This is a genomic window from Amycolatopsis sp. NPDC004169 (assembly GCF_040610315.1).
GTDB lineage: Bacteria > Actinomycetota > Actinomycetes > Mycobacteriales > Pseudonocardiaceae > Amycolatopsis.
The window spans coordinates 1-110,450 of record NZ_JBEXMD010000022.1 but is presented as its reverse complement, the minus strand read 5'-3'; the positions used below and the strand labels follow the sequence as shown (position 1 = coordinate 110,450).

Genomic DNA, 110,450 nt, shown 5'->3' with positions numbered 1-110,450 from the left:
CTGGACCACACGGGCACGCGGGTGCTGCTCACGCTGCACCCGCGGGTCGGCCGCTGGCTGCAGCTCGGCGGGCACTGCGAGCCGTCGGACGCGTCACTGGCCGGCGCGGCGCTGCGGGAGGCCACCGAGGAGTCCGGGATGGCCGGGCTGCGTCTTTCGCCGGAGCCGGTGCACCTGGACGTCCACCCGATCACGTGCTCGCTCGGCGTGCCCACCCGCCACTTCGACGTCCGGTTCGCGGTGCACGCGCCCCCGGGTGCGTCGCCGGTGCGCAGCGACGAGTCCGACGACCTGCGGTGGTGGCCCGTGGACGCGCTGCCGGAGGGGTCGGAGGATCTCGCCGATCTGGTGAAAGCCGCCGTTCCTGTCGGTGCCGGGCGATAACCTGGTCCGCGGACAGGGAGGGACCACATGGCTACACAGTTCCCGGAGCGGGTGCACTACCACTCCGGCGGCGGCGGTGACACCGGCGTGTTCGGGTACGTCGTGCTCGGGCTCATCGTGCTGGGGATCATCGTGTTCGTCATCGCGGTGATCGTGCGGGTGTCGAAGATGCGCCGTGAGGAGGCGATGAAGCGGAACTTCCCGAACGCGGGTTTCCCGCCGCAGCAGGGGTTCGCGCCGCCGCCGTCTCCGGGGTTCCCGGCTTCGCAGGGCTTTGCTCAGCCGGGGTTCGCGCCGCCGGGGTACCCGCCGCCGTCGCAGGGATTCCCGCAGCAGCAGCCGGGGTACCCGCCGTCGCCGCAGCAGTACGCGCCGCAGGGGCCGTCGTTCCCGCAGCAACAGCAGCAGCTGCCGGGGCCGGGAGCGGGTCCGCAGAGCTGGTGATCATCCCCTTCGAGAGCGGTTCGCCGGTCCCGCCGTTCGAGCAGGTCCGGTCGGGGCTGGCGACCCGGATCAACGACCGCAGCCTGGCGGTGGGCACGAAGCTCCCCACGGTCCGGCAGCTGGCGGCCGACCTCGGCATCGCGCCGAACACGGTGGCCAGGGCGTACCGGGAGCTGGAGGAGGCGGGCCTGATCGAAACCCGAGGCCGCGCGGGCAGCTTCGTGGCGGCGGCGGGCGACCAGACCCGCCGCCGAGCCCAGCAGGCGGCGGCGGAGTACGCGAAGACGACCCGTAAGCTCGGCCTGGCCGACGCCGAGGCACTGTCGATCGTCCGCGCGGCACTCGACGAGGGGAACGGCTGATGCTGAGCGTCCTGACGCTGCTGATCCTGCTGGTGGTGATCGCCGGCATCGTCGGGGTGGTGCTGCTGGTGGTGAACGGGAACAAGCCGAAGCAGCCGCCTTATCCGCCGCAGTACCCGGGGTACCAGCAGCCGGGTTACCCGCCGCAGCAAGGGTTTCCGGGGCAGCAGGGCTTTCCGGGGCAGCAGCCGCCGGGGTATCCGCCGCAGCAGGGATTCGCGGGGCCGCAGCAGGGTTTCGGCGGGCCGCAGGACGGATTCGGCGGGCCGCAGGGCTACCCCGGGCAGCAGCCGCCCGGATTCCCGGGGCAGCAGCCGCCGTACCCGCCGCCGGGTGGTTATCCGCAGCAGTAAGCCCCGAAGGGGCCGACGCGCTTTCACCCACCGGTGCGCGTCGCCTCACATCGCGCGGTAGTCCCGCAACTCGATCCGCGGCCCGAACCTCGGCCGCGTGAACCCAGCCGCCTCCAGATACCTGACCGCCCGCTGCCTCTGCGGTGCGTACGGGGCCAGCACCTCCGCCATCCCCGCGTCGTCGAGCTTCGTGCCCAGCACCGCGTTCCCCACCATCGACGGGATGTTGTAGTCGCCGAAGCTCACCGCGTCCGGGTCGCCCCACGCGCGCTGGGCGATCTCCGCCGCCGTCCACACGCCGATGCCCGGGACCTGGCGCAGCCAGTGCCGTCCCTCGAGCCCGCCCAGCTCCACCGCGCGCTCCAGGTGCGGGGCGATCCGGGCCGCGTTCACCAGCGCCGTCCGCCGCTTGATGTCCACGCCCGCGCGGTGCCAGTGCCAGTCCGGCAGCGCCAGCACCTGCGCCGGGGCCGGCGGCAGCCGGAGCCGCTCCGGGGCCGGGCCCGGTGGGCGCGTGCCGAACCGGCGGCACAGCTCGGCCCACGAGCGGATCGCCTCCTTGCCCGTCACCTTCTGCTCCAGCACCGCCAGCACCAGCCAGTCCCACACCACCCCGGTCGCCCCCAGGCGCAGGCCCGGGTTCGCCCGGCGGGCGCGCGCGACGACGTCGTGGTGCGCGACGAAGCCCGAATCGTCGTCGTTCGCCCCCAGCAGCGCCGGTACCCCGCCCAGCAGGCGGTCCTTCGCCGGGCCCCAGGCCGCGGCCTCGATCCGGCCGTCGGACAGGCGGCGCAGCGCGAGCGTGCCCGGCCCGTCCGGCGTGTTCGACGCCAGCCAGGTGATGCCGCGCTCGTCGGTGAGGATGTTGAGCGACCCGCGGCCGCGCTTCAGCGGACCCAGGACCCGGCCCAGGTCGACTTCGAACGCGGGACGCCAGAACATCGGCTTACGCGTCGCTCGAGAACCGGACGGACCCGTCGGGCAGGACGACGTCCGGCCAGACGCGGGCGCCGTCGAGCAGCTCGCAGCCGGCCCCGACCGACACGCCGTCGCCCAGCACCACGCCGCGCAGCACCGCGCCGGCGCCGACGCGGGCGCCGTGGCCGAGCACGGAACGCTCGACGATCGCGCCTTCGGACACCGCCGCGCCGTCGAACAGCACCGAGCCGTCGACCTTCGCGCCCGAGCCGACCACGGCCGCGACGCCGATCGTCGAACCGCCGCTGAGCTGGGCGTCCTCGGCCACCGACGCGCCGTCGAGCACCAGGAAGTCACCGGGACGGCCGGGCAGCGCCGACGTCGGCGCCAGGCCGCGCACGAGGTCGGCCGAGCCGCGGACGAACGCCTCCGGCGTGCCGACGTCCAGCCAGTACGAGCTGTCGACGAAGCCCTGGATGTGCGCGCCCTGCTCCAGCAGCTGCGGGAACGTCTCGCGCTCCACCGAGACCCGGCGCCCGGTCGGGATGGCCTCGATCACCGGGCGGCGGAAGACGTAGCAGCCGGCGTTGATCTGGTCGGTCGGCGGGTTCGGCGTCTTCTCGAGGAACGCCTGGACCCGCCCGGTCTCGTCGGTCGGCACCGAGCCGAACCGGCTCGGGTCCGGCACGCGCTGCAGGTGCAGCGTGACGTCGGCCGCGGACTCGTGGTGAACCCGCAGCTGCTCGCCGAGGTCCGAGCCGGAGATGATGTCGCCGTTGAAGACGATCACGTGCTCGGCGCGCAGCTTGTCGTAGACGTTCCGGATCGCGCCCGCGGTGTCGAGCGGGTCCTCCTCGACGACGTACTCCAGGTCCAGGCCGATGGCCTTGCCGTCGCCGAAGTACTCCTCGAACACCTCCGCCCGGTAGCTCGTCCCCAGCACGACGTGCCGGATGCCGGCCTCGCGGATGCGGGAGAACAGGTGGCTCAGGTACGGCGTCCCGGCTGTCGGGAGCATCGGCTTCGGCGCCGACAGCGTCAACGGACGGAGGCGGGTGCCCTTGCCCCCGACCAGCACGACGGCGTCGACAGCGTCGCTTCGGACCTCGGACGTCACGGAAATCTCCTCTTGTATCACGCACCGCTGAGCGACAAGCCGCGGGAAACCCTGACGGAGCTCGCCCCGAGGGCCTACCCTAGACAGGAAACAGGCGGGCCTTTCCCCAGAGGGCCCCGGGTCAGTCGGGAGGCCGAGGGGATGGACCCCCGCGATCGGGCGGACGCCCTGCTCGCACGAGCCCAGGCGCGCGGTGTGTTCGTCGTGACACCCGACCGCGCGACGTCACCGATGGACTCGGCGAACACCCAGCAGATCCCGCGCGCGCAGATCGACGGTCTCGATCGCAGCCGCGACCCCGACACGACAACGCAGCTGCCGGCGTCGCTGATCGAGGAGAACGACCACCCGCTGGCCGGCTCGGCCCCGACGCGCCGGATGGAGGTCCAGGGCGGCCGCCGCCAGCAGCAGACCACCCCGCTGAACACGCCTTCGCCGACGACGCCGCTGCCGAAGCCCGCTCCGCTGTCCCGCCGGCCCCAGGCCGAGCAGATCACGAGCCCGCTGAAGGAGCCCGAGCCGGAGGACACCGGCCTGGTGCCGACGGTGACTCAGAACATCGGCAAGTCCGACCTTTCGCGCCGGCTCGACGGGATCTAGCGGGTCTCCAGCTTCAGCCGCAGGGCGAGGCCGAGCTTCACGGCGGCCAGCACCGGCTTCCAGACGAGCCCCGGGTGCCGGTCGGCGAGGTACCGGTAGGCGCTGGCGTGGTGGGCGGCGAGCATCTTCTTCGACGCCTGCGACGTCGAGTGCCCGCCTTCGTGGGTGACCCGCGAGGACGGCGCGTAGACGTTCAGCCAGCCGGCCTTGGCGAGCCGGTCGCCGAGGTCGACGTCCTCGAAGTACATGAAGTAGCGCGTGTCGAAGCCGCCGACGGAGTCGAACGCCTCCCGCCGGAACAGCTGGCACGAACCGGACAGCCAGCCCGAGACGCGCTCGGCCGGGGTGCCGGTCTCCTGCCGGTACTGCCTGGTCCAGGGGTTGCCGGGCCAGACCTTCGCGAAGAGGGCGTGCCCGATCCCGCGCCCGAAGGACGGCAGCAGCCGCGCGGAGGGGTAGACGGTGCCGTCGAGATCGTGGATGAGCGGCCCGAAGGCGCCTCCCCGCGGCCACCGCCCGGCGACCTCGAGCAGCGCGTCGAGCGACCCGGGCTCCCATTCGAGGTCCGGGTTGACGACGACGACCCACCCGTAGGAGTCATCGAGCTCGGCGACCCCCCGGTTGGCGGCGGTCCCGTAACCGACGTTCTCACCGATGGTGAGCAGCTGCACGTTCTTCCGCCGCGAGGTGACCTGCTCGAGAGCGCCTTCGACGGACGCGTTGTCCGCGACGACCACCCTGACCTCGCGCTCGGTGGCCTTCTCGAGGGTGTCGAGGAACCGCTCGATGGTGTCCTCGGAGAAGTAGGTCACGGTCACGACGCCGACACCGTCGCCATAGCGGGATTGCTCAGTCACCCGGCCATTGTCCACGCGTCACCGAGGGTGAATCGGGTGCCCCGGCCCAGCAGCACGATGCAAGAAATCCGGCGGCGACGGAACCGCCGACACGCGTGATCAGGAAGCCGACACACCGCGTGCTATCACGTAAAGTACCGGCCCGATCGCCGAGTGTGCGAGTGTTCGCGCGATGATGGCGCGATGACGGTGCACGCCTTCGTCGACGAGTCGGCCCGCGGCGGCAGCTACCTGCTGTGCGCCACGATCGTGGAGCCCGCCCACCTGACCACCACACGGCGCGCGTTGTCATCACTCCTGCTTCGAGGAGCCCGCGAGCTGCACTTCAAGAAGGAAAAAGAACCGCGCCGGAGGATGCTCATCGACCGGATGGCCGGAATGCCGGTAACCGCGCGGCTTTATCGTTCGACGTGCGCACCCAAGACAGAAGAGACCGCCCGCCAGCGTTGTCTCACGCTCCTGGCGGAGCAGCTTCTCGGGCTTCAGGCTCACCGGCTGGTCCTCGACTCACGCGATCACCGCGACGGGCACGATCGCCAGACACTGCAACGAGCGCTGGGCTTTCGGCCGTCGAAAACCGAACTCACCTACGAGCACGTCGACTCGACGGCCGAGCCCCTGCTCTGGATCTCGGACGCGGTGGCGTGGTGTTTCGGTGCAGGTGGCGACTGGCGACGGCGGGCAAGCCCGGTGATCGCGGAGCGCTTCGAGGCGGGATGACAGCGAAAAGCCCGCGAGACGACCGTCCGGACGCGTCACGGGCTTTCATACTCGGCCCCACCGGGGCCTCGCACGGCCAGTTTACCATCGCCGACCACGACCCGATCAAGTCAGCGGGTGCGGAGGTGGCGGGACCACGCCTTGGCGTACGCCTCCCGGTGCCGCTCCGCGGTCGTAGCCCACGAGAACTCCTTCGCGCGCTGCTGCGCCGCCGTGGCCAGCTCTGCCCGCCGACCAGGGTCCGCCAGCAGCTCACCCAAAGCCGCCGCGACGTCTCCCGCGCCCACTCCGCAGTACGCCACCGCGTCGCCGCCCACCTCCGGCAGTGACAGCCGGCGCGTGGTCAGCACGCACGCCCCGCAGGCCATCGCCTCCAGGACCGGCAGCCCGAACCCCTCCCCCAGCGACGGGTACGCCACCAGCTCGGCCCCGCCGAGGAACCCCGCCAGCGTCCCGAACGGCAGGTACCCTGCCCGGATCACGCGCAGCCGGTGCGGAACGGCGTCCAGCGCCCGCTCCACCTGCGTGTCCCACCCCGGCTGGCCGGCCAGCACCAACGCCGGCGCGTCCGGGCGGCCGGCGACCGCCCGCGCGAACCCGCGGATCAACGCCGGCACGTTCTTGCGCGGCTCCAGCGCCCCCAGGAACGCCACGTACGGCGTCCGGCCGAGGCCGATCGCGGCCCGCGCCGCCGCCATCTCGGCCGGGGACGGCGGGTGGAAGCGCTCGCTGTCGACGCCGTGGTGGATCACTTCCAGCGAAGCGTGCCGGACCGGGCCGACGCGGGCCAGCTCCGACGCCGTCGCCGCCGAGGGGACCACGCACAGCGTCGCGCGCCGCAACGCCGTTGCCGTCCACGCGCGGAAGAAGCGGGCCTTCACCGACGAGTGCAGCACGGCGTCGGTGAAGAACGTCGCGTCGTGCAGCGTCACCACCGAGGCCGCCGAGGTCGCCAGCGGCATCGTGTAGTGCGGTGAATGGACGACGTCCGCGCCGAGGCGGCGGGTCAGCCGGGGCAGCGTCGCCTGTTCCCAGGTCAGCCGGGCCGTTCGGGTAGTCGTCGCCGGTGACGCGGGCACCACCCGGGAACGCGGGGCCAGGCGATCGTAAAGCTGCAGGTCACGGGGCTGGCAGACAACGGTGATCCGGGCCCCGTCCGTGTCGAGGGCGGCGACGAGCGAATCGACGTACCGGCCGACGCCGCCGCGGTCCGCGGGAACCGCGGTCGCATCGATCAGGACCCGGGGGTCATCGCTCACCCCAGCAGAGTACGGCGGCACCCCAGGCCGTTGGTGAGGAACTGGCAAACCGGGCTGGTCGATGAACCTTGTTCTGCCGTCGGCCGGCGCAAGAGTCACTTCAGGTGGCTGGGCTGCGGGTCCGTAGCGCCGGCCTGACCAGAACAAGGTTCAGTCGTGCGCCCGCCGGTGGATAGCCCACACGGCCTCCGCCGCCCGGCGCCACGTGAAGGTCCGCGCCCGCTCGCGCCCCGCCCGGGTCAGCTCCGCCGCCTTGGCCGGCGAGCCGAGCACCTCCCGCAGCGCCGCCGCCAGCGCCGCCGCGTCCCCGCGGGGCACCACGAGCCCGGCTCCGCCCGCCACTTCCTCCAGCGCCGGGACGTCGGTGTGCACCACCGGGACCCCCGCCGCCATCGCCTCCAGCAGGCCCAGCCCGAACCCCTCGGCCAGGCTCGGCACGGCCAGCACGCTCGCGTGCCGCAGCGCGGTCGCCAGCTCGGCGTCCGACACCTTCCCGAGCACCCGCAGCCGCTCCACCGGCAGGCCGCGCTCGGCCGCCAGCGCGACCGGGTCGACGCCGCCCCAGCCCGGCTGGCCGGCCAGCACGAGCATCACCCCGTCCAGCGCCGCGACCGCGTCGATCAGCACGTCGATGCCCTTGCGCGGCTCGATCGTGCCGACCGCCAGCACGTACTGCGCCGGCAGCTCCAGGTCCGCGTCGCCGGTGGGCACCCGCACGCCGTGCGGCACCACGCGCACCGGGACGTCGACGTCGATGAGCACCGCGAGCTCGTCGGCGACCGCCCGCGTCGGCACGACCAGGCCGGACGCCCGCCGCGCGGCCCGCGCGATCATCGACCGGTGCCAGCTGACCCCGCGCGCGGTGAGCGTCTCCGGGTGGGTCCACGGCACGGTGTCGTGCACGGTCACGCTCAGCGTCTTCCCGGCCGGGGCGCGCGGCGGCGCGAACGGCGTCGGCGCGTGCACCGCGTCTCCGCCCGGCCACCAGCGCAGGCCCAGCTGCCACGCGGCGACCAGGGCCCGCGGCGGGATCCGCAGCACCCGCGGCCCGTCGACGCCGTCCAGCCGTGCCGCGTCCACGTCGGCGTGCCGCGCGACCACGCTGGACACCGTCCAGCCCGGCGGCGCGGTCTTCGCGAGCGCGGGGAGCAGCTCGGCCGTGTAGCGCCCGGTGCCACCGGGCACGGGCGCGAGGAGCTGCTCGGCGAGCACGACCAGTTCGGGCACGCGGCTATTGTGCGGGACGTGACCGCGAATCCCGCCACCACGGTGGTAGTCGTGACCTGGCGGGGTGCCGGGCAGATCACGGCCTGCCTCGACGCGCTCGCCGCGCAGACGCGTCCACATCGGACGCTCGTGGTCGACAACGCCTCCGACGACGGCACCGCCGCCCTGCTCGCGGCCCACCCGTCGCGCCCGGAGGTGCTCCGCCTCCCGCGCAACGCCGGCTACGCGGGCGCCCTCGCCGTCGCCGCCGGGCAGCTCCGGACGCCGTTCATGGCGTGGCTGAACGACGACGCCGAACCCGCGCCGGACTGGCTCGCGACGCTCGAAGACACCCTGGAGGAGGCCCCGCTGGCCGCCGCGGCGACGTCCCGGCTCGTGCGCCCCGACGGCACCACGCAGTCCGCCGGCGTCCGGCTGACCGCGGACGGCCACGGCGCCGACGTCGCCGAGCCCACCGGCGAGGTGTTCGGCTTCTGCGGCGGCGCGGCCCTGCTCCGCACCGACGCCCTGCGCGAGGTCGACGGCGTCCCGGCCGGATTCTTCTGTTATTACGAGGACACCGACACGGCGTGGCGGCTGCGGCTGGCCGGGTGGGACGTCGTCGCAGCGCCGGAGGCCCGCGTCCGGCACGCCCACGGCGTCAGCAGCGAGCTGGGCTCGCCGGAGTTCCACCGCTGGAACGAGCGCAACCGGCTGCTCATGCTGCTGCGCTGCGCGCCGGGCGGCGTCGCGGTGAACCAGCTGGTCCGCTTCGCCGTGTTGACAGCGGTGCTGCCGCTGCGGCCGGGGCGCCCGGCGGCGGCGAACTTCCGGTTCGGCCTGCGCTGCCGGGTGCTGGCCGAGGTCGCCTTGCGGTTACCTGCGACGTTGCGGGCACGCCGCAAGATCACCCGCCACGCGCCGCTCGGCCGAGGCGCGGTCTGGGAGGCATGGGCGGGCCTTTAAGCTTGCTGGCAATCCGACGACAGGAGCTGGCTTTGGCGCAGGGGGATCCGCAACCGCTCGTCTCGGTGATCGTGGTCAACTACCACGGCGCCGACGACACGATCACCTGCCTGCGCGCGCTCGCCGAGCACGACTACCCCGAGCTCGAGCTGATCTGCGTCGACAACTCCGCCGGCAACGGAGCCGAAGCCGCGCGCATCCGCGAGGCCGTCCCGCAGGCCCAGGTCGTCGAAGCCGGCCGCAACACCGGGTTCGCGGGCGGCTGCAACCTCGGCGCGAAGCACGCGAAGGGCACCGTCCTCGCCTTCCTCAACAACGACGCCCGCCCGGCGCCCGGCTGGGTCTCCGCCGCCGTCGCCGAGCTGCGGGCCCAGCCCGGCGTCGCCGCCGTGGCCAGCAAGGTCCTCGACTGGAACGGCACCGGCACCGACTTCGTCGACGGCGGCCTCACCTGGTTCGGCATGGGCTACAAGCGCCACGCCGGCGCGCCGCTGGCCGACGTCCCGGCGGCCGAGCACGAGGTCGCCAAGGACGTCCTGTTCGGCACCGGCTCGGCCCTGTTCGTCCGGGCGGGCGTGTTCGCCGAGCTCGGCGGCTTCGACGAGCGGTTCTTCATGTTCTACGAGGACGTCGACCTCGGCTGGCGGCTCAACCTGCGCGGCTGGCGCGTCCGGTACGTCCCGGAGTCGCGGGCGTTCCACCGCCACCACGCCACGATGGCGTCGGTCGACGCACCCGAGACCGGCCGCGAGACGTTCCTCCTGGAGCGCAACGCCCTGGCCTCGCTCTACAAGAACCTCTCCGACGAGACGCTGGCCCGCGCGCTGCCGGCCGCGCTCGCACTGGCCGTGCGCCGGGCCACCGCCCGCGGCGAGCTGGACGCCACCCAGCTCGACCTCGAACGCGGTGTCGGCCCGGTCGAATCCGGCGACGTCGCCGTCCCCCGCACCACGCTCGCCGGGCTGCTGGCCATCGACCAGTTCGTCGAACAGCTGCCGTCGCTGGCCGAGTCCCGCGCGGTCGAGCAGGCCGCCCGCGTCCGCACCGACGCCGACCTGCTTCCCCTGCTGCGCAAGGCCTTGGAGCCCGCCTACCCGCTGCCGCGGTACCTGGCCGCGCACGACATCCTCGTCGAGGCGTTCGGCATCGAGAAGGCGTTCGGGCAGCGCCGGAAGATCCTGGTGATCACCGGCGACGCGCTCACCGAGCGGATGGCGGGCCCGGCGATCCGCGCCTGGAACATCGCGCTCGCGCTCGCCGCCGAACACGACGTCCACCTCATCACCACCAACCCGCTCGCCACGCCGCCGCCCGCGCCGTTCCGGGTCAGCGCGGGCAAGCACCGCGAGCTGGACGGGCCGATCGCCTGGGCCGACGTCGTCGTCCTGCAGGGGCACGTGCTGGAGCTGGCGCCCTCGCTGAAGAAGCAGCACAGCGGCAAGATCGTCGTCGCCGACCTGTACGACCCGATGCACCTGGAGCTGCTGGAGCAGGGCAAGGGCGTCCCCGACGACCGGCGCGCGGCCGACCTCGCCGGCGTCACCCGGGTCCTCGACGCCCAGCTCGAGCGCGGCGACTTCTTCCTCTGCGCGTCCGAGCGGCAGCGGCACTTCTGGCTCGGCCACCTCGCCGCGCTGGGCCGGCTTTCGCCGCGCCTCTACGACGCCGACCCGACGACGCAGTCGCTGCTCGCGGTCGTCCCGTTCGGCCTGCCGCCGGAAGCGCCGGTGCGCACCGGGCCGGGGCTGCGCTCGTCGCTGGGCATCGGCGGCACCGACCACGTCGTGCTGTGGGCGGGCGGGGTGTACAGCTGGTTCGACCCGCTGACGCTGGTCCGCGCGATCGAGAAGCTGCGCCGCCGCCGCAGCGACGTCCGGTTGGTGTTCCTCGGCATGAAGCACCCGAACCCCGAGGTCGCCGAGATGGACATCGGCACCCGGACGATCCGGCTGGCGGATTCGCTGGGGCTGACCGGCAAGCACGTCTACTTCAACGAGCAGTGGGTGCCCTACCAAGAGCGGCAGAACTGGCTGCTCGACGCGAACTGCGGCGTCACCACGCACTACGAGCACGTCGAGACGACGTTCGCGTTCCGCACCCGCGTCCTCGACTACCTGTGGGCCGGCCTGCCGATCGTCACCACCGACGGCGACAGTTTCGCCGACCTGGTCCGGGCGGAGCGGCTGGGTGTCGTCGTCCCGGCCGAGGACGACGCCGCGCTGGCGGACGCGCTGGAAAAGGCGTTGTACGACGAGGAGTTCGCCGCGGGCTGCGTCGAGCGGCTCGCGGTCGTGGCACAGCGGTTCGCGTGGCCCGAGGCGCTGAAGCCGCTGGTGGAGTTCTGCCGCGACCCGCGCCCGGCGGCCGACCGGCTGCCCGGGTCCGCGGACCTGGTGACGACGCCGCCGGTGCGCGGCCGGGCCATGCTGCGGCGGGACCTGGACCTGATCCGCGAATACCTCGACGCCGGCGGGCCCGCGGAGCTGGCCCGCCGCGTGGGTGGCCGTGCGGTGAAGGTCGCGAAGCAACGGCTCCGCCGTGGCTAGGTCACTGAGCGTCCTCCTCGACGGAACCCCGCTGCTCGGCGCCCGCACCGGGATCGGCCGGTACACGGCCGCGCTGAGCGAAGAACTGGTGTCGATCCCGGAGGTCGACACGCGCGCGGTGGCGTTCACCCTGCGCGGCTGGCGGCGGCTGCGGCACGTGCTCCCGTACGGCGCGCGTGCCCGCGGGATGCCGGTGGCGGCGCGGCTGCTGCGGATGGCGTGGCTGCGCTCGGACTTCCCGCCGGTGGAGCTGTTCGCCGGCCCGACCGACGTGGTGCACGGGACGAACTTCGTGCTGCCGGGCCGGTTGCGCGCGGCGGGCGTGGTGACGATCCACGACCTGGCCTTTTTGGACAATCCCGCGGAGCTCGCCCCGAGCGACCGCGAGCTCCCGGCCCTGGTGCGCCGCGGCGCCCGCCGCGCGAACGTGATCTGCACCCCGACGGCGGCGGTGGCGGACGCGGTGGCGGAGCGCCTCGACGTCTCCCGCGAGAAGATCGTGGTGACCCCGCTGGGCGTGAACCCGGCCTGGTTCACCGCGCGCCCCCCGGACGACGAGCGCCGGGCCCGGCTCGGCCTGCCGGCGAAGTACCTGCTGTTCGCGGGCGCGGCGGGCCCGCGCAAGGGCCTGGACTGGCTGACCCGCGCCCACGAGGCGGCGCCGGACCTGCCCGACCTGGTGTTCGCCGGCCCGGGACCGTTCCCCCGCGGCCCCCGCCGGTTCCAGACCGGCTATCTGTCCGATGTGGACCTGCGCACGGTGGTGGCTGGCGCCTCGGCCCTGGTGCTCCCCTCGCGCGACGAGGGCTTCGGGCTGCCGGTGCTGGAGGCGATGGCCTCGGACGTCCCGGTGGTCTGCACGGACATCCCGGCCCTGCGCGAGGTGGCGGGCGAGTGCGCGAGCCTGGTCCCGTACGGCGACGTGGACGGCTTGGCGGAAGCGTTGCGAACGGCGGTGACGGACCCGCACGCGGTGGCCACCTCGGCATCGAGACGAGCCCACGCGGCGAATTTCACGTGGCGCACGTGCGCGGAGCTGACGGTGGGCGCGTACCGGCTGGCCTCAGGGCGCCACTGACCCTTTGTAAGCGGCGAGGACGTCGTCGAGCGGGCCACTGCGGCGGATGCGGCCCTCGTCCATCCACAGGGCGTCGGTGCAGAGTTCGCCGAGCAGTTCGTCGGAGTGCGAGGCGAAGACGAGGATCCCGGACCGCTCGGCGAGGGCGACCAGCCGGGCACGGGCCTTGGCGAGGAAGGCCGCGTCGATGGCGCCGAGGCCTTCGTCGAGGATGAGGATTTCGGGGTCGATCGTGGTGACGACGCCGAGCGCGAGCCGCACGCGCATGCCCGCCGAGTAGGTGCGCAGCGGCAGGTGGAGGTAGTCGCCGAGTTCGGTGAACTCGGCGATGTCGTCGACGCGCTTTTCCATCTGCGCGCGGTTCATGCCGAGGAACAGGCCGCGGATCAGGATGTTCTCGCGGCCGGACACCTCGGGGTCCAGCCCGACGCCGAGGTCGAACACCGGCGCGATCCGGCCGACGACCCGGGTGCGGCCCCGCGTCGGCTCGTAGATGCCGGAGAGCAGCCGGAGCAGGGTGGACTTGCCGGCCCCGTTGTGGCCGACCAGCCCGACGCGGTCGCCTTCGGCCAGCGACAAAGTGATGTCCTGCAGGGCTTCGATGATCGGCGTCTTGGCTTGCGTGCCGATCTTCCCGCCGACCTTGCCGAGCACGCGCTTCTTCAGCGACCGGGTTTTGGCGTCGAAGATCGGGAAGTCGACGTAGGCGTTCTCCACCTCGATGCGCACCATGCTGCCACCCCTCCGCAGCTCGAATGTGAATGCAAGTTATCATTCGCATCTGGGCCGAGACCGGTGGGAGGGATCCGTGCAGGAGGGCTTTCGTCCGCCGCAGCAGGCGCGCAGCCGCGCGTCACTGGAGAAGGTGCTGGCCGCGGCCGAGTACGTGCTCGCCCACCGCGGCCACGAGGAGTTCACGATCGGCGCGGTCGCCGAGCGGGCCGGACTGTCGGTGGGCGCGATCTACCGCCGCTTCGCCGGCAAGGACCAGCTCCTGTTCGCGGTGAAGCACCAGTTGCTCGACCGCCTGGAGACGAACGTCGGCACGGCACTGCGCGGCTCGGGGCCCGGGTTGCGCGAGGTCGTCGGTGCATTCACCCGGGCACTGGCGGACACCTTCGCCACCCACGACCGGATCTTCTCCGAGCTGCTCGACGGCCAGCGCGCGGACGGTCGCGAACGCGGCCTGCAGGCCTTGGCCGCCATCCAGCAGGCGTTCGTCGAAGCCGCGGGAGACAGCCCGGCCGTCCGGACCGCCGCGAGGACCGTCATCGGCGCTTGCGTGCACCGCGCCGCCACGGGCCGCTATTGGCCCGACGGACTGGACTGGACCACGTGGGCGGCCGAGACGACCGAGATGACGCTCGCCTACTTGGCCGTCGCGAAATAGGCGTCCAGCGCGTCTTCCCACGACCGCATCGGGGTCAGCCCGGCTTCCCGCCACGCGGCCGGGGACAGCACCGAGTACGCCGGACGCGCCGCCGGGCGGGGGTACTCCGCCGTCGTGCACGGCTTCACCCGCGCCGGGTCCGCGCCCAGGTGCCGGAACACCGCGCGCGCGAAGCCGCACCAGCTCACCTCGCCCGCGTTCGTGCAGTGCAGGATCCGCTGCGACGGCCCCTCACCCGCAGCCGCCCGCGAAGCCAGCTCCAGCAACCCCGCCGCCAGGTCGGCCGTCCACGTGGGACCGCCCACCTGATCGTCCACAACGGACAGCTCGGGCCGGGAGGGCTCCAACGCGGCCATGGTCTTCACGAAGTTCGACCCGGACCGCCCGTAGAGCCACCCGGTCCGCACCACCCACGAAGCCGCCCCGGACCCGAGCACCGCGTCCTCGCCCGCCGCCTTCGTGCGGCCGTACGCCGAGCGCGGTCCCAGTGCGTCCGAAGGCTCGTACGGCTGCGAAGCATCGCCAGGGAACACGTAGTCCGTCGACACGTGGATCAGCGGCACCCGCCGGGACGCGCACGCCGCCGCCAGCACCCGGGGTCCGTCCGCGTTGACCGCGAACGCGCGCTCCTCGTCGGTCTCCGCCTTGTCGACCGCCGTGTACGCCGCCGCGTTGACGACCACCGGCAGCGAGCCCGCTTCCCTGGCGCGCTCGGCCAGGCCGCCGACCGCGGCCAGCACCTGGCCCGTCACCGTCACGTCCAGTTCGGCGGAACCCGGCGCCACGACGTCCACCGAAGGGGACGCCAGCGCGGCGAGATCCCGGCCGAGCTGTCCGGAACCACCCGGCACGAGCACCGTCAGCCGCACACGAACTCCTACTTCTTCAGCGCGGCCCGGCCGGAGAGGGGCTCCCACCACGCACGATTGTCCCGGTACCAGGCCACTGTCTCGGCCAGGCCGTCCTCGAACGAGACGCGCGGAGCGTACCCCAGCTCCTTCCCGATCTTCGTGATGTCCACCGAATACCGGCGGTCGTGGCCCTTGCGGTCCTCGACCGGTTCGACGCTGTCCCAGTCCGCGCCGACCGCCTCGAGCAGCTTTTCCGTCAGCTCCCGGTTCGTCAGCTCGGTGCCGCCGCCGATGTTGTAGATCTCGCCGGGCCGCCCCGCCTCGGCGACCAGCTGGATGCCGTGGCAGTGGTCGTCCACGTGCAGCCAGTCGCGGACGTTGAGCCCGTCGCCGTAGAGCGGCACCTTGCGCCCGTCGAGCAGGCTGGTGACGAACAGCGGGATGACCTTCTCCGGGAACTGGTACGGACCGTAGTTGTTGGAACACCGGGTGATGCACACCGGCAGCCCGTGGGTGCGGAAGAAGGAGCGCGCCACCAGATCGGAAGACGCCTTCGACGCCGAGTACGGCGAGTTCGGCTCCAGCAGGTGGTCTTCGGTCCACGAACCGTGCTCGATCGAGCCGTACACCTCGTCGGTGGACACGTGGACGAACTTGCCGACGCCGGCTTCCAGTGCCGCCTGCAGCAGGTTCTGCGTGCCGAGCACGTTCGTCAGCACGAAGTCGGCGGCGCCGAGGATCGAACGGTCCACATGCGACTCGGCGGCGAAGTGCACGACGAGGTCAACGCCGGTCATCACGTCGACGACCAGTGCCGTGTCGCAGATGTCGCCGCGGACGAACCGCAGCCGCGGGTCGGCGGCGACCGGGGCGAGGTTGGCCTCGTTGCCCGCGTAGGTGAGCTTGTCCAGCACGACCACCTCGGCGTCGCGCAGCGCCGGGTAGGCGCCGGTCAGCACCTGCCGGACGTAGTGCGACCCGATGAAGCCGGCACCACCGGTGACCAGGACCCGCATCTTCCCGCCTTTCCTCACGCCCCCGGGCGGGGCATTCCGCCCCCAGCCTACGGAGGCCCCACAACACCCTCAGTAGAGTCTGCGCCGGAGGCACACTGGTGCCATGGGGGAAGCACGGGGTCACAGGGGAGGAAGCGCGTGACCGAACAGGCTGCGCCGACCATCCCGGCGCGCCGGCCACAACCGGCCGCGGTGTTCGCCCGCCGCGGCGGCAAGGTCGTCGTGTCGTTGCTGTCCGTGGCGATCCTGGCCCTGACCTGGTACGGCTGGCAGTACATCGGCGACCCGAACACCGGCCTGACGACCACGAACGTCTTCGCCGACACCGAAGCGCACGCGAAGCCGCTCGACGGCGCGATCGACATCCTCCTGGTCGGCCAGGACAGCCGCACGGACGCGCAGGGCAACCCGCTGCCCCGCGAGGTGCTCGACATGCTGCACGCCGGCGTCTCCGACGGCGAACTGAACACCGACACGATGATCCTCGTGCACATCCCCCAGAACGGGAAGCAGGCGATCGCGATCTCGTTCCCCCGCGACTCGTGGGTGGAACTGACCGGTGGCTTCGGCAAGCACAAGCTCAACAGCGCGTTCGTCTACGCGTACACGGACACTTACCGCGCGTTGCAGCGCAAGGGCGTGACCGACCTCAAGCAGGCCGACCAGGAAGCGAAGGTCGCCGGGCGCAAGAACCTCATCGCCACCGTCGAGAAGTTCATCGGCAAGCCGGGCATGATCGACCGCTACGCCGAGGTCAACCTGGCCAGCTTCTACGAGATCACCAAGTCGATCGGGGGCGTCGAGGTCTGCCTCAAGGGTCCGGTCAAGGAGACGAAGTCCGGCGTCGACCTGCCGGGCGGGCGCCAGACGATCGAAGGCGTGCAAGCGCTTGCGTTCGTCCGCCAGCGCTACGGCCTGCCGAACTACGACCTCGACCGGATCGCGCGGCAGCAGGCGTTCCTGTCCGGGCTGGCCCGCAAGGTGATCTCGTCCGACGTGCTGACCAGCCCGGTGAAGATCGCCGACCTGGTGTCAGCGGTGAAGAAGTCCGTCGTGGTGTCGCAGGGCTGGGACCTCACCGAGTTCGCCGAGCAGATGCGCGGCCTGACCGGCGGCAACATCGAGTTCCACACCATCCCCACGCTGGGCAACGCGACCATCGGCGGCGCCGACGTGCTGCGCGTCGACCCGGCCCAGGTGGCGGCCGAGGTGGCGCGGCTGACGGCGGACGGCGACACCCCGGCGGGGCCGTCGTCGACGCCGGCGCAGCTGCCCGGCGCCCAGGCCGTCACGGTCGAGCTGTTCGACGGCTCGGGTTCGCCGGGGCTGGCCGGCCAGACGCACGCCATGCTGCAGGGCAAGGGCTTCACGCTCGCCGCCGACCAGAAGCTGAGCACCCGCGCCGCGACGGTCGTCCGGTACAACCCGGCCGACGAGACCGCGCTGGCCCTGGTCAAGCAGGCGCTGGGCACCAGCGTCCAGGCCGAGCCGGACCGGGACGTCACGGCCGGGCACGTGCGCGTGCTGCTGGGCAAGGACCTCCGGAACTCGGCCGCCGGCCCGGGTGGCGCACCGACGTCGACCGCCGCCAAGCCGCCGGCCACCGCGTCGGCACCCGCCACCCCCGCCGCGCCGACGATCACGGCGGGCGACGTCCCCTGCGTCAACTAGACTGCGTACGCAGGGTGTTCGGGGGAGGAAAACCAGGGTGGCAGAGGACCAGGAAAAACCAGCGGTGGACACCGAGCCGGTCACGCAGAGCGACGACTGGAAGCCGTCGCCGTTTCCGCGGCAGGCGCCCGCGCCGTCGCGGGTGCGCCGCGTGGGCCGGGTGACGCGCCGGGTGGCGGTCGGCCTGGTTTCGCTGCTCGCGCTCGGCGCCAGCGGCTACGTCTACGTCACCAAGGACCAGCTGCAGAGCACGGTCCCGACCACCGACGCGCTGACCCCGCGGGCCGGCGAGCCCGCGCCACCGCCCGCCGACGACGGCGCGGAGGACATCCTGCTCGTCGGCAGCGACGCCCGCACCGACGCCCAGGGCAACGCGCTGCCGCCGCGGGTGCTGCGGCAGCTGCGCACCGAAGCCAACGACGGCGCGGTGAACACCGACACGATCATCGTGCTGCGGGTGCCGAAGAACGGCGGCAAGCCCTCGGCGGTCTCGATCCCGCGCGACACCTGGACGGCCGTTCCCGGTCGCGGCGATGCCAAGATCAACTCGGCGTACGGCGTGGCGAAGGCGCGCGCCGCGCAGGCGTTGCGGGGGCAGGGCGAGCGCGACCAGGCGAAGGTCGAGCGCGACTCCGACACCGAAGGCCGCCGCGTGCTGGTGCAGGCGGTGCAGGACCTGACGCAGGTGCGGATCGACCACTACGCCGAGATCAACCTGCTCGGTTTCTACCTGCTGACCGAGGCGCTCGGCGGCGTCAAGGTCTGCCTGAACCACGCGACCGAGGACAAGGATTCCGGCGCGAACTTCCGCCGCGGCGAGCAGACGGTCTCCGGCGGCGAAGCGCTGTCCTTCGTCCGCCAGCGCAAGAACCTGCCGCGCGGCGACCTGGACCGGATCGTGCGGCAGCAGGCGTTCCTGTCTTCGGCACTGCACCAGCTGCTGTCGGCGGGCACGCTGACCAGCCCGGGCACGCTGAACGACCTGATGGACGCGGTGCACCGGTCGCTGACCCTGGACCCGGGCCTCGACCTGCTGCAGTTCGCGCAGCAGGCGAAGGGGATCGCGTCGGGCGACCTGACGTTCGCGACGATCCCGGTGATCACGGCGAACGGCCGCAGCCCGGACGGTCAGAGCATCGTGCAGATCGACCCGAAGGCGATCCGCGAGTTCGTGGCGGGCCTGGCCGGCCGCCCGGCCCCGGCGGCGGCCCCGCAGGCGTCGGGTGGCGGCTCGGGCAGCGGCGCCGCCCCCGCCGCGGCGCCGCTGCTCCGAGACTCCCCCGGAGTGCCCTGCGTCAACTGAAGTCGGCGCGGTGCTCCTCCGCCCACTGCCGGAACGTCCGCGGCGCGTTCCCGGTCACCTCGCGGACCACGTCCGTCACCGGCGACGGCTCCTGCACCGTCCGCGCCCAGGCCCCGAGGACCGACTCCGGCACGCCCGACGGCCAGCCGAGCGCCAGCATCCGCTCGACCGCCTGCTCCTTCGTCAGCTCTTCGACCCGCAACGGCCGGCCGAGGACGTCCGCGAGCACCTCGGCCTGCTCGCGGAACGAAATCGGCTCCGGGCCGGTCAGCGCCAGCGACTCCCCGTCGTGTGAGCCGTCGATCAGGATCCGGGCCGCGACGTCGGCGATGTCCCGCTCGTGGATCGCCCCGATCCACGAGTCCGGGTACGCCGTGCGGACGACCCCCTCGGCGACGTCGGCCCGCCAGCCCAGGGTGTTCGTCGCGAAGGCGCCCGGGTTCAACGCGGTCGAAGCGAACGACCCCGCGGCCAACGCGTCCTCCACCGCCCGGTGCAGGAGCGCGATCCGGCTGTGCGCGGCATCCGGTTCGAGCGTCGCGGCCGACGACAGCAGCACGACGTGCCGCACGCCGGCCGCTTCGGCCGCCTTCACGAACGCTCCGATGCCCTGCGGCCGGGTGTAGAGGAAGGCCGCGGAGACGCCGTCGAGCGCGGGCTCCAGCGTCGAGGCGTCCTCCAGGTCCGCGCTCACCTTCGCGACGCCGTCCGGGACGTCGAGCTTCGCGGCGTCACGGCTCGACGCGCGGACGTCCTGACCGGCCGCGACGAGCGAGCCGACCACCGCCCGCCCGACGTGGCCGGTGGCTCCGGTGACGAGAACGGTCATGAAATCCCCCAGCTGTCGGGATAGGTTTGCTTTCAAAGCAAACGTACTGACGGCGGCGATGCGGTGTCAACCGGCGCGGCGCGCGGTCCGCGCTTTAGCCTTGTCCCCATGAGCCTGACCGACGAGCTGCTGCGCCCGCTGCCGGCCGCCCAACCGTTGATCACCCACTACGACGACCAGCTGGGCAGCCGCGTCGAGCTGTCCGTCGCGACCACCGCGAACTGGGCGGCGAAGACGGCCAACTGGCTGACCGAGGAGTTCGACGTCGAGCCGGGCGACGCCGTGGCCGTGCAGCTCCCGGCGCACTGGCAGACCGCGGGCGTGCTGCTCGGGGCGTGGTGGTGCGGGGCGCGCGTGGTGACCGAGGGCGCGGGCGCGCGGGTGGCGTTCGTCGGGCCGGACGACCCGGAGCCGACCGGCGCGGCGGCCACCGCCGTCGTCACGCTCGACCCGATGGGCCGCGGCCTCGCCGAGCCGCCGGGCGGCGGTGCGTTCGACTACCTGAGCGAGGCGCGGCTGGCGGGCGACCAGTACCGCCCGCTCTTCCCGATCCCCGGCGGCACGGCCGCGCTCTTCGACTCCACTGTGGACGAGGTGCTGGCCGAAGCGCGGGCCCGCGCGGCGAAACTCGGCCTCACCGCGGACGACCGCGTGCTGTCCACCCGGGACTGGACCGGCCCGGACGGCATCCTCGACGGCTTCCTGGTCCCCCTGGTGGCGGGCGCCCACCTGGTCCACGTGAGCAACGCGGACCCGGGCAAGCTCGCCGCCCGCCGCGAAGCGGAACGCACCACCACCGACCTCCCGGAGTGAACGGTGAAGGCCACCTCGGGCGAGGTGGCCTTCACGCAGAACCGCCGGTCAGGCGGTCTGCAGCTCGCCGACGTCGGCGTCGCGGCGGGCGCGCTTGCGACCCCACAGCAGGTGGTCCAGCGAGAGCCGGCCGCCGTTGAAGCCGAGGGCGAGCCCGGCGAGCGCGAGCACCAGGACCAGCTCGTAGCCGCCCTGGCCGGTCAGGCCGTTGTCGATGTGCACCGAGAGCAGCGCACCGACCGAGATGACGACGTAGCCGATGCCGACGAGCGGCAGCAGGAAGCCGACGATGAAGGCGACCGAGCCGAGGATCTCGACGGTCATCGCGAAGACCGCGGCGGCCGTGGGCAGCGGGATGCCCGACATCTCGAAGAACTTCGCCGTGCCGGCGATGCCGTTGTCCCACTTCTGAAGCCCGTGCGCGAGGAAGACGACCGCGACGCCGATCCTCCCCAGCAACAGGGCCACGTCCTTGAATCGTCCGAACATCCGGTTTCAGCTCCCCGAGTAGGTGAAAGTTCAACTGACCCGACCCAAAGTAGGGCACCGGGCACCCACGCCGAAGCTCCGGACGGTGATCGACAGGAAACCGACAGGCACCGTTCAGCGCTTGTGCGCCCGGGCCGCGCCGAAGCAGTACACGCCGAACGCGGCGAGGCCGAGCGCGACCACGATCAGCAGCACGGTGCCGAAGGGCTGGGCCGAAAGCGTCTTCAGGGCGGCGTCCAGGCCGCCGGCCTTGTTCGGGTCGGCCGTGAACCCGGCGATGGCCAGCAGGATCGCGACGATGGCGAGGACGACGCCCTTGGCGAGGTAGCCCGTGGTGCCGATCCAGCCGATCCAGCGCTTGGTCCTGCCCGGCAGCTCGGTCGTGTTGAGGTCCTCGAGGAACTTCTTCTTCACGCCCTTCACCCCCGCGGCGATGGCGACGCCGAGCACGCAGGCGGCGGCTATTACGACCAGCGCCGGCCCGGCGGGCAGCTGGAGCAGCTTGGCGGTGAACTCCTGCTGCTTCTCGTTGCCGGACCCGCCGCCCCCGCTGCCGGTGGCGATGCGGATGGCGGTGATGCCGAGCAGGATCACCACGACCCCGCGCGCGGCCGCGCCGATCCGCTTGCGCGTCCGCTTGCCGCCGCTGACCCACTCGTACCCGGTGGCGGCCATCAGGAACTGCCAGAGCCCGAACAGGATCAGGCCGACCGCGACGACCCAGAGCAGGACCTGGCCGAACGCCGTGGAGCCGATCTGCTGCAGTGCCCCCTTCTGGTCGGCCTGCTCGCTGTCGCCGAAGGCGACCTGCAGCGCGAGGTAGGCGATGACCAGGTGCACGACGCCGTAGCACGCCATGCCGGCGCGGCCGAGCACTTGCGCGGTGTTGCTCTTCTCGCCTCTTTCGGCGGTGGCCTCTGTCCGGTTCATGCCTGCTGTAGTACCCACGCCCGACCCCGATCCACTGGGCCAAGCGGCCTAATCACTTGCTGTGCCTGCGACGATCGGACGGTGAGCGCGCCACTGACCGGCTACTGGTCGGACCAGGAGGTGTACCCGGGCTCCCCCGAGTACACCGAGCTGGGCTTCCGCGCCGACGGCTCGGGCTGGCTGTACTGGGCGAGCTGGAGCAAGGAGTTCGTCGTCCGCCGCTTCACCTGGCAGGTCCCGGCGCCCGGCCTCCTGACCGCCCGGCTGCACCTGACCCTCGGCGGCCAGTGGTCGGTGGCCGAGGGGGACGTCACGCACCGGGTCGAGGACCGGGAGGAGGCCGACGACGTGGTCGAGCTCGGCTGGGCGATCGGCCCGGACGCGGAGCTGACCCTGGACCGCCCGCTGGACGAGGTCTTCGGCGGCACGAGGTTCCGCCCGGTGGCGGACGGCGGCACCGATCCGACGCTCGGCTAGGCGGGGCGGCGGCGCACCTCGTCGAGGCCGGCCCAGCCGCCGTTGACGGCCAGCAGGGTCAGCACCTGCTCCGCCTGCTCGGCGAACCGGGTGAGGTCCTCGTGCAGCAGGGCCGCGCGCTCGCCGTCGAGCTGGTCGAAGTCGTCGAACCAGAGCGAGATGGCCGAGCCCGCCGTGACGGCGAGGCCCTGCGTCAAGCTGAGGAACCCGGGCGACGGCGTCTCGGCGGCCGCGCGGTAGGCGGTCTCGATGTCGTCGCACGCGGCGAGCAGGTCACGCAGCTGGCGGACGGCGCCGGCCGGGGTCCCGTCCCAGGCGGCGGTCGGCCAGGCGCGATCGGACAGCTCGAGCCACAGCCGCCAGCCGGCGACCAGCTCGGCTTCGTCGTGGGGCGTCCAAGACGCCGGAACCGGCCAGTACATGAGTTCGAGAGTGACACCGCCGGAGCGCAAATCCGCCCCGGCGGTGGGTTATGTCTCATGTGGCGAAACTCAGGAGATGACGGGCGGCACAAAAACACAGGGCGGCGTCTTGGCGTGCGCGGGATCGAGCGCGTTGAGCACCAGCCCCTGCGCGACGGGGTCGTAGGTGATCCCGAGGTGATCGGTGAAGTCGAGCCCGCAGACGTCTTGGAGCAGGACGTTCTTCACGTTGGGCGCGGGAGCGAGGAAGGCGCTGCGGTACGGCGTCACGACGTCGTCGTAGCGGGTCTGGATGACGGTGTACTGGATGCCGGGCACGGTTTCCCCGCCGGCGTTGAGATCGGTGAGGAAGTCCGAGCCCACCGCCTGCTCGTTGCAGGCCTGGCAGACGGTCCCGAGCGCGGCGGGCACCCCGGGGATCCGCTCGAGGGTGCTCAGCAGCCCGAAGAGATCGGTCCCGTGGTTCGACGGCGACAGCCCGACGAGCCTGCTGATCTTGCCCGCGCCGCCGAGGTACTTGATCCAGTACCGGATGTTCATCCCGCCCTGCGAGTGCCCGACGACGTCGAGCTTGGCCGCCCCGGTGGCCGCGAGGATGCGGTCCCCGAAGGCGGCAAGCGCTTTCGCGGTGTCGGCCACGGGCCCGACGGTCTGCAGGAAGGAGCCGGGAGCACCGCCGAAGTTCCCGGCGAAGACGCAGTAACCGGCGTCGGCGAGCTTCTGCGAGAGGTTGGCCCAGTTCTCGTAGGCGTTGGCGGTGGTCCCGTTGGAGAGCAGGACGGGATTGGGATGCTGTGCACCGGGCCGGCAGTTCCAGTCGTTGGCCCCGGGCGGAGCGATCGTCGGCGCCGCGAGCGAGTAGACGGCGGCGGTGAGGATGGTGGGCTGCACCGGCCCGGAGGGTTCTCGTTCCGCGGCCTGGCCGGTCCCCGCCCCCATCGCGAGTGCCGCCACCGTGGCGGCGGCCGCCGTGAGCCACCTGCGCGTCGTTGCGCCCATCCGCTTCACCTCTCTGTGAACCGATGGTGATCCGCGTCACCGATGGCTTAACGCGCGAGTAACTTGTTCGAACCTCCCCCTGGTGGGTTATTTCCCTTCTTCGCCCAGCGCGGTCCGGAAGTAGCCGGCGAGCTTCTCGACGGCGGGGTCGATGAACTCCTTCTTGTCGTAGAGGTCGACGTGGCTGGCCCCCTCGATCCAGTGGAGTTCCTTGGGCCCGGTGGCCCGCTGGTGCACCTCGACGGCCATCCACGACGTGACGGCCCGGCTCCCGACGATCTGGAGCACCGGACGCGGCGCGATGAGCGGAACGGCGTGGAAGGCGTCGAACGCGGCGAGCTTGTCGACGCTCGGCCAGGTGAGGAACTTCGCGGACCGCTCGTGCTCGCCCCGCGAAGTGCAGTAGTACTCGAAGCCCTCGACACCGTGCTCCCCACCGAGCGCCTCGGCCTGCGCGGCGGTCTCGGGGAACATGGTCAGCACCCCGGGATCCCCACCGAGCGCGGCGGTGGTCCGAGCCTGGCCGGCCAGCCTGAGCAGTCCCTCGAAAACGGCCGGATCCTGGGTCCCGTCGGCGCCGAACCGGAACTGCCGGGCAACATCGGCCCCGCTGACGGTGGCCACGGCCCGCACCCGCGGATCACCCCCGGCGGCGGCGAGGGAGTACCCACCGGAGGCACAGATCCCGAGCAGCCCGATCCGGCCGGCGTCGACTTCCGCCCGGGTGCCGAGGTAGGAGACGGCGGCCTTGAAGTCCTCGACGCGCTGGGCGGGGTCTTCGAGCCCCCGCGGCAGCCCGCCGGACTCACCCTGGTGGGCGGCATCGAAGGCCAGGGTGACGAACCCGCGTTCGGCCATCAGGCGGGCGTAGGTCCCGGAGGTCTGCTCCTTGACCCCGGTCCCGGGGTGCCCGACGACCAGGGCAGGCCACGGCCCGCCCGAGTCCGGGGTGTAGAGGTGCGCGGCGAGCGAAATGCCGTTGCTGTCGAAACGGACGCTGGTCCTGGTCATCAGTCCTCCTGGGAGTGCGGCGTTTGCTCCACCACATTCCGCCGGATCCGGCCGGCCCGGGAGAGACAGGTTTCTGCCGGGGAAAGAACTTGCCCCCCTCAAGAGGTCGAGGCACCCGGGACACTGGAGGCATGACGCCGGATCCCGACCCCAAGGCGCTGGGCGCGTACCTCAAGGCCCGCCGAGCCCAGCTGACCCCGCAGGACTGCGGCCTCCCCGAGCCGGGGGCGCCGCGGAGGGTGGCCGGCCTCCGCCGGGAAGAGGTGGCCGGCCTGGCGGCGATCAGCGTGGACTACTACACACGCCTGGAGCAGGGCCGCGTCCGGGCATCGGCACCGGTGCTGACGACGTTGGCGAGGGCGTTGCGCCTGAACGAGGACCAGCAGAAGTACCTGTACGAGCTGGCCGGCCGAGCCGACGCACTCCCCCGCAGGCGCCGTTCCCCGCAGCGCGTGCGGCCGGCCATGCGCAGGCTCCTGACCCAGCTGACGGCAACCCCGGCCCTGGTACTGGGCAGGCGCTTGGACATCCTGGCGTGGAACCGAGCAGCAACGGCCCTGTTCACGGACTTCGAGGAAATCCCCCCACAGCAGCGCAACTACCTGCGCATGCTGTTCACGAACGACCAAATTCGAAATATGCACGAGAACTGGCAGCACGACGCCCGAGAAGCGGTAGCGGCCCTGAGAATGGAAGCGGCTTCCGACACAACGGACCCCGACCTGGCCCGCTTGGTGGGAGACCTGTCCCTACAGGACCCGGACTTCAGCAGGTGGTGGGCCGAACACCAGGTGAACAACGCAACGTACGGAACAAAGCACTACAACCACCCGACAACGGGAAGAATGACACTGGACTGCGACACATGGACAAGCCCAGACGGCTCAGGCCAGCGCCTGATGGTCCTGACGGCAGAGCCGAAAACCCCGTCACACGACGCCTTACTGATCCTGACAGCATGGGCCGCGGGAGAACAAACCCGAACCCGATAACCCCAACAGACCAAGGCACAACCCAGACCACCCGCAACCCCGATCCGAAGCCAAAACACGGCCGGCAGCAGTTTGTCAAGGCACGCTTTCCCGCCTTGACAAACTGCCGCCGGCCGTAGTCACAATCACGGCTTCGGGGTTGCGAAAACCCCCGAGTCAGCCCCGAAGAAGAGCCCGAGCCATGACAACCTTCTGAATCTGGTTGGTGCCCTCGTAGATCTGCGTGATCTTGGCATCCCGCATCATCCGCTCAACGGGGAAGTCCCGGGTGTACCCAGCCCCGCCAAAGAGCTGAACAGCATCAGTAGTAACTTCCATGGCGATATCGGACGCATAAGCCTTCGCGGCGGAAGCCATGAACCCGGCCCGCTTGTCCCCCCGCTCCGAAGCAGCAGCCGAGGCATAGACGAGATGCCGAGCAGCCTCGATCTTCGTCCCCATATCGGCCAGCATGAACTGAACACCCTGGAACTCGGAGATCGACTTCCCGAACTGCTTGCGATCCTTCACGTAAGCCACAGCAGCATCCAAAGCACCCTGGGCAATACCCAGAGCCTGCGCACCGATGGTCGGCCGGGTGTGATCAAGGGTCCGCAGAGCGGTCTTCAGCCCGGTACCCGGCTCACCGATGATCCGATCCTCGGGAATGGTGCAGTTCTCGAAGTAGATCTCCCGGGTGGGCGACCCCTTGATCCCGAGCTTCTTCTCCTTGGTACCGACCGAGAAACCCGGGTCGTCCTTGTGCACGACAAAAGCCGAAATCCCGTTCGCCTTCTTCTCGGCATCGGGATCGGTGACCGCCATCACGGTGTACCAGGAGGACTCACCGGCATTGGTGATCCAGCACTTCGTCCCGTTCAGCACCCAGTGGTCCCCGTCGAGCCGGGCCCGGGTCCGCATGGAAGCGGTGTCCGACCCCGCCTCGCGCTCCGAAAGCGCGTAGGAAGCCGAAGCCTCACCGGACGCGATCGAGGGCAGCACGAGCTTCTTGAGCCCCTCGGAGGCGGACAGGATGATCGGCTGGGTGCCCAGCTTGTTGACCGCCGGGATCAGCGAGGCGGAAGCGTCGACCCGAGCCACCTCTTCGATGACAATGCAGGCACCGACGGCGTCCGCGCCCTGCCCGTCGTACTCCTCGCCGATGTGCACGGCGTTGAAGCCCGACTTGACCAGCGCGTTGTACGCCTCGATCGGGTAACGCTCGTTCTCGTCGACCTCGGCCGCGTACGGCGCGATCTCCTTCTCGGCCAGAGCCCGGACCGCGGCCCGCAGCTCCTCGTGCTCCTCGGCAAGCTGGTACAGGCCGTCGGTCACTTCCGGTCACCTTCTCTGCAACGTCGGGAGGGGTCTGTCGATGTTAGCGCTCGTTCACCTACGTCGTCCTTGTGGCGTTGACCGCACCGTTCGTATGGTCGGGTGATGCCGATCACCGCGCCGATGACGCCGCCCGGTCTGCCCACCTCCCTCGACTACCCCGAAGTCCCCGTCGGTTCGATCCTGGCGGCGGGTGCCGCGCGCTGGGGCGACCGGACGGCCTTCGCCCACGACGGTCACCAGCTCACCTTCGCCGAGACCCACGGCGCCGCCTGCCGGTTCGCCAACGCGCTGCGCGAGCGCGGCATCGGCCGCGGCGACGTCGTGGCGCTGCACCTGCCGAACTGCCTGGCCTTCCCGGTCGCCTACTACGGCACGCTGCTGGCCGGGGCCACCTTCAGCCCGGCGAACCCGCTGCTCCCGCCGGGCGACCTCGCGTTCCAGCTCACCGACTGCGAGGCCGCGGCGGTGGTGACGTACGGCCCGGTCGCCGGCGCGCTGGCGAGCGTCGCCGACCGGATCCCGGCGCGGTTCACCGTCGTCGTCCAGCCCACCGGCGACCTGCCCGACGGCGCCACCGAGTTCGAGGCCTTCCACGCCGGCCGGCCGGAGACGCCGCCCGCCGTCGAGCTCGACGTCCACGAGGACCTCGCCCACCTCGCCTACACCGGCGGCACCACCGGCCGGTCCAAGGGCGTGCGGCTGACCCACCGCAACGTCGTGGTCAACACGCTCCAGCACGCCTGCTGGGGCACCGGCTCGGTGCCGGCGCTCGACGCGCGCGGCGACGTCACGATCGACCAGATCGGCAGCGAGGAGGAGTGGCCGTCGCGGCTGGGCACCGGCGTCGCGATCAACCTGACGCCGTGGTTCCACGCGATGGGCATCATCGGCGGCCTCAACGCGGCGGTGATCGCCGGCACGACGATGGTGCTGCACACGCGCTTCGACCCGGCGGCGTACGTCGCCGACGCCGAGCGGCTCCGCGTCACCGGCATGGGCGGCGCGCCGGCGCTGTTCGCGGCCCTGCTCGCGACGCCGTCGTTCCACACCGCCGACCTGTCGTCGGTCCGCTCGATCGGCTCGGGAGCGGCGCCGATGAACCACGCGATGATCAACGCGCTGCGCACCCGGTTCCCGGACGTGGTGGTCACCGAGGGCTACGGCCTCACGGAGGCGACGATGGGCGCGGTGATCTCGCCGACGTACCGCTCGGGCACGCGCAAGGTGGGCTCGGTGGGCGTGCCGATCTTCGACACGGAGGTCAAGATCGTCCCGGCCGAGGGCGGCGAGGACCCGCTCCCGCCGGGCGAGCGGGGCGAGGTCTGCCTGCGCGGCCCGCAGATCATGCTCGGCTACCGCAACCGCCCGGAGGAGACGGCGGCGGCCCTGGTGGACGGCTGGCTCCACACGGGCGACATCGGCATCCTCGACGACGACGGCTATCTGTCCATTGTGGATCGCAAGAAGGACATGCTGCTGTACAAGGGCTACAACGTGTTCCCCCGCGAGCTCGAGGAACTGCTCACCACAATGCCGGGCGTCGCGGCGGCCGCGGTGGTCGGCCGCCCCGACCCGGAGGTCGGCGAGCTGCCGGTGGCGTTCGTGGTGCCCCGGGGTGCGCTGGACGCCGACGAGCTGATGGCCGCGGTCAACGAGAAGGTGCTGCCGTACAAGCGCTTGCGGGAGGTGCACGTGGTCGAGCAGATCCCGGTGTCGGCGGCGGGAAAGGTGCTGAAACGCGAGCTGCGGCAGCAGCTGTCCTAGAACGTCGGCTTGAACCGGCAGGACGCGGGGGTGGCCCGGCAGTCGTACCGCTGGGCACCATCGGTACGCACGATGTACTCGATGTTGTGGTTGCCCCACGCGGTCGTGGCGAAGGCGGGCTGCCCGACGGGCGGGACGACGAGGGTGCGTTTGCCGCCGCGGTAGGAGTATTCGATGCGGACGCGCCAAAGGCAGAAGCACCGCTCGGTCTTGGCCTGGATCACCAGGTGCTCCGGCTTGCCCTGCTCGACGAACCGGATCTTGCCATCGGAGAGGTAGGGCCGCGCCCCGGCGGCGCCGTCCCCGGGCACCAGCGCGGGGATTTCGGCACCGGCCCCGGAGTCGAGCCGGAATTCGACGAGGGCGGTTTCCCCGCTGCCCTGCGGATCGGCGACGAAGGCGGTCCCGGCCAGCGGCGACCGCCGCTCCTCGACGACGGCGGTGATGTTCTCGATGTCGATCCGCGCGGACCGGTGGCTTTCCAGGGTCACCTGCTGGCCGGAGGTGCCGAGCTGGGCATGGGTGTGCCGGCGCACCTCGTCGAGCACCTGCGCCGAGGCGGGAGTGGTGAGCTCGGCATCGGTGGCCCAGTACTGCCCGGCGAGGAGATCGGGCCGGCTTTCCCCACGCGCGGAGAGGACATCATCGGAGAAGAGATCGCGGGCCCGATCGGCGACGAGCGGCGCAACCCCGGGAACGGCGACGGCCAGCACCAGAGGGGTGACGGTCGCGAGAAGCCATTTGGGCGCCCGGCCGAGCCCACGCCACCAGGCAGGCCCCTTGGTCGGCCGCCGGGCGGGTCGAAGGGAGGTCCGCCGCCCGGCGACGACCGGTGTCCGCTTCCGGCTCACGCCTCGGCACCTTCCTGGTCAGCGCGGAAGGAGGAGGCCGCCGGCTCCGATTCCCCGGCCGCCGCTGGCTCGGCCACCGACTTCGGCCCTCCGGCCGGCCTGGGCTCACCCGCCGGCTTCGCCGTCCCGGCCGCCGCTGGCTCCGCCTGCGCGCTCGCTTCTTCGCCCGATACCGGGTCGGCTGCCGGCTTCGAGTCGGTGGCCGGAATCGGTTCTGGCTCCGCGTCCGGCCCGGGCGGCAGCTCCTCGCCGTGCTCCGGGTCCTCGATCACCCGCGGCCCCACCACCACCGCCAGCAGGGGCACCGCCGCCAGTGCCGCGAAGAAGCCCGTGCCGAACGTCAGCTCCGATCGCTGCGCGCTGATGCGGTTCGCCACGCCGGTCGGGTCCCACAGCAACCACGCGTTGATCAACAGCACCCCGTACAAGCCGCCGCACACGTACAGGGCCGTTGTTCGGGCCGCCGTCTGGGGCCAGCCCGTTGTCACCGCCGTTGTCACCAAGAGGACCAAGATTGCGATCAATCCCGCCCGGTAGATGCCGGGTCAGCCCGTGACCACCGCCGGGAGCTCTCCGTCGGTGATGTCGATCTCGAACCACGGCAGTGCCTGGGACAGCACCACCAACGGCACCGCGAGCACCAGGGCCGTCAGCCGGACCACCGGCGTGCGCCGGGCCGGCGGCGCAGCGGGCGCCGACGCCAGCGGAATGCGCGTGGCCGCCGGGACGCCCGCCACGGCCACTCCGAGCCCGAGCAGCACCAGCCCCGTCGTGTAGAGCACCAGGCCCTGGGCCGCGTTCACCAGCACGTCCGGGTGGAGCTGCTCCGGATCCACGCCGGTGGCCGGCAGGCTGGACCGCATGTCGGCCGCGTTGGCGCGCAGCCCGACCACCATCGCCGCCAGCGCCGGCACCGGTGCGCACACCACCACCGGCAGCCAGCGGACCCCCGTCCGGCGGCGCGCGGCCGACAACGCGAGCACCGCGCCCATCGCCGCCACCACCAGGAGCACCGCGAACGTCGGGCCCTGGCGCTCGATGGCCGTCACCGTCAACGGGAACGGCGGGTACCGGGAATCCACCCGCACCGAAACCCAGGGGAACGTCAGCGCGACGACACCCAGCGCCGCACCGGTACCCGCCAGGACGACGCCGACGAGCCAGGGCACCGCAACGCCGCCGCCCGGCCGGGAATCCGCCATTTCCGCCCCTCGACCACTCCGGGAAATCCGGATTCAGGACCTTAGCGAATCCTCCCCGGCACCGAAGGCGAATCGGGGCAGAATGTCAGCGACCGGCCTTTTCGCGCAGCGCCGCGTCCTTGTCCAGCACCAGCTTCTCCAGGTCCGCCTGGAACTGCGCCATCTTCGCGCGCAGGCCCTCGTCGGACGCCGCCAGGATGCGGACGGCCAGCAGACCCGCGTTGCGCGCGCCGCCCACCGAGACCGTGGCCACCGGGACGCCCGCCGGCATCTGGACGATCGACAGCAGCGAGTCCAGGCCGTCCAGGTACTTCAGCGGCACCGGGACGCCGATCACCGGCAGCACCGTCGCCGACGCCACCATGCCCGGCAGGTGGGCCGCCCCGCCCGCGCCCGCGATGATCACGCGAAGGCCGCGGGAGGCCGCCGACGTGGCGTAGTCCAGCATGCGCTGCGGCGTCCGGTGGGCCGAGTAGACGCCCACCTCGTACTCGACGCCGAACTCGTCCAGCGCGGCGCCCGCCGCCTCCAGCGTCGGCCAGTCCGAGTCGCTGCCCATGATCACGCCCACCTGCGGCGCCATACCGACCTCTCCCGTCAGTGGATTTCGTAGCCGTCGAGCCAGACGGCGTGGGACAGCCAGTGCGCCGACAGCAGCGCGCGGTTGCGCAGGTCCTCCATGCGCTCGCCGGTGAAGTTCACGTGCCCGAGCTTGCGGCCCGGCCGCTCCTGCTTGCCGTACAGGTGCACCCGCGCCTCCGGGTACCGCGCGAACAGGTGGTGCAGCCGCTCGTCCGGCCCCATCTCGGGCAGCTCCGGCGCGCCGAGCACGTTCGCCATCACGCACGCCGGCGCGATCAGGTCCGTCCGGCCCAGCGGGTAGTCGAGCACCGCGCGCAGGTGCTGCTCGAACTGGGACGTGCGCGAGCCGTCCATGGTCCAGTGCCCGGAGTTGTGCGGGCGCATCGCCAGCTCGTTCACCAGCAGCCCGGTGTCGGTCTCGAACAGCTCGACCGCGAGCAGCCCGGTGACGTCCAGGGTCGCCGCGATCCGCAGCGCCAGGTCCTGGGCCTCGTGCACCCGCGAGTCGGGCAGCCCCGGCGCCGGGGCGAGGACCTCGGTGTTGATGCCGCCGGTCTGCACCGTCTCCACCACCGGGTACGCCGCGCCCTGGCCGAAGGGCGAGCGGGCGACGAGCGCGGACAGCTCCCGCCGCATCGCCACCTTCGCCTCCACCAGCAGCGCCGTGCCCGCTTCGAGCAGCTCCGGCACGGTCTCGCGGGCGTGCTGCGCGGTGTCGAGCATCCAGACGCCGCGGCCGTCGTACCCGCCGGTCGCCGCCTTGAGCACCACCGGCCAGCCGTGCTCGCCGCCGAACGCCACCACGTCGTCCACAGAGGACACCTCGGCGAACGCCGGGCCCGGGACGCCGAGGCCCGCCATCATCTCGCGCATCACGAGCTTGTTCTGCGCGAAGCCGAGCGCGGACGCCGCCGGCCGGATGACGTGGCCCTCCATGGCCAGCGTCAGCAGGTGCTCCCCCGGCACGTGCTCGTGGTCGAAGGTGAGCACGTCGACCGAGGCCGCGAACTTCCGCAGGGCGTCGAGATCGGTGTGGTGCCCCAGCGTGACATCCCCGGCGACGAGCCCCGCCGCCTCGTTCTCGCTCGCGGCGAGCACGTGCAGGGACTGGCCGAGGGAGATCGCCGCCTGGTGGGTCATCCGGGCCAGCTGGCCGCCGCCCACCATGCCCACGACGGGCAGACCGGTGTGTTTGTCCATAGCGCCAGTCAGCCTAAACGGTCACGACCTGGGGTGACCGCCGGACCAGGCGAAGCTCACGCGCCGCGAGCCCCAGGATGCCGCCCGCCGCCGCGAGCACGTACACATTGCCGAGGACCGACCACCCCAGGCCCCAGCCGAACTCGACGTCCCCGCCGTTGGGCACCAGCATCACGACCTGCGAGACGAACAGCGCCGTGACCGCCGCCGCGGCCCACCAGCGCGCCTTCACCAGCAGCAGCGTGATCAGCGGCACGCACCACACCCAGTGGTGCGACCACGACACCGGCGACAGCAGCAGCCCGTAGAACGCCGTCACGAGCAGCGCCGCCGCGTCCTCGCCACGCCGGTGCAGCCGCACCACCAGCCACACCGCGGGCACGGCGAGCACCGCCGCCACCCCGACCGCCACCGCCAGCGACCAGGGCGCCAACGCCGAGGCCCGGTTCACCAGCCCGTTGAGCGACTGGTTGAAGATCCAGTGCACCGACCCGACCCGGCTCGGATCGGTCGCCGAATCCCGCCAGAACCGCATCGCGTCCACCGGGATGACCGCGAACATCACCGCTTCGAGCGCCACGAACGTGCCCAGGGCCCGCAGCCCGTCCTTCCACCGGCCCGTGAAGAACAGGTGCGGCACGAAGATCAGCGGGGTCAGCTTGATCGCCGCTGCCACGCCGATCAGCACGCCCGCCCACCGCGACCCGCGGACGGAGAGCACCAGGACGTCCAGCACCACGAACGCCATCAGTATCAAGTTGATCTGGCCCAGGAACAGCGTCTTCCACACCGGTTCCAGCGCCAGGGCGATGACCGTTCCCGCCGGCAGCGCCCACCACCTTCTTCCCAGAAGGGATGTGCTCCCCGGCGACGACGAAACCACCGTGATGACGACCATAAGGGCGACCACCGACAAAACCGCGATCACGCCCCAGACCAGGCCCGATGGCACGAGGGCGAGTGGCAGGAACAGCGGCGCGGCGGCCGGGGTGTAGGTGAACGGCAGCCGCACCCAGTCCGGCAGCGCGGTCAGCACGTCCCGCGTGTAGAGCGGGTCGCCGTGCAGCAGCGTCAGCGCCCCCGCGCGGTACACGGCGCTGTCCGCGCCCAGGTGCCACCCGGCCAGCCAGACGACGACCCCGAAAGCCAGGACGAGCAGCGCGAGAACCCCGGCGAGAACGCGGCCGGTGCGCGCCTCAGACGCCGGCGGGGACGTCGACATCCGCGGCCGCCTTCTTCCGCGCTCGCCGCAGCAGCCCCCAGCGCAGGATCAGCGCGAAAGCCAGCACGACCGGCATCAGGATGTAGGCGTCCCCCAGCACGTTCTGCCACACCTTCCAGTGCAGCTCGACGTTGCGGCCGTTCGGCAGGATCAGCAGCACGCAGCTGACGAACACGAACGCCACCAACCCGGTCCCGACCCAGCGCCGCCACGCCGTCTTCGGGGTGGTCTTCGGCAGCCGCGAAACCAGCAGCACGATCAGCGGGATCACCCACACCCAGTGGTGGGTCCACGAGATCGGCGACATCAGCAGCGTCCAGAACGCGGTGACGAGCACCGCGGCCAGCGCCTGGCCCTTGCGGTGGAAGCGCAGCAGCAGCCACAGCGCCGGGATCGCGAGCAGCAGGCCGATGCCCATCGCCGCCTTCGACGCCCACGGCGCGAGGTCGGTGGCCCGGTTCATCAGCGCGTTCAGCGACTGGTTGCCCGCCCAGTGCACCGGCCCGATCCGGCCGGTGTCGGGCAGCGTGACGGTCCAGTACTTGGCCGCGTCGTGCGCGTTGATCAGGAACATCAGGCCCTGGAGCAGCACGAACGTCGCCAGCCCGCGCAGCGCGTCCATCCGGCGGCCGGTGATGAACAGGTGCCCGAGGAACACCAGCGGCGTCAGCTTGATCGCCGCCGCGACGCCGACCAGGACGCCGCCCCAGCGGCTCCCCCGCGCGCCGATGACCAGCATGTCCAGCAGGATCATGGCCATCAGGATCAGGTTGATCTGGCCGAGGAAGATCGTCCGCCACACCGGCTCGAGGCCGAGGCAGACCAGGAAGAACACGATGGTCGAGCGGGCGGGCGAGGCCCACCAGCGCGGCCCGTCGGCGGCCGGGCGCGGCAGCGCGCCGATGGCGATCCGGATCGACAGCGCCATCGCCCCCAGCGAGACGGCCGTGATCAGGCCCCAGGAAATCTGCGTCGGGAAGGCCGCGAGCGGGACGAAGATCAGCGCCGCCGTCGGCGGGTAGGTGAACGGCAGCAACGCCCACCACGGCTCGTTCGGCAGGGTGTTGGCGTCGTAGAGCGAGTCGCCGTTCAGCAGCGTCAACGCGCCGGCGCGGTAGACCGCGCTGTCGACGCCGAGCACCCAGTCGTGCTGCCAGCCGTAGATGCCGTACCCGATCGCGACCAGCGGAATCACCGACAGGATCAGGATCGACCGCGGGCGGACGGACAGCCGGGCGAGTGACTTCCGCAGGGCCAGCCGGTGCTGGGGTCTGGCCGCGACTGCGCCGTCGACGTCGGTGGATACGGTCCGGGTCACCGCACCAGGAAATCATGACCGGCCCGGTCGTGGTCCGAAGGGTCCGGGCGAAACCGGACTTTTCGGGTGTACTACGCGCGGGCCAGCTGGGCCAGCAGGTCGCAGGCCAGCTCGTGGGTGGCGGGCAGCCGCACCGCCGAGACGCGCGGGCGGCCGACGTCCGCCAGCTGGGCGTCGACCTGCAGCCGCTCGTGCAACGCCCGGCGCAGCGCGACGCCGCTCGAAGCGACCCGCTCGTCCTTCGGGACCAGGGCCGCGACGACGGACGGCCCGAGCGAAGCGACGCTCTGGCCGCTGTCGAAGACCGTCCGCAGCGCGTCCGCGACCAGGATCATCCCGGTCAGCCGCGGGAACCCGGCGATGGCGCTGAGGTCGAGCGAGACGACGAGCAGCACGTGGTCTTCGGCGGCCGGGCGCTCGCGCGCCTCTGCGGCGCGGTAGACCTCCGCGAGCCGGGTACGCAGGTAGGCCGCCGACGGCAGGCCGGTCAGCGGGTCGGTGACCTCGGTGTGCACGAGCTGGTCGGTGGCGACGTCCGCCCAGGCCAGCGCGGTGGTCCGGAGCAGCCGCGCCGGTGTCGCGTCGACGTCCGGCGAGACGAAGCCGTCGCCGCTGTGATCGAGCACGGCGTGCAGCGCGGCGAGGTCGACGAGGGTCTCCGCGAGCCCGGCCCCGGCCGCCGCCCGGGCTCTGGCCAGGCCGGCCAAGGCGGTTTCGGCGGCTTCGACGCGGCCCTTCGCCATCACCGCCGCGCAGACGGCGTCGACCTCGGGCAGCGCCCAGTCGCTCGGGAACCGCCAGCCCGCGGCGAGGCTGGCCGTGCGCCAGCGCGCCCGCAGCGCACGCAGGGAGGCGTCCCGTTCGGCCGGGGTGGGCGGAGTGTCACCGGAGCCGGATCGCGTAGCCGGAACATCCACTGGCCACCCGCCCCTTTCGTCCGGTTGATCCCGATCTTGTTCTGCGCTTCACGGTGTGGACGTACCCCGACGGGCCCCGTGACGCGTACTGACCGGTTTTTGTCGTGGACCTTTTCCCCGGCCGGCACCGGGGGTGGGTGATTTTGCTCCGCCGTCGGAGTCATCACACCGACCACGACGTGACCGCCGAGGGTGGGTCAGTCACACTTGTCTCGCGTCCCGGATCGGCCTGTAATGGCAGGTCCTGGCTCTAACCGACCGAGGAGTGCCGTGTCCACCGTTCCCGCCGATCTCAGCGGAAAGAGTGACGCCGAGCTGATCGCGGAGGTCCGCTCCGGGAAGATCAAGTCGTACGGCACGCTCTACGAACGGCACACCGGCGCCGCCCACAATCTGGCCCGTCAGCTGGCCCGCTCGAGCTCCGAAGCCGACGATCTCGTGTCCGAGGCGTTCGCCAAAGTGCTTGACACGCTGCGTAACGGCAAGGGCCCGGACACAGCCTTCCGGGCGTACCTGCTGACTGCGCTGCGTCACACCGCGTACGACCGCACGCGCAAGGAACGCCGGGTCGACCTCAACGAGGACATGACCGAGGTCGGCGGCGCCGCGGCCGAAGCGCTGACCGTGCCGTTCTCCGACACCGCGGTCGCCGGGCTCGAGCGGACGATGGCCGCCAAGGCGTTCGCCCGGCTGCCGGAACGCTGGCAGGCGGTCCTCTGGCACACCGAGATCGAGCAGCAGAGCCCGGCGGAGGTCGCACCGCTGCTGGGCCTGACCGCGAACGGCGTCTCGGCGCTCGCCTACCGCGCCCGCGAGGGACTCCGCCAGGCGTACCTGCAGGTCCACCTGCAGGAGAACGCCGAGGAACGCTGCCGCGCCTGCGCCGAGCGGCTCGGCGCGTGGACCCGCGACGGACTGTCCAAACGGGAACGCGCCCAGGTCGAGAGCCACCTCGACGAGTGCGACCGGTGCCGGGCGCTGGCCGCGGAACTGGCCGACGTCAACGGCGGGCTGCGCGCGATCATCGCCCCGATCGTCCTGGGCGGCGCCGCGCTGGGCTACCTCGCGACCATCGGCGCCGCGAAGGCGAGCGCGGCCACGGCGGCCGCCACGGGCGCGGCCGCCGCCGGTGCCGCGGCGGCGGGCGGCAAGGCCGGTGCGGCCGGGAGTGCCGCCGCGGCCGGGCCCCGCCAGTTCGCCGGGGTCGCCGCCTCGGGCACGGCGATCGTCGCGGCCGTCATCATCGCGCTCACCGCGGGTGGCGGGGTCCAGGAGGTGCCCGTCGCCGCTCCGGTGCCGGCCCCGGTCCAGCCGGCCCAGCCGCCGGCCCCGAAGCCGCAGCCCCCGGCCCCACCCGCGCCGCCGCAACAGCAGCAACCCCCGGCGCCCGAGCCGCCCGCGCCCCCGGCCCCACCTGCGGCTCCGCCGGTCGAGCCCGCTCAGCCGCCGGTCGCCCCGCCCGCCCCGCCTCCCGCGCCGGTCCCGCCCGCTCCGGCACCGCCGTCGATGTCCGCGACGACCCCGCCGGACGGCCTCGAGCTCAGCCCGGGCACCGCGACGAACCTGCCCATCACCGTGCGCAACGACGGCGGCAGCCCGTCCGACCCGGTGGCGGTCGCGCTGAACCTCCCCCGCGGGGTCCGCGCGGTCGACACCGGCGGCGGCGGTGCGCTACTGGCCCGCGCCGACGCGCCCGGCCCGGTTTCGGTGAACTGCCCCGGCGGCACGGGCAAGGTCACCTGCAAGACCGGCGCCGGCCTGCAGCCCGGCCAGAGCGCCACGCTGAACTTCCGCCTCCAGGCCGACGAAGACGCCGAAGGCGGCACGGTGACCGGCTCGGTCACCGCCGGCGTGCAGATCTCCGTCGCGGTGAGCGTCAAGGTCACCGTGAAGCTCCCGAAGGACGACATGGTCCTGGAAGCCCAAGGCGACGGGCTTTCGGCGTTCCCGTGGAACCACCACCCGCTGGTCTACGTGCGGGTCCGCAACACCGGCGAGACGACAAGGCCGGTCACGGTCACCTTCGACCACCCGCTCAAGCAGTGGTGGAGCCTGCGCGGCTTCCCCTGCACGACGACGGACGACGGCGCCACCTGCACGACGAAGAGCGCGGTGGCACCGGGCCAGCACGTCAACCTGTGGGTGCGGCTGAAGGGCCGTCCCGACGACGGCCGGGTGACGATCACGGCGGAGCTCGGCCGGGCGACGGCGCCGCCGGTGACCGTGGACTTCGGCTGCTGGCGCCACTGGTGCGGCAAGGACCCGCAGCCCCCGACGTCGACGACGACGGCCCCGACCTCCTCGAAGCCGTCCAAGCCGAAGCCGACCCCGTCGAAGCCGTCGTCGGCACCGCCGGTGACGACGACGGAAGAACCCACGCTCGAGCCGCCGGTGGCCACGACCACGACCAGCGCGCCGCCGCGGTCCGGCGGGAAACCCGGGGCCAAGCCGCCGACGGTCAGTCCGGAAAAGGCGTTTGGCTGGCTGACCGGCTGACCCCCCGATATCCGGACATTCGCGACAGCCGGCCCGCCTGAACCACGGGTAAACGCGGTGTACTCCTAGACTGCCTGGTGTGACCGTTGTGGAAACCGTGCTCAAGCGCACGCCGGAGCCACTGCGTTCGGTGCTGATCAAGCACCGGGAGCTGCTGAAGTTCGCGATCGTGGGCGGCACGACGTTCCTGGTCGACAACGGCGTCTGGTACGCGCTGAAGCTCACCGTGCTGGAGCCGAAACCGACCACGGCCAAGGCGATCGCGATCATCGTCGCGACCATCGTGTCCTACATCCTCAACCGCGAGTGGTCCTTCCGGACCCGCGGCGGACGCGAACGGCACCACGAAGCCGCGCTGTTCTTCGTCATCAGCGGCATCGCCGTCGGCGTCAACCTGGTCCCGCTGATCGTCTCGCGGTACGTGCTCGACCTCGAGGTCCCGCACGTGACGTTCCTGGTCCAGGAGATCGCGGACTTCGCGAGCGGCTCGATCATCGGCATGCTGCTGGCCATGTTCTTCCGCTTCTGGGGCTTCAAGAAGTGGGTGTTCCCGGACGAGCTGGGCGAGCGGCGGCGCGACACCGACCAGGTCACCCGCCTGCCCTGAAAAACTACTTGTCTCCTGACATGTAGTTGTCTAAAGTCATTCTCGTCAGTGTTCCTTCGTGAGGACGCCGTCCGGGTTCGGCCGGGCGAGCGGGACGATTCGAGGTGGTTTCCGAGCGCGAAGAGGTCGCATCCGTTCGCGGATGACGATGGAGCCTTTTCCCGACTCGACGGGACGCGTGTCTCGCGCGTCCGCATCTCTCGTCCCTCCTGACGAACCAAGGATTTCCGTTGCGCACGATCGCGCCTTCGCGCGCCCTCAAACCCGCCCTCGCGGGCCTGTTCCTGTCCGTTTTCCTCGCGATGCTCGACGCCCAGGTCGTCGCCACCGCGCTGCCCCGGATCGCCGCCGAGTTCGGCGGCACCGGCGCCTACGCCTGGGTCACCACCGCCTACCTGCTCGCCGGGAGCGCCACCGCGCCGCTGTACGGCAAGCTCGGTGACGTCCTCGGCCGCAAACGTGTGCTCCTGGGCGCACTCGCCCTCTTCCTGCTCGGCTCGCTCGCCTGCGGCCTGGCGCCGTCGGCCGCGTTCCTGATCGCCGGACGCGTCTTGCAGGGTGCCGGCTCCGGCGGCCTCTTCGTCTCCGTCGGGGCTTCGCTGGGCGAAATGTTCTCGCCCCGCGAAGGCGCGAAGTACTTCGGCTGGTTCTCGATCTGCTTCGCCGTCGCGTCGCTCGCCGGGCCGGTCGTCGGCGGCCTGCTCACCGGCCTCGCCGGGTGGCGGTCGATCTTCCTGGTCAACCTGCCGCTCGGGCTGGTCGCCCTGGCCTGCCTCCGGAAGCTCGAGCTGTCCACCCGGCGCCGGGAAGCGCCGTTCGACTTCGCCGGCGTGCTGCTGCTCGGCAGCGCGATCACCGGGTTCACCCTGCTCACGCCCTGGTCGGTCGCCCTCGGCGCGGCCGCGGCCGCGGTGTTCGTGGTCGTCGAACGGCGGGCCGCGGCACCCGTCCTGCCGCTGCGGTTGTTCCGCGACCGGACGTTCACCGTGTCCGTGCTGCTCAGCGTGCTCGCCGGGTTCGCGTTCCTCGGCTCGGTCAACTACATCGCGGTCCTGCTGCAGGCCGACGCCGGTCCGGCCGAAGGCGGGCTGCGGCTGCTGCCGATGACGCTCGCCGTGTCGGTCGCCTCCGTCGTGGCGAGCAAGGTCATCGCCCGCACCGGCGCCTACCGCTGGGCACCGCGGTCGAGCATGGCGCTCGGCCTGCTCGCGGTGCTCGGCCTGCTCACCCTCCACGGCCTCCCGCAGGTCCTCGCCTGCCTGGTCGTCTTCGGCTGCGCGGCCGGGCTGAACCTGCAGGTGCTCGCCATGGCCACGCAGAACACCGCCCCCGCGGCGGACCGCGGCGCGGTCGCCGCCGGCGTCAACCTCGCCCGCGCGCTCGGCTCGGCCCTCGGCCCGGTCGCGCTCGGCTTCGCCTACCACGCCGGCACCCACGGCGTGTTCCTCGCGCTGCTGCCCGTGCTGGCCCTCGGCCTCGTCACGGCCTTCGCGCTCCCGCACGTCCCGCTTTCCCGATCGGAGAACCCCCGATGATCTTCGTCCTCGGCGCCACCGGCAAGGTCGGCCGCCACCTCGTCCCCGCCCTGCTCGACGCCGGCGCGCACGTCCGCGCCCTGACCCGCGACCCGGCGAAGGCCCGGATCGACCCGCGCGCCGAAGCCGTCCGCGGCGACCTCGGCACCTCGGACCTGCCCGCGCTGCTGGCCGGCGCCGACCGCGTGTTCATGCTGACGCAGGGGCACAGCGCCGACCGGGAAGCGGCGGTCGCCCACGCCGCCGCCCAGGCCGGCGTCACCCACCTCGTCAAGCTGTCCACCACCGGTGTCCACTTCGGACAGCAGGACCCGATCACGCTCGCCCACGCCGAAGCCGAGCAGGCGATCCGCGAAGCCGGGCCGGCGTGGACGATCCTGCGGCCCGGCGCCTTCATGGACAACCGGTTCGCCTGGCTCGGCTCGATCCAGGCGGAGAACGCCGTGTACGTGCCGGACACCGATCCGCCGTCCGCGCTGGTCCACGTCCGCGACATCGCCGAAGTCGCGACGCTCGTCCTGACGACGTCCGGGCACGAAGGCGCGACTTACGAGCTGACCGGCGGTGAAGCCCTCACGGCCGAGCAGCAGGTCGCCATCCTGGCCGAAGCGATCGGGCGTCCGCTGAAGTACGTCGAGGAAACCGAGAGTGCCGCGAAGGACCGCCTGGTCCGGACGTACGGCTGGCCCGCGAAGGCCGTCGACGGGCTCTTCGCCCTCAAGCGCGAGTCCGCGCCGCACGAGCACGTCGTCTTCGACACCGTCGAGCGGCTGCTCGGCCGTCCGCCGCTGACCTTCGCGGCCTGGGCACGGGAGAACGCGTCCGCGTACCATCACCTGGAGTGACCAGGGGGAGGTGAGGCGGATGGGCGACCTGCGCGTTCTCGTCGTGGACGACCATCCCCTGTTCCGGATCGGCGTCGGGACGCTGCTCGCCGCCGAACCCGGGATCGCGGTCGTCGGCGAGGCCGCCGGCGGCGCCGACGCGGTCGCCTCCGCCGCCGCCCTGCGGCCCGACGTCGTCGTGATGGACCTGCACCTGCCCGACCTGTCCGGGATCCAGGCGACCCGGCAGATCGTGGCGGCCGACCCGGGCACCGGCGTGCTGATGCTGACGATGGCCGACGAAAGCGAGTCGGTCTTCGCGGCGATGCGCGCCGGTGCCCGCGGCTACCTGCTCAAGGACGCCGAGCCGGACGAGATCATCCGGGCCGTGCAGGCCGTCGCCCGGCGGGAGGCGATCTTCGGCCCGGACATCGCCAACCGCGTGCTCGCCTTCTTCAACCAGCCGCCGGTCAGCGAGCCGGTGTTCCCGGAGCTGACCGGGCGCGAGCGCGAGGTGCTGGCGCTGATCGCGGCCGGGCACAGCAACAGCCTCATCGCCAGCACGCTGTGCCTGAGCCCCAAGACCGTGCGCAACCACATCTCGAACGTCTTCGCCAAGCTGCACGTCGCCGACCGGGCCGAGGCGATCGTCCGGGCCAGGGACGCGGGCCTCGGCCGGTCCTGAAAGACGGCCCGCCCGGGCAACATCGGGACCCCGGTCCCATGCGCCCGGGACACGCGAGCGGGCAGGCTGGGCAGCCTGCACCGTTCGAGGGGAATGGGGAGCGATGTTCGAAACCGACCGGACCCCGGTGGTGGTCCGCGCCACCGATCCGATCCTGCACAACGGCGTCTGCATGGCGCTGCGCTCGCGCGACGACGTCCGGGTGGTCGACGACGGGACAGCTCAGGTCGCCCTGCTGGTCGCCGACCGGATCGACGAGCCGATGACCCAGCTGCTGGCCGCGCTGCACCACCAGGGCTTCACCCGGATCGTGCTGATCGCGGGCGAAGTCGACGACAACGAGATCCTCAACGCGGTCGAGCACGGCGTCTGCGCGGTCGCCCGCCGCGCCGACGCGGGCCCGGACGTGCTCGTCCGCCTGATCAAGGCCGCGGCGGCCGGGGAAGGCGCATTGCCGCCCGACCTGCTCGGCCGGCTGCTGAACCGGGTTTCCCGCCTGCAGCGCCAGGTGCTCCAGCCGCGTGGCCTGCGCCTCGGCGGGATGAGCGACCGGGAGACGGAGGTGCTGCGCCTGGTCGCGGCGGGGTACTCGACGCAGGAGATCGCCGACGAGCTGTGCTACTCGCAGCGCACGGTGAAGAGCATCCTGCACGACGTCACCAACCGGTTCCAGCTGCGGAACCGCTCGCACGCGGTGGCCTACGCGCTGCGGGAGGGGCTGATCTGAGCGGACGGCCGGGCGCTAGCGGGGGACGCGCTCGGCCGGCCAGCGCACCTCGGGGACGTCGCTCGGCCGGGGCACCTTCAAGAACAGGCTGAACACCGCCGGGCGGCGGTTCGACAGCTCCAGGCGGCCGCCGTCCGCCTCGACCAGTGCGCGGGCCAGTGCCAGGCCCACCCCCGTCGAGCCGCCGCCGGAGAAACCGCGCTCGAAGATGTGCGGCGCGAGCTCGTCCGGCACGCCGGGGCCGGTGTCGCTCACCTCGATCACCACCGTGCCCTCGGCGTCGCCGCGGCGGGCGATCAGCGTCACCGTGCCCGAGCCGTGGCGCAGCGCGTTGTCCAGCAGCACGCCGACGACCTCGCGGAGCCGTCCCGGCGTGGCACGGGCCATCAGGCCGTCCGCCACGCGCGTCCGCAGGTTGCGGCCCTCCGAGCGGAGCAGCTCACGCCACTCCTGGGCCATTTCCGGCAGCTGCGTCGGCAGGTCCACCGGTTCCGCGCCGACTTCGCGCGCGGCGCGGGCCGCCGCCAGCAGCTCGTCCAACGCCTCGGCGAGCCGGTCCGCCTGTTCCTGGGCCGCCTTCGACTCGTCGGCCACCTCGTCGTCCGGGTGCACGGTCAGCGGTTCCAGCCGCAGCTGCAACGCCGTCAGCCTGCTGCGCAGCTGGTGCGAGACGTCGCCGACCAGCTGGCGCTCCCGCTGCACGAGCTGGGCCAACGCGGTGCCGGACGCGTCCAGCGCTTCGGCGACCATGTCGAGCTCGCCGACGCCGTAGCGGCTCGGGTCGGGCCGGAAGTCACCGCCGCCGAGGCGGGCCGCGCGCTCGGCCACGTGCCGCAGCGGTTTCGCGAGCCGCCGGGCCGTCGCGATCGCCACCACCGCGCCGGTGCCGATCGACAGCAGCACCAGCAGCACGACGACGAGCGTCACCGTCGTCTGGCGTTCGTGCATCGGACCGGCCGGGACGGCGATCTCCACCTTGCCGTCCCGGGCCAGGTCGGCCGTCTCGATGACGGTGTCGGGCCCGGGACTGCTGCCGTAGCGCTTCTCGTCCTGGCCGCTGGCCCGGACGGTGAGCAGCCCGTTCGCCGGGACCGCCGCGCGCACCTGGTCGAGGTCGATCTCCTGGCCGTTGGCGATTTCGGTGTCCAGGATCGCCGCCGCCGCGCGGGCGTTCTCGGCGAGCGTCTCGCGGTAGCTCGACTCGATCTGCCAGCTCGCCACGATGCCCAGCGGGATGCCGAGGACCGCCGAGCTGACCGCGACGGCCAGCAGGATGGCGAGCAGGATGCGGCGGCGCACGGCTTATTCGCTGTTGAAGCGGAAGCCGACACCGCGGACGGTCGCGATCCGCCGCTCGCCGTCGTGGGTCTTGCTGGTGCGGCCGGCGGCCTCGTCGGCGGCGATGGCGAGCTTCCGGCGCAGCCACGACATGTGCATGTCGAGCGTCTTCGACGTCTTCGACTCCAGGTCGTTCCAGACCTCGGCGAGGATCTCGTCGCGGCTGACGACCTGCCCGGCGCGGCTCATCAGCACGCGCAGCAGCTCGAACTCCTTGTTGGCCAGCTGCACCTCGTGGTTGTCCACGGTGACCAGCCGGGCGCCGAGGTCCATCCGCACCCCGCCGGCCTCCAGCACCTCGGGCACCCGGCGGCGCAGCAGCGCGCGGATCCGGGCGAGCAGCTCGGCGAGCCGGAACGGCTTGGCGACGTAGTCGTCGGCGCCCGCGTCCAGGCCGACGACGAAGTCGACCTCGTCGGTGCGGGCGGTGAGCATCAGGACGGGCAGCTCGGTACCGGCCGCGCGCAGCCGCCGGCAGACCTCCAGGCCGTCCATCCCGGGCAGGCCGAGGTCCAGCACGAGCAGGTCGACGCGCTGGGCGGCGGTGGCGTCGAGCACCGAAGGGCCGTCGGTGACGACGTGGATCTCGTACCCCTCGCGTTCGAGGGCGCGGGAGAGCGGTTCGGCGATGGCCGGATCGTCTTCGGCAAGTAGGACCATGCTCACCTGGCCAACTCTACGGCGCACGGGCGTGAAACCATCGTGACCGTGCCTGGCTACGAAGATGATCTGGCTCTCGCCGTCCGGCTGGCCGACGCCGCCGACGCGATCACGACGGCGCGGTTCCGCGCCCTGGACCTGGCGGTGGAGCGCAAGCCCGACCGCACCCCGGTGACCGACGCCGACACCGCGGTCGAGGACGCGATCCGTGCGCTGCTGGCGGCGGAACGCCCGGGCGACGCGGTGCTCGGCGAGGAACGCGGCGGCTCGGCGTCGAGCGGCCGCGCGTGGGTGCTGGACCCGATCGACGGGACCAAGAACTTCCTCCGCGGAGTACCCGTTTGGGCGACATTGATCGCGTTGGTGTCGGACGGTGACCCGGTGGTCGGCCTGATCAGCGCGCCCCTGCTGGGCCGCCGGTGGTGGGCGGCTTCGGGCTCCGGGGCGTTCTCGTCGGACTCGGCAGGCACCCGGCGGCTGTCGGTTTCGAAGGTTTCGTCCCTTTCGGACGCTTATCTGTCCACAACGGACCTCAACTCGTGGACGACGTACCACTCGCGCTCGAAGTACCTCGACCTGGTCGACGCGTGCTGGGAGACCCGCGCGTTCGGCGACTTCTGGCACCACGTGCTGGTGGCCGAGGGCGCGTTGGACGTGGCGGCCGAGTGCATCGTCAACCCGTGGGACGTCGCGGCCGCGCAGGTGATCGTCACCGAGGCGGGCGGCCGCTTCAGCGACCTGGACGGCGTCGGGCGGTACGACAACGGGAGCGCGCTGTCGACCAACGGCCTCCTCCACGACGAGGCATTGGCCTTGCTGAAGCGCTGAGTCAGGAGCCGGGGAGCAGGCCGACGGCGCCGCGGGCGACCTGGGCCCAGGCCAGCCGCCCGAACAGGTAGTGGCACGCCACCTGCTCGCTGGTGAACCGGGCCCAGTCGTACCGGTTGCCCTGCTCGCGCCAGAACACCTCCCACGCCTCGTCCTCGCCCTGCATCAGGCACCAGGCGTTGTCGACCTCGGCACCGAGCGAGACGACCTCCGGCGGCACGCCCAGCACCCCGAGCCACCGCTGGATCGACTGGGTGTTCATCAGTCCTCTTCCCCCTTGGCCTCGGCGAGGTAGCCGAGTGTCACGAGCTCGTCGGCCGCCAGCAGGGCACGGTACCGCGTGCCGCCGCCGACCTGGCCGAACCAGTTCGCGGTCTCCGAGCGCCACATCGGCACCTTGCGCACCACGACGTACCGGCGGTACTCGGCGTCCAGCGTCGCCGGTGGCAGCGAGCGTTCCGCGAAGGGCGTGCCGTCCTCGTAAAGGATTCGCCCGTAGGCCGGGCCGAAGCGGTCGAGGACCGTGTTGGCCGGGACCATCACCGGCTCGGGCCAGTCCACGCTGCTCTCGGGGAACTGCTCGCCCGGCGGCCACGCGTACTCGGGGCCCAGGTCGCTGTGCCCGACGACGAACCGGCGGATCCACACCGCCCGCGTCGCCCGCGCGTACGGGACGTACCCCTCCTTCAGGTGGCGTGGCACCGGCCGCGACGGCGCGGTCGGCGACCGACGGAAGCCCGCGGTGACGTTGGTCAGGGCCTGGTCGTCGAAGATCAGCCGGGCGTCCGGGTGGTCGTTCGGCGGGAAGCCCTCGGGGTCCTCGGGCAGCGGCAGCTGGCGCGCCGGCTTGTCCATCGCGACCGGGAGGTGCCCGATCGGGAACATGTGCACCAGGAACAGCGCGACGATGCTTTCCCGTTCCGTGCGCGGCGAGCCGAGCGGGGGCAGCGGCACGGGCGAACCGGGGTTCGGCGGCGGGCCCGCGACCGGCGGCGGCCCGGCCACCGGCGGCGGCAGCGGGGGAACCGGTGTCGGCGGGGGTGGCGGGGGCGGGGGCAGCTGGAACGGCGGCAGCAGCGGCGACACCGCGTGCGGCCACGCCGCGGGGTTGCCCGAGGGCGGCGTCGGCGCCTCTTCGAAGGCGCCCGGATCCGCCAGGCCGTACCCGGGCAGCTGCACCGGCCCGGTGTCGAGGTCGGCCTCGACCGGTTCGGAGCCCGCCTCGGAAGGCTCGGTCAATCCATCCTCCGGCTGTCGGTGCCTGTGGGGCACACGCTGTTCGACGCGGCCGCGGCGCTGCCGGTCCCCCTTGATACCGCACCCCATCCCCGAGGGCGCGGCGAGGTCAGTTGTTTTCGGGGCTCCGGGTGGCGGAGCCCCGGATGTCTCAGCCCAGTGCGGCGACCACCCGGGACGGGCTCGGGCGGCCGAGCTGTCCCGCCATCCACACACTGGCCGCCACCAGCGCGTCCAGGTCGACGCCGGTGGCCACCCCGAGGCCGTCCAGCAGCCACACCAGGTCCTCGGTCGCGAGGTTGCCGGTGGCCGACTCGGCGTACGGGCAGCCGCCGAGCCCACCCGCCGACGAGTCCACAGTCGACACTCCACATCGGAGCGCCGCCAGCGTGTTGGCGAGCGCCTGGCCGTAGGTGTCGTGGAAGTGCACGGCCAGAGTTCCGACGTCGCCGAACAACCCGATGAGGTTTTCGACCTGCCCGGCCGTCGCGACGCCGATGGTGTCGCCCAGCGAAAGCTGCGAGCACCCCATGTCCAGCAGCCGACGGCCGGCCGCGGCGACCTGCTTCGCCGGCACGACGCCTTCCCACGGGTCGCCGAAGCACATCGAGAGGTACCCGCGGACGTCCAGGCCCGCTTCCCTGGCCCGCGTGACGACCGGCTCGAACATCGCGAACTGTTCGTCGAGCGACGAGTTGAGGTTCTTGCGCGCGAACGTCTCCGTCGCACTGGCGAAGATCGCGATGTGCTCGACACCGGCTTCGAGGGCCCGGTTCAGGCCCTTCTCGTTCGGCACCAGCACCGGGTACCGGACGCCGTCACGGCGGTCGAGCCGGGCCAGCAGCTGCTCGGCGTCGGCCAGCTGCGGCACCCACTTGGGGTGCACGAAGCTGGTCGCCTCCAGCGTGGTGAGCCCGGCGCCGGCGAGCCGGTCGAGGAACTCCAGCTTGACCTCGACCGGGACGATCGCCTTCTCGTTCTGCAGCCCGTCACGCGGGCCGACCTCCCAGATGGTGACCCGCTCCGGCAGTTCACCCGCCGAGGGGACCCGCTCGGGCAGGCCCAGTGCGCGCGTGCCCATCAGCGGCGTCTCTCGCCACGCGGCGGGTGCCCGCCGCCCTGTGGCGGCAGCGGCGTGGTCTGCTGCGGCTGCTGCTGGTAGCCCGGCCGGTAGTCGTCGTACGGGTTGTCGTTGACCTCGCGGTAGATGACCGTGTGCACCTTCTCGACGTGCGGGATGTCCTCGAAGCGCAGCGGCTCGTCCGACGCCGACTCGATGATCAGCGTGCCGCAGCCGAAGACCCGGTCGAGCAGGCCGTGCTCGAACTGGACGCTGTTGATCCGGCCCATCGGGATGTCGATGCCGGTGCGCTTGAGGACGCCCTCGCGGGCGATCAGCCGGTCGGTCGTCACGATGAAGTGGGTGGTCCGCCAGCGCACGAGCGGCGCCAGGAACAGCCACACGATCAGCACGAGCGCCACGACCCCGATGGCGATCAGCCCGACCGAGTTCCACGGCGAGGACGCGTCCTTCGCCAGGATCGCCAGCCACGTGCCCGCACCCACGGTGACCAGCAGCGCGAGCGTCGGGAAGATCAGCATCTTGAAGTGCGGGTGACTGTGCACCACGACGTGCTCTTGCTCGCTGAGCAAATCGTCCGGATAAGCCACGGCGGACGCTCCCAAGGTCGGTGCGGCGGTGTCGTCTCACCGTACCGGCGACGCGTGCGGCGGTGGGGGCAACGCCCCGACAAATCAGGCCGGACGGACGTGGACCACGTCACCCGCGAAGACGGTGTGGCGCTGCCCGCCCGCCACGTCGACCTGCAGCTGGCCGGCGGCGTCGATGTCGGCCGCGCGGCCGGTGAGCGCCGTCCCGTCCGGCAGCTGCACCTCGACGTCCTGGCCGAGGGTCGCGCAGTGGGCGCGGTAGTCGCCGAGCAGGCCGGCTTCGGTGAGGTCGCCGCCGGCCAGCCGCCAGCGCTTCTCGAGCTCGTCGAAGCCGCTGAGCAGCGCGATGGCGACGTCGGTGCGGTCGGTGTTCGTGGCGCCCCGCTCGGCCAGCGAAGTCGCCGGCAGCCCGCCCGGGCCCGGCTGGACGTCACCCAGCGGCAGGACGTTGAGGCCGATGCCGAGCACGATGGACGGGTCGGTCCCGGCGACGGCCTCGGCGAGGATGCCGGCGCACTTGGCGCCGTCGACGAGGACGTCGTTCGGCCACTTGAGCACGGCGTCCACCCCGACGGACGCGGCGGCGGCCCGGACGGCCAGCCCGGCGACGACGGACAGTGAGCCCAGCACCGCGAAGGGGACACCCGGCCGAAGCGCGACGCTCAGGTACAGCCCGGCGCCCTTCGGCGAGCTCCACGACCGAGCCCGCCGGCCGACCCCGGCGGTCTGCTCCTCGGCGAGCAGTACCGTCCGGTCCGCGGCGCCGTCTTCTAGAGCTTTCCGCAGGTCGGCGTTGGTGGAGCCAGTGCGCTCGACGACGTCGATCTTCGCGTAACGATCCTGGAGCGCGGCGGTCAGCCGTCCAGCGTCGATCTCTCCATCCATGCCCCCGCCCCCACCCTCAATCGAGTCGCTTCGCTCCGCTGGCTGAATCATGTGCCCACAATATGAGAGTCCCCCTAACGTGCAAGCTACTCGCTCGTTCAGTAAGAGGTGTGCTCTTCTAAGTTGGAACCCGTGACGACGAAGCAGACTTCGTGGGCCCGCGGCGCGGCGTTGCGCGGCCTGGTGGCGCTGCCGCTCGTCGCCGGGCTCGTCACGGCGGGCTGGCTGCTGGCCGACCGCTCGCCGGAACCCGCGGCCGCCCCGGCTCCCCCGCCGGTGGTGCGCGACGCGGTGCCGGGCCCGTCGGTCCTCGAAGTGAGCGCACCGGTGAAGGCGCAGGAGCCGGGCCAGGGCGCGTCCGGCCAGGGCGGCAAGAGCCCCCTTCGGCAGTGGGCCGAGCAGCTGGCCGGGCCACTCGACATCCCCGCGGACGCGCTGGTCGGCTACGCGAACGGCGAGCTGACGCTGCGGAACGAAGACCCGTCGTGCCACCTCTCCTGGGTCACCCTGGCGGGCGTCGGCTCGGCGGCGTCGAACCACGGCCGGGGTGAGGGCACCCCGCTGGGCCTCTCGCCGGCGCAGGTCAAGAAGTACGGTTCCGACGCGGCCGCGGCCGGGCGCGCCCTCTGCGCCGGCGGCACCGACCTCGGGGCAGGCCCCGGCTGGTGGAAGGCGATCGCGGCCTACCACCCGGGCAGTGACACCGAACTGTTCCGCCAGCGCGTCCTCGGCATGGCGCAGCTGTACGCGACGCTGTCCCTCGACCCGGCGTCGGCGAGCTCCCCGCGTGTCCACGCGACCCGGTTCGCGCTGGGCCAGCTGGGCCTCCCCTACGTCTGGGGCGGCAACGGCCCCGACGCGGGCGCGGCGGGCTTCGACTGCTCCGGCCTGACGAAGGCGTCCTACGACAGCGCGGGCGTGGCCCTGCCGCGAACGGCGGACAGCCAGTTCCGCGCGCTCCCGCCGGTGCCGGCCACGCAGGAACCGCGCCTGGGCGACCTGGTGTTCTACGGCAACCCGGCGACCCGCATCCACCACGTCGGCCTCTACCTCGGCAACGGCCTGATGATCAACGCGCCGACCGAGGGCCAGGCCATCCAGATCCACACGTACCACTCGAAGGGCGACGACTACGCGGGCGCGGGCCGCCCGGCCTGATCTCCGGCGACGTCGAGCAGGATCTCCAGCAGCTCGCCGGGCGCGTCCCGCATGAGGTTGTGCCCGCCGTCGAGGGCGTGGGTGGTCCACGCGGGATCCGCGCGCAGGCGCTCGTAGACGGGGGTGAACGGCGATGCGCCGTCCCACCCGGCGGCGTAGACGTAGTCCCGGCGCCGGAACCGGCCGGTGTCCCCGGACAGGCGCAGCGGCTGGAGCAGGGAAGCGAGCGGGTGCGGGGTGGCACGGGGATCGAAGAACGGCAGCGGTCGCACGGCGTAGCCGGTGTCGACGACGTCGAGGTACCACCGCCGTTCCGCGTCGGAGACCAGCGCCCAGCAGGAGTCACCGTCCGCGGGCACCACGGCGTCGAGGTAGACCAGGCTGTCCACCCGCTCCGGCAGGCGGTCGGCGGCCCCGGTGATCACCATGCCGCCGTAGCTGTGCCCGACCAGCACGGCGTCGTGGACGTCCTCGGCCGTCAACAGCGCGGTCACGTCCTCGATGTGCGTGTCGAGGTTGACCCCGCCGGGCAGGAGGTGGCTGCGCTCACCGACCCCGGTCGGCGTCACCGGGTGGACGAGGTGCCCGCGCTCCCGGAGCTGCCCGGTCAGTTCGGCGAAACACCAGCCGCCGTGGCACATCCCGGGGACGAGGACGAAGGTGGTCATGGTCGTGCTCCTTGGGGTTGTCGTTGCGGGTCAGGGTCACCAGGGCCGCCGCTCCACACAGGACGGCGGTCCAGGCCAACGGCGCGGCGGCCGAGGTGTGGTCGGCGAGGACGCCGGCGAGCCACGGGCCCATGGTCTGCCCGATGGCGAAGAGGGCGGTGAACGCGGACAGGGTCGCGGTCCAGTCCGCGGGCGCCACGGCCGCCCGGATGTGCGCGGTGACGGCCGCGGGGACCGCCATGAAGGTCACGCCGTAGGCGACGACGGAGGCGATCAGCACCGCCGGCGACAGCAGCGCCACCGCCGCGCCGCCGGCCAGCACGCCGAGCACGACGGCCAGTACGCGGGTACCGGGCCGGCGCGTGATCGGACCGCTCCACACGGCCGGGGCCGCCACGACCGCGGCGCCCAGCACCGTCCAGGTCAGCACCACCTGGCCGACCGGGGCGTGCCGGTCGGCCAGGTACACCGACAGGAACGTGATGTAGGTGATGTAGCCGGTCGCGAAGAGGAAGTACGCCACGGCAACCCGCCACAGTGGACGGATCCGGGCCCGGCCGGCCGCGGGTGCCGTCCGCTCGTCGCCGGTTCCGGCGGCCCGCCAGGAGATCAGGGTCGCCACCGCCGCGGCGGCACCCAGGCCGGCCCACGCCGCCTGCCAGTGGCCGGCCAGTGCCGGGACGGTCACCCCGCTGAAGACGATCCCCAGTCCCGTGCCCGCGAAGTACACCGTGAGGGGCGCGCCGCCGTCCATCCGGGCCGCGATCACCCCGCCCGCGATGAACACCACCGCCCCGCTCGCCCCGGCCAGCGCCCGAACCGCCAGCAGCACCGGGAAGACGTCACCGGCGGCCGTGCCGGCCAGCGCCAAGGCCGTGACGACCATGCCGCCGCGGAAGGCCGCGGCCGCACCCCAGCGGCGCACCACGGCCGCGGTCGCGGCCGCTCCGGCCAGGTAACCCAGCCCGTTCGCGGCGCCGACCACTCCCGCTTCGGTCAACGTCCACCGCAGGTCGTCCCGCATGGGCGGCACGAGCAGCCCGTAGGCGAACCGCGCGAGTCCCAGCGCGGACGCGGTCCCCAACGCCAGCCGCGCCGCCGTCATCCGTTCCCCCGTAGATCGAACCGATCAGTTCGATCCGGACGCTAGCACACGGATCGAACCGTTCGGTACCATCGTGTCGTGCCGGTTTCCAAAGGCTCGACCATCGACCCCGGGCGCACCCGCGCCGCGATCGTGCAGGCAGCCACCGACCTCCTGTACGAGCGCGGGCTCGACGGCGTCGGCGTGGCCGAACTCTGCAGCCGCCTCGGCGTGTCCAAAGAAACGCTCTACCGGCACTTCGGCAGCAAGGACGGGCTCGTCCAGGCGGTGCTCGAAGCCCGCAGCGACCGGGTCATCCGCTGGCTGACCGACGCCGCCGCGCAGGCCGGCGATCCCGCCGGCCGGATCACCGCCCTGTTCGACGCCCTCCAGGGCTGGTACGGCGAACCGGCCTTCCGCGGCTGCGCCCTGCTCAACGCCGCCGCCCAGCACCACACCGACGCGGTCCGGAGCATCACCGCGCGCCACCTCGGCCGTTACGTCGAGCTGTTCACCGCGATCGCCGAGGAAGCCGGCGCCGCCGACCCGGCCCGGCTCGCCCGGCAGCTGCTGATCCTCGTCGAGGGCGCCACCGTCGTGGCCGACCACCACGACCCCGCCCACGCGGGGGAACACGCGCGAGAGGCCGCGCTGACCCTGCTCGCCGCGGCCCGTCCCTGACGGTCGTTCACCGCGGCACCACCAGCCCCGACTCGTAGGCGAACACCACCAGCTGCGCGCGATCGCGCGCCCGCAGCTTCACCATGGCCCGGTTGACGTGCGTCTTCGCGGTGAGCGGGCTGATCACCATCCGTTCGGCGATCTCCTCGTTCGACAGCCCCCGCGCGACGAGCGTGACGGCCTCGCGCTCCCGGTTCGTCAGCTCCGCCAGCCCCGCGCCGGGCACCAGCGGCTGGGTCACGTACCGGTCGATCAGCTTGCGCGTGATCGACGGCGCCAGCAACGCGTCCCCCCGCGCCGCGACGCGCACCGCGTGCAGGAAGTCCTCCGGCTGGACGTCCTTGACGAGGAACCCGGCCGCGCCCGCGCGCAGGGCCTCGAAGACGTACTCGTCGAAGCCGTAGTTGGTCAGGATGACGACGTGCACCGCGGTCAGCGCCGGCTCCGCGGCGATGCGCCGGGTCGCCTCGATGCCGTCGACGCCCGGCATCTGGACGTCGAGCAGCGCGATGTCCGGCCGGTGTTCGAGGGCGAGCCGCACCGCCTCGCCGCCGTCACCCGCCTCGGCCACCACCTCGATGTCGGCTTCGACGTCGAGGAGCGCGCGGAACCCGCTGCGGATGAGCGGCTGGTCGTCGGCCAGCAGGACGCGGATCACGCGGGGTCCACCGGGAGCTCGGCCTGCACGCTGAACCCGCCTTCGCGACGGGGCCCGGCCTGGAACCGGCCGCCCAGCGCCGTGACGCGCTCGCGCATCCCGGTCAGGCCGACGCCCGGGACACCGTCCACAGCGGACGTCCCGTCGTCGTCCACCCGGACGACCAGCGCGCCGGGCCGGTGGTCGATCCGGACCGACGCGGTGGCCGCGGCGGCGTGCCGGGCGACGTTCGTCAGTGACTCCTGCACGATCCGGTACGCGGTCCGGCCGACGGCGGCAGGCACGGCGTCCTGCTCGCCTTCGACGGTCAGCTGCGCGTCGAGGCCGGTGGTCCGGGCGCGGCGCACGAGCTCGGGGACGTCGTCGAGCCCGCGCGGCGGGTCCCTGTCGTCGTCGCGCAACGCCTCCAGGGTCGCGCGCAGCTCCCGGGTCGCCTCGCGGCCGGCTTCGCGGATCGCCAGCAGCGCTTCCGGCACGTCTTCGCCGCGCTTGCGGGCCAGGTGGACGGCGACTTCCGCCTGCACCTTGATGACGGAGATCTGGTGGGTAAGGGAATCGTGCAGCTCCCGCGCGATGTGCAGCCGTTCCTCGTCCGCTCGCCGCCGCGCGGTTTCTTCGCGGGTGCGCTCGGCTTCGTCGGCCCGGCGCTCGGCCTGGCGCAACGCCTCCCCCGCCGCGCCGGCCGCGATCAGCCACGCCAGCTGGAGGACGTCCCGCGACTGCGTGAACGCCGCGCCGGTGCCGGACACGCCGGAAGCCAGGAGGGCCAGCGGAACCGCGATCAGCATCAGCACCGAAGCGACGATCGCGGCGACCCGGTGTCCCGCCCGGACGGCGGCGTACACGGCGAAGAGGTAGGCGACGACGGGCACTTCGAAGCCGGCGAACTGGTAGGCGAGGGCGCAGACGGCGGTCGCGGCCAACACGGCGACGGGCGCCCGGCGGCGCGCGGCGAGTGCCAGCCCGCCGGCCGCCAGCGCCGCGTACCCGAGCACGTCGAGGTCCGGGCTCCGGTGCGGACCGGACAGCCCGGCGACCACCAGCGCCACCGCCACCCCGGCGGCGACCACCCCGTCGACGACCTGCGCACGGCTCACCCCTGAACCCTAACCGGGGCGGGGCGCGGCGAAATCCCGCGTGAAGAGCAGTTCCTGGCTACTGCGCCTGCGGTAGTCCCCCGCTTCCTGCGGCGCTCGCGGCAGCACGAAGTGCCTCCTCGCGCACGACGACGGGCACGGGGTCCGGCGGCGATGCTCGCGGCGTCCGATCCGGATCCTGGAGGAGCACCTCATGAACGTCCACGTTGTCGCCGCCGTCAGCTCCTACGACCTGACGCCCGGACGGCTCTGGTCCTTGATCGCCGTCGTCCTCGGCGTGGCGGGGATCGTCGCGGGTGGGCTGGCACTGGCCCGCGGCCGCGGAGCCGTCGTGGCACTGGCGGGCGGCCTCGCCTCGATCGTCATCGGCGGCTGGGTGGTGGCGGCCGCGAAGGGCGGGCCGGGCACCGGCTACGGGATCGTCGGCGGTTACGTGGACCTCGTGATCGGCACGGTCGCGCTCGTCCTCGGCGGGCTGTCGGTGGCGCGCTCACGCGGTTTTGTCGGTGGTCGCCGCTAGCGTCTCGGGCATGTTCGAAATCGACTTCGCCGAGTTCCCGTCCACGTCCGCCGAGGCGTCCGGGCGGTTCTTCGAGCGCGCGTTCGGCTGGGCGGTGACACCGTACGGCCCGGACTACACCGACGTCCGGGCCGCCGGCCTCACGCTGGGCTTCCAAGCGGATGCGGCCGAACAGCCACGCGCACCGCTGGTCACGATCCGCACGGACGACCTGGCCGCCGCCCGCGAGTCGGTGGAGGCCGCGGGCGGCGTGGTGACCAAGGAGCCGTTCGCCTTCCCGGGCGGCCGCCGGTTCCACTTCCGCGAGCCCGGCGGGAGCGAACTGGCGGTGTGGTCACGGGACTAGCACCGCCGGCTCCAGGTAACCGGCCGCCCCGCCGCCGTAGAACGCCGCGGGGTCGGCTTCCGCGGTCGGCAGGCCGAGCGCGAACCGCGTCACCAGGTCCGGGTTCGCGATGAAGTGCCGCGCGTACGACACGGCATCCGCGATGCCCGCTTCGATCACCGCGTCACCCGTCTCGCGGTCGAAACCGTTGTTCACGATGAGGAGGCCGTCGAACAAATCCCGATAGCGAGCGAAAGCCGCGAAGTCCGGTCCGCTGTCGGGCCCCCGCAGGTGCAGGTAGTCCGCGGCGAGGCCGGCGACGAGTTCGTCGTACTCGGCGCGGAGTGCATCGTCCACAGTGAACAGTCCGCCGGTCCACCACGGGCTGAGCCGGACGCCGACACGGCCGTGGGCGGCGGCCGCGGCGACGACCTCGGTGAGCAGCCGCCGCCGGTTGGCCGTCGAGCCGCCGTAGGCGTCGGTGCGGTGGTTGAGCCGCGGGTGCAGGAACTGGGCGAGCAGGTACACGCCGTTGGCCGCGATCTCGACGCCGTCGAAGCCGGCGCGGCGGGCGTTCTCCGCCGCCTTCCCGTAGTCCGCGACCGTCGCCCGGATTTCGGCAGGCCCGAGCTCGCGCGGGGTGCCCGTGCGGCACCGCCCGGAGGGCGGGTACACCGGCTCGTCCGGGTTCACCGCCGACGGCCCCGCCGGCCGGGCGCCGAGGAAGTGCGGGTGCGAAACCGCGCCGGTGTGCCACAGCTGCGCCACGATCCGGCCGCCGAGCGCGTGCACCACGTCCGTGACCTGCCGCCAGCCGTCGACCTGGGCTTCGGTGTACAACCCGGGAACGTCCGAGAAGCCGACAGCTTGCTCGCTCACCCAGGTGCCTTCGGCGACGACGAGCCCGGCGCCCGCGCGCTGCGCGTAGTAGGCGGCCTGCAGGTCGCCGGGCACTCCGCCGGGCACGCGCGCCCGGGTCGTCGGGGCCACGACGACCCGGTTCGGCAGGTGCCAGCCGTCCAGGTCGGCAGGGGTCAGCAAGCTCATCCGGTCACCTCCGGTCGCGGGGATGCGTCGAGGAGGCGACGGTGGCGGCGAGCGAAAGGTGACCGATGGACGACCTGGCGGCGGAGTTCGAAGCGGAACGCGGCCGGTTGCGCGGGCTCGCGTACCGGCTGCTCGGCTCGGCGGCCGAGGCGGACGACGCCGTGCAGGAAGCCTGGCTGCGGCTGAACCGGGTGGAGTCGGTGGACAACCTGGCGGCCTGGCTGACGACGGTCGTCTCGCGCGTCTGCCTCGACGTCCTGCGTGCGCGGAAAACCCGTCGCGAGGAGCCGTTCGAGGTGTTCCCGGAGCCGGTCGCCGCGGCCGATCCGGCGGAGGAGGCCGCGCTCGCCGACTCGGTGGGCCGCGCGCTGCTCGTCGTGCTCGACGCGCTCGGCCCGGCCGAGCGGATCGCGTTCGTGCTGCACGACCTGTTCGCGGTGCCGTTCGACCGGATCGCCCCGGTGCTGGACCGCACGCCGGTGGCGGCGAAGAAGCTGGCCAGCCGGGCGCGGCAGCGGGTCCGCGGTACTTCGCCGGTGCCGCCGGCCGACCTGGCCCGGCACCGCCGGGTGGTCGACGCGTTCCTGGCCGCGGCCCGCGGCGGCGACCTCGCCGAACTGCTCGACGTGCTGGCCCCGGACGTCGTCCGCCGCGCCGACGCGGCCGCGCTGCCGGTGGGCGCGCCGCTCGAGGTGCGCGGCGCCCGCGCGGTGGCCGAGGGGACCCAGGTGTTCGGCAAGCGGGCCCGGTTCGCCGAAGCGGCGCTGGTCGACGGCAGGGTCGGCGTCGTCGTGGCGCCGCGCGGACGGCTCGTGCTCGCGCTGGCCGTGACGGTCGAGGGCGAGCGGGTGGCGGCGTACGAGGTGATCGCCGAGCCCGCCCGCCTGGCCGCGCTGCACGTCACGCTCTTCAGCATCAATCACTCGAACAAGTGATCGATGCGACCTTGACAGCTCTCGGCGACAAGGACACGATGAACACGTGTTCATGAACGAGTGTTCACAACGAGAGGGCTGGGAATGACCGAGATCGTCAACACCGCACAGGCCGAGGCCTGGAACGGCTACGAGGGTGCGCACTGGGCGGCGCACGCGGATCGCTACGACGCCGTGAACGGCGGCTTTAACGGCTATCTGCTCGATCGGGTGGGTGCGGGTGACCGCGTGCTCGACATCGGGTGCGGCAACGGCCAGCTCACCCGGCTCGCCGCGGCTCGCGCCCGGTCGGCGATCGGCGTCGACCTGTCCGAGCCGATGCTCGCGACCGCGCGGGAGCGAGCGGCCTCGGTGCCGAACGTGGCGTTCGAGCAGGGTGACGTCCAGGTCCACCCGTTCGCCGATGGCGGGTTCGACCTGGCGCTCAGCCGGTTCGGCGTGATGTTCTTCGCCGACCCGGTGGCGGCGTTCGACAACGTCCGGCGGGCGCTGGCCCCCGGCGGGCGGCTCGCGTTCCTGTGCATGACCGCCCTTTCCGGGACCGACCTCGGCCGGGTGTTCGGCGCGATGGCGGCCTACCTGCCGCAGCCGACCGGGCCGGACGGCAGCGGGCCGACGTCGTTCGCGGACCCGGACCGGACCCGGGCGGTGCTGGCCGAAGCCGGCTTCGAGGACGTGGTGTGCACCCGCGTCGAGGCCGACCAGGTCTGGGGCCGGGACGTCCCCGACGCGGCGCGGTTCATCGCGGAGTGGGGGCCGGTCCGCCACCACCTGGGCCTGGTCGACAGCGCGCGGGCGGCCAAGGCGACCGAGGCACTCGCCATGGCGCTCGAGCGGTTCGCGGGTCCCGACGCCGTCCGGCTGCGCGGCACGGCGTGGCTGGTCACGGGAAGGAGGCCGTAGCGCGGCGCCCGTACGATGGCGGTGATGTCACCGAGGAAAGCCGCCGCCCAGCGGGACGGGCAGTCACTGCACGACCTGCTGCTCGAGACCGCGCGGAAGATGATCGCCACCCACGGGACGACCGGGATGACCGTGCGCGAGATCGCGCGCATGGCGGGCGTCGCCGACGGCGTGCTCTACAACCACTTCTCCGACAAGGAGGAGCTGGTGGCCCGGGCCTTGCTGGAGCACGTGCGCGCGACGGAGGCGGAGCTGGGCGAGCTGCCGGTGGCCGGCGAAGGCACCCTGACCGGGAACCTCCGCCGCCACCTGGAGTTCGGCCTGGCGCTGCACAAGGTGCTGGTGCCGGCCTTCAGCGGCCTGGTCGCACAGCCGAGGGTGCTGGAGCGGTTCGCGGAGATCAGCGAGCGGTCCGGCTACTGGCGCGACAGGCTGGTGGCGTACCTCGAGGCGGAACGAGCGCTGGGTCGCCTGCGCGTCGAGTCCGAAGTGGACGCCACGGCCGCCATGCTGGTCGGCTACTGCCACGCCTCGGTGCTGACGGCGGTCTTCCCGCACACCGCGCCCCTCGACCCACCCCCGGTGGACGCGGTGGTGAGCGCCGCACTGCACGGCATCGCCCCGGCCGACCCGGAACCGCCGGCCACCGGGACCTGACGGCGGTGTCCCGGGAGCCGGGACACCGGCCGCCCGGGCCGCGGGTCGCGACCGGGCGGGGCGCCCCGCCTGGATGTGATGTTCAGGGACGTTGTCCCGAGTTGAGGTGCCTCGTGACGGCCCGTCGTGCAGACAGGTGAAGGCGTCCGGTTGAGAAGTGGAGCTGCCTAGGAACCGTTTCACCAACCGGAGGCCTTCGTGCCCTACCCCAACGCCACGCTGACCCCACGCACCCGGCTACGACTGGTCGCCTGATCGTCGAACAGGGCTGGCCGCACTCCCCAGCAGCGAGAATGGTCATGGTCGCAACCAAGACCGCCGCAAAGTGGGCGCAGCGCTACCGGGTCGAGGGCGCGGCCGGCCCCACCACAACCCGACCCGCACACCCGGGCAGCTGGTGCGGGCTGATGCGCGGTTGCGGTGGCGGCAGCGGCTGGGTCCCGTCCAGATCGCCGGCCGACTCGGCCCGCCCGCCTCGACCGTGCATGCGGTGCTGGTGCGGTGCCGGATCAACCGGCTCACCCGCCTCGACCGGGTCACCGGCGAACCCTTGCGCCGCTACGAACCCGAAACGGACCCGGCCCTACCGGCACCGGCGGCAAACCGCCCATCACCCGCCCGACCAACCTCCCTGGACATCACACCTAGATCATCGGGTTGCCGCTCGCCGTCGACTCCGGAACCTCCTGCACCACGTCCCAGTGCTCGACGATCCGGCCGTCGCGCACCCGCATCACGTCCGCGATCGCGCTGCCACGCGAACCGGGCGTCAGGCGGAGGAGGCTGTGCGTGCAGACGAGGTCGTCCTCGGCGATCACCCGGCGCACGTCCAGGCTGAGCTCCGGGAACCGGGCCACGAACCCGGCCAGGTAGCGAGCCGAGGCCGCCGCGCTCGCCGGGGCGTGCGGGTTGTGCTGGATGTAGCTTTCACCGACGTGCTCGGCGAAGGCGTCGGCCGGGCGCTTCTCGGTGAAGGCCAGCCGGAGGAAGTCCAGGACCACTTCCTTGTTGCGCTGTGCATCCGTCATGCGTCGTCCGTCCTTTGTGGAGTTATCGACACCAACCCCACCATGCGCGAATCAGAAAGGGAAAGACCTGTGGACTCTGCCGCGATACTCTCCCGGTATGGACGATGTCGAGGTCCGTGAGCTGCGGTACTTCCGCGCGGTCGCCGAAGAGCTGAACTTCTCCCGTGCCGCCGAGCGGCTGGGGATGGCGCAGCCACCGTTGTCCCGCGCGATCCGGCTGCTGGAGCGGCGGCTCGGGGTGCAGCTGTTCGAACGCACCAGCCGGCACGTCTCGCTGACGCCGGCCGGGGCCGTCCTCTTCGCCGAGTCGGCGAAGGCGCTGGATGCCGTCACCGCGGCGGTCCGGCGCACGCGGCGGGCGGCGCAGCGGACGCCGGCGCTCGTCGTCACCGCGAAGCCGGGGGTCGCCACCGATCTGCTGCGGCGGATCGCCGACGCGCACCCGGATCCGGTCGACGTGCGGGTCAGCGGGTTCGGCGAACAGACCGAGATGCTGCGGGACGGGCGGGCCGACGTGGCCGTGCTCGGCTGCCAGGGCGGCACCCACCACGGGCTCGACGTCGAGGTGCTGTTCAGCGAACCGCGGGTGGCCGCGCTGCCGTCGGACCACGAGCTCGCCGGCCGGGCCGTGCTGACCTGTGCCGACTTCGCCGGGCAGCCGACGCCGTGCTGGCCGCTGTCCTCGGCCGCGGACCGGGCCTACTGGTCCGGGCAGGACGTGACCGGCGGGCCGGTGACGCCGGGGCCGATCGTGCACGACAGCGCCCAGCTGCTGGAAACCGTCGCGCTCGGACAGGCCATCGCGCTGCTGCCCGCGTCGGTTGCCGAGCTGCGGTCGCGGGACGACGTCGTCTACCGGCCGGTCGTCGACGCGACGCCGTACTCGCTGGCCGTTGCGTGGCCGGCCGGGGCGCGGGACGTGCGGATCGCGCGGTTCGTGCGCACGGCCGTCGAGGTCAGCGAAGCACTACCTCGACCGGGAGCTGTTCCGGCGGGGTGACCGTGTGGATGACCGGCGGCACCCGGACGTCGTCGGCCTGGAACGCCGTCCGCAGCTGGTCGACGTCCGCGCCGGTCATCAGCTCGGCGAGCTCGTCGGCGCGGGCGAGGGTGGCCGGGGCGAGTTCCACGGTGTCGTCGAGCGCGCCCCAGATGTCCCACTGGAGCATCTCGTGCTTGTTGAGCGCGGCGAGGTCGCGCACGATGTTCTGCCACGCGTACGGGATCCCGCGCAGGAACGGCACGTCGAGGTCCGGGTTGACGACCAGCAGGGCCGGGTCGAGCTCGCCCGCGCGGACCGCGGTCCACGCCTCGGCGCCGGTGCGGAAGCGGTCGCGGGGGACGTCGAGGAGGTCGAACTCGACGTCGTCCACCGGGTCGCGGAAGCCGGGTGGCAGCTGGGCTTCGACCAGACGCCAGCCGTCGGCGGTGCGGACCTCGGCGACGACGTGGTCGAGGTACCAGCCGGGCATCAGGTAGCTGGCGACCCCGACACGGGCGCGGGCCGGAATACCGTGGTGGCGCGCCATCGAGATGAACAGGAGCGTGAAGTCGCGGCAGCAGCCGACGATCCGGTGCAGCGGCGGCCGCGGCGCGCCGGGCGGTGCCGGGTCGAGCTCGCGCAGGCGGGCCCACATGTCCGCGGCGTACCGCAGGGTGATCTCGTCGTTGCGGGCCGCCGGGAACCCGTGTTCGGTGATGGGGCCGGAACCCCAGTAGTGGAACACCAGCTGGGTTGCCGCTTCGCGCAGCGCGGCCACGTCGGCCGGGGTGGCGTCGAGCCAGTCCGCGTGCGGGCCCGGATCGGAGAAACGGCTGTGGCTGACGTAGAAGTCGTCCATAGCCTGTGAAGCTATCCGGATTTCAGGCAGATTGAACAGCCAGTTCGCCGCGGAACGTCGAGCGGTACGCGCTCGGTGACACCCCGAGCGCCGCCTGGAAGTGCTGGCGCAGCGAGGCCGCCGTGCCGAAACCGGCTTCCGTGGCGACGCGGTCGACCGGGAGGTCCGACTCCTCGAGGAGCTGGCGGGCGCGCTCGACCCGTTGCTGCGTCAGCCACTGCAGGGCCGAGATGCCGACCTCCTCGCGGAAGCGGCGGGTGAACGTGCGCGTGCTCATCGCCTCGCGGGCGGCGAGCTCGCGCAGGGTCAGCGGCCGGTGCAGGTTCTCCAGGGCCCAGGCCCGGGCCTCCTTGGTCGAGGACGTGCGGGGCTCCGGGACCGGCCGGCGGACGAACTGGGCCTGGCCGCCTTCGCGGTGCGGGGACACCACCGTGCCGCGGGCGACCTCGTTGGCCACCGCCGCGCCGTGGTCGCGGCGGATCATGTGCAGCACCAGGTCGATGCCGGCCGCGACGCCCGCCGAGGTCAGGACGTCGCCGTCGTCGGTGTAGAGCACGCACGGGTCGACCTCGACCTCGGGGAACCGGTCCTGCAGGTCCTGGGCCGAGCGCCAGTGGGTGGTAGCGCGGCGGCCGTCGAGCAGACCGGCCGCAGCGAGTACGAACGCCCCGGTGCAGATGGACGCGATGCGGGCGTCCGGCCGGATGCGCTCCAGGGCGGCCTTGAGCGGCGGGGTCAGCACCCGGGCCAACGGCTCGTACTCGACCCGGGACGCCGGGACGATCACCGTGTCGGCCTCGGCGAGCACCTCGGGGCCGCGCTCGACCGGGATGGTGACGTCCGTGTCCGTGCGGACCGGGCCGGGTTCGAGGGTGCAGGTCACCACCTCGTACAGCGGCTCGCCGGCCGCCGAGCGGGCCTGGCCGAACAGGCGGTGGACGATGCCCAGCTCGATCACCAGCATGCCGTGGCGGACCAGGACGGCGACGTGGTGACGGTTCGGGTGCACGAATTCGGCCATGGCTCGATTCTTGCACATGCTGGCCATCGGGCCACTCGAATCGGGCCGGGTGGCCGCGTGATCATCGGGATATGAACGAGTTGTGGGTTTTCGCGCATCCCGAGCCGCGTTCGCTGAGCGGGGCCCTCCGTGACGACGGGCTCCGGACGCTGCGGGCGCTCGGTCACGACGTCCGGGAATCGGACCTGTACGCCATGAAGTGGAACCCGGTGGTCGACGCCGCCGACTTCGGAGCCGAAGCCGGGGACGGGCGGCTGGTCGTCGGGGCGACGTCGGCGCGGGCGCACGCGCACGGCGAGCTGAGCGCGGACATCGTGGCCGAGCAGGAAAAACTGCTCTGGGCGGACACGGTCGTCGTGCAGTTCCCGCTGTGGTGGTACGGCCTGCCGGCCATCCTGAAGGGCTGGTTCGACCGCGTTTTCGTGAAGGGCTTCGGGTACGGGGTCCGCGCTGAGGACGGCCGAACGCTGCGCTACGGCGAAGGCCGGCTCGCGGGCAAGCGCGCGGTCGTGGTGCTCACCGCGGGTGCCCGCGAGCCGGCCATGGGGCCGCGCGGGGTGAACGGCGCACTGGACGAGGTCCTCTTCCCGCTCCAGCACGGAACGCTCTTCTACGCCGGGATGTCGGTGCTGCCCCCGGTCGCGGTCCACGGGGCGGATCGCGTGCCGGACGCCGAGTTCGCCGCCGCGCGAGAACGACTTCGCGAGCGGCTGCGGACGCTGGAAACCGCCGAGCCCATCCCGTTCCGCACGCAGAACGGCGGCGACTACGACGAGGACCTCGTCCTGCGCCCCGACCGCGCGCCGGGGGTCACGGGCCTGGGTGCTCACCTCGCGTGGCCAGAGTGAGGCCGCGCCCGCCCGGCGCAGGCGTCCACCTCAGGCAGGCAGCGTCAAGCGCTGCCCCAGTCCCCCGTCCACCGGGAGATCCGCGCCGGTGGTGAACGTCGCCTCGAAGGCCAGGAACAACACCGCCGCCGCGACCTCCTCGACCGTTGCGTGGCGCTTCAGCGGCGTTGTCTCGTCGCCGATTGCCTTGAACTCGGCCAAGACCGCTTCCGGCACTCCGGTCACACCCATCGTCGGCGTGTCGGTGTAGCCGGGGCTGACCACGTTGACCCGGATCCCTCGCGGGGCCAGCTCGGCCGCGTACGTGCGGGCAAACGAGCGCACCGCCGCCTTCGCCGCCGAATACAGGCCCATTCCGGCGATGCCCGCCTCGGCCGCGACCGAGGTCGTGAACACGAACGAACCGCCGGGGCGGACCAGCGGGGCGAGGCGGCGGGCCGTGAAGTACGCGCCCTTGGTGTTGACGTCGAACGTGCGGTCGTAGAGCTCCGGCGTCGCGGCCTCGTACGGCGTCAGCGTCGAGAACCCGACGTTGACGAACACCAGGTCCAGCTCTCCGAGCGTGTCCGCGGCCACCGTTCCCAGCGACTCGACGTCGTCCAAGCGAGCCGCGTCCGACGACAGCAGGTGTGCCTTGCCCGGCAGCGTCCCCTCCAGCGGTGTGACGTCCCGGCCGGTCAGCAGCACCTCCGCGCCGCCGTCGAGCAGGGCGCGGACCACCGCCAGCCCCATGCCGTGCGTGCCGCCGGTGACCACGGCCTTCTTCCCCTGGTACTTCACCGGATCTCCTCGATGACGCTGGCGATCGCGTGCGAGCCGTGGCCCGCCGCGACCGCTCGGTCGAACAACTCGCGCAGCACGGCCGGCACCGCCGTGCTGATGCCCTGGGCGCGGCTCGTCTCGACCAGCAAGGCGAGACCGGCCGCGTTGATGTCCAAAGCGGACACGTCCGTCTCGTAGTCCCCGCTGGCGACCTGCTCGCCGATGCCGGGCAGGAACCCGCCGACCGCCGACTGCCACACCGACGCCATCGGCGCGAACTGCTCCGGCGTGACGCCCTCGGTCCCGACCAGCGCCAGCGCGTGCAGGTAGCCGGCCATGGTCGACCACATCATGCCGAGCAGCGCCAGGTCGTACAGCGCCGCCAGCCCGGCGTCCTCGCCGACGAACACCGGCGTCCCCAGCACTTCGAGCAGTTCGCGCTGCGCCGCGAACGCCGGTTCGGAGCCGCTGTAGAGGACCTGCGCCGACGGCGTCCCGATGCCCTGCGGGACCGCCATGATCACGCCGTCCACGTAGTCGATGCCCTCGGACGCCGCCCACTTGGCGACGCCACGAGCTTGCTCCGGCGTCCCGGACGTGAGGTTGACGAGCACCTTCGGTGCCGCCGCCTCGAGCACCGGCTGCTGACTGTCGTATGTGGACAGACAGCTGATGACGACGCCCGCCGAAGCCGCTTCCGCGGGCGTGGCCGCGAGCTTGGCGCCGCGGTCGACCAGCGGTCCCGCCTTGAGCGGCGACCGGTTCCACACCGAGACGTCGTACCCCGCCCCCAAGAGCGCCCCGGCGAGGGCGGCGCCCATCCGCCCCAGGCCGAGCACGCCCACCTGTTTCCTGCTTTCTCCCATGGGTTCCATGCTGCGGGCGCGCTTTACACTGAACAAGTACCGACTAATAAGTCAGGTACCCACCAAAACGTAAGGAACCTGGATGCAGCCTCGAACGTACCGCTGCGGGTTGGACGCGGCCGTCGACGTCATCGGCGGCCGGTGGAAGGCGCTGATCCTCTGGGCGCTGCACGCCGAGCCGCTGCGGTTCGGCGAGCTGAAGCGGAAGGTGGCAGGCATCAGCGAAAAGATGCTGATCCAGGCCCTGCGCGAACTGGAAGCGGACGAAATCGTGCACCGCGAGGTGTTCCACGAGATCCCGCCCAAGGTCGAGTACTCGCTGACCGAGCTGGGTCAGCGGCTGAACACCGCGTTGCTGCCGCTGGGCGACTGGGGCGAGGAGAACATGGCCGGCATCGCGAAGCGCCGCGGCGTCACACCGGCACCACCGCATACGGCTTCAGCGTGATCGCGTTGCCCGCCTTGAGCGGCAGCTCCTCGATCAGCTTGCGCCACGGCAGGTACGGCAGCAGCCGGTAGTTCAGGTTGCGGAAGCGCAGCCACCCGCGCGTCGGCGGGACGAACCACTTCCCGTTGCCCTCGGCCAGCTTCTGGCAGGCGTCGACGAAGCCGCGCATCTCTTCGCGGTAGGCGCCGAACGCCGTCGGGTGGTCGCCGCCGGCGGCCGCGAGCTCGCCCGCGAGCACGTACGCGCCGACGATCGCCAGGCTCGTCCCCATCCCCGAGAGCGGCGCGGCGCAGTACGCGGCGTCGCCGACCAGCGCGACGCGCCCGCGCGCGTACGAGTCCAGCTTGATCTGGCTCGCCGAGTCGAAGTAGAAGTCCGGCGCTTCCCGCATGGCCTCGAGCAGCTTCGACGTCTCCCAGCCCGTGTCGCGGAACCGCTCTTCGACGATCCGGCGTTGCTGCGTGATGTCGCGGTAGTCGTAGTCGAGCCGGTCGGAGCCGAACCAGAACAGCGCCTTGGCTTCGGTGTTGCCCTTCGCGCTGTAGACCCCGACGGTCCGGTTCGGCTCGTTGTAGAACCGGCCGACGTGGTCGAGCCCGAGGTGGTTCGGCACCGTGCCGATGGCGACGTAGTAGCCGAGGTCGTGGCGGAACCGGGTCTCGTCGCCGAAGACCAGCGACCGCACGTTCGAGTGCAGCCCGTCGGCCCCGATGACCAGGTCGAACTCGCGCGGCTCGCCGTGGGCGAAGGTGACCGTGACGCCGTCGCCGTGCTCGGTGAGGCCGGTGATCGAGTCGCCGAAGACGTACTCGACGCCGTCCTTCGTCGCCTCGTACAGGATGCGGGCGAGGTCGCCGCGCAGGATCTCCAGCTCGCCGCTCTGGTAGGTCGACGGCGTGACGACCAGCGGCCGGTCGTCACTGTCCACATAGGTCACATCGCCCATCCGGGTCGCGGCCGCTTCGACCGCGCCCAGCAGGCCCATCCGGTCGAGGACCTGCAGTGACGCGCCGCGGAAGTCGACCGCGTAGCCGCCGTCGCGCAGCTCGGGAGCGCGCTCGACGACCGTCGGGGTGAAGCCGTGGCGGCGGAGCCAGAAGGCGAGGGCGGGGCCGGCGACGCTCGCGCCGGAGATGAGGACTCGGTTGTTTCGCATGCCGAGAACGGTAACCCCGATTTGGGCGATCGCGCAAGACGATTGCCTAAGGCATTCGTGCTAGGCTGCGGACATGGGCAACAAAGAGTCACTGCTGGCCGCCGCGAAGCGCTGTCTGCACGAGAAGGGCTACGCCCGCACGACCGTGCGGGACCTGGCCTCGGCGGCGGACGTGAGCATGGCCGCGATCGGATACCACTTCGGCTCGCGGGAAGCCCTGCTCAACGCCGCCCTGATCGAGGCCAACGAGGAGTGGGGCGAGGCGTTGGCGAAAACCCTGCAGGTCGAGACGCCGCCGGAGGCGACCCCGGCCGAGCGGTTCGAGCTGATCTGGCAGCGCGTGATCGAGTCGTTCGGCGAGCACCGCAGGCTCTGGGCGATGACGTTCGAGGCCTACGCGCAGCCGGACCTCGACGAGAAGGTGCGCGCACAGCTGGCCGAGGCCCTCGAACTGGCCCGCCACGGCCTGGCGAACCTCTTCCAGGGCCTCGACGACGGCAGCGCCGAGGCCCGGGCCGTCGGCACGGTCCACCAGGCCCTGCTTTCGGGCGTGATGCTCCAGTGGCTGATCGACCCGGGCCACGCCCCCTCGGGCGCCGACCTGGTCCGCGGCCTGCGCCTGATCGCGAAGGACGTCCTGGCTTAGGCGGTGACGAGGTCCGCGCCGGCGAAGAACGACGGCGCGGCCGACGTCGCGTCGGCGTCCAGCAGTACGTCACCCGGGCGGCTGCCGTTGCCGAGCAGGACCCCGCCCCAGTTCATGCTCAGGTACTCCGCGCACAGCTCCAGCGTGCCGATCAGCGGCCGGGCCTCGCGCGCGGTCTCGCTCAAAACACTCACGCCCCACAGCGTCTTGCCGCGCATCCGCGGCTTGAACTCCACCGGCAGCCGCATCCAGCCCGACCAGTAGTCGAGGTAGAGCTTCACGCTCGCCGCCACCGAGTACCAGTACACCGGCGACACGATCACGATGTCCGTCGCGGCGAACGTCGCGTCCATCAGCAACTGCTCGTTCTCGCCCGGCGCCGGGTGCTCGCCGGCGCCGTGGCGGCGGTCCTCGAACGGCGGCAGCGGCACTTCCGGCAGCCGGATCCACCGCTGCTCGACGTCCTTGGGCAGCTCCTTGGCCGCCAGCCGGGCCAGCATTTCCGTGTTGCCCCCGGCCCGTGCGGCGCCCACCAGGAACAGGAAGCTGCGATCGCTCATGTCCACCCTCTCGATGTACTTGCATGTACATATAAATACTGTCCCTGGACTATCCTGGCGTCAAGAGGAGGCCGGAAGATGACCGTCGACGAACAGGCCTGGGGCCGCGTACTCGTGCTGCACGCCCGGATCGAGCAGGAACTCGCCAAAGCCCTGCAGCGCCGCCACGGGCTCGGGCTGTCCGAGTACCGCGCGCTCGGCAAGCTCGTCGCGGACCCCCGTGGCGAGCTGCGGATGCAGGAGCTCGCCGACGCGATCGGCCTCAACCAGAGCTCGGTCAGCCGGATGTGCGCCCGCCTCGAAGACGCCGGCCTGACCATCCGCGACCTGTGCGAAGACGACCGCCGCGGCGTCTACTCGGTGATCACCGACGCCGGCCGCAAGCGTTACGCCGAAACCGAGCCGACGTACAACGCCGTGCTGCGGACCGCGCTCGACAAGGCCGCGAGCGACCCGGAGCTCGCCACCGCCGTCTCCGCCGTCCGCGGCGCTTGACCCTTATATGCCTCAGTGGTTATATGCACGCATGGCCGCGAAACTGCAGACCGACGGTGAACGCCCGGTGCTCCGGCTGGAACGCCGGCTGAAGCACGCCCCGGAGAAGGTCTGGCACGCCATCACGGACCCGGCGGAGCTCGAGCACTGGTTCCCCGCGAAGGTCGACGTCGAACTGCGGGCCGGTGGCGCGATCCGGTTCACCTTCCCCGGCGAGGACAGCGCGACGACCGGGCGGGTCCTCACCGCCGACCCGCCGCGCGAGTTCGCCTTCGTCTGGAACGACGACACCCTGCGGTGGCTGATCTCCCCCGACGGCGACGGCAGCCTCCTGGAGTTCACCCAGACCTTCGGCCGCGGCGACCCGGCGATCGCGAAGCTCGCCGGAGCCCGCACCGCGGCCGGCTGGGACGTCTGCCTCGACGCGCTCGCCGCGCGGCTGGCCGGACGGGTCTTCGAGCAGCCGCGGGAGTGGCACGGCCGGATGGCGTCCTATGTGGACGAATTCGGCCTCGGCGAGGGCGAGGTCCTCGACGACGGCACCATCCGCTTCCGCCGTGACCTCGGCTGGAAACCGGTCGGCGAGCTCCGGCCGCTGCTGCCCGACGAACCCGGCTGGGAGCTGGTCCACGACCCGCTCGAAGGCACCCGCGTCGAGTTCACCGAGGCGGCGGGCGACGACGTGCCGGCCCAGCTGGCCCGGCGGCACGAGCAGCTGGACCGGCTGTTCGCCGCCGGCCACGGCGTCGAGCTGCCCGAGTGGCCGCCGGAGCGCGTCGAAGCCGTGCGGAAGCACTACTCCACGGGTCCTACCGAGGGCTGACGCGCGGCTCGGAGTTCGGCGTTACGTTCGGTTCATGCGCTTTCGCGTCGTCCTGGACGTCCTCGCCGTCCTCGTGCTGACCCTGGGGGCCGGCGGCAACCTCGCCGCCGGCGCGTGGTCGCTGCCGCCGTGGCTGCCCGCCTGGCTCGGGTGGACGATCCTCGTGCTGAGCGTCGGGCCGATCGTGCTCCGGCGCTGGTGGCCTCGGCCGGCGTACGTCCTGTCGCTGGTGACGACCGCGGCGGCGGTGCCGATCGGCGGGCCGGTGCTGGCGATCTCCGTGGTGGCCGCGGGCTGCGCGCTGTACACGTTCGTCGTGGCCCGGGGCAGCCGGGCGGCCCGGATCGGCTTCGGGGCCGGACTGGCCGGCGTCGGCCTGGTCGGCATCGCGGTGCCGAACCCGAGCACGGCGACGACGGTGAACTTCGGCGCGTCGGCGCTGATCGTCGGGTTCGCGCTCGGCATCGCCGTCCACGGCCGCCGTGAGCACGCCGCGATCGAGCGGGAAACCCATGCGCAGCAAGCGGTTTCGGCGGAGCGGCTGCGGATCGCCCGGGAGATGCACGACGTCGTCGCGCACAGCATGAGCCTGATCGCGGTGAAGGCGGCGGTCGGCAACCACGTCGCACTGGAGCAGCCGGACCAGGCCCGTGACGCGCTGCGCGTCATCGAAGACACCAGCCGCGAGACGCTGGCCGAGCTGCGGCGCATGCTCGGCGTGCTGCGCGACGGCACCGGCGTCCCGGCCCTGGCGCCCGCGCCGTCGCTCGACGACCTGCGCGCGCTCGCCGAACGCGCGCAGCAGGCGGGGCCGGCCGTCGAGCTCGTCGTCGACGGCCTCACCGAGCTCCCGGGCGGCGTCGGCCAGTCGGTGTACCGGATCGTGCAGGAGGCACTGACCAATGTGGTCAAGCACGCGGGCGCGGCGACGTGCCGCGTCCACGTCACCGGCGGCGACGGCGAGGTGGTCATCGAGGTCCTCGACGACGGCCGCGGCGGCCCGGCGACCCCGGGCCACGGGTTGATCGGGATGCGCGAACGGGTCGCGGTCTACGACGGCGAGTTCTCCGCGGCGCCCGCCGAAACCGGCTTCCGCGTCCACGCGCGCCTCCCGTACGGAGAACCGGCGGCGGCCCGGTGACCCGCGTCCTGATCGCCGACGACCAGGCCCTGCTGCGCGGCAGCTTCCGGGTGCTGGTCGACAGCGCGCCGGGCCTCGAGGTCGTCGCCGAGGCGTCCGACGGCGCCGAAGCGGTGGCCCTGACCCGGGTGGAGCAGCCGGACGTCGTGCTCATGGACGTCCGGATGCCGGAGATGGACGGCATCGAGGCCACCCGCCGCATCTGCGCGGAGACCGACGTCCGCGTGCTGATGCTGACGACGTTCGACCTGGACGAGTACGTGTATTCGGCCCTGCGCGCGGGCGCGAGCGGCTTCCTGCTGAAGGACACCCGGCCGGCGGACCTCCTGGCGGCGATCGAAGTGGTGGCCGCGGGCGACGCGCTGCTGGCCCCCTCGGTGACGCGGCGCCTGGTGGCGGAGTTCGCCCGCCTGCCGTCGGGCCCGGTGACCCGGCTGGACGGGGTGACGGCCCGCGAGCAGGAGGTGCTGATGCTGATCGCGCGCGGGTTGTCGAACGACGAGATCGCCGCGCGGCTGCACCTGGGGATCGCGACGGTGAAGACCCACATCGGACGGCTGCTGCACAAGCTGGCGGCGCGCGACCGGGCCCAGCTGGTGATCGTGGCGTACGAGTCGGGACTGGTCCGCCCTACACCGCCCGGGTGAAGGGGGCGAACCGCAGCGAAGGGTCGCCGGGGGAGCCGAGCTTCGACGCGTGCAACCACACGACCCGGTCACGGCGGCCGCAATCGCTTGCGCGGTGATCGCGCGGCCCAGCCCACGCCCTTCGTAGCGCTGTGCGACCAGCACCATCTCCACGGACGTTGCCTACGCCACACGCCAAGTGACCGGCAAGTAGCTAAGCTCCCGTGGCATGAGCAGTGCGACGGAGCCGCTCGGGACGCCGCCCGAGGATGAACCGGACATCCACACCACGGCCGGCAAGCTGGCCGACCTGTACCGCCGTTACGACGAGGCGGTGCACGCGGGCTCGGCCCGCGCGGTGGAGAAACAGCACGCCAAGGGCAAGAAAACCGCCCGCGAACGCATCGAGCTGCTCCTCGACGAGAACTCCTTCGTCGAGCTCGACGAGCTGGCCCGGCACCGCTCGACCAACTTCGGCCAGGAGAAGAACCGGCCCTACGGCGACGGCGTCGTCACCGGGTACGGCACCGTCGACGGCCGCCCGGTGTGCGTGTTCAGCCAGGACGTCACCGTCTTCGGCGGCAGCCTCGGCGAGGTCTACGGCGAGAAGATCGTCAAGGTGATGGACCTGGCCATCAAGACCGGCCGCCCGATCATCGGCATCAACGAGGGCGGCGGCGCGCGCATCCAGGAGGGCGTCGTCTCGCTCGGCCTCTACGGCGAGATCTTCCGCCGCAACGTGCAGGCGTCCGGCGTCATCCCGCAGATCTCGCTGATCATGGGCGCCAACGCGGGCGGGCACGTCTACTCCCCCGCGCTGACCGACTTCATCGTGATGGTCGACGAGACCTCGCAGATGTTCATCACCGGCCCGGACGTCGTCAAGACGGTCACCGGCGAGGACGTCACCTTCGAGGAGCTCGGCGGCGGCCGCACCCACAACACGAAGTCCGGGGTCGCGCACTACCTCGGCTCCGACGACGAGGACGCCATCGCCTACGTCAAGGAACTGCTCTCCTACCTGCCGCAGAACAACCTGTCCGACGCGCCGGTGTTCGAGCCGCCGGCCGAGCGGCCCGGGTTCTTCGACGACGTCACCGACGCCGACCGCGAACTCGACACGATCATCCCGGACTCGCCGAACACCCCGTACGACATGCACGAGGTGATCACCCGCGTCGTCGACGACGGCGACTTCCTCGAGGTCCACGAGCTGTTCGCGCCGAACATCATCGTCGGCTTCGGCCGGGTCGACGGCCACAGCGTCGGCGTGGTGGCCAACCAGCCGACGCAGTTCGCCGGCTGCCTCGACATCGACGCGTCCGAGAAGGCCGCGCGGTTCGTCCGCACCTGCGACGCGTTCAACATCCCGGTGCTCACCTTCGTCGACGTCCCGGGCTTCCTCCCGGGCACCGACCAGGAGTGGAACGGCATCATCCGCCGCGGCGCGAAGCTGATCTACGCCTACGCGGAGGCGACGGTCCCGCTGGTCACGATCATCACGCGCAAAGCGTTCGGCGGCGCGTACGACGTCATGGGCTCGAAGCACCTCGGCGCGGACATCAACCTGGCCTGGCCGACCGCGCAGGTCGCGGTGATGGGTGCCCAGGGCGCGGCGAACATCGTGCACCGCAAGACCTTGGCGAACGCCGCCAACGAGGGCCGCGACGTCGACCAGCTCCGCGCGGAGCTGATCCAGGAGTACGAGGACACGCTGCTGAACCCGTACGCGGCGGCCGAGCGCGGGTACGTCGACTCGGTGATCGTGCCGGCGCACACCCGCGGGCACGTCGCGCGGGCGCTGTCCCTGCTGCGGAACAAGCGCGAGTCGCTGCCGCCCAAGAAGCACGGGAACATCCCGCTGTGAGCGACGCCGAAAAGCCCCTGCTGAGGGTGGTCCGCGGAAACCCGAGCGACGCCGAGCTGGCGGCGCTGACGGCGGTCGTCGCCGCGGCTTCGGTCGCGAAGGCGCCGGAGAAGCCGAAGCCGCGTACGTCGTGGTGGGGCGATCACGCAGCTTCGTTGCGTCGGCCGCTTCACCCCGGCGAAGGCGCTTGGCGCGCTTCGGGACTGCCTCAGGGCTGAAGGGCGTCGAGGAAGACCGTCGGGGCTTCGTTGTCCCGCACGATCGCGCCCAGCAGAGCCGCGAGCCGGTCGCGGTCCTGCGTGCTCAGGCCCGCGGCCAGCTCGTCGACGCGGCGGCACGTCGCCGCGTAGAAGTCCTCCGCCATTTCGCGGCCTTCGCCGGTCAGGACGACCTGGACGGCCCGGCGGTCGTCCGGGTCGGACTCGCGGCGGACCAGCCCGCGCCGGACCGCGCGGTCGACCAGGCCGGTCAGGCTCGATTTCTCGAGGCCGAGCGTCGCGCCGAGGTCGCCCATGCCGTACGGCCGGCCCATCAGCACGCACAGCAGCTGGCCCTGCTGCACGGTGAGCCCGTACTCGCGGGCGGACTCGGCGTAGACGGCGTTCACCAGGAACGACGCCCGCACGAGCCCGGCCACCACACCGAGGTCCGCCGCGCTTTTCCCCATCCGGTCAGCCTACGGCTTCCCGCACGGCGGGCACGATCTCCTCGGCCCACCGCGCGACGGCGGTCGCGTCGGGCGTGCTGCCGCCTGGCCCGAAGAGCACGAACCCGGCGGCGCCGTGCTCCAGCACGGCCCCGGTGAGCTCCTCGATCCACTGCGCGGGCGAGCCGCCGATCCAGCGCCCGTCGCCGGCGCGGGTCCTGGCGAGCGGCTCCGCCGTGATGCGGCCGGGGAAGTTGTAGACGGTGGCGATGTCGCCCGGCTCCCGCCCGGCGTCGACGGCGGCCTTGTCGATCAGCGGCCGCGAGGTCCGGTACCGCTCGCTGAGCCAGTCGGCGGCGTGGCCGGGCATCCAGCCGTCGGCCACCCGCCCGGTGACGGCGAGCGACTTCGGCCCGACGGATCCGGTCCACACCGGCGGCATCTCCTCTTCGGCGGGCACGAGGTCGGTGACCTGGTGGAACTCGCCGTCGAAGGTGACCGGTCCGCCGCCCCCGCCGAGCAGCTTGACCAGCCGGATGCCCTCTTCGAAGGCGCGGACGGCCTGCCCGGGCGTGAGCTTGGTGAAGCCGAGCCGCGCGATGTCGTCCCACAGCCCGCCGACACCCATGCCGAGCACGATCCGGCCGCCGGTCAGCGCGGACAGGCTGGTGATCGTGCGGGCGAGCATCGCCGCCGGGCGCGTCGGCAGGTTGGTGACGCTGACCAGGCCGGAGATCCGCTCGGTCCGGCCGAGCAGAACCCCGAGCTCGGCGTACGCGTCGAGCCGGTCGGCGTGGTACGGGTGATCGGAGACGGTGATCAGGTCGAGGCCACCCCGGTCGGCCTGACCGGCCAGCTCCAGGGTGCCGGGGACGGCGGTGACCGCGGTGGACACGCCGATGCCGAAGTACGTCATGATTCCTCCCAGTTAGTTCGCACTACGAACATAGCATAAGTAGTTCTTGATGCGAACTATCGAGACATCGGCGCGGTCGCGAGGAGGCGCCGGAAAACCAGTCGTGCCGACGCGGGCCGCTTGCTACCTTGGGTTCCGCCCGGTGCGACGGAGAAGGTTACTTCGGTGATCATTGGTTCGAATCCAAACCCGGCCACCTCGCGGTGGCCGGTCAACTCACCTTCTCCAGCCGAGAACTCGGGCACCCAACTTCACAGGCACTCCCGGTGCGAAGCCCGCGGTTACTTCTTGCTGTAAACGAGAACCCGCGGGCAGCGAAGATCTCGGGAGCCACGGCCACACCGGTGCCCGGTGCGCAGGCGAGGGTTACTTCCGCCTCCTAACGGGCAGGTCGGGGGTTCGAATCCCTCCCGGACCGCACACGGTCCGGTAGCTCAGTGGCCTAGAGCAGCTATGTACCTTCACCGACTTCGATCTCGGGCATCGCTGTGGCCGTGGCTCCCTCCAGGAAACCCAGGGGGAGTAATGAGCAAGTTCAACACCGCACGAGCGCCCGCCGCGACCTCTCCGGTCCGCAGCGAGGCCACGCCGTCCACCGTCACGCACGAGGGCGGTACCGGGTACCTGCGCGACACCAAGTCCGAGCTCTTCCTGCTCGCCGTCACGAACATGGTCGGCGAGCACACCTTCTACGAGTCCGCGGAGACCCGCGACACGCGGTACGCCGAGCTGGTCCGCAAGTCCACGTTGGACGATCCACAGTGGACCGCGCGGTTCCTGCGCTGGCTGCGCTCCGGCGCGCACCTGCGGACGGCGTCGCTCGTGGGCGCCGCCGAGTTCGCCAAGGCGCGGCGGGACGCCGGTCTCGACGGGCTGAGCCGTCAGGTCGTCGCCGACGTGCTGCAGCGGGCCGACGAGCCCGGTGAGCTGCTCGCCTACTGGACTTCCGTGCACGGCCGGGCCGTGCCGAAGCCGGTCAAGCGCGGTGTCGCCGATGCCGCGGCGAAGCTCTACGACGAGCGGTCCTTCGTCAAGTGGGACTCCGCCGCGCACGCCTTCCGGTTCGCCGACGTCCTCGAGCTGACCCACCCGGTCGGCGGGGGTGAGCTGTTCAAGCACATCCTCGACGAGCGGCACGACCGCGGCAACGCGATCCCGGAGTCCCTGGCGACCCTGCGCGCCCGCGCCGAGCTGATGAGCCGGCCCGTCGCCGACCGCCGGAAGCTCTTCGACCGGCCGGACGCCGCGGACGTGCTGCGGACCGCGGGCATGACGTGGGAGTCCGTCGCCGGGTGGCTGCAGGGTCCCCTCGACGCTCGCGTCTGGGAGGCGCTGATCCCGTCGATGGGCTTCATGGCTCAATTGCGGAACCTCCGCAACTTCGACGAGGCCGGCGTCTCGGACGCCGTCGCGGAGCGGGTGGCCGAGCGGCTCGCCAGTCCGGTTCAGGTCGCGAAGTCGCGGCAGCTGCCGATGCGGTTCCTCGCGGCGCACCGGGCCGCGCCGTCGCTGCGATGGGCGTGGGCGCTCGAGCGGGCGATCGGGCACGCGCTGGCCAACGTGCCCGCGCTCGGCGGCCGGACGCTCGTCCTCGTCGACACCTCGGCGTCGATGAACAGTCCCTTCAGCAAGGACGGCAGCCTGATGCGCTGGGACGCGGCCGCGGTCTTCGGCCTCGCACTCGCCCGGCGCTGCGCGAAGGCCGACGTCGTGTCGTTCTCGGACGGCTACTGGGACCGCAGCCAGGGCACCAAGGTGTTCAAGCTGCGCCGCGGTGGGTCGCTGCTGGGTGACGTCGAGCGGTGGAAGTCCGGCGGGTACTTCATCGGCGGCGGCACCGACACGGCGGGCGCGGTGAAGAAGCACTTCGCGAAGCACGACCGCGTCGTGATCCTCACCGACGAGCAGGCCGCGCACGGCGACGTCGGGCAGGCGGTGCCGGCGAACGTGCCGCTGTACACGTGGAACCTCGCGGGTTACCGGGCCGGCCACGCGCCGTCCGGCGGCGGGCACCGGCACACCTTCGGCGGCCTGACCGACCAGGCGTTCCGGATGATCCCGCTGCTCGAGCGGGGCAAGAACGCCGACTGGCCGTTCTGAGAGACGCCGTGAAGCCCCCATGACGAGATCATGGGGGCTTCACGCTGCGTACGGACCGTCACAGAACTGACCGTGGACCGCACACTAATCCACCCCGTATAGTCCACGTGGAATAAACGACCTGGAGGGATCGGGACCATGGCCTCGCCCAAGCTGACGCCACTCGGCATCGCCGTGCTGGAGCTGCTCCACGAGGGGCCGATGCACCCGTACGAGATGGCCCAGCTCATGCGCGAGCGGTACGTCCACATGCGGGTCAACGTGAAGGCGGGCTCGCTGTACCACACCGTGGAACGCCTGTGCCGCGACGGGCTCATCGAGGTCGTCGACACCCAGCGTGACGGCCGGCGGCCCGAACGAACCGTGTACGGCATGACGCAGACCGGGCTGGACGAGTTCACCCAGCGCGGCCGCGAGCTGCTCGGGGACCTCGCCACCGAGTTCCCCGCCTACCTGTCCGGGCTCGGCGTGATCGACGAACTGGGGCGCGACACCACGATCATCGAACTCGAGCACCGGATCACCCGGCTGCGCGCCGCGGTGGCCGCCGACGAGGCGGTGCTGCAGCAGCTGACCGAGGACGAAACACCGCCGATCTACTGGCTGGACTGGCGCTACCAGTGCGACCACCGGAAGTTCGAGCTCCGGTGGACCGAACGGCTCCTCGACGACCTGCGGTCCGGGCGAATCCCGTTCCAGGACAAGGAACAACCCAAGCTCACGCTCATCACCAGGGAAGACGACGATGAACGCAAGACAAGCTAACCCGTGGGCCGCGCTGGGCGCGCTGTGCCTCGGCTTCTTCATGATCCTGCTCGACACGACCATCGTGTCGATCGCGATCCCGACCATGCTGCGCGAACTGAACGCCGGGCTGAACTCAGTCGTCTGGGTGATCAGCGTCTACCTGCTCACCTACGCCGTGCCGATGCTGTTCACCAGCAGGCTCGGTGACCGGTTCGGCCCGAAGCGGGTGTTCCTCGCCGGGCTGGTCGTGTTCACCGGCGCGTCGCTGTGGTGCGGCCTGTCCGGCAACGTCGAGATGCTCATCGCCGCCCGCGCGGTGCAGGGCCTCGGCGCCGCGCTGATGACGCCGCAGACGCTGGCGTTCATCACGCACCTGTTCCCGCCGGCCAAGCGCGGCCCGGCGATGGGCATGTGGGGCGGTGTCGCCGGGCTGGCGACGATCGCCGGCCCGCTGCTCGGCGGGGTGCTGGTCGACCACTTCGGCTGGGAGTGGATCTTCTACGTCAACGTGCCGATCGGCGTGATCGCCGTCGTGCTGACGCTGCTGCTGGTGCCGGACTGGCAGCCGAAGCACGCGCACGCGTTCGACCTGCTGGGGATCTTCCTTTCGAGCGCGGCCCTGCTCTGCATCGTGTTCGGCGTCCAGAACGGCCAGCAGTACGACTGGGGCACGGTCTTCGGCGGCATCACGGTGTTCGAGATCATCGGGGCCGGCGTGGTGCTGATGATCGCGTTCCTGGTGTGGCAGCGGTTCAACAAGCGGGAGCCGCTGCTGCCGCTGCAGGTGTTCTCCAACCGGAACTTCTCGGCCGGGACGCTCACCGCGACCACCGTCGGCTTCGCGATGACCGGCATGTTCCTGCCGCTGGTCATCTACATCCAGTCGGTGCTCGGGCTGAGCCCGACCATGGGCGGCCTGCTCACCGCGCCGATGTCGCTGCTGTCCGGGATCATCGCGCCGTTCGTCGGGCGCGCGTCGGACAAGGTGAACGGCAAGTACCTGGTGATGTTCGGCCTGGCGGCACTCGCGGCCGGGCTCGGGATCATCGCGCTGCAGGCGACGCCGGACAGCAACCCGTGGACGTTCGTCCCGGCGCTGCTGGTGTGCGGCCTCGGCATCGGCTGCATCTTCTCGCCGATGAGCAACCTGACGATGGGCTCGATCAAGCCGCGGCTGGCCGGCACCGCGTCCGGCATCTTCAACACCGCGCGCCAGGTCGGCGGCGTGCTCGGCAGCGCGGCGATCGGCGTGCTGCTGCAGGCGCGGATCAGCGCGTCCATCGCGGACGAGGCCACGAAGGCGGCGGCCCAGCTGCCGGCGCAGTACCGGGCGCCGTTCGCCGACGGGATCGCGCACGCGGCGGCGAGCACGGGTGAGTTCGGCTCGGCGGGCGGCCCGTCGCCGATGCCGGGGCTGCCCGCGGAAATCGCCGCGCAGGCGGGGAAGCTGGCGTCCGAGGCGGTCCACAACGGACTGACCGACGCCGCCCGCGTGACGATGCTGCTGCCGATGGGCGTGCTCCTGCTCGGCGTCCTTTCCGCCGCGGTGCTGCAGCGGGTCAAGCCGCGCTGGGAGACCCCGGCCCCCGCGCCGGAGACGGCCGCGGCCTGAAACCGCGCAGACCCCCGTTCCGGTGTCGGGTGCCGGAGCGGGGGCCTGCACGGACCGCGGGAGCGGTGGCTAACGGGGGTAGGACAGGCCGAACCCGTACGGGAACAGGCCCTGCTTGCCGTCACCGGTGTTGACCGGTTCCTGGGAAGAGCTCGCCGGCCAGGTGAAGCTCAGTTTCCCGGTCGGGTTGTAGTCGCCGTAGAGCACGTCCGCGACGCCGGCGCCTTCCGAGCCCGGCAGCCAGGCGGCCACCAGCCCCTTGGCCGACGGCAGCTGCGCGGCGATGTCCAGCGGCCGCCCGGAGACGGTCACCACGACCAGCGGCACGCCCGAGGCCTTCAGCTTGCCGATGAGGGCGACGTCTTCGGCGTCGAGGCCGAGGCCGCCGGGCCGGTCTCCCTGCCCTTCGGCGTACGGCGTTTCGCCCACCACGGCGACCGCGACCTTGTAACCGGAGTCGATTCCGCTACCCGCACGGTCATAGGTCACCACCGTGCCTTTCCCGGCACCGGCCTTGATGCCGTCGAGGATCGTCGTGCCGGGGATCACCCGGGTCCCGCTCTGGCCCTGCCAGGTCAGGGTCCAGCCGCCCGCCTGGTTGCCGAGGTCGTTCGCGTTCTTGCCGGCCACGAAGATCCGGTTGTCCTGCTTGGCCAGCGGCAGCACGCCCTCGTTCTTGAGCAGCACCTGCGACTCGCGCACCGCCTGCCGCGCCACCGCGTGGTGGGCCGCGCTGCCGAAGTCGTTCTGCAGCGAGCGGTCGGTGTACGGGTGCTCGAACAGGCCCAGCTCGAACTTCTTCGTGAGGATCCGGCGGTTGGCGTCGTCGATGCGGGACATCGGGACGTGCCCGTTGAGGACTTCGGCCTTCAGCGTGCTGACGAACTTCAGGTAGTCGTTGGGGACCATCACCATGTCGATCCCGGCGTTGACGGCCTGGCTGACCTCGGCCGCGGTGAAGCCGGACCGGCCGTCGATCTGGTCGATGCCGTTCCAGTCGGAGACCACGTAGCCGGAGAAGCCCAGCTCCGTCTTGAGCAGGTCGGTGATCAGGAACTTGTTGCCGTGGTCCTTGACGCCGTTCCAGCTGTTGTAGCTGATCATCACCGAGCCGGCGCCGTGGGCGATCGCGGCCTGGAACGGTGGCAGGTGGATCTTCCGGAGCTCGTCGATGGTGATCTGGGTGTTGCCCTGGTCGACGCCGCCGGTGGTGCCGCCGTCGCCGATGAAGTGCTTCGCCGTGGCCATGATCGACGTCGTGTCGGCCAGCGAGGAGCCCTGCAGGCCTTCGATGATCACGGAGTTAGCGACGGCGTTGGCGGGGACCTCGCCGTAGGACTCGTACGTGCGGCCCCAGCGGTCGTCGCGGGCGACGCACAGGCAGGGCGCGAAGCCCCATTTGACGCCGGTGGCGGCGGACTCCCGGGCGGTGATCGCGCCGATCTGCTCGACCAGCTGCGGGTCGTTCGCGGCCCCGAGGCCGATGTTGTGCGGGAAGATCGTGGCGCCGGCGGCGTTGTTGTGGCCGTGCACGGTGTCGGAGCCGTAGACGATCGGGATGCCGAGGCCGGTCGAGGTCGCCGCCCGCTGGTAGGCGTCGATCATGTCCGCCCACGCCTGCGGGGTGTTCGGCGACGGTGTCGAACCGCCGCCGGAGAGGACGGACCCGAGCCGGGCGGCGGCGGCCTGAGCGGGGGTGGCGGCACCGCGCTCGCCTTCGGTCATCTGCCCGGCCTTGTCGTCGAGCGTCATCCGTGCCATCAGGTCCGTGACGCGGTCGGCCACCGAGGCGCGCGGGTCGCGGTACAGCGGCGTCGCGGCGGCGGACGCCATCGGGACGAGGGCCGTGCCCGCGAGCAGCAGGCCGGCCAGCGCAGTGGTTCGCAATGATCTCGTGGTGCGGAGGAGCGGCATCGGTCTCTCCGTGACAGTCCGTCGATCCATAAGTTGCGAGCCAAAACAAATTAACTCCCCTCCTTCGTGACGCCGGTCACAATTCAGTCACGACCGCCTGGTCAAGTAAGTTTCAGTCGTGCAGTTCGTCCTCGCCTCCCAGTCCCCCGCCCGCCTCGCCCTGCTGCGTTCCGCGGGCCTCGATCCCGCCGTGTTCGTCTCCGGCGTCGACGAGGACGCCGTCGCCGCCGCCCTCACCGACCCGTCGCCGTCCGAACTGGTCGCGGCCTTGGCCGCGGCCAAGGCCGAAGCGGTCATCGACCAGGTCGCCGCGGCCCACCCGGACGCCGTCGTCGTCGCCTGCGACTCGATGCTGAACATCGGCGGGCAGATGGTCGGCAAGCCCGGCTCGCCGGACATCGCGCGGCAGCGCTGGGCCGCGATGGCGGGGACATCCGGTGAACTGCTGACCGGGCACGCGGTCGTCCGGCTCGAAGGCGGGACCCGCACGAAGGAGACCAGCGGCTGGGAGTCGACCACCGTCCGGTTCGGCACGCCGACACCCGCGGAGATCGACGCCTACGTCGCCAGCGGCGAACCGCTCCACGTGGCCGGCGGCTTCACGATCGACGGTCTGGGCGGCTGGTTCGTCGAAGGGCTCGACGGCGGCCACACGAGCGTGATCGGGATCAGCCTGCCGCTGACGCGCCGGCTGCTGGCCGAGGTCGGCGTGAGTGTCGTGGATCTCTGGCGGCCTCCCGCATCCTGAGAAGGGCACCACACCTTCGGGTGATCCGGAAGAGTCCTCCCTTGCCTACCGTTCTCTTCACCAGGCAAGACTGGAAACTTTCGAGCACCGGAGTCGCCCCGTGTCTTTCGTACGGACATACACCAAGCCGCGGGTGTTCGCGGCCGCGGTTCTCGGCTCGCTCGTCGTCGGCGCCCTGCTGGGCGTCGTCGCGCGGCAGACCGAGGCCGGGTGGCTGACCGATCTCCTCGACCAGATCGGCACCATCTTCACGACGCTGCTGCAGATCGCGGTGATCCCGCTGGTCTTCACGGCGATCGTGGTCGGCATCAACAGCCTCCGCGGCCTCGGTGGCGGCCGCACCGCCGCCCGCCTCGGCGGCAAGACGGTGCTCTGGTTCGCCATCACCTCGTTCATCGCGTCGCTGATCGGCATCGCGGTCGGCCGGATCTTCGACCCGGGCGCCGGCGGGCTCGGCGGCGTCGAGGCCACGGCCAAGAACGCCGACAAGGCGGCGAAGAGCGTGGACCACTGGGGTTCGTGGGACGCCTTCGTCAACGGGCTGCTGCCGGAGAACTTCGTGAAAGCGTTCTCCGACGGCGAGACGCTGCAAGTGCTGTTCCTCGCGCTGGTCATCGGCGCGGCCGCCTACAGCCTGGGTGACCGCGCGAAGCCGTTCGTGGACTTCACGACGAGCGTGTTCGAGATCATCCAGCGCTACCTCGGCTGGATCGTCCGGCTCGCCCCGATCGGCATCATCGGCCTGATCGGCGCGGCCGTGTCGAACTACGGCGACGCGCTGTTCCGGCCGCTGTTCTCCACCACGCTCGCGGTGTACGTCGGCTGCCTGCTCGTCCTGTTCGTCGTCTACCCGATCCTGCTGCAGTTCGTGGCCAAGGTCAGCCCGCTGAAGTTCTTCGCGAAGGCGGGCACGGCGATCCAGTTCGCGTTCGCCTCGCAGTCCTCGGCCGCGACGCTGCCGCTGACCCGCCAGTCCGCGGTCAACCTCGGCGTCCAGCCGGCGTACGCGGCCTTCGCGACCCCGCTCGGCAGCGCGACCAAGATGGACGGCTGCGCGGCGGTGTTCCCGGCGATCGCGGCGATCTTCGTCGCCAACCTGGCCGGGGTGTCGCTGAACTTCTGGCAGTACGCGGGCATCGTCGTGGTCGCCGTGGTCGGCGCGCTGGCGACGGCCGGGACCACGGGCTGGCTGACGGCGTTCACGCTGACGACGTCGTTCATCGGCCTCGACGCCAAGCAGGTCGCGCTCGGCCTGGCGCTGATCTACTCGGTCAACCCGATCATGGACATGATCCGCACGGCGACGAACGTGGCAGGCCAGATCGTGGTGCCGACGATCGTGGCCCGCAGCGAGGGCCTGCTCGACGACGAGGTCCTCGACGCGCCGACCGACCGGCCGGAGCACAGCGACGACGGCTCGGCGGCCCGCCACACCGAACCCGCCCCCGCCTGACCCGCACGTCCGTGAAGGCCGCCTCGAATGTTCGAGGCGGCCTTCACGCGTGTCAGGAGGGACAGGCGCGCAGGTCGGCGCGGGTCAGGCGGATGTCCGGCCAGCCGCGCAGGTCCGACGGCGACGTCACCCGCCGCGTGCAGCCCAGCGACCGGCCCGACAGGTCGTACACCTCCCCCAGCACCGGGGCCGCCGCGCACTTCGGGGTGCCGGAGGCGGCGTCCGTGCAGTCGTGGCGGACCACGATCACGTCGGGGCTGGCGTCGGCCGTGACGTCGTAGAGCGAGAGCGTCCCGGCGTCGGCGTAGAACGGCTTGCCCGGGTCGCGCCACACTCCCCCGCTGCCGACGAGCAGTTCGCCGTACGCGGCCGTGCCGTCGTCACCGACGTCGCCGCGGACCAGGCAGGCCGGGGCCGGGCCGTCGATGCAGCGCAGCGAGTTCTGGTCGAGCCGCACGCCCAGCTGGGCGATCGACAGCTCGAACACCGTGCCCGGCTCGGGCCCGACGCGCAGGCGCGCCGATCCGCCCGCGGTGTCGGTCAGCAGCACCACCGGCGTGCCCCCGACGGTCACCGCCGCGAGCTGACGGCACGGATCGCCGCCGCAGGTCACCGCGGGTGCCACCGGCGGCGCGGCGGGTTCGGCCAGCCCCGGTGACGCCTCGGGCTGCGGCCGCAGCAGGAACACGGCGCCGATCGCGCCGACGGTGACCACCGCGGCCAGCACCGCGGTGAGCAGCGCCGACCGAGGCGTCCGCGCTGCCGTAGTCCGCATAAGGCAGAGCGTAAGCCGCTTCACGTGCGCGTGTCGGCAACGCCCCGTCGCGGTGTGGCCGGTTCAACCCGACGGGGTCACGCATAGCGGAGGGTATCCGTCTATGTTGTCCGGGTGACGAACCCGAACCTGCCGCCCGCCCTGTACCTCCCGACCGGCCCGGTCGACCCCGAAGCCGAAGGCGCGTCGATCGAGCTGCGCCGCACGCCGGACGGCCGCACCGCACTGGTCGCGTTCACCGCCCTGGACCGGCTGATCGACTGCTGCGGCGAGCACCAGCCGTGGGCGCTGGTGAACACCGAGCACCTGCCGAAGGTCCACAAAGCGAACCCGTACGACGTGATCGTGCTCGATTCGCCGCTGCCCGAGGAGCTCCGGCACCACCTCTGAGCGTGGTTCACCTCTCACTCAAGAGACTCCCGACGTCAGATCCGTAGACTTCCCAGATGCCGCGTGGGCGGTCAGCAATGCAGCTGTCGGACGCAGGAGGTGCGGGGTGGCCGAGCAGGTCGGCGAAACCACGGGTGGTCCGGTGACCAAGATCCTGGTCGCCAACCGTGGGGAAATCGCGGTACGCGTCATCAGAGCCGCCAAGGACGCCGGTTTGGCCAGCGTCGCGGTGTACGCGGACCCGGATCGCGACGCACCGCACGTCCGCCTGGCCGACGAAGCCTTCGCGCTGGGCGGCACCACCGCCGCCGAGAGCTACCTGAACTTCGACAAGCTCCTGGACGCGGCCAAGCGGTCGGGCGCCGACTCGGTGCACCCCGGCTACGGCTTCCTCTCCGAAAACGCGGACTTCGCCCAGGCCGTCCTCGACGCCGGGCTGACCTGGATCGGGCCGAGCCCGCAGGCGATCCGCGACCTCGGTGACAAGGTCACCGCCCGCCACATCGCGATGCGCGCGGGCGCGCCGCTGGTGCCGGGCACCAAGGAGCCGGTCAAGGACGCCTCCGAGATCGTCGCGTTCGCCGACGAGCACGGCCTGCCGGTGGCCATCAAGGCCGCCTTCGGCGGTGGCGGCCGCGGCCTGAAGGTCGCGCGCACCCGCGAAGAGATCCCCGAGCTGTTCGAGTCGGCCACGCGCGAGGCGGTCGCGGCGTTCGGCCGCGGCGAGTGCTTCGTCGAGCGGTACCTGGACAAGCCGCGGCACGTCGAGGCGCAGGTGCTGGCCGACATGCACGGCAACGCGATCGTCGTCGGCACCCGCGACTGCTCGCTGCAGCGCCGCCACCAGAAGCTGGTCGAGGAGGCGCCCGCGCCGTTCCTGAGCGACGAGCAGCGCGAGCGCATCCACTCCTCGGCGAAGGCGATCTGCAAGGAAGCCGGCTACTACGGCGCCGGCACGGTCGAGTACCTCGTCGCGACCGACGGCACGATCTCCTTCCTCGAGGTCAACACCCGGCTGCAGGTCGAGCACCCGGTGTCGGAGGAAACCACCGGGCTCGACCTGGTCCGCGAGATGTTCCGCATCGCGCGCGGCGAGAAGCTGCGGATCACCTCCGACCCGGAACCCCGCGGGCACTCGATCGAGTTCCGGATCAACGGCGAGGACGCCGGCCGCGGCTTCCTGCCCGCGCCGGGCACGGTGACGAAGTTCGTCGCGCCGAGCGGCCCGGGTGTGCGCGTCGACTCGGGCGTCGAGTCCGGCAGCGTCATCGGCGGGCAGTTCGACTCGATGCTGGCCAAGCTGATCGTCACCGGCTCGGACCGCAACAACGCCCTGGAGCGCAGCCGCCGCGCGCTCGACGAGATGGTCGTCGAGGGCATGGCGACGGTGCTGCCGTTCGACCGCGTGATCGTCAACGACCCGGCGTTCATCGGCGACGACACCGGCTTCAGCGTGCACACCCGCTGGATCGAGACGGAGTTCGACAACAAGATCGAGCCGTTCGTGGCGCCCGAGGTCGAGGCCGCCGAGGAAGAGCCGCGGCAGAACGTCGTGGTCGAGGTCGGCGGGCGGCGCCTGGAAGTGTCGCTGCCGGGTGGGTTCGCGTTCGAAGGCGGCGGCGGGGGCGGCACCGCGGTCAAGGCGAAGCCGCGCAAGCGCGCCGGCGGCACGAAGGCCGCGGTGAGCGGCGACGCCGTCACGGCGCCGATGCAGGGCACGATCGTGAAGGTGGCCGTCGAAGAGGGCCAGACGGTCGAAGCCGGTGAGCTGATCGTCGTCCTCGAGGCGATGAAGATGGAAAATCCGGTCACCGCCCACAAAGCGGGCACGGTGACCGGGCTTTCGGTCGAGGTCGGCGCCGCCGTGACGCAGGGCACGCAGCTTCTCGAGCTCAAGTAGGACAGTTCGTTACAGATGTCGTGGTGGGCCGCCCCCGGGGCGGCCTACCATCGACTACGTGACCGAAGTCCCGTCTCCGCAGCTGCGGATCAGCGACCAGAACCGTGAGTCCGCGCTGTCCGCCATCGGCGAGCACATGACGGCGGGACGGCTCGACATCGACGAGTACGGCGAGCGCTCGGCCCGGATCACCGCGGCCAAGACCCGCGGCGAGCTGAGCGAAATCTTCGCCGACCTGCCGGAACCGCACCCGCGCTACGAGGACGTGCCGCAGGCCGCGGTCGCCCCGGCACCGGAGCCGGCGGCCGCACCGGCGCCGCGGCGGTCCGGGCCGCCGGACAACTGGTCGCCGCCGCAGCGGTTCCTGGCCGCGATCGTGCCGCTGGCCTTCATCGCCGCGATCGCCCTGATCGCCACGGGCACGCTGGCCTGGCCGATCATCTTCGTCCCGATCGGGCTGACGGTGTTCGGCAAGTCGATGTGGGGCCACGACTGGAACCACGACCAGCGCCACCACGACCGCCGCGACCGGCACCTGCGCGACCGCGAGCGCCGCCGCGAACTGCGTGACTCCTACCGCCGCGAACTGGGCCGCTGATCCCACCGTGGGTGACATGCGCTTGAGCGACGCGGAACGCCAGGACGCCCTCGACGTCCTGGAGGAACACGTCCGCACCGGCCGCCTCGACATCGACGAGTACGGAACCCGGTCGGCGAAGGTGACGGCGGCGAAGCGGGTGAGCGAACTGATCCCGCTGTTCGACGACCTGCCGTCACCACGCCCGAGCGCGCTGCTGAACGGCGCGGCCGCGCCCGGGGTGCCGGTGATGGCCGGGGAGAGCGCGCTGTCGACGTTCCTGAACCGGAGCGCGGTGCCGATCGCGATCGTGCTGGCGATCGCGGTGCTGATCCTGTCCCGCGGTCGGTTGCTGATCATTTCGGTCGCGCTGCCGCTGGTGGTCGCGGCGATCGCGGGTATGCGCCGCCGCCGGTCGTGATCGTCGCGCCCGGCCTGGCTAGGCTGGGTGGAGTGGAACCGGTGGAGATCAACGCGGGCACCTACTACCTGCGCCAGCTGCGCGCCGACCGCCACATCGACGACCGGCCGTTGTTGATGGAGGCGTTCGCCGATCCGACGCACCGCAAGTACGTCCTGAACTACCGCCTGCGCACGCTCGACGAGGCCACCGAGTACGTGGCCTTGCGGGCGGCCCAGTGGGCGGGCGACGAGCGCTGTTCGTGGGCGATCGCGGAACCGACGTCGGGACGGCTCCTGGGCGAGGTGGGGCTGCGCGAGCTGAACCTCGACGCCGCGTACGCGGAGGCGACGATCTGGGTCCACCCGGCCGAGCGCGGCAAGGGCATCGCGACCACCGCGTTGAACGCCGCCCTGCGGTTCGGCTTCGGCGGGCTCGGGCTGACCGAGGTCAGCTACCGGTACGAAGAGAGCAACACGGCGTCGGCGATCGTGGCCGAGCGCTGCGGGTTCACGCTCGTCGGCCCGGAGGCGGACCGCGCCCCGACCGGGGAGAGGCTGATCCGCTGGCACCGGACGTCCTGACGGCCCCTCAGCTCACCGGCTCCACGATGCCCGCGCGGGCTTCCGGGGCCGCCGACCGCAGGGCGTCCGCCGCTTCGTCGCTCGGCTGGGACTGGGACTCGCGCTCGGCCTCCACCCGGGCCCGGTAGACCTCGATCTCGTGCTTCACCGTTTCGGGCGACCAGCCCAGCACTTCACCCACCAGGGTGGCCACCTGCTCGGCGCAGTCCACGCCGCGGTGCGCGTACTCGATCGAGATGCGCGTGCGGCGGGCCAGGACGTCCTCCAGGTGCAGGGCCCCTTCGTGCGAAGCCGCGTACACCACTTCGACGCCCAGGTAGTCCGGCGCGTGCTCGATCGGCTTCAGCAGCTCCGGGCGGCCCTCCGCCGAGGCCAGGACTTCGTGGACCAGTGAGCCGTAGCGATCCAGCAGGTGCCGGACCCGGTACGGGTGCAGGCCGTGCTCGGCGGCCAGGTGGTCGGCCTGGTTGACCAGCGCGTGGTAACCGTCCGCGCCCAGGAGGGGGACCTTGTCCGTGATCGACGGCTGCGACCGGCCCGGCAGGTCCACCGCCGCCGCGTCGACCGCGTCCGCCGCCATCACGCGGTACGTCGTGTACTTGCCGCCCGCGATCGCGACCAGCCCCGGGGCCACGCGGGCCACCGCGTGCTCGCGGGACAGCTTCGACGTCTCTTCGCTCTCCCCCGCCAGCAGCGGGCGAAGCCCCGCGTACACGCCTTCGATGTCGTCGTGGGTCAGCGGGGTCGCCAGGACCGTGTTGACGTGCTCGAGCAGGTAGTCGATGTCGTGCTTCGTCGCCGCCGGGTGGGCGAGGTCGAGGTTCCAGTCCGTGTCCGTCGTGCCGACGATCCAGTGGTTGCGCCACGGGATCACGAACAGCACCGACTTCTCGGTGCGCAGGATCATCCCCGACTCCGAGACGATCCGGTCGCGCGGGACGACGATGTGCACGCCCTTGCTCGCGCGCACCCGGAACCGCCCGCGGCCGCCGGACAGGCGCTGCAGCTCGTCGGTCCAGACGCCGGTGCAGTTGATCACCGCGGCGGCCGAAATCTCCGTCTCGCGGCCGTCCTCGACGTCGCGCACGCGCACACCGGACACCCGGTCGGCTTCGCGGAGGAACCCGACGACCTGGGTCGACGTCCGCACGACCGCGCCGTAGTGCGCCGCCGTCCTGGCCACCGTCATCGTGTGGCGGGCGTCGTCGGACTGGGCGTCGTAGTAGCGGATCCCGCCGATCAGCGCCGAGCGCTTGAGGGCCGGCACCATCCGCAGCGCGCCGGCGCGGGTGAGGTGCTTCTGGCCCGGGACGCTGCGGGCGCCGCCCATCGTGTCGTACATCAGCAGGCCCGCCGCGGTGTACGGCCGCTCCCACACGCGGTGCGTCAGCGGGTAGAGGAAGCTGACCGGCTTGACCAGGTGGGGCGCGATCGTCGTCAGCATCAGCTCGCGTTCGCGCAGCGCCTCGCGGACCAGGCCGAACTCGAGCTGCTCCAGGTACCGCAGGCCGCCGTGGAAGAGCTTGCTCGACCGGCTCGACGTCCCCGACGCGAGGTCACGGGCCTCGACGAGCGCGACCCGCAGCCCGCGCGTCGCGGCGTCCAGCGCCGTGCCCGCCCCGACCACACCGCCGCCGATGACGACGAGGTCGAAGGTCTCGTTGCCGAGCCGCTGCCACGTCTCTTCCCGCTTGACCGGGCCCAGTCGAGCCGGGTTCGTCTCCGCTGCGTGCTGCGCCACGTGACATTCCTCCTCGTGCCGGCGAGGCTTCCAGCATCGCACGACCCGGTGATCATCCGCCCGTCCACGGATGACACTTGTGGCGTAACCCTCCGCGACTCGACCTCGATCTTGACGGCGATCTTGACGGCGATCTTGAAAAGATTCGGCTGCCCGGTGCTTGGAAGTAGCTTCTACGCCCCGGTAACGTCGCGCGGACGTGGGTCGGCAACGGGGCCGTGGCACGCCGTGATCGACCCTGCGCAGAGTGTCCAGTGTGGAGGTGCAGCGGTGAGTGCTGGAGCGATAGTCGTCTGGGAAATACTGGGAACGGCCGCGCTGATCCTGCTCGGCAACGGTGTGGTCGCCAACCACGTGCTCCGCAAGAACAACGGTCATCAAGCAGGCTTCCTGTTCATCAACTTCGGCTGGGCGTTCGCCGTCTTCACCGGCGCCAGCATCGCCGCCCCGAGCGGGGCCCACCTCAACCCGGCCGTCACCCTCGGCCTGGCGATCGCGGACAAGACGCCGTGGGGCGACGTGCCGTTCTACTTCATCGGCCAGATGGTCGGCGCCATCCTCGGTGCCGTCCTCTGCTGGGCGGCGTACAAGCTGCAGTTCGACGACCACCCCGAGCCCGAGAACACGCTCGGCATCTTCTCCACCGCACCCCAGATCCCCAACACCGCCTGGAACCTCGTCACCGAGATCATCGGCACGTTCGTGCTGGTCGCCTGGATCCTGCTGAGCCCGACCTACGCGACCGCCGACGGCGGGACGCCGAACTTCGGCAACTCCGCACTGGGCTACGCGGGCGTCTCGTTCGTGGTGCTCGTGATCGGTACCTCCCTCGGCGGGCCGACGGGCTACGCCATCAACCCGGCCCGCGACCTCGGCCCCCGGATCGCCTACGCGTTCCTGCTGCCGATCAAGAACAAGGCCAACGCCAACTGGGGCTACTCGTGGATCCCGGTCGTCGGCCCGCTCGTCGGTGGCGCCCTCGCCGCCCTGCTGTACCTCGCCGTCCACAACCTGACCTGATCGCAAGTTCGACGGAATTCCGGGAGCACAAATGACTTCGTACGTAGCCGCGATCGACCAGGGCACCACGTCCACCCGGTGCATGATCTTCAACCACGAAGGCCGCGTCGTCTCGGTCGACCAGCGCGAGCACGAGCAGATCTTCCCCCGCGCCGGCTGGGTCGAGCACAACGCGGAAGAGATCTGGGAGAACACGCGCCGGGTCGCCGCGGGTGCGCTGGCCAAGGCCGACCTGACCGCCAAGGACATCGCCGCGGTCGGCATCACCAACCAGCGCGAGACCGCGCTCGTCTGGGACAAGACGACCGGCCGGCCGGTGTACAACGCGATCGTCTGGCAGGACACCCGCACCGACCGGATCGTCACCGAGCTCGGCAACCTCGGCGGCGGCCAGGAGCGCTACCGCGACAAGGTCGGCCTCCCGCTCGCGACCTACTTCTCCGGGCCCAAGATCAAGTGGATCCTGGACAACGTCGAAGGCGCTCGCGAGAAGGCCGAAGCCGGTGACCTGATCTTCGGCAACATGGACACCTGGGTGCTGTGGAACATGACCGGCGGGGCCGACGGCGGCGTGCACGTCACCGACCCGACCAACGCCTCCCGCACCATGCTGATGGACCTCGACACCCTGCAGTGGGACGCCGAGATCGCCGGCGAGATGGGCATCCCCCTTTCGATGCTGCCGGAGATCCGCTCCTCGTCCGAGGAGTACGGCAAGGTCCGCGAGAAGGGCGCGCTGGCCGGCGTCCCGATCGCGGGCATCCTGGGCGACCAGCAGGCCGCGACGTTCGGCCAGGCCTGCCTCTCGCCCGGCGAGGCCAAGAACACCTACGGCACCGGCAACTTCATGCTGCTCAACACCGGTACCGAGAAGGTGATGTCGCAGAACGGGCTGCTCACCACGATCTGCTACAAGATCGGCTCGAACGACACGGTGTACGCGCTGGAAGGCTCCATCGCCGTCACCGGTTCGCTGGTGCAGTGGCTGCGCGACAACCTCGGCATGATCTCGACCGCGGCCGAGATCGAGCAGCACGCGAGCACCGTCGAGGACAACGGCGGCGCGTACTTCGTCCCGGCGTTCTCGGGTCTGTTCGCTCCTTACTGGCGATCCGACGCTCGCGGGGCGATCGTCGGGCTCACCCGGTTCGTCAACAAGGGCCACCTCGCCCGGGCGGTGCTGGAGGCGACCGCCTTCCAGACCCGCGAGGTGCTCGACGCGATGAACGCCGACTCCGGTGTCCCGCTGAAGGCGCTCAAGGTGGACGGCGGCATGGTCGTCAACGAGCTCCTCATGCAGTTCCAGGCCGACATCCTCGGCGTGCCGGTGATCCGCCCGGTGGTCAACGAGACCACCGCGCTGGGTGCCGCGTACGCCGCCGGCCTCGCCGTAGGGTTCTGGAAGTCCGAGGACGACATCCGCACCAACTGGGCCCAGGACAAGCAGTGGGAGCCGGCCATGGACGACGCCCGCCGCGAGCGCGAGTACCGCAACTGGAAGAAGGCCGTCACGAAGACCTTCGACTGGGTCGAAGACGAGGACTGACCGGCGGTGGCCGGGGGTGCCGCCTGGTGGCGCTCCCGGCCCGCCCGCTCACACGGCCCAGCCCTCCGGCTCGCCCGACTGCTCGTTCGGGGCGATGATCATGAACGGGACGCCCTGGTCGTCGGTGACCCGCACCTGCCGCCCGTACGGCGAGTCGAAGGGCTGCCCCTCGACCGTGCCGCCCAATTCGGCCACCTTGGCCGCGCCGGCATCGGCGTCCGCCACCCAGAAGTACGCCGACCAGTACGAGGGCACCTCCGCGGGCACCGACTCGGGTACGGTGCCGAGGCCGCCGATCGGACGCCCGTCGAGCAGCAGCACCGTGTACGTGAAGCTGCCGCCGGAGATGTCCTGGAAGCCGTAGCCGAAGACCTCCTCGTAGAACGCCTTCGCCGCCGGGAAGCCGCGGCTCAGGCACTCGTTCCAGGCCAGGGTGCCCGGGGCCGCCGTGACCTGCGTGCCGATGTGGTTGCCGGCCTCCCAGAGGCCGAAGACCGCGCCCGCCGGGTCGGCCGCGATGGCCATCCGGCCCTCCTTCAGCACCTCCATCACCGGCATGACGAGCTGCCCGCCCGCCTCGGTGACGGCGGCGACCGTGTGGTCCACATCGGACACGGCGAGGTACGTCGTCCAGGCCGGGGGGATGTCCTGGCCCGGTGGGGTCTGCCCGATGCCGGCGACCGGACGGCCCCGCAGCCCGGCCATGCCGTAGAAGCCGGTCTCCTCACCGCCCCGTTGCACGTCCCAGCCGAACAGGCTGCCGTAGAAGGCGATCGCCTTGTCCTGATCGGGCACCATCAGGTCCACCCAGCTGGGCGTACCGTCGGGCCATCTTTCGTCCCGGAACACCATGCCGACTCCCAACCCCTCGTTCGCGCCGCCTTCGGTGACGGCCCGCACAGTGTGGCACCGGGCACCGACAAAAACCGGAAATCAGGCCTGGACCAGGCGGGCGTAGACGACGATGTTGTCGACGTAGTTGTGCGCGGACCGGTCGAAGACCCCGCCGCAGGTGATCAGCCGCAGTTCGGGACCGGCGGTGTCGTCGTAGACGCCTTCGCGTTCGAAGTCCTTCTTCGGCACTTGGTGCACCTTCGTCACTTCGAACACCGCCGTGGTGCCGTCCTTGCGGGCGATCGAGACGCGGTCGCCGGCAGCCAGCTCCTTGAGCCGGAAGAAGATGCCCTTCTGGTGGTTGCCGTCGACGTGCCCGAGGACGACGGCAGGCCCGGTCTCGCCCGGCGTCGGCGCGTAGGTGTACCAGCCGGCCTGCAGCGGCGTGGTCACCGGCGGCACCTGGACGGTGTTGTCCGGGTTGAGCCCGAGCGGGATCAGCGTCGAACGCGCGCCGATCTTCGGGATGTCGATCGAAACGGGCTCGGACTTGGGCAACGCCGCGACGGCGTCCTCACCGGCCGCCTGGGGCGTCGGAGCGAGGCTGACCGGTTGCGTGACCGGCTGGGCGGCGCCCTGGCCGGGGTCATCGCCACCGCCGCCGAGCGTCAGCGCGAGCACGGCCAGGGTGGCCGGCAACGCGGCGACGACGGCGATCAGGACGCCTCGCCTGCTCGTGATCCTCGTGGTCATGCCGTCCCCCTGGGTAGCACCTGCATGTTCACACGTTCAGGTGGCCCTTTCGGTTGGCTCCCGACGGTACCCCGCCCCTCCCGCGGCCTTCGGTGCGGTCAGCGCCGCCAGGAACGGCGGGCCAGCACGAGACCGCCGCCGCCGACGGCCAGCACGCCCATGGCGGCCGCGGCGGCGAAGGGCCCGTGGTCTTCGGAACCGCCACCGGTCTGCGGTGCTCCCGACGGCACCTTCGTCACCTGGCGATGTTCACCCAGAACGGTGAACTTCGCGGTCAGTTCCGCGCCGCCGCAGGAGAACGACACCTGGTAGACGCCCGGCTTCGCGGGCTGCACGACCGCCGCCGCGGCGGCGGCGGGTGCCTTGGCCGGGTCGTTCTGCGGGCCGACGCGCCGCAGGGCACCGACGGTGAGCACCGGGGACGTCGGGGTGCGCGTGCTCGCGGCTTCGCAGCCGAGCCGGATCTGCACCTTCGCGCCCGGACGGGCCGCGGTCGGCATGACGCGGAGGTACGCCTTCGGGTTCCCCGCGTGCCCGGCCGGCGTCGCGGCGAAAGCCGCCGGAGCCGAGAGCAGCAATCCGCTCGAAACGGCGGCTACGGCCAGGATCTTTTTCATTGCCATTCCTTTTTCCCTCCCCCGGGACTTCTGCTTCCGAAGACGTCCCTACCTGCGGCGGGGTTGATTCCAGGGCAAGAAAAAACCACCCCGGACGGGCTCCGGGGTGGTTCGTGGGCGTTTCCGGGAAATCAGCCCGCCATGCTGCCGTCGCCGGCCTTCGCGGCGCCCGAAGGCACCCTCGCGACCTGGGCGGCGGGCACGGTGAACTGCGTGGTGTATGTCTGGCTGCCACAGGTCACGCTCAGCGGGTACGTCCCCGCCGCGGTGCCCGGCTTCAGCTCGACGTCGGCGCTGATGTTCGCGTCGGCGCCCATGAACGGGCCGGGCGTGTAGTTGGCGAAGGTCAGCACCGGCGAGGAGAACGCCGGTGAAGGGCCGTCGCACTTCGCCAGAGCCACGTTCGGCGCGTCGCGGACGTACTTGTCCACGAGCGTCTGGTTGATCGCGGTGTTGACGTTGAGCTGGACGCTGCCCTTGGCCGGCGCGCCGCTCGGCGCCGGGACCGTGCTCTGCTGCGCCATCGCCGGTCCCGTCAGCGCCGTCGCCCCGAACACCGCTGCCGCAACCAAAAACACCGTCTTGCGCACCTTCACACCCTTCGCGTCCTTCAGCCTTACAACCGACAAGACGCGACGGGGCGCGACGGGTTGCCTACCGGATCAGTCGAGATCGTCGTGGCGCATGAGCTGGCGGCCGGCCTCGGTGATCGAGCCCGACAGCGACGGGTACACCGAAAATGTCAGTGCCAGGTGGTCCACTGTGAGCTGGTTCTGGACGGCGAGCGCGATGGGAAGGATGAGCTCGCTCGCCTGCGGCGCCACGACGACTCCACCGACGACCACGCCGGTGGCGGGGCGGCAGAACAGCTTCACGAAGCCTCGGCGGAGGCCCTCCATCTTCGCGCGCGCGTTGGTGGCCAGGGGCAGCATGATGGTGCGCGCGGGCACCTCGCCGGAGTCGATCGCCTGCTGGCTGATGCCGACGGTGGCGATCTCCGGGTGGGTGAACACGTTGGCGGCGACGGTCTTGAGCTTGATCGGCGCAACGCCTTCGCCCAGCGCGTGCCACATCGCGATGCGGCCCTGCATGCTCGCCACCGAGGCCAGCATGAGCACGCCGGTGCAGTCGCCGGCGGCGTAGATCCCGGGAACGGAGGTGCGCGAAACGCGGTCGACGGTGATGAACCCGCCGGGGCCGGGCTCGATGCCGACCTTGTCCAGGCCGATGTCCCGGGTGTTGGGCACCGAGCCGACGGTCATCAGCGCGTGGCTGGCTTCGATCACGCGGCCGTCGGCGAGGAAGATCTCGACGCCCTTTTCGGTGCGCTCGACGCGGTCGGCGCGCGCCTGCTTCGCGACGGTCGTGCCGCGCTGGGAGAAGACCTCTTCGAGCACCGCGGCGGCGTCGGCGTCCTCGTGCGGGAGGACGCGGTCACGGCTGGAGACGACGGTGACCTTGACGCCCATCTCGGTGTAGGCGGAGGCGAACTCGGCGCCGGTGACGCCCGAGCCGATCACGGCGAGGTGCTCGGGCAGCTCCTGGAGCTCGTAGAGCTGACGCCAGTCGAGGATGCGCTCGCCGTCGGGGACCGCGCCGGGCAGCACGCGCGGGGTGGCGCCGGTGGCGATGAGGACGACGTCAGCGGGCAGCTTCTCGGTGCCGTCCTTGGTCGTGACGGCGACCTTGTGCGTCGCCAGGCCGGGCTCTTCGTCGCAGAAGCGCGCTTCGCCGGCGATGACGCGGACGCCTTCGCGCTGGACGCGGGCGCGGATGTCGGCGGACTGGGCGAGCGCGAGGCCCTTCACCCGGCCGTGGACGGTCGGGAGGTCGATGCTGGTGTCGGCCAGGTCGGTGTTGATGCCGAGCTCACCGAGGTCGTGCATCTTGGCCAGCGCGCCGGAGCTGGCGATGAACGTCTTCGAGGGGACGCAGTCGTAGAGGACGCAGGCGCCACCCAGGCCGTCCCGCTCGACGATCGTGACGTCGGCTCCGTGCTGGGCCGCGACCAGCGCGGCTTCGTAGCCGGCGGGGCCCCCGCCCATGATCACGATCCTGGTCACCTGGGTCCTCCTCTGGGCTGTTCGTGCGGTGCTCTCACCGTACGCGGCGAAGGTGACCGGACACCGAAGTGGGCGAACACGGCGAGTGCGTCCACTCGGGTGAGGGAGGTGTCGCTACGCTGTCGGCGTGCCGTTGTATGCCGCGTACGGATCGAACATGGAGCCCGCCCAGATGCTGGAGCGCGCGCCGCACTCTCCGATGGCCGGCACCGGCTGGCTGGAGGGCTGGCGCCTGACCTTCGGCGGCGAGGACCTGGGGTGGGAAGGTGCCCTGGCCACGATCGTCGAGGACCCCGGATCACGGGTGTTCGTCGTGTTGTACGACGTGACCCCGCTGGACGAGGACGGGCTGGACCGCTGGGAAGGCGGCGAGCTGGGCATCCACTCGAAGATCCGCCTCAGAGTCCAGACGATGGACGGCTCGGTCCTGGCCTGGCTGTACGTCCTGGACGCCTACGAAGGCGGCCTCCCGTCAGCCCGCTACCTGGGCGTCCTGGCCGACGCCGCCGAGGCGGCCGGCGCCCCCGCCGACTACGTCGACGACCTCCGAACCCGCCCCTGCTCCGGCATAACCGGCTAACCGACCCTCCAGGTACGCAAGCCGACGTTCCAGGTACGCGAACCGACCCTCCAGGTACGCAAGCCGACGTTCCAGGTACGCGAACCGACCCTCCAGGTACGCCGACTACGCAGCCCGGACTCGAAGGACCTCACGCAACTCGCGAAGGACCCGAGCCGGATCACGGAGGTCAGCGGCGGCGGCGCGAATGGTGATCCACCCACGGCCCGCCATCCGCCGGTCCCGCTCGGCGTCGGCGTCCTGTCGGCTCTCGTGCGCCGCGAACCCGTCGTACTCGAGTGCGACGCGCCGCTCGGGCCAAGCCATGTCGAGCACGTACAGCAGCTTGCCCTCAATGTCGTTGATCGGGTACTGCACCTCCGGAGCCGGCAATCCGGCCTCGACCACGATCAGTCTCAGCATGCTCTCGGGCGGCGATTCGGCCTTGCCGTCGGCGAGGGCGAGCATCGACAGCGCCCTGTGGATACCTTGGCGGCTCACACGGTCGACAAGGCGGTCGCGAACGTTGTCGCGGAGCTTCTCGAGGTGGTCCGGCGGCAGCCCGCGCATGGCCTCTTCGACCGCCGCGAACGCGGTCGGCTTGTCACCGCGGCAGAGGAAATCGGCCAGCGCGAGGTCCAGGCTGAAGGCTGGCAAACCGTCGATTTCGATCACGTCGTGCGGCTCGTAATCGCTCTGGTGCACGACCAGCCCGGGCTTGGATCTAACCCGTCGTGAGTAGGGAACGGTGAGATGGATATCCGCACCATCGACCACCGAAATCCCATGCAGCGCAAGAGAAGTCGCCCCCGAGAGAACTGCTGGCGGACCGGCCAGGAGCAGCGCCGCCTCCGCCCGGGTCGCCGTCTTCAGCGAGTCCGAAGCCGGCACCACTACGCCTCGCCAAGGCTGCGCGAGCAGCCCTCCGGCGAGCGCCTGACGGACCGCCCGTTGGCCCAGCACCTCGACGGCTTCGCTACGCAGAGCCGCCCCGTGTCGTCCTCCCCAATTGATCACAGAATCGAGCATGAGGGCCTTCCGCGGTCGACGGAAGACCCTCATGCTCAGCCTGTGGACAACTCGGCCAACCTGTGGACAACTCAGTACCCAGAGGGTCGGTTCGCGTACCTGGAAGGTCGGCTTGCGTACCTGGAGGGTCGGTTAGGCGAGGGTGGTTAGGGCTGTGTGGACCAGGGTTCGGACTCCGCAGAGGAGGGCTCGCTCGTCGAGGACGAACGTGGGGCGGTGGATGTCCGACTGGGGGGCCGGGGGGCCGGGCCAGACGCCTAGGCGGGCGAAGGCTCCCTGGACGTGCTCCAGGTACCAGCCGAAGTCCTCGCCTCCGGAGGACTGCTCCGTCTGGGCCACCGCGCCCTCGCCGAGGGCGGCCTCGACGCCGGCGCGCATCAGGGCCGTCGACTCCGGGTCCGAGACCACCGGCGGAACGCCCCGGCGGTAGTCCAGTTGGAAGCCGACGCCGGTGGGGGCCAGGAGGGACTCCACCGAAGCGGCCACCAGCGGCTCCAAGGCCGTCCAGACCTCGTGGTCCGCCGTGCGCAGGGTGCCGCGCAGGACGCCGTCCTGGGGGACCGCGTTGGCCGCCTGGCCCGCGTGGACCGCTCCCCACACCAGGATCGTCCCGGACCGCGGGTCGACGCGGCGGGAGAGCACCGCGGGCAGGGACGTGATCACCGTGCCCAGCGCGTGCACCAGGTCCGCCGTCAGGTGCGGGCGGGACGTGTGGCCGCCCGGGGACGTCAGGCGCAGCTCGATCAGGTCCGCCGCCGAGGTCAGCGCGCCGACGCGCATCCCGACCGACCCCACCTCGAGGCGCGGGTCGACGTGCAGGCCGTAGATCCGCTCGACGCCCTCCAGCGCGCCCGCCGCGATCATGTCCAGCGCTCCCCCCGGCATGACCTCCTCGGCGGGCTGGAAGATCAGCCGGACGCGGCCCGGCAGCTCCGGCGCGCCGGCCAGGGCGCGGGCCGCGCCCAGCAGGATCGCCGTGTGGGCGTCGTGGCCGCACATGTGGGCCGCGCCCTCGGTCGTCGACGCGTACGGCAGGCCGGTCGCCTCCGTCAGCGGCAGCGCGTCCATGTCCGCGCGCAGCGCCACGCACCGCTCACCACTGCCGATGTCGCAGACGACACCCGTACCGCCCGGCAGCACCCACGGCTTGAGCCCGACCGAACGCAGCAGCGTGACGACCAGTTCCGTGGTCGCGAACTCGTGCCGCGACAGCTCCGGGTGCGCGTGGATGTGCCTTCGCCAGGCCAGCACGTCGGTCGCGTTGGCGCGCAGCCAGTCGTCCAGCCAGAACGGGCCGCGGCCCGCACCAAGGTCCTCCACGGGAGCCATGCTTACGCCGGCTTCGGAAATGAGCGCCTCGGACCCCTCCATGGGGTTGATGATGCGCCCATGGGGGTCGCCTGGAACGTCCGGCCGTGAGTCCAACACCGTCACGCCGCACCTCCTCCCGCAACACGGGTAACCCGCGCAGCGGCTGGGGTCACGCGTCGTGCCGATCGATCTGTACGCATTTGCAGACGATCGTGCACCATGCAGGCGGCAAGCCGCGCCTCGAAAAGCGCCGTCCTAGACGGCCGGTACCGGATCTGCGTTGAACGGCGTGCACCACTTCGGCAAAGCCGAAAACCTCAGGACCCCTTGGCCCGCTTCGAACGGATCTTGCGGCCCCAGATCACGATGCCGAGCAGGACGACCGCGAGCAGGCCCGCGATCAGCTTGTTCCTGGTCTTTTCGCTGTTCGCCTTGTCCGTCTGCGCCGGGTCGAGCACCGGGCCCGGGTTGACCGTGGTCTGCGCCGGGACCAGCACCGGAGAAGCGTGCGCCGCCGACATCGTCACGGCCACCGGGCGCACCGGAGCGGCATACGCGGGCGACGCGGTGAACAGCACCGCCCCGAGCAGCCCGACCAGGACCAGACCCCGCAGTTTCGCCATGTCATCCCTTCGCCGCCACCAGGCATTCTGCCCGCGGACCGCCCGCGCGTCAGCCACTGAACGCGTCGAGGATCCGCTGTGCACCGAGGGTAGCCGTCAGTTCACCGTCGCGCACCGCCCGTTCGACGTCCGGAACGACCGTTCGCACGTCCGGATGCGCCGCCAGCCGACCCAGCAGCTGCTCGCGGACCATCGCCCACGTCCAGTCGACCTGCTGCTGCCGCCGCCGGGCGGCCAGCTCGCCGGACGCGGTCAGCGTGTCGCGGTGCTGCTCGATCGCGCCCCAGACCTCGTCGAGCCGCAGGTTGTGCAGGCCGCTGCAGGTCAGCACCGGCGGTGTCCACGACGCCTCGGGCCCGTAGATCATCCGCAGCGCGCCCGCCAGCTCCCGCGCCGCCCGCCGGGCGTCCCGCTCGTGGTCGCCGTCGGCCTTGTTGACCGCGATGACGTCGGCGAGCTCCAGCACGCCCTTCTTGATGCCCTGCAGCTGGTCGCCGGTGCGCGCCAGGGTCAGGAACAGGAAGCAGTCGACCATGTTCGCGACGGTCACTTCGGACTGTCCCACCCCGACGGTCTCGACCAGCACGACGTCGTAGCCCGCCGCCTCCATCAGCACGATCGTCTCGCGGGTCGCCCGCGCGACGCCGCCAAGCGTCCCGGACGTCGGCGACGGGCGGATGAACGCCCGTTCGTCGACCGCCAGCCGCGCCATCCGGGTCTTGTCGCCGAGGATCGACCCGCCGGTCCGGGTGGACGACGGGTCGACGGCCAGCACGGCTACCCGGTGGCCGGCCGCGGTCAGGTCGGTGCCCAGCTGGTCGATGAATGTCGACTTACCGACACCGGGGACGCCGGTGATGCCGACGCGCCGCGCGCCGCCCGACGCGGGCAGCAGCTCGACGAGCAGCTCCTGCGCCAGCGCCCGGTGGTCGTCACGCTGCGACTCGACCAGCGTGATCGCCTTCGACAGCATCCCGCGGTCCCCCGCGAGCACCCCCTTGGCGTAGGCGGTGACGTCGATCCTGCGCGGCAAGGGTCAGGACTCCTGCGCCGACAGCTGGCCGAGCAGGTCGATGGCCGCGTCCGCGAGCACCGTGCCGGGGCCGAAGATCGCCGCCGCCCCGGCCTCGCGCAGCGCCGGGTAGTCCTGCGGCGGTATGACGCCGCCGACGACCACCATGATGTCCTCGCGGCCCAGCTCGGCCAGCTCGTGCCGCAGCGCGGGCACCAGCGACAGGTGCCCGGCGGCCAGTGACGAGACGCCGACGACGTGCACGTCCGCTTCGATCGCCTGCCGCGCCACCTCGGCCGGGGTGGAGAACAGCGGGCCGACGTCGACGTCGAAGCCGAGGTCGGCGAACCCGGTGGCGATCACCTTCTGGCCGCGGTCGTGGCCGTCCTGGCCCATCTTCGCGACGAGGATCCGGGGGCGGCGGCCCTCCTCCGCGGCGAACTCGTCGACCAGCTGACGGGCCTTCTCGACGTTCTGCGTCTTCCCCACCTCCTCGCGGTAGACACCCGAGATCGTCCGGATCTGCCCGGAGTGCCGTCCCCAGATCTTCTCGAGCGCGTCGGAGATCTCGCCGACCGTGGCCTTCGCGCGGGCCGCGTCGATGGCCAGTTCCAGGAGGTTGCCGCCATTGCCGGCGCCCTCGGTGAGCCGCCGCAGCGCGTCTTCCGTCGCCGCGGAGTCGCGTTCGGACCGCAGCCGGCGCAGCTTCTCCAGCTGCTGGGCGCGGACGCCGGCGTTGTCGACCTTGAGGACGTCGATCTCTTCGTCGTCGGTGACCTGGTACTTGTTGACGCCGATCACCGGCTGCCGCCCGGAGTCGATGCGCGCCTGGGTGCGCGCGGCGGCCTCCTCGATGCGCAGCTTGGGGATACCGGCGTCGATCGCGCGAGCCATGCCGCCGGCCTGCTCGACCTCGGTGATGTGGCCCCAGGCCTTGCGCGCGAGGTCGTAGGTCAGCTTCTCGACGAACGCAGACCCACCCCACGGGTCGATCACGCGCGTGGTGCCGGACTCCTGCTGCAGCAGCAGCTGGGTGTTGCGGGCGATCCGCGCGGAGAAGTCCGTCGGCAGCGCGAGGGCCTCGTCGAGGGCGTTCGTGTGCAGCGACTGCGTGTGCCCCTGGGTCGCGGCCATCGCCTCGACGCAGGTCCGCACGACGTTGTTGTAGACGTCCTGCGCGGTCAGCGACCAGCCGGACGTCTGGGAGTGCGTACGCAGCGAAAGAGACTTCGACGACGAAGGGTTGAAGCCCTTCACCAGCTTCGCCCACAGCAGCCGGGCCGCGCGCAGCTTCGCGACCTCCATGAAGAAGTTCATGCCGATCGCCCAGAAGAACGACAGCCGCGGCGCGAACTTGTCGACGCTCAGCCCCGCGTCGACCCCCGACCGGATGTACTCGACGCCGTCGGCCAGGGTGTAGGCGAGCTCCAGGTCGGCCGTCGCGCCGGCTTCCTGCATGTGGTAGCCGGAGATGGAGATCGAGTTGTACTTCGGCATGTGCTGCGAAGTGAAGGAGAAGATGTCGGAGATGATCCGCATCGACGGCTGCGGCGGGTAGATGTAGGTGTTGCGGACCATGAACTCCTTGAGGATGTCGTTCTGGATGGTCCCCGCGAGCTGCTCCGGCTTCACCCCCTGCTCCTCCGCCGCGACGACGTACAGCGCGAGCACCGGCAGCACCGCGCCGTTCATCGTCATCGACACCGACATCTTGTCGAGCGGGATGCCGTCGAAGAGCTGGCGCATGTCGTAGATGGAGTCGATGGCCACGCCCGCCATGCCGACGTCACCCGAGACGCGCGGGTGGTCGGAGTCGTAGCCGCGGTGGGTGGCCAGGTCGAAGGCGACCGAAAGGCCCTTCTGCCCGGCCGCGAGGTTGCGCCGGTAGAAGGCGTTGGACTCCTCGGCGGTGGAGAACCCGGCGTACTGGCGGATGGTCCACGGCTGGTTGACGTACATCGTCGGGTACGGCCCGCGCAGGAAGGGCGCGATGCCGGGGTAGGTGCCCAGGAAGTCCACATCGGACAGGTCGGCGGCGGTGTAGACCGGCTTGACGCCGATGCCCTCCGGCGTCTCCCAGGCCAGGGCGTCCGGGCCCTTGCCGGTGGCGTCCTCCACCGCGCGCGCCCACGCGTCGCGGTCGCCCGGCGACGGCGTGCCGAGGTCGAGACCGGCGAAGTTCGGGATGCTCATCGCGTGACTCCCAGCTTGGCGTGCAGGCCGTTGAGGACTTCCAGAGCGTCGCAACCGGCGAAGACGTTCGCGTCGACGCCGTCGTAGCTGCCCTTGCCCGCGAGCAGGACGTACTCGGCGCCCAGCGACGCGGCGACGTCGGCCGCCTGGGCGGCGTAGGCGTCGTCGGTGCCGCAGAGGCAGGCGATCCGGGCCCCGGATTCACGGAACGCGCCCGGCAGGTCGTCGGTCGCGCCCGGGTTGACGGCTTCGATCCCGCCCGCCTGGAAAAGGTTGGCGGCGAACCCGGCGCGCGTGGTGTGCGCGGCGACCGGGCCGAGGGTCGCGAGGAAGATCTTCGGCCGAGAGCCGTGCGAAGCGAGGTACGCGTCCGAAGCGTCCCGCAGGGCTTCGAAGCCTTCGGCGTACCGGTGCCGCGGCAGCCCACCTTCCACAGTGGACCCGGCCGGCTCCCGCACCACCGGCTTCTCGGCCAGGTTCGGGAACTCGCTGACGCCGGTGAGCGGGTCGCGCCGGGTGGCGATCCGCTGGGACCGCTTCTCCCACGTCGCCGCCAGCCGCCCGGCCAGCGCACCGGAGGCCAGCGAGGCCACCAGGCCACCCTCGCCCTCGATGGCGGTGAACTCGGCCCAGGCCGCGTGCGCGAGGTCGTCGGTGAGCTTCTCGACGTACCAGGAGCCGCCCGCCGGGTCGGCCACGCCGGCCAGCTTGGACTCCTCCAGCAGCACGGCGTGGGTGTTGCGGGCGATCCGCGCGGAGAAGGCGTCGGGCCGGCCGATCGCCGCGTCGAACGGCAGCACGGTGACCGCGTCCGCGCCGCCGACACCCGCGCCGAAGCAGGCCACGGTCGTGCGCAGCATGTTCACCCAGGGGTCGCGCTGGGTCAGCATGGCCGGCGACGTCACGGCGTGCTGGCGCATCGGCGAGGTGAAGCCGCAGACCTCGGCGACCCGGGCCCACAGGCGGCGCGCCGCCCGCAGCTTCGCGATGGTGGAGAACTGGTCGGCGGTCGCGGCGAGCCGGAACTCCAGCTGCCCGGCCGCGGCCTCGACGTCGAGCCCGGCGTCCGTCAGCGACCGCAGGTACGTGACCCCGGCCGCGACCAGCGCGCCCAGCTCCTGCGCGTCCGAGCCGCCCGCCTCGTGGAACGGGAGGCCGTCGGCGACGATCGTCCGCACGTTCGGGTACTTCCCGGCGACACGCGCCGCGAGCGCGGCCGCCGGTTCCAGTGCCACGTCGGCGCCGGACCGGGCGGCCCGCCCGATCGGGTCGGCACCCAGCACGGCGGTGGCTTCGCTCGCCGGGATCTCGCGCTCGTCGAACAGTTCGAACAGCGCTTCGGAGGCGGCTTCGTACTGAGCACCCGCATCCAGCACGACCGGTGCCAGGTCGAGGTAGACCTCGTTCAGCGCGTCGGCCAGCGCCGCGGGCGGCACGGAGAGCCAGATCGACGTCACGCCGCCTTCGAGGTCGGCGAGGATCGCCTTGTTGACCGCGCGGCCGTCGTCGCCGGTGAACCGGGCGCGGACGTCCCAGCCGGTGCTGACCTGCCCTTCCGGCCGGGACCCGCGCACGTACGGCGGCAGGCCGGGGAAGCCGATGTCGCCGGGGACGTCCTCGGCCGTGTACAGCGGCTGGATCTCGATCCCGTCGTAGGTCCGCGTGACGAGCTTGCTCTCCGGGGCGCCCGCGAAGTCCTCCGGCAGCTTCCCGCTCTTGCGCAGCACGCCCGCGACCAGCTCCTGCCACTGCTCACGCGTCGCCTGGGGGAACTCGGCCGCGAGGTCGAGCTCGGAGATCGGCACTGACTCCGGACCGGCCACATCAGTCATAACCTGTGATGGTAGAGGCACTCGCCGCGCTCGACCTGTGAGTCTGGTCGCGCTAGGGGCAGGGTTAGGGGCCGGAACGCGCACGCTGCGTCGAGACGGCCGGTCGCGTACGCCACAATTGGCGCGTGCCCCCCTCCAGCGAAGAGACACGAGTGGTCGCCGGTCGCTACCGGCTGCGTTCGGTGCTCGGCTCCGGGTCGATGGGCACCGTCTGGTCCGCCTACGACGAGTTCCTGCACCGGCAGGTCGCCGTCAAGGAGATGAAGGTGCCGCCGGGCATCCCGGCGTCGCAGGCCGACGAGCTGCGGGAGCGCACGCTGCGCGAAGCCCGTGCGATCGCCGTGCTCTCCCACCCGAACGTGATCATCCTGCACGACGTCGCCCGCGAGGACGACCAGCCGTTCGTGGTGATGGAGCTGCTGCCCTCGCGCAGCCTGGCGCACATCCTGCGCGACCACGGGCCGCTGACCGTCGGGCAGGCGGCCGCGGTCGGCATCGCCGTGGCCTCGGCCCTGGAGGCCGCGCACGCCGCCGGGATCACCCACCGCGACGTCAAGCCGGGCAACGTCCTGGTGGCCAGCGACGGCCGGATCAAGCTGACCGACTTCGGCATCGCCCGGAACGTCTCCGAGGCGACCATGACCCGCACCGGGATCATGCTCGGCTCGCCCGCCTACATCGCCCCCGAGGTGGCCTCCGGCGGTGCCGTCACGCCGGCCGCGGACCTGTGGGGCCTCGGCGCCACGCTGTTCGCCGCGGTCGAGGGCGCGCCGCCGTACGACGCCGACGGCGACCCGCTGGAGACGGTCGGCAAGGTCGTCAACGGGAAGGTCCCGAAGCCGAAGGCCGGCCCGCTCGCCGACGTGATCAGCGCGTTGATGAAGAAGGAGCCCGGGCAGCGGATCACGCTGCGAGAGGTCCGGCACCGGCTCTACCCGCTGCAGACGAAGACGCCGCTCGACCTGTTCGGGCCCGAGCTGTTCCGCACCCCGGACGGCAAGAAGACGTCCGCGCAGCCGGACGCGACCGACACCCAGATCATCAAGACCGTCCTGCCCGAGAAGGAGACGGCCAAGGCGGAGAAGAAGGCCGAAGCGTCGAGCAGCGAGCTCGCCGCCGACCCGGGCCCGCTGCCGTTCCTGCGCCCGCCGGCGCCATCGGCTCCCACCGCGGCGGCGCCGACGGTGTTCGTCCCGCCGCCGCCGCGGCCGGCGCGGCGCAGTTCCACGGCCACCGCAGTGCTCGTCGCGCTCGCGATCCTGCTCTTCCTGCTCGCCGCGGGCGGCGGGTTCGCCCTGGCCAGGGCGGTCGGCGGCCAGTCGCTGCTGCCGCCGGCGGCCGCCCCGCGGAGCACGTCGAACGGGGTGACCGACGTGCCGCCGCCGTCGCTGGTGCAGCAGTCCGGCGACGCCAGCTACGTGACCGGCAACGGCGGCCAGTTCGGCCTCCAGGTGCCGGACGGCTGGCAGAAGTTCGTCGCCCCGCACACGACGACGAAGTTCGGGGCGAGCACGGCGGTCCAGTACGTCTCCCCCGACGGCCGCCGGTCGCTGCGGGTGGAACGGCTGGTGAAGTACTTCGCCCAGTACCCCGACGACAACGAGTACATCAACTGGCTGAAGGGGTCCTACCCGGGCAACGCGTTCCAGGTCTACGACCCGACACCGCTGCCGGGCGGCAAGGGCTCGACGCTGACCTACCGCCTGGCCGAGGGCGGCACCCTCCCGGACGGCGACGGCGGCGGCACCCGGGTGACGTTCATGAACCTGATCCAGGCGGGTACCAGCCTGTGGCTGCTGTCGGTGACCGTGCCGGCCGAGCAGGAGGACTCGGGCCGCCGTGACGTCTTCGACCGGGTCGCCCCGACGCTGAGCGTCTCGGACTAGCCCTCCGGCGGCCGGCCGAGGAGCTCGCGGGAGACCTGCTCCTGGGCGAGGTGGCGCAGGCCGGCGAAGATGCGGTCGCCCAGCACGGTCGCCACCAGGCCGGTCTCGATGATCTTGTCGAACGACGTCAGGCCGCGGACCGTGTCGATGTCCAGTTCCGCGACGCGCATGGCCAGTTCCGCGTACTCCTCGAGGTGGCCGGCCAGCTTCTCCTGGCCCAGCTCCTTGGCCGTCGCCAGTGCCGCGATCAGGTTGGCCATCGCGCGGTGCTCCGGCGGGTGCGCCTTCCAGCCCTGGCGGGCCAGCAGGTCCGCCAGCAGCCCGGACGCCCACTCGGCGGCCTCGTCGGACACCTTCGGCGGGGGCCCGGCCAGCTCCTGCTGGACCACGCCCATCGTCCGGTGCGGGGTTTCGGCGCCGTCGATCGCAGTGAGCACGACGCCGACCGAGGCCAGCGGCAGCCCGCCGACCTCGGTGAGGGCCTTGATCAGCCGCAGCCGCTGGACGTGCGCCGCCGAGTAGCGCGCCTGGTTCGGGCTGGTTCGCTCGCCGGGCGGGAGCAGGCCCTCGCGCAGGTAGAACTTGACGGTCGCGACCGGCACCCCGGACTCGGCGCTCAGCTCGGCCATCCGCATGCGTTTCCGCTCCGATCCCGGGGCCCATCTCGGGGACAACCCTGAAGACTTCTCAGCATGGATAGTTTAGCTTTCCAAAACGGAGAGCATGACTATCCGTTCTGGGAGGAACCATGACCATCCTTGCCGATCTCCGGAGCAGAACGAACACATGGCACCGGCCGTCCGCGCTCGCGGCTGTCGCACTAGGGGCGGTTGCCGTGCTGTGCGTCGGCGCCATGGTTCTCGACCAGCGGACCCTGGCCGGGGCGCCGATCTGGGCGAAGCCGTTCAAGTTCGCGGTGTCCGGGGCGCTGTACTTCGCCACCTGGAGCTGGCTCGTCTCGCTGCTGCCGAAGTTCCGACGTACCGCGGGCCTGCTCACCAACCTGCTGGTCGCCATCTTCGCCGCCGAGTACGTCCTGCTGGTGTTCCAGGCCGCGCGCGGCCGCGCGAGCCACTTCAACTTCGCGACCCCGCTGGACGCCGCCGTCTTCGGCAGCATGGCCGTGATGATCGCCGTGCTGTGGGTCACGACGCTGGCGCTCACGGTGCTGATGCTGTTCACGAAGCTGCCCGACCGGGCGTCGTACTGGGCGGTGCGCACCGGGGCCGTCCTGTCACTGGTGGGGATCACGCTCGGGCAGCTGATGACGTCACCGACCGCGCGGCAGCTCGCGCAGTGGAAGGCCGGCGGGCCGCGGGACATGGTCGGCGGCCACACGGTCGGTCTCGAAGACGGCGGCCCCGGCCTGCCGATCCTCGGCTGGAGCACGGTGGGCGGCGACCTGCGGATCCCGCACTTCGTCGGGATGCACGCGCTGCAGGCCCTGCCGCTGCTCGCCATCGCGCTGGCCGCGCTCGCCCCGCGGTTCACGCGGCTGCGTGACGACGTCGTCCGCGCCCGGCTCGTCCTGATCGGCGCGGCCGGGTACGCGGGCCTGATCGCGCTGGTCACCTGGCAGGCGCTGCGGGCGCAGTCGATCGTGCACCCGGACGCGACGACGCTCGGGGCGTTCGCGCTCCTGGTCGCGGCGGTGGGCCTGGGCTCGTGGGCCGCGGTGCGTGTCCGATGACCCTCTTCGACCTGGCCTTCCCGCTGGCGGCGCCGTTCTGGGCGTTGCTGATCCTGGCCCCGAAGTGGCGCTGGACGGAACGGATCATGCGCTCGCCGTGGGTCCCGCTGCTGCCCCTGGTCTGCTACTTCGGGCTGGTCCTGCCGCACTTCGGCGAGTGGGGCCGGGCGATGCTCCGGCCCGACCTCGGCGTGCTGCAGACGCTGCTGGCCACGCCGTGGGGCGCCGGGCTCGTCTGGGCGCACCTCATCGCGTTCGACCTGTTCATCGCACGGTGGATGCACTTCGAGGGGCGCTCGGCCGGGCTCTCGCCGTGGGTGGTCAGCCCGATCCTGCTGCTGACGATCTTCCTCTCGCCGTTCGGGCTGGTGGTGTTCCTCCTGGTGCGCGCGGCCCGGTTACGCTCCCTCGCATGACTGAACAAGAAGCCGCGAGCGCCATCGCCAAGCGCACCGGCGTTGACGCGCACGACATCGCGGTGGTCCTGGGGTCGGGCTGGCGCCCGGCGGCGGACGTCATCGGGGAGTGCGAGACGGAGATCCCGTTCGCCGAACTGCCCGGTTTCACCACGCCCGGCGCGGTGGGGCACGGCGGCACCATCCGCTCGCTGACGATCGGCGACAAGAACGTCCTGGTCATGCTCGGGCGGACGCACTTCTACGAGGGCAAGGGCATCGACCCGGTGGTGCACAACGTGCGCACCGCGGCGGCGGCCGGCGTCCGGACGGTGCTGCTGACGAACGCGGCCGGCGGCCTGCGCGAGGGCTTCCAGGTCGGCCAGCCGGTGCTGATCGCCGACCACCTGAACCTGACCGCGCGCTCGCCGATCGTCGGCGCGAACTTCGTCGACCTGACCGACCTGTACTCGAAGCGGCTGCGGGACATCGCCCGCGAGATCGACCCGTCGCTGGAAGAAGGCGTCTACGCGGGCCTGACCGGGCCGCACTTCGAGACGCCGGCGGAGATCCGGATGCTGCGCACACTGGGCGCGGACCTGGTCGGCATGTCGACGGTGCTGGAGGCGATCGCCGCCCGCGCGGCCGGCGTCGAGGTCTTCGGCCTGTCGCTGGTGACGAACCTGGCCGCGGGCATGACCGGCGAGCCGCTGAACCACCAGGAAGTCCTGGAAGCCGGCCAGGCCGCGGCCACCAAGATGGGCTCCCTGCTCCGCGAGCTGGTCACCCGCGCCTGACGAGTTCCGGCTTGGATCACGTACGTTCGGGTTACAAACCCGAACACCCCGGTTCGGG

116 protein-coding genes and 1 pseudogene (1 of these 117 running past the window's edge) are annotated in these 110,450 nt (G+C 71.8%); 58 read left to right on the top strand and 59 right to left on the bottom strand.

Annotated features, from left to right (window positions below):
• The 4 genes in view from ABZX11_RS27590 to ABZX11_RS27575 are tightly spaced (at most 27 nt apart) and all read left to right on the top strand, a layout consistent with a single transcriptional unit that may run on beyond the window.
• Positions 1-384: the 3' portion of an NUDIX hydrolase gene (locus ABZX11_RS27590; RefSeq protein WP_176173004.1), read on the top strand. Its footprint begins 162 nt before the window's first position; the window shows 384 of its 546 coding nt (coding positions 163-546); its start codon lies beyond the left edge, outside the window; the stop codon is at positions 382-384.
• A gap of 27 nt (positions 385-411) precedes the next feature.
• Positions 412-828 carry a hypothetical protein gene (locus tag ABZX11_RS27585; protein WP_176173005.1) on the top strand — a complete coding sequence of 139 codons (417 nt, stop codon included), beginning with the start codon at positions 412-414 and terminating at the stop codon, positions 826-828.
• A complete protein-coding gene (locus ABZX11_RS27580) occupies positions 825-1,190 on the top strand; it encodes a GntR family transcriptional regulator (RefSeq protein WP_176173006.1) in 366 nt (121 codons plus the stop codon). The genes ABZX11_RS27585 and ABZX11_RS27580 overlap by 4 nt, the downstream gene beginning before the upstream one ends.
• A complete protein-coding gene (locus ABZX11_RS27575; RefSeq protein WP_354918082.1) occupies positions 1,190-1,543 on the top strand; it encodes a hypothetical protein in 354 nt (117 codons plus the stop codon). The genes ABZX11_RS27580 and ABZX11_RS27575 overlap by 1 nt, the downstream gene beginning before the upstream one ends.
• A 45-nt stretch (positions 1,544-1,588) precedes the next feature.
• On the opposite strand, the gene ABZX11_RS27570 is transcribed toward ABZX11_RS27575, so the two are convergent.
• Positions 1,589-2,485, bottom strand: coding sequence for a DNA-3-methyladenine glycosylase 2 family protein (locus ABZX11_RS27570; protein WP_354918079.1), 897 nt, complete (start codon positions 2,483-2,485; stop codon positions 1,589-1,591).
• 4 nt (positions 2,486-2,489) lie between these two features.
• Positions 2,490-3,578: an NDP-sugar synthase gene (locus tag ABZX11_RS27565; protein WP_354918076.1), complete on the bottom strand. Its 1,089-nt coding sequence runs from the start codon at positions 3,576-3,578 to the stop codon at positions 2,490-2,492.
• A 141-nt stretch (positions 3,579-3,719) separates the two neighbouring features.
• Between ABZX11_RS27565 and ABZX11_RS27560 the strand changes: the two genes are divergently transcribed.
• Entirely contained in the window at positions 3,720-4,178 is a 459-nt protein-coding gene (locus ABZX11_RS27560; protein WP_176173010.1) for a hypothetical protein, read from the top strand.
• Here the strand turns inward: ABZX11_RS27560 and ABZX11_RS27555 are convergent.
• Positions 4,175-5,035, bottom strand: a complete 861-nt coding sequence (locus ABZX11_RS27555) for a glycosyltransferase family 2 protein (RefSeq protein WP_354918073.1) — start codon at positions 5,033-5,035, stop codon at positions 4,175-4,177. The two genes, ABZX11_RS27560 and ABZX11_RS27555, sit on opposite strands and share 4 nt — an antisense overlap.
• A 183-nt stretch (positions 5,036-5,218) precedes the next feature.
• On the opposite strand from ABZX11_RS27555, the gene ABZX11_RS27550 reads away from it, so the two are divergent.
• On the top strand, positions 5,219-5,755 hold the full coding sequence (locus tag ABZX11_RS27550) for a hypothetical protein (RefSeq protein ID WP_354918070.1): 537 nt from the start codon (positions 5,219-5,221) through the stop codon (positions 5,753-5,755).
• A gap of 110 nt (positions 5,756-5,865) precedes the next feature.
• Here the strand turns inward: ABZX11_RS27550 and ABZX11_RS27545 are convergent, their stop codons facing one another.
• Entirely contained in the window at positions 5,866-7,014 is a 1,149-nt protein-coding gene (locus ABZX11_RS27545; protein WP_176173012.1) for a glycosyltransferase family 1 protein, read from the bottom strand.
• A gap of 150 nt (positions 7,015-7,164) precedes the next feature.
• Complete coding sequence (locus tag ABZX11_RS27540; protein WP_354918067.1) at positions 7,165-8,241, bottom strand: glycosyltransferase family 1 protein; 1,077 nt, start codon at positions 8,239-8,241, stop codon at positions 7,165-7,167.
• Between the two features lie 9 nt (positions 8,242-8,250).
• On the opposite strand from ABZX11_RS27540, the gene ABZX11_RS27535 reads away from it, so the two are divergent.
• The 3 genes from ABZX11_RS27535 to ABZX11_RS27525 are packed head-to-tail and all read left to right on the top strand — an operon-like array spanning position 8,251 to position 12,810.
• Positions 8,251-9,186, top strand: a complete 936-nt coding sequence (locus ABZX11_RS27535; protein WP_354918064.1) for a glycosyltransferase family 2 protein — start codon at positions 8,251-8,253, stop codon at positions 9,184-9,186.
• Between the two features lie 32 nt (positions 9,187-9,218).
• On the top strand, positions 9,219-11,732 hold the full coding sequence (locus ABZX11_RS27530) for a glycosyltransferase (protein WP_354918061.1): 2,514 nt from the start codon (positions 9,219-9,221) through the stop codon (positions 11,730-11,732).
• Positions 11,725-12,810 carry a glycosyltransferase family 1 protein gene (locus ABZX11_RS27525; protein ID WP_354918058.1) on the top strand — a complete coding sequence of 362 codons (1,086 nt, stop codon included), beginning with the start codon at positions 11,725-11,727 and terminating at the stop codon, positions 12,808-12,810. Before ABZX11_RS27530 ends, ABZX11_RS27525 begins: the two co-directional genes overlap by 8 nt.
• On the opposite strand, the gene ABZX11_RS27520 is transcribed toward ABZX11_RS27525, so the two are convergent.
• Positions 12,796-13,542, bottom strand: coding sequence for an ABC transporter ATP-binding protein (locus tag ABZX11_RS27520; RefSeq protein ID WP_354918055.1), 747 nt, complete (start codon positions 13,540-13,542; stop codon positions 12,796-12,798). The genes ABZX11_RS27525 and ABZX11_RS27520 overlap by 15 nt on opposite strands.
• 76 nt (positions 13,543-13,618) lie before the next feature.
• Here ABZX11_RS27520 and ABZX11_RS27515 point away from each other — a divergent pair, with 76 nt between their 5' ends.
• Entirely contained in the window at positions 13,619-14,200 is a 582-nt protein-coding gene (locus ABZX11_RS27515; protein WP_354918052.1) for a TetR/AcrR family transcriptional regulator, read from the top strand.
• On the opposite strand, the gene rfbD is transcribed toward ABZX11_RS27515, so the two are convergent.
• Positions 14,179-15,069 (bottom strand): dTDP-4-dehydrorhamnose reductase, encoded by an 891-nt coding sequence (gene rfbD / locus ABZX11_RS27510; protein WP_354918049.1) that lies wholly within the window; start codon positions 15,067-15,069, stop codon positions 14,179-14,181. The genes ABZX11_RS27515 and rfbD overlap by 22 nt on opposite strands.
• A gap of 8 nt (positions 15,070-15,077) precedes the next feature.
• Positions 15,078-16,067, bottom strand: coding sequence for a dTDP-glucose 4,6-dehydratase (gene rfbB, locus ABZX11_RS27505; protein ID WP_354918046.1), 990 nt, complete (start codon positions 16,065-16,067; stop codon positions 15,078-15,080).
• Positions 16,068-16,205: 138 nt separating this feature from the next.
• On the opposite strand from rfbB, the gene ABZX11_RS27500 reads away from it, so the two are divergent.
• Positions 16,206-17,738 (top strand): LCP family protein, encoded by a 1,533-nt coding sequence (locus tag ABZX11_RS27500; protein WP_354918043.1) that lies wholly within the window; start codon positions 16,206-16,208, stop codon positions 17,736-17,738.
• A 37-nt stretch (positions 17,739-17,775) separates the two neighbouring features.
• Complete coding sequence (locus ABZX11_RS27495; protein ID WP_354918040.1) at positions 17,776-19,041, top strand: LCP family protein; 1,266 nt, start codon at positions 17,776-17,778, stop codon at positions 19,039-19,041.
• On the opposite strand, the gene ABZX11_RS27490 is transcribed toward ABZX11_RS27495, so the two are convergent.
• On the bottom strand, positions 19,034-19,870 hold the full coding sequence (locus ABZX11_RS27490) for an NAD(P)H-binding protein (RefSeq protein ID WP_354918037.1): 837 nt from the start codon (positions 19,868-19,870) through the stop codon (positions 19,034-19,036). The genes ABZX11_RS27495 and ABZX11_RS27490 overlap by 8 nt on opposite strands.
• A gap of 108 nt (positions 19,871-19,978) precedes the next feature.
• Between ABZX11_RS27490 and ABZX11_RS27485 the strand changes: the two genes are divergently transcribed.
• Positions 19,979-20,683 carry a TIGR03089 family protein gene (locus ABZX11_RS27485; protein ID WP_354918034.1) on the top strand — a complete coding sequence of 235 codons (705 nt, stop codon included), beginning with the start codon at positions 19,979-19,981 and terminating at the stop codon, positions 20,681-20,683.
• Positions 20,684-20,731: 48 nt separating this feature from the next.
• Here the strand turns inward: ABZX11_RS27485 and ABZX11_RS27480 are convergent, their stop codons facing one another.
• On the bottom strand, positions 20,732-21,172 hold the full coding sequence (locus tag ABZX11_RS27480) for a DoxX family protein (protein ID WP_176173024.1): 441 nt from the start codon (positions 21,170-21,172) through the stop codon (positions 20,732-20,734).
• Between the two features lie 114 nt (positions 21,173-21,286).
• Positions 21,287-22,102: a DUF1206 domain-containing protein gene (locus tag ABZX11_RS27475; protein WP_176173025.1), complete on the bottom strand. Its 816-nt coding sequence runs from the start codon at positions 22,100-22,102 to the stop codon at positions 21,287-21,289.
• 81 nt (positions 22,103-22,183) lie between these two features.
• On the opposite strand from ABZX11_RS27475, the gene ABZX11_RS27470 reads away from it, so the two are divergent.
• A complete protein-coding gene (locus tag ABZX11_RS27470) occupies positions 22,184-22,579 on the top strand; it encodes a hypothetical protein (protein ID WP_176173026.1) in 396 nt (131 codons plus the stop codon).
• On the opposite strand, the gene ABZX11_RS27465 is transcribed toward ABZX11_RS27470, so the two are convergent.
• The 3 genes from ABZX11_RS27465 to ABZX11_RS27455 form a co-directional block, all read right to left on the bottom strand.
• On the bottom strand, positions 22,576-23,001 hold the full coding sequence (locus tag ABZX11_RS27465; protein WP_176173027.1) for a hypothetical protein: 426 nt from the start codon (positions 22,999-23,001) through the stop codon (positions 22,576-22,578). The two genes, ABZX11_RS27470 and ABZX11_RS27465, sit on opposite strands and share 4 nt — an antisense overlap.
• Positions 23,002-23,070: 69 nt before the next feature.
• Complete coding sequence (locus ABZX11_RS27460; protein WP_176173028.1) at positions 23,071-24,000, bottom strand: alpha/beta fold hydrolase; 930 nt, start codon at positions 23,998-24,000, stop codon at positions 23,071-23,073.
• A gap of 87 nt (positions 24,001-24,087) precedes the next feature.
• Positions 24,088-25,011 (bottom strand): alpha/beta hydrolase, encoded by a 924-nt coding sequence (locus ABZX11_RS27455; protein ID WP_354918030.1) that lies wholly within the window; start codon positions 25,009-25,011, stop codon positions 24,088-24,090.
• Between the two features lie 131 nt (positions 25,012-25,142).
• On the opposite strand from ABZX11_RS27455, the gene ABZX11_RS27450 reads away from it, so the two are divergent.
• Positions 25,143-26,003, top strand: a complete 861-nt coding sequence (locus ABZX11_RS27450; RefSeq protein ID WP_354918028.1) for a helix-turn-helix transcriptional regulator — start codon at positions 25,143-25,145, stop codon at positions 26,001-26,003.
• A gap of 156 nt (positions 26,004-26,159) precedes the next feature.
• Here the strand turns inward: ABZX11_RS27450 and ABZX11_RS27445 are convergent, their stop codons facing one another.
• Positions 26,160-27,317: an acyl-CoA dehydrogenase family protein gene (locus ABZX11_RS27445; RefSeq protein ID WP_354918026.1), complete on the bottom strand. Its 1,158-nt coding sequence runs from the start codon at positions 27,315-27,317 to the stop codon at positions 26,160-26,162.
• 105 nt (positions 27,318-27,422) lie between these two features.
• Between ABZX11_RS27445 and ABZX11_RS27440 the strand changes: the two genes are divergently transcribed.
• Entirely contained in the window at positions 27,423-29,084 is a 1,662-nt protein-coding gene (locus ABZX11_RS27440; RefSeq protein ID WP_354918023.1) for an AMP-binding protein, read from the top strand.
• On the opposite strand, the gene ABZX11_RS27435 is transcribed toward ABZX11_RS27440, so the two are convergent.
• The 8 genes from ABZX11_RS27435 to ABZX11_RS27400 form a co-directional block, all read right to left on the bottom strand.
• Entirely contained in the window at positions 29,081-29,935 is an 855-nt protein-coding gene (locus ABZX11_RS27435) for a hypothetical protein (protein WP_354918020.1), read from the bottom strand. The two genes, ABZX11_RS27440 and ABZX11_RS27435, sit on opposite strands and share 4 nt — an antisense overlap.
• The gene (locus tag ABZX11_RS27430) at positions 29,932-30,348 is read right to left on the bottom strand and encodes a hypothetical protein (RefSeq protein ID WP_354918017.1); all 417 of its coding nucleotides are present in this window, start codon (positions 30,346-30,348) and stop codon (positions 29,932-29,934) included. Before ABZX11_RS27430 ends, ABZX11_RS27435 begins: the two co-directional genes overlap by 4 nt.
• Positions 30,349-30,480: 132 nt before the next feature.
• Entirely contained in the window at positions 30,481-31,137 is a 657-nt protein-coding gene (locus ABZX11_RS27425) for a hypothetical protein (protein ID WP_354918014.1), read from the bottom strand.
• Between the two features lie 85 nt (positions 31,138-31,222).
• A complete protein-coding gene (gene purE, locus ABZX11_RS27420) occupies positions 31,223-31,720 on the bottom strand; it encodes a 5-(carboxyamino)imidazole ribonucleotide mutase (RefSeq protein ID WP_176173033.1) in 498 nt (165 codons plus the stop codon).
• 14 nt (positions 31,721-31,734) lie between these two features.
• A complete protein-coding gene (locus ABZX11_RS27415) occupies positions 31,735-32,919 on the bottom strand; it encodes a 5-(carboxyamino)imidazole ribonucleotide synthase (RefSeq protein WP_176173034.1) in 1,185 nt (394 codons plus the stop codon).
• Positions 32,920-32,932: 13 nt separating this feature from the next.
• Positions 32,933-34,141, bottom strand: a complete 1,209-nt coding sequence (locus ABZX11_RS27410; protein WP_176173035.1) for a glycosyltransferase 87 family protein — start codon at positions 34,139-34,141, stop codon at positions 32,933-32,935.
• On the bottom strand, positions 34,116-35,459 hold the full coding sequence (locus ABZX11_RS27405) for a glycosyltransferase 87 family protein (protein WP_176173036.1): 1,344 nt from the start codon (positions 35,457-35,459) through the stop codon (positions 34,116-34,118). The genes ABZX11_RS27410 and ABZX11_RS27405 overlap by 26 nt, the downstream gene beginning before the upstream one ends.
• A 71-nt stretch (positions 35,460-35,530) precedes the next feature.
• Positions 35,531-36,376, bottom strand: coding sequence for a GGDEF domain-containing protein (locus ABZX11_RS27400; protein WP_354918008.1), 846 nt, complete (start codon positions 36,374-36,376; stop codon positions 35,531-35,533).
• A gap of 270 nt (positions 36,377-36,646) precedes the next feature.
• On the opposite strand from ABZX11_RS27400, the gene ABZX11_RS27395 reads away from it, so the two are divergent.
• The 6 genes from ABZX11_RS27395 (at position 36,647) to ABZX11_RS27370 (ending at position 43,250) form a co-directional block, all read left to right on the top strand.
• Positions 36,647-38,872 (top strand): sigma-70 family RNA polymerase sigma factor, encoded by a 2,226-nt coding sequence (locus ABZX11_RS27395; protein WP_354918005.1) that lies wholly within the window; start codon positions 36,647-36,649, stop codon positions 38,870-38,872.
• Positions 38,873-38,951: 79 nt separating this feature from the next.
• Positions 38,952-39,479, top strand: coding sequence for a GtrA family protein (locus tag ABZX11_RS27390; protein ID WP_176173039.1), 528 nt, complete (start codon positions 38,952-38,954; stop codon positions 39,477-39,479).
• Positions 39,480-39,709: 230 nt separating this feature from the next.
• Positions 39,710-41,014, top strand: coding sequence for an MFS transporter (locus ABZX11_RS27385; RefSeq protein ID WP_354918002.1), 1,305 nt, complete (start codon positions 39,710-39,712; stop codon positions 41,012-41,014).
• Positions 41,011-41,859 (top strand): NAD(P)H-binding protein, encoded by an 849-nt coding sequence (locus ABZX11_RS27380; RefSeq protein WP_354917999.1) that lies wholly within the window; start codon positions 41,011-41,013, stop codon positions 41,857-41,859. The genes ABZX11_RS27385 and ABZX11_RS27380 overlap by 4 nt, the downstream gene beginning before the upstream one ends.
• A gap of 19 nt (positions 41,860-41,878) precedes the next feature.
• A complete protein-coding gene (locus tag ABZX11_RS27375) occupies positions 41,879-42,523 on the top strand; it encodes a response regulator transcription factor (protein WP_176173042.1) in 645 nt (214 codons plus the stop codon).
• A 103-nt stretch (positions 42,524-42,626) separates the two neighbouring features.
• Positions 42,627-43,250 carry a response regulator transcription factor gene (locus ABZX11_RS27370; protein WP_176173043.1) on the top strand — a complete coding sequence of 208 codons (624 nt, stop codon included), beginning with the start codon at positions 42,627-42,629 and terminating at the stop codon, positions 43,248-43,250.
• Positions 43,251-43,265: 15 nt separating this feature from the next.
• On the opposite strand, the gene ABZX11_RS27365 is transcribed toward ABZX11_RS27370, so the two are convergent.
• Both ABZX11_RS27365 and ABZX11_RS27360 read right to left on the bottom strand, forming a co-directional pair.
• Positions 43,266-44,549: an ATP-binding protein gene (locus tag ABZX11_RS27365; protein ID WP_176173044.1), complete on the bottom strand. Its 1,284-nt coding sequence runs from the start codon at positions 44,547-44,549 to the stop codon at positions 43,266-43,268.
• A gap of 3 nt (positions 44,550-44,552) precedes the next feature.
• Positions 44,553-45,248, bottom strand: coding sequence for a response regulator transcription factor (locus tag ABZX11_RS27360; protein ID WP_176177944.1), 696 nt, complete (start codon positions 45,246-45,248; stop codon positions 44,553-44,555).
• A 42-nt stretch (positions 45,249-45,290) separates the two neighbouring features.
• On the opposite strand from ABZX11_RS27360, the gene hisN reads away from it, so the two are divergent.
• Positions 45,291-46,076, top strand: coding sequence for a histidinol-phosphatase (gene hisN / locus ABZX11_RS27355; protein ID WP_354917994.1), 786 nt, complete (start codon positions 45,291-45,293; stop codon positions 46,074-46,076).
• A 1-nt stretch (position 46,077) separates the two neighbouring features.
• Here hisN and ABZX11_RS27350 read toward each other — a convergent pair whose 3' ends face one another.
• From ABZX11_RS27350 to ABZX11_RS27330, 5 genes are all read right to left on the bottom strand, one after another.
• Positions 46,078-46,338, bottom strand: coding sequence for a hypothetical protein (locus tag ABZX11_RS27350; RefSeq protein WP_003105220.1), 261 nt, complete (start codon positions 46,336-46,338; stop codon positions 46,078-46,080).
• Positions 46,338-47,315: a TNT domain-containing protein gene (locus tag ABZX11_RS27345; protein WP_176173046.1), complete on the bottom strand. Its 978-nt coding sequence runs from the start codon at positions 47,313-47,315 to the stop codon at positions 46,338-46,340. The genes ABZX11_RS27350 and ABZX11_RS27345 overlap by 1 nt, the downstream gene beginning before the upstream one ends.
• Before the next feature lie 148 nt (positions 47,316-47,463).
• Positions 47,464-48,393 (bottom strand): hydroxymethylglutaryl-CoA lyase, encoded by a 930-nt coding sequence (locus ABZX11_RS27340; protein ID WP_176173047.1) that lies wholly within the window; start codon positions 48,391-48,393, stop codon positions 47,464-47,466.
• Positions 48,393-48,983 carry a PH domain-containing protein gene (locus tag ABZX11_RS27335; protein WP_354917990.1) on the bottom strand — a complete coding sequence of 197 codons (591 nt, stop codon included), beginning with the start codon at positions 48,981-48,983 and terminating at the stop codon, positions 48,393-48,395. The genes ABZX11_RS27340 and ABZX11_RS27335 overlap by 1 nt, the downstream gene beginning before the upstream one ends.
• An 84-nt stretch (positions 48,984-49,067) precedes the next feature.
• Positions 49,068-49,868, bottom strand: a complete 801-nt coding sequence (locus ABZX11_RS27330) for a biotin--[acetyl-CoA-carboxylase] ligase (protein ID WP_354917987.1) — start codon at positions 49,866-49,868, stop codon at positions 49,068-49,070.
• 132 nt (positions 49,869-50,000) lie between these two features.
• On the opposite strand from ABZX11_RS27330, the gene ABZX11_RS27325 reads away from it, so the two are divergent.
• Positions 50,001-51,026, top strand: a complete 1,026-nt coding sequence (locus ABZX11_RS27325) for a C40 family peptidase (RefSeq protein WP_176173050.1) — start codon at positions 50,001-50,003, stop codon at positions 51,024-51,026.
• Here ABZX11_RS27325 and ABZX11_RS27320 read toward each other — a convergent pair.
• Both ABZX11_RS27320 and ABZX11_RS27315 read right to left on the bottom strand, forming a co-directional pair.
• The gene (locus tag ABZX11_RS27320; RefSeq protein WP_354918176.1) at positions 50,999-51,667 is read right to left on the bottom strand and encodes an alpha/beta hydrolase; all 669 of its coding nucleotides are present in this window, start codon (positions 51,665-51,667) and stop codon (positions 50,999-51,001) included. The two genes, ABZX11_RS27325 and ABZX11_RS27320, sit on opposite strands and share 28 nt — an antisense overlap.
• Positions 51,573-52,799 carry a YbfB/YjiJ family MFS transporter gene (locus tag ABZX11_RS27315; RefSeq protein WP_354917984.1) on the bottom strand — a complete coding sequence of 409 codons (1,227 nt, stop codon included), beginning with the start codon at positions 52,797-52,799 and terminating at the stop codon, positions 51,573-51,575. Before ABZX11_RS27315 ends, ABZX11_RS27320 begins: the two co-directional genes overlap by 95 nt.
• Positions 52,800-52,877: 78 nt before the next feature.
• Between ABZX11_RS27315 and ABZX11_RS27310 the strand changes: the two genes are divergently transcribed.
• A complete protein-coding gene (locus ABZX11_RS27310) occupies positions 52,878-53,459 on the top strand; it encodes a TetR/AcrR family transcriptional regulator (protein ID WP_354917981.1) in 582 nt (193 codons plus the stop codon).
• Between the two features lie 7 nt (positions 53,460-53,466).
• Here the strand turns inward: ABZX11_RS27310 and ABZX11_RS27305 are convergent, their stop codons facing one another.
• Positions 53,467-54,117: a response regulator transcription factor gene (locus tag ABZX11_RS27305; RefSeq protein ID WP_354917978.1), complete on the bottom strand. Its 651-nt coding sequence runs from the start codon at positions 54,115-54,117 to the stop codon at positions 53,467-53,469.
• The gene (locus ABZX11_RS27300) at positions 54,114-55,214 is read right to left on the bottom strand and encodes a histidine kinase (protein WP_354917975.1); all 1,101 of its coding nucleotides are present in this window, start codon (positions 55,212-55,214) and stop codon (positions 54,114-54,116) included. Before ABZX11_RS27300 ends, ABZX11_RS27305 begins: the two co-directional genes overlap by 4 nt.
• 193 nt (positions 55,215-55,407) lie before the next feature.
• Between ABZX11_RS27300 and ABZX11_RS27295 the strand changes: the two genes are divergently transcribed.
• Positions 55,408-55,734 (top strand): DUF6223 family protein, encoded by a 327-nt coding sequence (locus ABZX11_RS27295; RefSeq protein ID WP_176173055.1) that lies wholly within the window; start codon positions 55,408-55,410, stop codon positions 55,732-55,734.
• A gap of 10 nt (positions 55,735-55,744) precedes the next feature.
• Entirely contained in the window at positions 55,745-56,080 is a 336-nt protein-coding gene (locus tag ABZX11_RS27290; protein ID WP_176173056.1) for a VOC family protein, read from the top strand.
• On the opposite strand, the gene ABZX11_RS27285 is transcribed toward ABZX11_RS27290, so the two are convergent.
• Positions 56,069-57,106 carry an alkene reductase gene (locus ABZX11_RS27285; RefSeq protein ID WP_354917971.1) on the bottom strand — a complete coding sequence of 346 codons (1,038 nt, stop codon included), beginning with the start codon at positions 57,104-57,106 and terminating at the stop codon, positions 56,069-56,071. The two genes, ABZX11_RS27290 and ABZX11_RS27285, sit on opposite strands and share 12 nt — an antisense overlap.
• A gap of 65 nt (positions 57,107-57,171) precedes the next feature.
• On the opposite strand from ABZX11_RS27285, the gene ABZX11_RS27280 reads away from it, so the two are divergent.
• The 4 genes and pseudogenes from ABZX11_RS27280 to ABZX11_RS27265 all read left to right on the top strand — a co-directional run.
• A complete protein-coding gene (locus ABZX11_RS27280; protein WP_354917968.1) occupies positions 57,172-58,041 on the top strand; it encodes a sigma-70 family RNA polymerase sigma factor in 870 nt (289 codons plus the stop codon).
• A gap of 84 nt (positions 58,042-58,125) precedes the next feature.
• The gene (locus tag ABZX11_RS27275) at positions 58,126-58,944 is read left to right on the top strand and encodes a class I SAM-dependent methyltransferase (RefSeq protein ID WP_354917965.1); all 819 of its coding nucleotides are present in this window, start codon (positions 58,126-58,128) and stop codon (positions 58,942-58,944) included.
• A 15-nt stretch (positions 58,945-58,959) separates the two neighbouring features.
• Positions 58,960-59,601 (top strand): helix-turn-helix domain-containing protein, encoded by a 642-nt coding sequence (locus tag ABZX11_RS27270; protein WP_354917962.1) that lies wholly within the window; start codon positions 58,960-58,962, stop codon positions 59,599-59,601.
• Between the two features lie 198 nt (positions 59,602-59,799).
• Positions 59,800-60,166 (top strand): annotated as a pseudogene (locus tag ABZX11_RS27265) (leucine zipper domain-containing protein); the annotation flags it as partial.
• Between the two features lie 79 nt (positions 60,167-60,245).
• On the opposite strand, the gene ABZX11_RS27260 reads toward ABZX11_RS27265, so the two are convergent.
• Positions 60,246-60,629, bottom strand: a complete 384-nt coding sequence (locus ABZX11_RS27260; RefSeq protein ID WP_354917959.1) for a nuclear transport factor 2 family protein — start codon at positions 60,627-60,629, stop codon at positions 60,246-60,248.
• 97 nt (positions 60,630-60,726) lie between these two features.
• Here ABZX11_RS27260 and ABZX11_RS27255 point away from each other — a divergent pair, with 97 nt between their 5' ends.
• The gene (locus ABZX11_RS27255; protein ID WP_354917956.1) at positions 60,727-61,629 is read left to right on the top strand and encodes a LysR family transcriptional regulator; all 903 of its coding nucleotides are present in this window, start codon (positions 60,727-60,729) and stop codon (positions 61,627-61,629) included.
• Here the strand turns inward: ABZX11_RS27255 and ABZX11_RS27250 are convergent.
• Positions 61,586-62,470, bottom strand: coding sequence for a transglutaminase-like domain-containing protein (locus ABZX11_RS27250; RefSeq protein ID WP_354917953.1), 885 nt, complete (start codon positions 62,468-62,470; stop codon positions 61,586-61,588). The two genes, ABZX11_RS27255 and ABZX11_RS27250, sit on opposite strands and share 44 nt — an antisense overlap.
• Before the next feature lie 22 nt (positions 62,471-62,492).
• On the bottom strand, positions 62,493-63,491 hold the full coding sequence (locus tag ABZX11_RS27245; RefSeq protein WP_354917950.1) for a helix-turn-helix domain-containing protein: 999 nt from the start codon (positions 63,489-63,491) through the stop codon (positions 62,493-62,495).
• 71 nt (positions 63,492-63,562) lie between these two features.
• Between ABZX11_RS27245 and ABZX11_RS27240 the strand changes: the two genes are divergently transcribed.
• Positions 63,563-64,339, top strand: a complete 777-nt coding sequence (locus tag ABZX11_RS27240; RefSeq protein WP_354917947.1) for an NAD(P)H-dependent oxidoreductase — start codon at positions 63,563-63,565, stop codon at positions 64,337-64,339.
• A 30-nt stretch (positions 64,340-64,369) separates the two neighbouring features.
• Here the strand turns inward: ABZX11_RS27240 and ABZX11_RS27235 are convergent, their stop codons facing one another.
• Entirely contained in the window at positions 64,370-65,119 is a 750-nt protein-coding gene (locus ABZX11_RS27235; protein ID WP_354917944.1) for an SDR family oxidoreductase, read from the bottom strand.
• On the bottom strand, positions 65,116-65,967 hold the full coding sequence (locus ABZX11_RS27230; RefSeq protein ID WP_354917941.1) for an NAD(P)-binding domain-containing protein: 852 nt from the start codon (positions 65,965-65,967) through the stop codon (positions 65,116-65,118). Before ABZX11_RS27230 ends, ABZX11_RS27235 begins: the two co-directional genes overlap by 4 nt.
• 82 nt (positions 65,968-66,049) lie before the next feature.
• Here ABZX11_RS27230 and ABZX11_RS27225 point away from each other — a divergent pair, with 82 nt between their 5' ends.
• On the top strand, positions 66,050-66,415 hold the full coding sequence (locus ABZX11_RS27225) for a helix-turn-helix domain-containing protein (protein WP_354917938.1): 366 nt from the start codon (positions 66,050-66,052) through the stop codon (positions 66,413-66,415).
• On the opposite strand, the gene ABZX11_RS27220 is transcribed toward ABZX11_RS27225, so the two are convergent.
• The gene (locus ABZX11_RS27220) at positions 66,381-67,571 is read right to left on the bottom strand and encodes an FAD-dependent monooxygenase (protein ID WP_354917935.1); all 1,191 of its coding nucleotides are present in this window, start codon (positions 67,569-67,571) and stop codon (positions 66,381-66,383) included. The genes ABZX11_RS27225 and ABZX11_RS27220 overlap by 35 nt on opposite strands.
• 73 nt (positions 67,572-67,644) lie before the next feature.
• Between ABZX11_RS27220 and ABZX11_RS27215 the strand changes: the two genes are divergently transcribed.
• Positions 67,645-68,217 (top strand): TetR/AcrR family transcriptional regulator, encoded by a 573-nt coding sequence (locus tag ABZX11_RS27215; protein ID WP_176173067.1) that lies wholly within the window; start codon positions 67,645-67,647, stop codon positions 68,215-68,217.
• Here ABZX11_RS27215 and ABZX11_RS27210 read toward each other — a convergent pair.
• Positions 68,214-68,777: an NAD(P)H-dependent oxidoreductase gene (locus ABZX11_RS27210; protein WP_354917932.1), complete on the bottom strand. Its 564-nt coding sequence runs from the start codon at positions 68,775-68,777 to the stop codon at positions 68,214-68,216. The two genes, ABZX11_RS27215 and ABZX11_RS27210, sit on opposite strands and share 4 nt — an antisense overlap.
• Positions 68,778-68,855: 78 nt before the next feature.
• Between ABZX11_RS27210 and ABZX11_RS27205 the strand changes: the two genes are divergently transcribed.
• The 6 genes from ABZX11_RS27205 to ABZX11_RS27180 all read left to right on the top strand — a co-directional run bounded on the left by ABZX11_RS27205 (position 68,856) and on the right by ABZX11_RS27180 (position 73,947).
• Positions 68,856-69,272 (top strand): MarR family transcriptional regulator, encoded by a 417-nt coding sequence (locus ABZX11_RS27205; RefSeq protein WP_176173069.1) that lies wholly within the window; start codon positions 68,856-68,858, stop codon positions 69,270-69,272.
• A gap of 31 nt (positions 69,273-69,303) precedes the next feature.
• Positions 69,304-70,095, top strand: a complete 792-nt coding sequence (locus ABZX11_RS27200) for an SRPBCC family protein (RefSeq protein WP_354917929.1) — start codon at positions 69,304-69,306, stop codon at positions 70,093-70,095.
• A 34-nt stretch (positions 70,096-70,129) separates the two neighbouring features.
• Positions 70,130-71,236, top strand: a complete 1,107-nt coding sequence (locus tag ABZX11_RS27195) for a sensor histidine kinase (RefSeq protein ID WP_176173071.1) — start codon at positions 70,130-70,132, stop codon at positions 71,234-71,236.
• On the top strand, positions 71,233-71,883 hold the full coding sequence (locus ABZX11_RS27190) for a response regulator transcription factor (protein ID WP_354917926.1): 651 nt from the start codon (positions 71,233-71,235) through the stop codon (positions 71,881-71,883). Before ABZX11_RS27195 ends, ABZX11_RS27190 begins: the two co-directional genes overlap by 4 nt.
• 208 nt (positions 71,884-72,091) lie before the next feature.
• Positions 72,092-73,729 carry an acyl-CoA carboxylase subunit beta gene (locus ABZX11_RS27185; protein ID WP_354917923.1) on the top strand — a complete coding sequence of 546 codons (1,638 nt, stop codon included), beginning with the start codon at positions 72,092-72,094 and terminating at the stop codon, positions 73,727-73,729.
• On the top strand, positions 73,726-73,947 hold the full coding sequence (locus tag ABZX11_RS27180; RefSeq protein ID WP_176173074.1) for an acyl-CoA carboxylase subunit epsilon: 222 nt from the start codon (positions 73,726-73,728) through the stop codon (positions 73,945-73,947). Before ABZX11_RS27185 ends, ABZX11_RS27180 begins: the two co-directional genes overlap by 4 nt.
• Here ABZX11_RS27180 and ABZX11_RS27175 read toward each other — a convergent pair.
• Together ABZX11_RS27175 and ABZX11_RS27170 are read right to left on the bottom strand one after the other, a co-directional pair.
• Positions 73,938-74,396 (bottom strand): MarR family transcriptional regulator, encoded by a 459-nt coding sequence (locus tag ABZX11_RS27175; RefSeq protein WP_354917920.1) that lies wholly within the window; start codon positions 74,394-74,396, stop codon positions 73,938-73,940. The two genes, ABZX11_RS27180 and ABZX11_RS27175, sit on opposite strands and share 10 nt — an antisense overlap.
• A gap of 4 nt (positions 74,397-74,400) precedes the next feature.
• Positions 74,401-75,291, bottom strand: a complete 891-nt coding sequence (locus ABZX11_RS27170) for an LLM class flavin-dependent oxidoreductase (RefSeq protein ID WP_354917917.1) — start codon at positions 75,289-75,291, stop codon at positions 74,401-74,403.
• Positions 75,292-75,816: 525 nt separating this feature from the next.
• On the opposite strand from ABZX11_RS27170, the gene ABZX11_RS27165 reads away from it, so the two are divergent.
• The 3 genes from ABZX11_RS27165 (at position 75,817) to ABZX11_RS27155 (ending at position 79,750) form a co-directional block, all read left to right on the top strand.
• Positions 75,817-77,391 (top strand): TROVE domain-containing protein, encoded by a 1,575-nt coding sequence (locus tag ABZX11_RS27165; RefSeq protein WP_354917914.1) that lies wholly within the window; start codon positions 75,817-75,819, stop codon positions 77,389-77,391.
• A 138-nt stretch (positions 77,392-77,529) separates the two neighbouring features.
• Positions 77,530-78,156: a PadR family transcriptional regulator gene (locus ABZX11_RS27160; protein ID WP_176173078.1), complete on the top strand. Its 627-nt coding sequence runs from the start codon at positions 77,530-77,532 to the stop codon at positions 78,154-78,156.
• On the top strand, positions 78,137-79,750 hold the full coding sequence (locus ABZX11_RS27155) for a DHA2 family efflux MFS transporter permease subunit (RefSeq protein ID WP_354917911.1): 1,614 nt from the start codon (positions 78,137-78,139) through the stop codon (positions 79,748-79,750). The genes ABZX11_RS27160 and ABZX11_RS27155 overlap by 20 nt, the downstream gene beginning before the upstream one ends.
• Before the next feature lie 69 nt (positions 79,751-79,819).
• On the opposite strand, the gene ABZX11_RS27150 is transcribed toward ABZX11_RS27155, so the two are convergent.
• On the bottom strand, positions 79,820-81,664 hold the full coding sequence (locus tag ABZX11_RS27150) for a glycoside hydrolase family 3 N-terminal domain-containing protein (protein WP_354917908.1): 1,845 nt from the start codon (positions 81,662-81,664) through the stop codon (positions 79,820-79,822).
• A gap of 118 nt (positions 81,665-81,782) precedes the next feature.
• Between ABZX11_RS27150 and ABZX11_RS27145 the strand changes: the two genes are divergently transcribed.
• Together ABZX11_RS27145 and ABZX11_RS27140 are read left to right on the top strand one after the other, a co-directional pair.
• On the top strand, positions 81,783-82,412 hold the full coding sequence (locus ABZX11_RS27145) for a nucleoside triphosphate pyrophosphatase (RefSeq protein WP_176173081.1): 630 nt from the start codon (positions 81,783-81,785) through the stop codon (positions 82,410-82,412).
• A gap of 100 nt (positions 82,413-82,512) precedes the next feature.
• A complete protein-coding gene (locus tag ABZX11_RS27140) occupies positions 82,513-83,865 on the top strand; it encodes a dicarboxylate/amino acid:cation symporter (protein WP_176173082.1) in 1,353 nt (450 codons plus the stop codon).
• Positions 83,866-83,917: 52 nt separating this feature from the next.
• Here the strand turns inward: ABZX11_RS27140 and ABZX11_RS27135 are convergent, their stop codons facing one another.
• The gene (locus ABZX11_RS27135) at positions 83,918-84,640 is read right to left on the bottom strand and encodes a hypothetical protein (protein ID WP_354917904.1); all 723 of its coding nucleotides are present in this window, start codon (positions 84,638-84,640) and stop codon (positions 83,918-83,920) included.
• A gap of 114 nt (positions 84,641-84,754) precedes the next feature.
• Here ABZX11_RS27135 and ABZX11_RS27130 point away from each other — a divergent pair, with 114 nt between their 5' ends.
• The 5 genes from ABZX11_RS27130 to ABZX11_RS27110 all read left to right on the top strand — a co-directional run bounded on the left by ABZX11_RS27130 (position 84,755) and on the right by ABZX11_RS27110 (position 88,491).
• Entirely contained in the window at positions 84,755-85,030 is a 276-nt protein-coding gene (locus ABZX11_RS27130; protein ID WP_354917901.1) for an SAV_915 family protein, read from the top strand.
• 106 nt (positions 85,031-85,136) lie between these two features.
• Complete coding sequence (locus ABZX11_RS27125) at positions 85,137-86,930, top strand: acetyl/propionyl/methylcrotonyl-CoA carboxylase subunit alpha (protein ID WP_354917898.1); 1,794 nt, start codon at positions 85,137-85,139, stop codon at positions 86,928-86,930.
• Positions 86,931-86,988: 58 nt separating this feature from the next.
• Positions 86,989-87,528: a DUF1707 domain-containing protein gene (locus tag ABZX11_RS27120; RefSeq protein WP_176173086.1), complete on the top strand. Its 540-nt coding sequence runs from the start codon at positions 86,989-86,991 to the stop codon at positions 87,526-87,528.
• Positions 87,529-87,535: 7 nt separating this feature from the next.
• Positions 87,536-87,928, top strand: a complete 393-nt coding sequence (locus tag ABZX11_RS27115) for a DUF1707 domain-containing protein (RefSeq protein WP_354917894.1) — start codon at positions 87,536-87,538, stop codon at positions 87,926-87,928.
• Between the two features lie 32 nt (positions 87,929-87,960).
• Positions 87,961-88,491 (top strand): GNAT family N-acetyltransferase, encoded by a 531-nt coding sequence (locus tag ABZX11_RS27110; RefSeq protein ID WP_176173088.1) that lies wholly within the window; start codon positions 87,961-87,963, stop codon positions 88,489-88,491.
• A 7-nt stretch (positions 88,492-88,498) separates the two neighbouring features.
• Here the strand turns inward: ABZX11_RS27110 and ABZX11_RS27105 are convergent, their stop codons facing one another.
• Complete coding sequence (locus tag ABZX11_RS27105) at positions 88,499-90,232, bottom strand: glycerol-3-phosphate dehydrogenase/oxidase (RefSeq protein WP_354917890.1); 1,734 nt, start codon at positions 90,230-90,232, stop codon at positions 88,499-88,501.
• A 270-nt stretch (positions 90,233-90,502) separates the two neighbouring features.
• Between ABZX11_RS27105 and ABZX11_RS27100 the strand changes: the two genes are divergently transcribed.
• Positions 90,503-91,252, top strand: coding sequence for an MIP/aquaporin family protein (locus ABZX11_RS27100; RefSeq protein ID WP_354917887.1), 750 nt, complete (start codon positions 90,503-90,505; stop codon positions 91,250-91,252).
• A gap of 31 nt (positions 91,253-91,283) precedes the next feature.
• A complete protein-coding gene (gene glpK, locus ABZX11_RS27095; protein WP_176173091.1) occupies positions 91,284-92,798 on the top strand; it encodes a glycerol kinase GlpK in 1,515 nt (504 codons plus the stop codon).
• A gap of 48 nt (positions 92,799-92,846) precedes the next feature.
• Here the strand turns inward: glpK and ABZX11_RS27090 are convergent, their stop codons facing one another.
• The 5 genes from ABZX11_RS27090 to ABZX11_RS27070 form a co-directional block, all read right to left on the bottom strand.
• Positions 92,847-93,650, bottom strand: coding sequence for a VOC family protein (locus ABZX11_RS27090; RefSeq protein WP_354917884.1), 804 nt, complete (start codon positions 93,648-93,650; stop codon positions 92,847-92,849).
• A gap of 81 nt (positions 93,651-93,731) precedes the next feature.
• Positions 93,732-94,385 carry a class F sortase gene (locus ABZX11_RS27085; RefSeq protein WP_176173093.1) on the bottom strand — a complete coding sequence of 218 codons (654 nt, stop codon included), beginning with the start codon at positions 94,383-94,385 and terminating at the stop codon, positions 93,732-93,734.
• 98 nt (positions 94,386-94,483) lie between these two features.
• Positions 94,484-95,002 carry a hypothetical protein gene (locus ABZX11_RS27080; RefSeq protein WP_176173094.1) on the bottom strand — a complete coding sequence of 173 codons (519 nt, stop codon included), beginning with the start codon at positions 95,000-95,002 and terminating at the stop codon, positions 94,484-94,486.
• Positions 95,003-95,133: 131 nt separating this feature from the next.
• Entirely contained in the window at positions 95,134-95,592 is a 459-nt protein-coding gene (locus tag ABZX11_RS27075; RefSeq protein WP_176173095.1) for a hypothetical protein, read from the bottom strand.
• A gap of 72 nt (positions 95,593-95,664) precedes the next feature.
• Positions 95,665-97,065: an NAD(P)H-quinone dehydrogenase gene (locus ABZX11_RS27070; RefSeq protein ID WP_176173096.1), complete on the bottom strand. Its 1,401-nt coding sequence runs from the start codon at positions 97,063-97,065 to the stop codon at positions 95,665-95,667.
• Positions 97,066-97,192: 127 nt separating this feature from the next.
• Between ABZX11_RS27070 and ABZX11_RS27065 the strand changes: the two genes are divergently transcribed.
• Entirely contained in the window at positions 97,193-97,645 is a 453-nt protein-coding gene (locus ABZX11_RS27065; protein WP_217709632.1) for a gamma-glutamylcyclotransferase, read from the top strand.
• Between the two features lie 105 nt (positions 97,646-97,750).
• Here the strand turns inward: ABZX11_RS27065 and ABZX11_RS27060 are convergent, their stop codons facing one another.
• The 6 genes from ABZX11_RS27060 to ABZX11_RS27035 form a co-directional block, all read right to left on the bottom strand.
• Positions 97,751-98,584: a DUF559 domain-containing protein gene (locus tag ABZX11_RS27060; RefSeq protein ID WP_354918173.1), complete on the bottom strand. Its 834-nt coding sequence runs from the start codon at positions 98,582-98,584 to the stop codon at positions 97,751-97,753.
• Positions 98,585-98,785: 201 nt separating this feature from the next.
• Positions 98,786-100,087 (bottom strand): amidohydrolase, encoded by a 1,302-nt coding sequence (locus tag ABZX11_RS27055; RefSeq protein WP_354917879.1) that lies wholly within the window; start codon positions 100,085-100,087, stop codon positions 98,786-98,788.
• 194 nt (positions 100,088-100,281) lie between these two features.
• The gene (locus tag ABZX11_RS27050; RefSeq protein WP_176173098.1) at positions 100,282-100,587 is read right to left on the bottom strand and encodes a hypothetical protein; all 306 of its coding nucleotides are present in this window, start codon (positions 100,585-100,587) and stop codon (positions 100,282-100,284) included.
• Positions 100,588-100,636: 49 nt separating this feature from the next.
• Entirely contained in the window at positions 100,637-101,620 is a 984-nt protein-coding gene (meaB, locus tag ABZX11_RS27045; protein ID WP_354917876.1) for a methylmalonyl Co-A mutase-associated GTPase MeaB, read from the bottom strand.
• A gap of 3 nt (positions 101,621-101,623) precedes the next feature.
• Positions 101,624-103,792 (bottom strand): methylmalonyl-CoA mutase, encoded by a 2,169-nt coding sequence (scpA, locus tag ABZX11_RS27040; RefSeq protein WP_354917873.1) that lies wholly within the window; start codon positions 103,790-103,792, stop codon positions 101,624-101,626.
• A complete protein-coding gene (locus tag ABZX11_RS27035) occupies positions 103,789-105,624 on the bottom strand; it encodes a methylmalonyl-CoA mutase family protein (RefSeq protein ID WP_354917870.1) in 1,836 nt (611 codons plus the stop codon). The genes scpA and ABZX11_RS27035 overlap by 4 nt, the downstream gene beginning before the upstream one ends.
• Positions 105,625-105,776: 152 nt before the next feature.
• Here ABZX11_RS27035 and ABZX11_RS27030 point away from each other — a divergent pair, with 152 nt between their 5' ends.
• A complete protein-coding gene (locus tag ABZX11_RS27030) occupies positions 105,777-107,510 on the top strand; it encodes a serine/threonine-protein kinase (RefSeq protein WP_354918170.1) in 1,734 nt (577 codons plus the stop codon).
• Here ABZX11_RS27030 and ABZX11_RS27025 read toward each other — a convergent pair.
• On the bottom strand, positions 107,507-108,139 hold the full coding sequence (locus ABZX11_RS27025) for a MerR family transcriptional regulator (protein ID WP_254896985.1): 633 nt from the start codon (positions 108,137-108,139) through the stop codon (positions 107,507-107,509). The two genes, ABZX11_RS27030 and ABZX11_RS27025, sit on opposite strands and share 4 nt — an antisense overlap.
• Positions 108,140-108,258: 119 nt before the next feature.
• On the opposite strand from ABZX11_RS27025, the gene ABZX11_RS27020 reads away from it, so the two are divergent.
• Genes ABZX11_RS27020 through ABZX11_RS27010 form a run of 3 tightly spaced genes read left to right on the top strand, consistent with a single transcriptional unit; the run spans position 108,259 to position 110,392 of the window.
• Positions 108,259-109,200, top strand: a complete 942-nt coding sequence (locus tag ABZX11_RS27020; protein ID WP_354917867.1) for a hypothetical protein — start codon at positions 108,259-108,261, stop codon at positions 109,198-109,200.
• Positions 109,197-109,616: an ABA4-like family protein gene (locus tag ABZX11_RS27015; protein WP_354917864.1), complete on the top strand. Its 420-nt coding sequence runs from the start codon at positions 109,197-109,199 to the stop codon at positions 109,614-109,616. The genes ABZX11_RS27020 and ABZX11_RS27015 overlap by 4 nt, the downstream gene beginning before the upstream one ends.
• Positions 109,613-110,392 (top strand): purine-nucleoside phosphorylase, encoded by a 780-nt coding sequence (locus ABZX11_RS27010; RefSeq protein ID WP_354917861.1) that lies wholly within the window; start codon positions 109,613-109,615, stop codon positions 110,390-110,392. The genes ABZX11_RS27015 and ABZX11_RS27010 overlap by 4 nt, the downstream gene beginning before the upstream one ends.
• Positions 110,393-110,450 lie beyond the last annotated feature (58 nt).

What these genes read in the sequence shown, in the direction of transcription:
- ABZX11_RS27200 (WP_354917929.1), top strand. Translation starts at nt 69,304, where the DNA reads ATGGCCGCGAAACTGCAGACCGACGGTGAACGCCCGGTGCTCCGGCTG.
- ABZX11_RS27210 (WP_354917932.1), bottom strand. Translation starts at nt 68,777, where the DNA reads ATGAGCGATCGCAGCTTCCTGTTCCTGGTGGGCGCCGCACGGGCCGGG.
- ABZX11_RS27260 (WP_354917959.1), bottom strand. Translation starts at nt 60,629, where the DNA reads ATGACGGATGCACAGCGCAACAAGGAAGTGGTCCTGGACTTCCTCCGG.
- ABZX11_RS27010 (WP_354917861.1), top strand. Translation starts at nt 109,613, where the DNA reads ATGACTGAACAAGAAGCCGCGAGCGCCATCGCCAAGCGCACCGGCGTT.
- scpA (WP_354917873.1), bottom strand. Translation starts at nt 103,792, where the DNA reads ATGAGCATCCCGAACTTCGCCGGTCTCGACCTCGGCACGCCGTCGCCG.
- ABZX11_RS27455 (WP_354918030.1), bottom strand. Translation starts at nt 25,011, where the DNA reads ATGACCAGGACCAGCGTCCGTTTCGACAGCAACGGCATTTCGCTCGCC.
- rfbB (WP_354918046.1), bottom strand. Translation starts at nt 16,067, where the DNA reads ATGCGGGTCCTGGTCACCGGTGGTGCCGGCTTCATCGGGTCGCACTAC.
- ABZX11_RS27465 (WP_176173027.1), bottom strand. Translation starts at nt 23,001, where the DNA reads ATGTACTGGCCGGTTCCGGCGTCTTGGACGCCCCACGACGAAGCCGAG.
- ABZX11_RS27425 (WP_354918014.1), bottom strand. Translation starts at nt 31,137, where the DNA reads ATGGCGGATTCCCGGCCGGGCGGCGGCGTTGCGGTGCCCTGGCTCGTC.
- ABZX11_RS27370 (WP_176173043.1), top strand. Translation starts at nt 42,627, where the DNA reads ATGTTCGAAACCGACCGGACCCCGGTGGTGGTCCGCGCCACCGATCCG.
- ABZX11_RS27165 (WP_354917914.1), top strand. Translation starts at nt 75,817, where the DNA reads ATGAGCAAGTTCAACACCGCACGAGCGCCCGCCGCGACCTCTCCGGTC.
- ABZX11_RS27020 (WP_354917867.1), top strand. Translation starts at nt 108,259, where the DNA reads ATGACCATCCTTGCCGATCTCCGGAGCAGAACGAACACATGGCACCGG.
- ABZX11_RS27035 (WP_354917870.1), bottom strand. Translation starts at nt 105,624, where the DNA reads ATGACTGATGTGGCCGGTCCGGAGTCAGTGCCGATCTCCGAGCTCGAC.
- ABZX11_RS27215 (WP_176173067.1), top strand. Translation starts at nt 67,645, where the DNA reads ATGGGCAACAAAGAGTCACTGCTGGCCGCCGCGAAGCGCTGTCTGCAC.
- ABZX11_RS27220 (WP_354917935.1), bottom strand. Translation starts at nt 67,571, where the DNA reads ATGCGAAACAACCGAGTCCTCATCTCCGGCGCGAGCGTCGCCGGCCCC.
- ABZX11_RS27460 (WP_176173028.1), bottom strand. Translation starts at nt 24,000, where the DNA reads ATGGGCGCAACGACGCGCAGGTGGCTCACGGCGGCCGCCGCCACGGTG.
- ABZX11_RS27550 (WP_354918070.1), top strand. Translation starts at nt 5,219, where the DNA reads ATGACGGTGCACGCCTTCGTCGACGAGTCGGCCCGCGGCGGCAGCTAC.
- ABZX11_RS27270 (WP_354917962.1), top strand. Translation starts at nt 58,960, where the DNA reads ATGGCGGTGATGTCACCGAGGAAAGCCGCCGCCCAGCGGGACGGGCAG.
- ABZX11_RS27560 (WP_176173010.1), top strand. Translation starts at nt 3,720, where the DNA reads ATGGACCCCCGCGATCGGGCGGACGCCCTGCTCGCACGAGCCCAGGCG.
- ABZX11_RS27415 (WP_176173034.1), bottom strand. Translation starts at nt 32,919, where the DNA reads ATGGACAAACACACCGGTCTGCCCGTCGTGGGCATGGTGGGCGGCGGC.
- ABZX11_RS27340 (WP_176173047.1), bottom strand. Translation starts at nt 48,393, where the DNA reads ATGGGCACGCGCGCACTGGGCCTGCCCGAGCGGGTCCCCTCGGCGGGT.
- ABZX11_RS27150 (WP_354917908.1), bottom strand. Translation starts at nt 81,664, where the DNA reads ATGCCGCTCCTCCGCACCACGAGATCATTGCGAACCACTGCGCTGGCC.
- ABZX11_RS27225 (WP_354917938.1), top strand. Translation starts at nt 66,050, where the DNA reads ATGCAGCCTCGAACGTACCGCTGCGGGTTGGACGCGGCCGTCGACGTC.
- ABZX11_RS27175 (WP_354917920.1), bottom strand. Translation starts at nt 74,396, where the DNA reads ATGGGGAAAAGCGCGGCGGACCTCGGTGTGGTGGCCGGGCTCGTGCGG.
- ABZX11_RS27485 (WP_354918034.1), top strand. Translation starts at nt 19,979, where the DNA reads ATGAGCCTGACCGACGAGCTGCTGCGCCCGCTGCCGGCCGCCCAACCG.
- ABZX11_RS27315 (WP_354917984.1), bottom strand. Translation starts at nt 52,799, where the DNA reads ATGACGGCGGCGCGGCTGGCGTTGGGGACCGCGTCCGCGCTGGGACTC.
- ABZX11_RS27570 (WP_354918079.1), bottom strand. Translation starts at nt 2,485, where the DNA reads ATGTTCTGGCGTCCCGCGTTCGAAGTCGACCTGGGCCGGGTCCTGGGT.
- ABZX11_RS27205 (WP_176173069.1), top strand. Translation starts at nt 68,856, where the DNA reads ATGACCGTCGACGAACAGGCCTGGGGCCGCGTACTCGTGCTGCACGCC.
- ABZX11_RS27440 (WP_354918023.1), top strand. Translation starts at nt 27,423, where the DNA reads ATGCCGATCACCGCGCCGATGACGCCGCCCGGTCTGCCCACCTCCCTC.
- ABZX11_RS27330 (WP_354917987.1), bottom strand. Translation starts at nt 49,868, where the DNA reads ATGGATGGAGAGATCGACGCTGGACGGCTGACCGCCGCGCTCCAGGAT.
- ABZX11_RS27245 (WP_354917950.1), bottom strand. Translation starts at nt 63,491, where the DNA reads ATGGCCGAATTCGTGCACCCGAACCGTCACCACGTCGCCGTCCTGGTC.
- ABZX11_RS27255 (WP_354917956.1), top strand. Translation starts at nt 60,727, where the DNA reads ATGGACGATGTCGAGGTCCGTGAGCTGCGGTACTTCCGCGCGGTCGCC.
- ABZX11_RS27575 (WP_354918082.1), top strand. Translation starts at nt 1,190, where the DNA reads ATGCTGAGCGTCCTGACGCTGCTGATCCTGCTGGTGGTGATCGCCGGC.
- ABZX11_RS27080 (WP_176173094.1), bottom strand. Translation starts at nt 95,002, where the DNA reads ATGAAAAAGATCCTGGCCGTAGCCGCCGTTTCGAGCGGATTGCTGCTC.
- ABZX11_RS27450 (WP_354918028.1), top strand. Translation starts at nt 25,143, where the DNA reads ATGACGCCGGATCCCGACCCCAAGGCGCTGGGCGCGTACCTCAAGGCC.
- ABZX11_RS27320 (WP_354918176.1), bottom strand. Translation starts at nt 51,667, where the DNA reads ATGTGCCACGGCGGCTGGTGTTTCGCCGAACTGACCGGGCAGCTCCGG.
- ABZX11_RS27380 (WP_354917999.1), top strand. Translation starts at nt 41,011, where the DNA reads ATGATCTTCGTCCTCGGCGCCACCGGCAAGGTCGGCCGCCACCTCGTC.
- ABZX11_RS27050 (WP_176173098.1), bottom strand. Translation starts at nt 100,587, where the DNA reads ATGGCGAAACTGCGGGGTCTGGTCCTGGTCGGGCTGCTCGGGGCGGTG.
- ABZX11_RS27480 (WP_176173024.1), bottom strand. Translation starts at nt 21,172, where the DNA reads ATGTTCGGACGATTCAAGGACGTGGCCCTGTTGCTGGGGAGGATCGGC.
- ABZX11_RS27275 (WP_354917965.1), top strand. Translation starts at nt 58,126, where the DNA reads ATGACCGAGATCGTCAACACCGCACAGGCCGAGGCCTGGAACGGCTAC.
- ABZX11_RS27375 (WP_176173042.1), top strand. Translation starts at nt 41,879, where the DNA reads ATGGGCGACCTGCGCGTTCTCGTCGTGGACGACCATCCCCTGTTCCGG.
- ABZX11_RS27290 (WP_176173056.1), top strand. Translation starts at nt 55,745, where the DNA reads ATGTTCGAAATCGACTTCGCCGAGTTCCCGTCCACGTCCGCCGAGGCG.
- ABZX11_RS27230 (WP_354917941.1), bottom strand. Translation starts at nt 65,967, where the DNA reads ATGGGAGAAAGCAGGAAACAGGTGGGCGTGCTCGGCCTGGGGCGGATG.
- ABZX11_RS27155 (WP_354917911.1), top strand. Translation starts at nt 78,137, where the DNA reads ATGAACGCAAGACAAGCTAACCCGTGGGCCGCGCTGGGCGCGCTGTGC.
- ABZX11_RS27585 (WP_176173005.1), top strand. Translation starts at nt 412, where the DNA reads ATGGCTACACAGTTCCCGGAGCGGGTGCACTACCACTCCGGCGGCGGC.
- ABZX11_RS27195 (WP_176173071.1), top strand. Translation starts at nt 70,130, where the DNA reads ATGCGCTTTCGCGTCGTCCTGGACGTCCTCGCCGTCCTCGTGCTGACC.
- ABZX11_RS27160 (WP_176173078.1), top strand. Translation starts at nt 77,530, where the DNA reads ATGGCCTCGCCCAAGCTGACGCCACTCGGCATCGCCGTGCTGGAGCTG.
- ABZX11_RS27295 (WP_176173055.1), top strand. Translation starts at nt 55,408, where the DNA reads ATGAACGTCCACGTTGTCGCCGCCGTCAGCTCCTACGACCTGACGCCC.
- ABZX11_RS27085 (WP_176173093.1), bottom strand. Translation starts at nt 94,385, where the DNA reads ATGACCACGAGGATCACGAGCAGGCGAGGCGTCCTGATCGCCGTCGTC.
- ABZX11_RS27025 (WP_254896985.1), bottom strand. Translation starts at nt 108,139, where the DNA reads ATGGCCGAGCTGAGCGCCGAGTCCGGGGTGCCGGTCGCGACCGTCAAG.
- ABZX11_RS27015 (WP_354917864.1), top strand. Translation starts at nt 109,197, where the DNA reads ATGACCCTCTTCGACCTGGCCTTCCCGCTGGCGGCGCCGTTCTGGGCG.
- ABZX11_RS27360 (WP_176177944.1), bottom strand. Translation starts at nt 45,248, where the DNA reads ATGGTCCTACTTGCCGAAGACGATCCGGCCATCGCCGAACCGCTCTCC.
- ABZX11_RS27410 (WP_176173035.1), bottom strand. Translation starts at nt 34,141, where the DNA reads ATGTCGACGTCCCCGCCGGCGTCTGAGGCGCGCACCGGCCGCGTTCTC.
- ABZX11_RS27475 (WP_176173025.1), bottom strand. Translation starts at nt 22,102, where the DNA reads ATGAACCGGACAGAGGCCACCGCCGAAAGAGGCGAGAAGAGCAACACC.
- ABZX11_RS27520 (WP_354918055.1), bottom strand. Translation starts at nt 13,542, where the DNA reads ATGGTGCGCATCGAGGTGGAGAACGCCTACGTCGACTTCCCGATCTTC.
- ABZX11_RS27490 (WP_354918037.1), bottom strand. Translation starts at nt 19,870, where the DNA reads ATGACCGTTCTCGTCACCGGAGCCACCGGCCACGTCGGGCGGGCGGTG.
- ABZX11_RS27250 (WP_354917953.1), bottom strand. Translation starts at nt 62,470, where the DNA reads ATGGACGACTTCTACGTCAGCCACAGCCGTTTCTCCGATCCGGGCCCG.
- ABZX11_RS27240 (WP_354917947.1), top strand. Translation starts at nt 63,563, where the DNA reads ATGAACGAGTTGTGGGTTTTCGCGCATCCCGAGCCGCGTTCGCTGAGC.
- ABZX11_RS27185 (WP_354917923.1), top strand. Translation starts at nt 72,092, where the DNA reads ATGAGCAGTGCGACGGAGCCGCTCGGGACGCCGCCCGAGGATGAACCG.
- glpK (WP_176173091.1), top strand. Translation starts at nt 91,284, where the DNA reads ATGACTTCGTACGTAGCCGCGATCGACCAGGGCACCACGTCCACCCGG.
- ABZX11_RS27285 (WP_354917971.1), bottom strand. Translation starts at nt 57,106, where the DNA reads ATGAGCTTGCTGACCCCTGCCGACCTGGACGGCTGGCACCTGCCGAAC.
- ABZX11_RS27280 (WP_354917968.1), top strand. Translation starts at nt 57,172, where the DNA reads ATGGACGACCTGGCGGCGGAGTTCGAAGCGGAACGCGGCCGGTTGCGC.
- ABZX11_RS27090 (WP_354917884.1), bottom strand. Translation starts at nt 93,650, where the DNA reads ATGGTGTTCCGGGACGAAAGATGGCCCGACGGTACGCCCAGCTGGGTG.
- purE (WP_176173033.1), bottom strand. Translation starts at nt 31,720, where the DNA reads ATGGCGCCGCAGGTGGGCGTGATCATGGGCAGCGACTCGGACTGGCCG.
- ABZX11_RS27350 (WP_003105220.1), bottom strand. Translation starts at nt 46,338, where the DNA reads ATGAACACCCAGTCGATCCAGCGGTGGCTCGGGGTGCTGGGCGTGCCG.
- ABZX11_RS27170 (WP_354917917.1), bottom strand. Translation starts at nt 75,291, where the DNA reads ATGACGTACTTCGGCATCGGCGTGTCCACCGCGGTCACCGCCGTCCCC.
- ABZX11_RS27135 (WP_354917904.1), bottom strand. Translation starts at nt 84,640, where the DNA reads ATGCGGACTACGGCAGCGCGGACGCCTCGGTCGGCGCTGCTCACCGCG.